The organism is Bradyrhizobium sp. SZCCHNR1015 (assembly GCF_032489875.1).
In the GTDB taxonomy this organism is placed as follows: domain Bacteria; phylum Pseudomonadota; class Alphaproteobacteria; order Rhizobiales; family Xanthobacteraceae; genus Bradyrhizobium.
The window spans coordinates 1-114,366 of record NZ_JAUEYW010000005.1; the positions used below are offsets into that span (position 1 = coordinate 1).

Sequence of the window (114,366 nt, forward strand, 5' to 3'; positions counted from 1 at the left end):
GAAGGCGGTGGCGCGCCTTCGCGCCAGCCTTGAGGCCGGCCGATCACCGGTCTACAAAAAAGACAGTTGCTCCCCGGTGCTCCGGCTTGTTGGCCACCGTCGCCGTCGGGCTCATCATCACCCGCCGGCTTGGCATCAGCGTCGGGATGCCAGGACCACGCGACTTCACGTCCGCGCCATGCCGTCCGTCCACATGCCGAAGCACGCTGCGACACGTCGCGGCCACCGCATCCCGCGCTCCACGTCCGTGACGATCGCGAAGCGCCCCTCCTGTCGAGCACGGGACCAAATCAGCATAGCAGACTTTTCCGAAAAAGCGAATCCTAAATTCGGCCGCCGGCAACGGCGCCGTCCGGCCCGCCTCCCGGCGCGTCCGCTGGCCGCGGTCGCAATGGACCGGCGTGACCTTCGATCGATCGGGTGAGATCGAGATCCCCTGTGCTCTCGTGCCTGTGCTCGCGTCGGTCGCGCACGACCATGCCGCCTATGTCGAGCCGAATGTCTGGATTCGACATCCGCTCTAACAGACCGCACGAAAGCCGTCCGCCCGTTGCAGATCGTCCGCGCCATGATCAACGCGCCGGCACGACGCGTTCGTTGAGAAATCCGATCACTGCATCGAACGCCTGCCGTCGATTCCGCTCCATCAGGACCATGTGCGTGCCCTGCCCGATCTCGACCAGGCGCTTGTACGGCGCGCTCGCGAGTCGAACGAACAGGTCGTGCGCCATCTCGAAGCTGACATCCACATCCCATTCCGCCGAGAGCAGGAGAACCGGGCAGTTGATGCTGCCGGGATCATAGGTCGGCCTGGCCGCGGTCCAATGCGCGCGGACGTCCTGTACCGCGCCCGAGGGCGCGCGGATCGCGTCGGGGTACGGCGAGTCCGGATCGGTCGCGAGCGTCGCCTGCGCCCAGGTCTCGAACCAGCCGTCCGGAATCAGCTTGTCCCGCGCGTGCTCCGGAGCGGCGCCGCGCCATGCCGCCTCGAACGCGCGCGGGCTGACGATCCGATAGGCGCCGAGCGGTCCGCCGGTGTCGATGCGCAGCGGCTCGCTCGACAGCCAGAGCGGCGTCACCAGGATCAGCTTCTCGAGCTTCGCGTTCGCCGCGCTCGCGAACATGCCGGCGATCGTGGCGCCCCAGGACATGCCGAGCACATTGACGCGCGGGATATCGCGATGCCGGCGGATGAAATGCACTGCGGCAGAGAAATCGTCCACGGCGGTCCACGCATTGACCAATGGAGAACCTTCCTCTGGCGCGCGCGACATCTCCGGCGGCCGGCTGGAGCCGCCGTAGCCGCGCGCGTCGACGGCCCAGACGTCGTAGCCGGCCTGCGCCAGCACATCCATGAAGGAGGCGCCATCGACCGTGACGTCGAACAGGCTTGCGGACGAAAAGGTGGCGCCGTGCATCATCACCAGCGTGCGCTCGGCCGAGAAGCGTTGCAGGTCGTGCCGGCGCTTGTTGATGAGCTGAAGCTGGACATCGGACACCGGACCTTCGATCAGGCGGCGCTCGGAAACGATGCGCGAGGAGAACGTTGCATTATCGATCATGGCCATCTCGGATCAGGCGAAGTGCCAGGCAAACCGGTCGCCGTCGCGGCTGACGCGCCCGGCCGAGGACTCGGCGAAATGGGTGGTGAACACGAGGGAGCCGGTCTCCGCGGCATGGTTCATCGCCCATAGCCGTGAGGTCCGCGCCGCCTCCGGGAATTCGCAATAGACCGAATTCCAGTCCGGATGCGCGACCTGCATCGGATGATGCAGCACATCGCCCCAGAACAGCGCGCGCTCGCCACGCGAGCTGAAGCTGATGCAGGCGTGATCGATGCTGTGACCGGGGCTCGGCAGAAAACGGAAGCCGTCGACGACCTCGCTGCCATCGACCGTGATCTCGCGCGCGAGGCCGGCCTCGACGATCGGCAGCACGCTGTCTTCGTAGACCCCCGGCATCGGTGGATGCAGCATGGGTCCGAGCCCGGCCGCGTCCCTGATCGCGGCGTCCGAGCCGTCGCCAGCCGAGAGGGCGGCGACATAGGCGCGCTCTCGGCCCGAGAAAACGTGCCGGGCGTTCGGAAACACCGGCATCCAGCGGCCATCGGCAAGCTGCGTATTCCAGCCCACGTGATCCGCATGCAAATGCGTCATCAGGACGAGGTCGACATCGTCGGGGGCGACGCCGGCCGCCCGCAATCGGTCGAGGAACGGCTCGTTCAGGCGATGCAGAACGGCCGCGCCGGGCCGCTCCTTGTCGTTGCCGGTGGCCGTGTCGATCAGCACCACGCGCTCCGGCGTCCGCACCAGCCAGCTATGGATGCTCAGGCGCAGCGATCCCGTGCGCGGATCGACCGATCCCGGCCCGAAACGGCCGCGTTCGCGGGCAATGCTGGCGGCGTCCACGCCTGGAAACAGAAACTCGCCCTCGACCGCATCGAGACCGATCTCGAAAATCCTGCTGATGGTGGCGTCCCCGACGCGATAGGTCGTGATGTCCTGCATGTTTGGCGGCCTCGATCCGAACGGTGATCTTGTCTGGGCCGAGATCTACGATTAGGTCATGCATTCCTCAAATCGATCCAACTCATGCAGTCCATCGATCATTTCGATCTTCGCTCCTTCGACCTCAATCTGCTGGTCGCGTTCGACGCGCTGATGCAGGAGCGCAGCGTGACACGCGCGGCGGCGCGCCTGAAGGTGGGGCAGCCGGCGATGAGCCATTCGCTGTCGACGCTTCGCGTGCTGCTGCAGGATGAGCTGTTCGTCCGCGTCGGCACGATCATGCAGCCGACCCCCAAGGCTGCGGTGCTGGCCGGACCGGTTCGGGCGGCGCTGGCCCAGATGCAGGCTGCGTTGCACGCCGCACCGGAGTTCGACCCAGCGACCGAGCAGCGCACCATCCGCTTGGGATTCTCGAGCGAGGTCGAGCTGCTGCTGATCCCCGAACTCACGGCGGAGCTGCGTCGAACGGCGCCCGGCGTGCGGCTTCTCAGCCGTCCGACCGAACGCAACGAGGTGCATCGTCTGCTCGACGAGGGCGCCTTGGATGTCGGCGTCGGCTGCTTCGAGGCGGTGGCGCTGCGGCACCGATCCCAGTTCCTGTTCGAGCAGGCGCTGAGCTGCGTCTACAATCCAAAGCGCATCGCGATGAAAACACCGATCGGCCTGGATGCCTATCTGTCGCTTCCGCACGCACTGGTGACGCTGACCAACAGCCTGCAGGGCTGCCTGGAGGCGGCGCTGGACGAGATCGGGACCGAGCTCAACGTGGTCTCGGCCTCCTCGGATTTCCTCAGCGTGCTGGCGACGGTGGCCGCGTCACCGGTGATCACCACGATCCCGACCCGGATGGCAAGGCTCTACGGACCCCGGTTTGGGCTGGCGCTCTGTCCGGCGCCGTTGAAGTTGCGGCTGCCGGCGGTCTCGATGGTCTGGCCGCTGCAGCTCGATCGTGACGCGGCATCGGTCTGGCTGCGGAACATGGTGGCGGACATCCTGCACACCACCGAGCGCGCCGCCTGTCGCGCGGCTGCCGGATAGCTCCGTCGGGACTCCGTGTGCACGTGAGCAGATCGCGACTGCCCCCCCGGCATGATTGCAGAGTTTCTCGCGCGATCGTGAGGCGGCGGGCCACGCGACGCACCTTCAGACGATCGGAAAGCCGGGAGCGGCTTAGGCTCTTGGCCACCCCGTGCGCGTTCGGTTAGAAGGCGATTCAGTCGATCTGCCCGTCTTCGTCCGAAGGTAATCCCATGGCCCTGATGCCGGTCTCCGATGCGTTGTCCGCGGTGCTCGCCGGCACCGAGCCGCTGGCTGAGGAAATGGTCGGGCTGGACGAGGCCTATCACCGCATCCTGGCCCGCGACCTCGCGGCGCTGCGGACGCAGCCGCCCGAGGCGATGTCGGCGATGGATGGCTATGCGGTGCGCGCGGCCGACGCAGCCAAGGCCAAGGCGCGGCTGAAGGTGATCGGCGAGGTCGCGGCGGGACGGCCGTTCGATCGCGTGGTCGGGCCCGGCGAGGCGGCGCGGATCTTCACCGGCGGCGTTGTCCCCGCAGGCGCCGACGCGGTGGTGATCCAGGAGGACACGATCGCCGAGGACGGCCATGTCGTGATCACCGAGGCCGCGATCACAGGCCGGCACATCCGGCCGGCCGGCGTCGACTTCCACCAGGGCATGGTGCTGCTGAAGGCCGGGCGCCGGCTCAGCGACCGCGACCTATCCCTGGCGGCCAGCATGAATCATCCGGCGCTGCCGGTGCGGCGGCGGCCGAAGGTGGCGCTGCTCGCCACCGGCGACGAGCTGGTGATGCCGGGCTCGACGCCCGGCCCGGGGCAGATCGTCTATTCCAACGGCTACGCGCTGCGGGCGCTGGTGCGCAGCGAGGGCGCGACGCCGATCGATCTCGGCATCGCCGCGGATACGATGGCGGCGACGGTCGCTGGAATCCGGCGCGCCCGCGCGGCAGAGGCCGACGTCCTGATCACGACCGGCGGCGCCTCGGTCGGCGATCACGACCTAGTCAAGCAGGCGCTGGAGGCCGAGGGCGTCGAAATGGCGTTCTGGAAGATCGCGATGCGGCCGGGCAAGCCGATGATGCACGGACGGCTCGGCGACATCAGGGTGATCGGACTGCCCGGCAATCCGGTGTCGTCCTATGTCTGCGCCATCCTGTTCATGGTGCCGCTGATTCGGCGCCTGCTCGGCCGCGACGAGGCCGTGATGCCGCGCGAGACCGCCCTGCTCGGCCGCGAGTTGGGGGCGAACGATTCGCGCGAGGACTATCTGCGGGCGCAGCTCGAGGAGCGCGCCGACGGCACGCTGGTAGCCACCCCAGTGAGCCAGCAGGATTCGTCGCTGCTCGGGAACCTCGCGCTGTCGCAGGCGCTGGTGATCCGGCCGGCGTTTGCGCCGAAGGCGCCTGCCGGCAGCCCGTGCGAGATCCTGCGCCTGCCGAACTGAGCCGCTTCCCCGGTAAAGCCCGGTCCGTTCATCATATTTTTAGGATTGCGGAACACACATCGAACATATAGTGTCCGTTCATGATTTGTTTTTAGTATGTTGCGGGCGACGCGATGACGGTCCGACTCCAGGGCGCTCTCAGCCGGCTTGTGCTCAAGGCGCAGCTCCTGGACTCGGACAACAACAAACCGGGGACCAGGTCGAAATGCTGACGCGCAAACAGTACGAACTTCTGCGGTTCATCAACGAGCGGCTCAAGGAAGCCGGCGTGCCGCCGTCCTTCGACGAGATGAAGGATGCGCTCGATCTGCGTTCGAAGTCCGGCATTCATCGCCTGATCACGGCGCTCGAGGAGCGCGGCTTCATCCGCCGGCTGCCGAATCGCGCCCGCGCGATCGAGGTGATCAAGCTGCCCGAGCTGTCGCAGGCCGCGGGCAACCGTCGCGGCTTCACGCCGTCGGTGATCGAAGGCAATCTCGGCAAGGTGCGCACCAGTACTCCCGCGCTAGACGATGGCGAGCGCCCTGTCGCGGTGCCGGTGATGGGCCGCATCGCCGCCGGTACCCCGATCGAGGCGCTGCAGACGCGCAGCCACACCATCAGCGTGCCTGCGGACATGCTCGGCAACGGCGATCACTATGCGCTCGAGGTGCGCGGCGACTCGATGGTCGATGCCGGCATCCTCGACGGTGACATGGCGCTGATCCAGCGCAACGAGACCGCCGACACCGGCGACATCGTGGTGGCGCTGATCGACGATGAGGAAGCGACCTTGAAGCGCTTCCGCCGTCGCGGCGCATCGATCGCGCTCGAGCCGGCCAACACCGCCTACGAGGTGCGCATCCTGCCGCCGAACCGGGTGAAGATCCAAGGCAAGCTGGTCGGGCTGTACCGCAAGTACTGATCGCGAAGGGGATCGGTCGACCGGCGGCGGGCGCACGCGCTGTCGCCGCCGAGCGAGAAGCCAGCCAAGCTGGAAGCGGCCAGCAAATACGTCACACGCGAATGCACTTCATGATGTGCAGCGCGGCATGCTCAAACGCTTGTGATCAGCCGCGGGCACACGCGATGCAGATCAGCGCAGAATTGCCGCGAAGCGCGCGCTAACATCACCATCGATGTCCACTCTGATAGAGGCCTGCGCCTGTCCGGGGGGAGCGTGGGTCGGCTATCTCTCAACGAGGAGCGATCCGATGTGTGACTACAGCCTCCATGCGGTTGCGTCCCGTCCCGCCAAGGTCGGCGAGACGTTGATCTCGATGACCTTCCGTGGCACCGCCACCCGCGGCTTCGCGTTGGAGAGCGAGCCGACCGTCGCAGTCTGCATGCTGCCCGGCACCGAGTTGGCCTTCGCCGAGGACGTCCGCTACGACAGCCGCTGGCTCTGGACCCGGACGATCCGCGAGCGCGTCGCGAAGTTCAACAGCATCGAGACGCACATTCCCGATCGCCATCACGACGCGATCGAGTTCGCCGACGGCCGCCACGTGCTGGTGACCCAGCTCTGCGAGGGCCAGCGCGTCACCGTGCTGCAATTGCCGGTCAGCAAGCAGCCGGCAGAGCGCCGCCCGGACATCGCCGAGGACGTGCCGACGTCGCAGGCCACACCGATTCGCCGCATCAGCATCACCTGAGGGTCTGCGCGTCGGCATTTCTGTCGGTCGTGAGCGCGCTTTCGAAGGTGGGAGACTTGGTAGACTTGGGTTCTGCAAGCGCAAAGTCCTCTCGGGCGAACGTCCGGCATCGCATCGGATAGGAACGACATCCCTCGGCCGGCATTGTTTGCCGGGGGAGCTTGCCGCCGTGGTCAACAAGATCGATTGGAACAAGGCCGGACGGATCACCGAGCCCGGCCGCTACATGCTTGCGTTCGGATGGCTGACGGTCACGGCTGATGACGTCGCCATCTGGCAACGCTATCCGGGCGCTGCGTTCACGCTGGTCGAAGGGCCCTCGCTGTTCGATGGACCAGACGACACCGAGTATCATCTCGGCACCTTCGAGCTGCCCGGCGCTCAATCCTGCTCGCCCTGCTCCGTCTCCGGCGGCGTCGCGTCCTGAAGCCGCGCGGCCGGCGCACGCGGCGTCAGCGTCGTGTCGAACTCGCCGGCCTCGGCGGGCGCCGGCCACCATGGGCGGTCGGTGCCGCCGGCACGCGTCGGCGTCACGGCCAAGCCTTTGCCCTGCTGCACCAGCAACAAGGCGCCCTGCTGCCGCAGCCGCTCGCGATCGATCACGGCCGCCGCGCAGGATGACGGCGCGGCGCGCGCGGTGACGATCAGCGCGACACGGGCGCAATCGTCGGCGAGCGCCTCAGCGCGCAAGGTCATGGCGGCGAAGCGGCCGTCGGCCATCGCGACCACGCAGCCCGCCTCGTCGCAGGAGACGCCATCGGCGAGCGAGGCGTCCGCCGGCAGCCGGGCATCGGCGTCGGCCGCGAGCCACTCCTTGGTGGCGAACACATCCTTGCCGGCGCGCATCACATGCAGGCGTCCGTCACGGCCGCGCACCGCCACCGCGCGCCCATCGCCGGCGACCAGGACGTCGGGCAGCGGCGTCGCGGCCGCCCAGGCGGTGGCGGCCAAAAGCCCCATGGCGCCCAACCAGCGCAGCGGTGTGCGCAGCAGGCCGATCAGGATGACGCCCAGGCTGGCCAGGATCAGCGGGCCGATGCCGAAGGCCGGGATGCGCCCGACCGCGCCCGGCAGCGCCGCCACCCAGCGCGTCACCGCGATCATCCAGTCGATGCCGAGGCCCATCAGCGACCACCAGACGCCATCCAGGCCGAACGGCGCCGCCAGCAAGCCCATCAGGCCGGCCGGCATCACCAGCGCCGAGACCACCGGCATCGCCGCGAGATTGGCGAGCACGCCATAGGGCGTCACGCGATGAAAATGGAAGGCGGCATAGGGCGTGGTCGCGAGCCCGGCGATCAGCGAGGCCAGCAGCAGCATCGCGAGCTCGCGCCCGCCCCACAGCGCGACGCGCTGCGTCGTGGAGCTGTCCGGCGTCGCGAACAGCCTGGGCAGGCCGAACTGCACCAGCGCGACCAGGCCGAGCGTTGCCGCGAACGACATCTGGAAGCTCGGATGCGCCAGCGCCTCGGGGGCTGCGATCAGCACGATCATCGCCGCGACCGCGAGCGTGCGGAAAGTGACGGCGCGGCGGTCGACCATGACCGCGATCAGCACCACGGCCGTCATGAAGAACGATCTCTGGGTCGCGACCTCCGCGCCTGAGAGCAACAGATAGAACGCCGCCGCGACCAGCGCCGCGGCCGCCGCCCATTTCTTGATCGGGTGGCTGACGGTAAGGCCGGGGATCAGCGCCAGCAGCGCGCGCACGGCGAAGAACACGACGCCGGCCACGACCGCCATGTGATAGCCTGAGATCGACAGCACATGGCCGAGGCCGGAAATGAACATCGCGTCGTTGACATCGGGCGTGATGGCGTCGCGCCGGCCTGTCAGCAGCGCGGTGGCAATCGCCCGCTCGTCGCCCGACAGCCGGCCGCGGATGCGCGCATCGATCGCATCGCGCAGGCCCTGCATGGCCGCCGCATAGCCCAGGCCGAAGCCGGCGGCCTGCGGCGGCGGCGCCGTCGTGATCGCGCCCATCACGAAGCCGGAGGCGCCGATGCCCTGGAAGAACATGTCGCGCGCGAAATCGTAGGAGCCCGGCCGCACCGGGGCCATGGGCGGCAGCAGCCGCGCCTTGAGCTGCACGAAGCTGCCGACCTCGGGCGCCGCGCCCTTGCGCACCGCGAGCCGCACCCGCGCCAGCGTGATCGCGTTGCGCGGGCTCTCCATCGCGGTGACGCGCAGCACGATGCGGTCGCTGCGCTCGCGGATGTCGCGCGCCTCGACGAAGCCGGACAGCGCCACCGAATACAGCGGCCGCGCCAGCACCGGATGCGCCACCCGCGCGGTCTTGATGGTCGCGGCGGCAAAGCCGCACGCCGCCGCCGCGATCATCACGGCAGCCGGAAACAGCCGATGCCGCCGCATCATGATGGCGACGAGGCAGAGGAGCGCCGCCGTGATGGCGGCGATCCAGAGCACAGGCTCGTGATCGGCGGTGAAATACAGCGCGATGCCGGCCCCGAATGCCACCGGCACCCAGGGCAGCAGCCGCCCCGCGCCGGCCTCCTCGGCCGCCCAGATCTTGAGGCGCGCGGCGAACGCCGATGACGCGCCGGGCCGGATCGCGGGCCAGCCGCCGGCCAGCGCGCCCCGCGGCGGCCAGACGTCGGCCATCACGCCCGCGATCCCGCGCCGCCCTCCTGGACGTCCTGCTGGCGGCCTGACCGGCTCCGCCATTGCCAACACCACCCGTGACCCGACCGGACGGGAAGGCTATCGGAAGCTGCGCGAGGCCGCCTAGCAGAACGGAACGGGAATCCTGGCTTTCTGCACGCGCACCTGGCTTGGAACTTTTCGCGTCGCACGCGCTTATCGGGGTATGGACGCTAAAGGTATTGACGACCCCTTCGCCGATCTCGCGCTCGAGAGGGCGATCCACCTCCGCTGGACTCTCCGGGACATCAAGGCCCACCGGCTCACGCTGTCCCCAGTCGCCGAGGAAGACCTCTCGCTCCTCGCCGAGCGCGGGCTCGTCGAGCTCACCGACGGTGTGCCGACCCTGACGAACGCCGGCCAGGACGCGATCAGCTGAGCTGCAAGCGTCCCGCGGCTTCCGCTCGCCTCAGCCCTTGGCGACCTCCTTCGCAAACGTGTCGCGCAGGCCGATGGTACGATTGAACACGAGCTTGTCGGGCGTCGAGTCCGGATCGCGCACAAAGTAGCCCTGGCGCTCGAACTGCATCGGCGCGTCCGAATTGCTCGCGGCGATCGCCGGCTCGATGCGGGCGTCGGTCAGCACTTCCAACGAGTTGGGATTGAGGTCGGCCGTAAAGTCGGCGGCGTTCGGACTCGGATTGGCGAACAGCTGATTGTAGATGCGGATCTCGGCTTTCAGCGACTGCGCCGCCGGCAGCCAGTGCATCGTCGCCTTGACCTTGCGTCCGTCCGGCGCGTTGCCGCCCTTGGTCGCCGGATCATAGGTACAGCGCAGCTCGACGATCTCGCCGGCATCGTTCTTGATCACGTCGCGGCACTTGATGAAATAGGCGTAGCGCAGCCGCACCTCGTTGCCGGGCGACAGGCGGAAGAACTTCTTGGGCGGGTTCTCCATGAAGTCGTCCTGCTCGATATAAAGCTCGCGGCAGAAGGCGATCTTGCGCGTGCCGGCGGAAGCGTCGTCGGGGTGGTTGATCGCCTCGAGCTCCTCGACCTGGCCTTCCGGGTAGTTCTCGATCACCACCTTCAAGGGCCGCAGCACCGCCATCCGGCGCTGCGCCGTGCGATTGAGCTCCTCGCGAATGCAGAATTCGAGCATGCCGACATCGACGATGCTGTTGGCCTTGGCGATGCCGATGCGCTTGATGAACTCGCGCACCGCCGCCGGCGGCACGCCGCGGCGCTTCAGCCCGGCGATGGTCGGCATGCGCGGATCGTTCCAACCGGAGACGTGGCCGTCCTGCACCAGCCGCGTCAGCACGCGCTTGGACAAGAGGGTGTAGGTCAGATTGAGGCGCGCGAATTCGTACTGGTGCGGATGCGACGGCACCGGCAGCTTGTCCAGGAACCAGTCGTAGAGCGGCCGGTGATCCTCGAATTCCAGCGTGCAGATCGAGTGCGTCACGCCCTCGATCGCATCCGACTGACCGTGGGCGTAATCATAGCTCGGATAGATCTTCCAGGTATCGCCGGTGCGCGGGTGATGGGCGTGCAGGATCCGGTACAGCACGGGATCGCGCAGGTTGATGTTGCCGGCCGCCATGTCGATCTTGGCGCGCAGCACGCGCGCGCCGTTGGGAAATTCGCCGGCCTTCATGCGCCGGAACAGGTCGAGATTCTCCTCGACCGAGCGGTCGCGGAACGGGCTGTTCCTGCCGGGCTCGGTGAGCGTGCCGCGCGACAGCCGGATCTCCTCCTGCGTCTGGTCGTCGACATAAGCGAGCCCGGCCTTGATCAGGCCCTCGGCCCAGTCGTAGAGCCGCTCGAAATAGTCCGAGGCGAAGAACAGGTTGTCGCCCCAGTCATAGCCGAGCCAGCGCACGTCAGCCTGGATGGAATCGATATATTCCTGCTCTTCCTTGGTCGGATTGGTGTCGTCGAAGCGCAGATTGCAGCGGCCGCCGAACTCCTGGGCAATGCCGAAGTTGAGACCGATCGACTTGGCATGGCCGATATGCAGATAGCCGTTCGGCTCCGGGGGGAACCGGGTGACGACCGTCTTGTGCCTGCCGCTGTCGAGATCGGCCTGGACGATGTCGCGGATAAAGTCGCGCCCTGCCTCTGCCGTCGCCGCCGTGTCTGTCGTCGTGGTCATCAAGAATATCCTGCTCCGGAATTTGGCAGCCTATCTGCCAAATCCGCCTCCCCCAAGGAAGGCTTTAGTTATGCGATAGGCCTGCTATACACCCCCCGCCCTTCATAGCCCCTGCCTGGATTTCGTGCTGCCGCCCATGACCTCCCCGATCGTCACACGCTTTGCCCCCTCTCCGACCGGCTTTCTCCACATCGGAGGTGCCCGGACGGCCCTGTTCAACTGGCTGTATGCGCGGGGCCGCGGCGGCAAGATGCTGCTCAGAATCGAGGACACCGACCGCGAGCGCTCGACGACGGCGGCGATCGACGCCATCCTCGACGGGCTGAAATGGCTCGAACTCGGTTGGGACGGCGAGGTCATCTACCAATATAGCCGCGCCGCGCGCCATCGCGAGGTCGCCGAGCAACTGCTCGCCAGCGGCATGGCGTATCGCTGCTATGCCACCGCCGAGGAGCTGACGGCAATGCGCGAGAAGGCGCGCGCGGAAGGGCGCACCCGGCTCTATGACGGGCTGTGGCGCGACCGCGATCCGAAGGAGGCGCCCGAAGGCGTCAAGCCGACGATCCGGCTGCGGGCGCCCCTGACCGGCGAGACCGTGATCGAGGATCAGGTGCAGGGCCGCGTGGTCTGGCAGAACGAGAACCTCGACGACCTCGTGCTGCTGCGAGGCGATGGCAATCCGACCTACATGCTGGCGGTGGTCGTCGACGACCACGACATGGGCGTCACCCACATCATCCGCGGCGACGACCATCTGATCAACGCCGCGCGCCAGAAGCAGATCTACGATGCGCTCGGCTGGACGGTGCCGTCGATGTCGCACATCCCGCTGATTCACGGGCCCGACGGCTCGAAGCTGTCGAAGCGCCACGGCGCGCTCGGCGTCGATGCTTACCGCGCGATGGGATATCTGCCGTCGGCGCTGCGCAATTACCTGGTACGGCTCGGCTGGAGCCATGGCGACCAGGAGATCTTCTCCACCGAGGAGATGATCGAAGCTTTCGACCTGCCGGCGATCGGCCGCTCGGCAGCGCGCTTCGATTTCGCCAAGCTCGAGAACCTCAACGGCCACTACATCCGTCACAGCGACGATGCGGCGCTGGTGCGGCAGTTCGAGGACGTGCTGAATTACGTGCCGAACGGCGCGGCTCTCAAAGCCAAGCTCAACGACGCCACGCGCGCGCAGCTCACTTTGGCGATGCCGAGCCTGAAGGAACGCGCCAAGACACTCTTGGAGCTGATCGACGGCGCCGCCTTCATCTTTGCCGACCGGCCGCTTCCGATCGACGCCAAGGCCGCCGCCCTGCTGACGCCGGACAGCCGCGCCTTGATCGGCCGGCTGCATGACGCGCTGGCCGCTGTCGAGTCCTGGAGCGGACCGGCCACGGAAGCCGCGCTGCGTGCGTTTGCCGAGGCCAACAATCTCAAGCTGGGCGCGGTGGCGCAGCCGCTGCGCGCGGCGCTCACCGGCCGAACCACCTCACCCGGCATTTTCGACGTTCTGGCGATCCTGGGGCGTGATGAATCCTTGGGCCGCCTGGAGGACCAGACCACCTCATAAGGTCTCATGGACCCCCATCTTGCAGCGCACAGGGCAATACGATACGCATTTGCGCGGCACCCGCTGGTTTTCCCGGCTCGGACATTCTTCACACGTTGCGGCGGGCTCGTTGAGCGATGTTTGGGCCGAAGGACACTAGTAAGCATAAGATTCCAGTACGGTTTCGGATTTGACCTTCTTAAGCTGTTGGCAGCGACAGTGACGCGAATGTCAAAGCCACCGCACTAGATAAAGTCCACCCGCCCTGCCATCTCTCACAAAGAACAAGGGCCAAGCCTAACGATCTCATCGGGGACAAACGATGGACGCAAAATCCGCAAGCAAGACCGCGACGCTCACCGTCGGCAACAAGAATTTCGATCTTCCGATCCTGAGCGGCACCGTGGGTCCCGACGTCATCGACATCGGCAAGCTCTACGCCCAGACCGGGATGTTCACCTATGATCCCGGCTTCACCTCGACCGGCAGCTGCCAGTCCAAGATCACCTATATCGACGGCGACGCCGGCGTCCTCGAATACCGCGGATATCCGATCGAGCAGCTCGCCGAGAAGGGCGACTTCCTGGAGACCTGCTATCTGCTGCTGTACGGGGAGCTCCCCACCAAGGCCCAGAAGCAGGATTTCGACTATCGCGTGACCCACCACACGATGGTGCACGAGCAGATGTCGCGCTTCTTCCACGGCTTCCGCCGCGACGCGCATCCGATGGCGGTCATGGTCGCTTCGGTCGGCGCGCTCGCCGCGTTCTACCACGACTCCACCGACATCAACGATCCGAAGCAGCGCATGATCGCGTCGATGCGGATGATCGCGAAGATCCCGACGCTGGCGGCGATGGCCTACAAATACACCATCGGCCAGCCCTTCGTTTATCCGAAGAACTCGCTGTCCTTCGCCGAGAACTTCCTGAACATGTGCTTCGCCGTGCCGTGCGAGGAGTACAAGCCGAACCCGGTGCTCGCCGACGCGCTCGACAAGATCTTCATCCTGCACGCCGATCACGAGCAGAACGCCTCGACCTCCACGGTGCGCATCGCCGGCTCGTCGGGCGCCAACCCGTTCGCCTGCATCGCCGCCGGCATCGCCTGCCTGTGGGGCCCGGCGCACGGCGGCGCCAACGAGGCTGCGCTGAACATGCTGGCCGAGATCGGCACCGTCGACAAGATTCCGGAATTCATCGCCAAGGTGAAGGACAAGAACAGCGACGTGCGCCTGATGGGCTTCGGCCATCGCGTCTACAAGAACTACGATCCGCGCGCCAAGATCATGCAGAAGATGTGTCACGCGGTGCTCAAGGAGACGGGCCACGCCGACGATCAGATGCTCAAGGTCGCGCTGGAGCTGGAGAAGATCGCGCTCAGCGATCAGTACTTCATCGACCGCAAGCTCTACCCGAACGTCGATTTCTACTCGGGCATCACGCTGAAGGCGATGGGCTTCCCGGTCTCCATGTTCACCGTGCTGTTCGCGGTCGCCCGCACCGTCGGCTGGATCAGCCAGTGGAGCGAGATGATCGAGGATCCGCAGCAGAAGATCGGCCGTCCGCGCCAGCTCTACACCGGCGTGACCACGCGCAGCTACGTCGAGATGGACAAGCGCGGCTGATCGCGCCCGCCGCGAGACATCAAATCACCAAAGGCCCGTCCAGCACGCTGGATGGGCCTTTTTCGTTACGGCTGGATGCTCTTGCGCCGAAGCTTGGGATGCGTCGCAAAGATCGGCAACGCGGCAGTCCCAACCGTCGATCGGCGAACCGATCAGCAAGACGGGGGGACGGCGTAGCCTCTCGACGAGGACCGTCTCGAGCTGATGCTGGAGACATGATCATGTGGGACCGGGCATACGACGACGCCGCGGGCGGCAGGGTTAACCAAAAGCGCATGTTCTGCTTGCTGCCGATTGACGCAGTCTGCGAGGGATGGCTGTCCCGCAGTTATATTTAGGCTTGGCTAAGGAGATGACTGGCAATTTGGATCAGGACCTGTTGCTTGGAATAAACGCGCTCGCCGGAACGCATGCCGGTCTCTATGAGCTTGCGACCAATTCCCTGTTCAGAGGAATTCCGATATTCGGCTCGCTTGTCGCGCTGTGGTTCGTGGACGATTGTGCAAAGCGCCGGAGTCGTATGCTGGCAGGACTGTTCGGAGTCTGCTTGGCGACGATGCTGTCTGTCTGGCTCCAGTTTCACGTCTTTGTCCACACGCGTCCTCTCCTGGACCCGGCGCTTCATGTGAACTCCGTCGCCGTACCCTGGAGCTGGGACCGCCAGAGTTCGTTTCCCAGCGACACCGCGACGTTGTTCTTCGGCCTCGCGACGGTGGTGTTCATCGAGAACAGATGGGCTGGATGGCTTTGCTTTCTTTGGGCGACCGTCGTCGTTGCGCTATCCAGGGTCGCCTTTGCGTTTCACTATCCAAGCGACGTGATCGGCTCGCTGGTCCTTGGCGTAGCATTCGTCGTGCTTTTCACCAGGCCTTCATATCCGCGCGTCGTCATCGAACGTATGCTCGTTACTCTCGGCAACCGCATGTATCTGGTGCATGCATTCCTTTTCGTTTTTTTGGCCGAAGCCTCAAATTTGTTTCTGAGCTTGGAACAGCTCGGAAAAGACCTCGTGCGAATGGTGCACTCGTAGAGCTTCGAGCCGCGGAACAAAGGCCGACTGCCGATTGAGCCGCGACAGCCCGTTAAAAGTGTCCAAGGCAACGGACGCGCTCACACGAACGACCAGCTTTCTTGTGGAGCAGTTGAAGTGAGCGACTTGGCGAGCCGCCGTAGGTGGGCAAAGCGGTCGCCGCAAGGCGGCAGCAGGCCCACCGTCGCGCGGCGCGTTCTGTCGGCGAGTCCGCTGGACTCATCGCCTATCCTTCGGCGGCACGCCAATCGTCGGTCGCCAACCTTGTGGACGTCGGGCTGCGTCGCTCTGATCCCGCGGCGTAACGCGGCATACCTCGCACGGCTGCGTCGAAGGCCACACGGATGTCAGTTTGGCTGAAATTCCGGTCCCATAGCTCTGTCATCAAGGTGCCGATGATCTCGTTCAGCGGCCCAGGCAAACTGTGAGGGTTTCGCGCAGACCATTCCGCGCGTCGCAATGCGAACGTGTACGCGGCATCGGCGCATTGTCCCTCCCAGGGGAGATCGTCTTGGTCGACCATCGTTTTACACCTCTCGCGGCGCTTAGACTGTAGCTCGGACTCGACCTGATTAGTTCCCTGCCCGTCCCCCGCGCATCGTCTCCAGCACGATGTCGGCGGCGCGCATGCTCGGTGACGATGCGCCGGTCGACATGATGGCGTCGAGGCGATTGAACGCCTCGACCTGACGCGCGCGGATCGGGCCGTTGCTCAACAGATCCGCCAGCACGGGCGCGAGATTGTCGGCGGTGCAGGCTTCCTGCAGGAATTCCGGGATGACGTTGTCGCCGATCACGAGATTGGCGAGGATCACGGATTGCACCTTGATGAGCCGTCGCAGGATGAAGGCTTCGACCTCGCCGACCCGGTAGGCCGTGACCATCGGCACGCCGGAAATCGCGAGCTCCAGCGTCACGGTGCCCGACTTCGCAAGCGCTGCATGGGCGCTCCTGAAAGCGGCCCGCTTCTCGGCCTCGGCGGTGACGATCTGCGGCGCGACCTCCCAGTTCGCTACCCCTGCCCTCACCGCCGCTTCGAGATGCGGCGTGGTGGGCACCACGGCCTCGAACGCGACGTCCTGCGCACGCAACCGCGCCAGCGTCTCACCGAACACGGCGATGTGACGCGCGACCTCGCTGCGCCGGCTCCCCGGCAGCACGAGAAGAACCGGGGGCTTGGCGTCGCGACGCTGCTGCTCGGCCGCATTCGGCCGGAGCGTTGCAAGCTGCTCGATCAGGGGATGGCCGACATAGGTGCAGGGCGGGCCGCCGAGCCTGCGGAACGCCTCCGGCTCGAACGGCAGCAGCCCCAGCACATGATCGACATAGCCGCGCATCGCCCTGGCACGGCCTGGCCGCCACGCCCACACGGTGGGGGCGACGTAGTTCACGATCGGAATCGTGGCGTCGCGGGCACGAACCTTCTTCGCCACCCGCTGGGTGAAATCCGGGCTGTCGATGATCACGAGCACGTCGGGCTGAGCTGCAACGATCGCATCCGCCGTGCCGCGGATCAGGCGCAGGATCTTCGGCAGCTGCTTCAGCACCGCCGTAAAGCCGACGATCGAGAGCTCCTCGATCGGAAACATCGAGACCAGCCCCTCGCGTGTCATGCCGCGACCGCCGACGCCGGAGAACTCGACGCCGTCGCCGAGCTGCTGGCGCAGCACCTTCATCAGGCTGGCGCCGAGGCGATCACCGGACTCTTCGGTCGCGACCAGGCAGATCCTGCGCATCGCCGGGCCTGCCGGAGGCCGGAACGTCACGCCGTGACACCCGTGATGAACACGCCTGCCCGGTCGGCGGCAGCCACCGTCTCCTGGGGATCGGCGAGCAGGGTATAGGCGGCAGCCACGGCGACTCCGGCGAGACCCGCGGCTGAAAGCCCCTCGACGGTGCGCGGCCCGATGGTCGGCAGGTCGTAGCGGAGATCCTGGCCGGCCTTGGGCGCCTTCACCAGCACGCCGCGCCCGGCGGCAGCACGAATGCGGCGATCGGCGCGCAGACGTGCCACGCGGGCCAGCAGCCCGTCGGTGCCCTCGATATCCTCCAGCGCAACGACGTGGCCATCGATCACCACCACGGCCTGCCCGACATCGAACGGCGCCATGGCGCGCAGCACGGACATTCCTTTGGCGATGTCTCCGGTCACCAGATCGGTGGGCCCGCTCCGGGTCAGCCGCCCTTCGGGCACGAGCAGATTGGGGGCGACGTCCTTGACGCCGATCATGTGAAAGCCGTGGCGCTCGAAGATGCGGCCGACGCCGGACAGCAGATGATCGTCACCGCCGCGAAAGGCCGACCAGATGTAGGGCAGCTCGCGCAGCGTGCCCCAGTCGAAGCGGATCTCCGACACGGCCGGACGAACGAGATTGCCGATGAACATGAGATCGCGGACGCCCTCGGCCTTCAGCAGCTTCAGGGCATTGCCGAGCTGCCCGAGGCCGATCCAGTGATGCCGGAAGCGCGCCAGCGGCTTTGGATCGCAGATGCCCTTCAGGGCGAACAGCACCGGCGTCTGGCCGCGCGCGACGATGGCGTCGGCGACCGCGAAAGGCAGCACCCCGCCCGCGGCGATCATGCCGATCGGCGGAGAGGTGTCGGCGGCGGGCGCCATGGCGCTACGGCTCGATGGCCGGCCTGCCGATCTCGGGCAGGCACAAGGCGCGATGTCGGCCGCCATCGATGAAGGCGAGGATTTCGGCGATGGCGGGATCCTCGCCGGCCATTGGCCGCACGGCCGCCAGCCGCTCGGCGAACACGCCGGGGCCGTGGAACAGTTTCTGATAGAACGCCCGCACCGTGGCGAGGCGCTCACGGGTGAACTTGCGGCGCTTCATGCCAATGACGTTGAGACCTTCGAGCGCGGCATACTGGCCGTTGGCGAGGCCATACGGAATGATATCGCCGCGTACGCCGCAGACGCCGCCGACCATCACGCCGTGGCCGATGCGGGTGAACTGATGCACCGCGGACAGGCCGCCGATGTAGACGGCATCACCGACCTCGACATGGCCGCCAAGTGTGGCCGAGGTTGCGAAGATGACGTTGTCGCCGACCACGCAATCGTGGGCGACATGGGCGTTGTTCATGAAGAAGCCGGCATTGCCGACCTTGGTGAGACCGCCGCCCTTGGTGGTGCCGATGTTCATCGTCACGCCTTCGCGGAAGGTGCAGCCGGAGCCGATCTCGAGCCGATGCGGCTCGCCGCGATAGCTGAGATCCTGCGGCGCGCCGCCGAGCACGACGAAGGGCGAGATCACGTTGTCATCGCCGAGCGTGGTGTGGCCCATGATCTGGACGTGGCTGATCAGCTTGCAGTTGGCCCCGATCACGACGTTGGGGCCGACGATGCAGTAAGGACCGATCACGGTCCCCTCACCGATGACGGCGCCATCCTCGACGCGTGCGGTGGGATCAATCTTGCTCATTTCGACGCAATCAACTTTCTACCAGTCCGTCAGTCGGTCAGCATCGCGCCGACATCGGCCTCGGCGACGACGACGCCGTCGACCTTGGCATCGCCGTGGAACCACCACATCGTCTTGCGCCGGCCAATCGAGCGCATGTGGTACTCGATGGTCTGGCCGGGCAGCACGGGCTTCCGGAACTTGCACTTGTCGATGGTGAGGAAATACACCGCGCGCGGCTTTTCCGTGCCCTCGACCGACTTGATGCCGATCACGCCCGCCGTCTGCGCCATGCCCTCGATCATCAGCACGCCCGGATAGACCGGCCGCTCCGGGAAATGACCCTGGAAGCACGGCTCGTTGAACGAGACGTTCTTGACGCCGATGCCGCTGTAGTCGGCCCGGATGTTCTTCACGCGGTCGATCAGGAGAAACGGGTTACGGTGCGGCAGCGTCTTCAGAATCTCGTTGATGTCGATGTCCGCAAACCTGATGGGTGACTCGTCCATCACTCCCGCCCCTCGTCCCTGTTCGCCGCCGTCTGATCGCGCACCAGCCGTTCCACGGCGACGATCTCGCGGAACCACTGCTTGGTCGGCTTGGCGAAGAAGCCGCCCCACCGGCCGTTCGGCGGAATGTCGTCCTTGACGCCGCTCATCGCGGTCACTTGGGCACCATCGCCGATCGTCAGGTGATTGTTGATACCGACTTTCGCTCCAAGCGCGACGTTGTCGCCGATCGTGAGGCTGCCTGCCAGCCCGATCTGGGCCGCCAGCAGGCAATGCCGCCCGATTGTGACATTGTGGCCAATCTGCACCTGGTTGTCGATCTTGGTGCCCTCGCCGATGACCGTGTCGCGCAGGCTGCCACGATCGATCGTCGTGCCGGCGCCGACCTCGACGTGGTTCTGGATCAGCACCCGCCCGGTCTGCGGCACCTTGGTGTGCCCATCCGCGCCGAAGAAGATGAAGCCGTAGCCGTCCTGGCCGATGCTGCAGCCGGGATGGATCAGGACGTCATTGCCGATCAGCGCGCACTGAATGACGGTGCGGGCGCCGACATTGCAGTCGCGACCGATCTTGACGTGGGGGCCGATCACCGCACCCGCACCAACGATCGTCCCCGAGCCGATCTCGACATGGGCGCCGATCACCGCCAGCGGCTCGACGACGACGCCGTCCTCCAGCCGCGCGGTGGGATCGATGATGGCTTGGGGCGAAATTCCGTCGTCGCCGAACCAGGGTTGCGGCCGGAGTGCGTCGGCATGGAACTCACGCGCAAGCTGCACGAAGGCGCGGAACGGCTGATTGGCCCTGACCACCGCGACATGGGACGGCACGCGCGCCTCGAATCGCGGACTGACCAGGCAGGCGCCCGCCTTGGTCCCGGCGAGCTGGTCGGCGTATTTGAGGTTGTCGAAGAACGCCAGATGCATCGGGCCGGCCTCGTCGAGCGACGCCAGTCCCTTGATCACCTGCTCGCCGCGGGACGGGTCGACCAGGGTCGCCTTGGCGGCGGCTGCGATCGCCGCCAGCGTCGTGGGCGGCGGCGATTGGAAGAAGGTCGGCTGGGCCATTCCGTCGTACTCTCGGGACAAGTCGTACTCTCAGGACAAAAAGTCAGAGCCCGGCTCCGGTGTCCCGGAACCGAGCTCCCATCTCTTACACCGGCGGGGTTGGTCGACGCCAACCCGGATTCGATCGGCCCAGGCTCAGAACGACGTACCGCCGCCGAACCGGAATTCCTGCGTCCGGTCGAACTGACCCTTGGTGAGCGGGATCGCGTAGTCGAAGCGCAGCGGACCGAACGGCGATGCCCACACCAGACCCACACCGACCGACGTCCGGACCGTATTCTGGTCGCTGAACTGCAGGCCCAGGCAGGTGCCGGCGTTGTTCGGATTGCGCGACGGCGGGGTGCAAGGGGCTCGATTGACTTCGTTTGTCAAATCCCAACCCGTCGGACCCTGATAACCCGACAGACCGCCTGCATCAGCGTAGATCGCGCCCTTCAGACCCGTCTCCTTAGGCAGGAACCAGAACGGCATCTGCAATTCGAGCGAAGCGCCCCAGTACTTGGTGCCGCCCAGCGCATCCTGCGTGCCGAACGGATTGATGTCACGCGGACCAATGCCGTTCGGGGCGAAACCACGAACCAGGTTCGGACCCATCTGGAAGTGATCGAGCATGCGCAACTGCGTGTTGCCGATCTTGTTCAGGATGCCGCCCTGGAGGTGGACGATGCTGACGATGTCCGACACCAGCGGGGTGAAGTACTTCGCATCGAAGGCGGTCTTCAGGTACGACACGTCGCCGCCAACACCCGCAAAGTCCTGCTTGAAGTCGACCAAGAGGCCGTCGGTCGGGTTCTTGGTGTTGTCGAGCGTGTTGTAGTTCAGCGTATAGCCGAGCGCCGAGGTCAGCGTCGCGCCCTTCGCCAGCTCCTGGCGGACCGGCAGCGAGGCCTCGCCATCAGAGAAGCACCCGAGGCCACCGGTCGCCGCACCGATCGCCGCAGCCTGCGCGTTGCCGGGATTGGCGTTGATGAACGCCGGTGTCGGATTGAAGGGCAGCGGGCTGCCGCCACCGCCGTTGTTACAGTTCGAGAGCGTCGCCGGCAGCGAGATCTCCTGGCGGTAGATCGAGTAGCGCAGCTGCAGCGACAGGTCTTCACGCAGCTGGAAGCCGAGGCGCGGGCTGAAGCCGAGCGTCTTGGTGCCGTAGGAGATGAAGTTGTTGGCGAGCTGCTGGCGCTGATACAGGTCGAGGCCCAGCGCAACCCGGTAGTCGAGCAGATACGGCTCGACGAAGGACAGCGAGTAACCGCGGGCGAACTGGCCGTAGGTCACAGACGCCTTGGCGAACAGGCCGCGGCCGAGGAAGTTGCGCTCGGAGATCGAGACCTCGGCCAGCGCGCCGTCCGTGGTCGAATAGCCGCCGGAGATCGAGAAGTCGCCGGTGGATTTCTCTTCCAGGTTGACGTTCAGGACCACCCGGTCGCTCGACGAGCCTGGCTCGGTGACGATCTTCACGTCCTTGAAGAAGTCGAGGTTCTTCAGGCGGCGCTCGGCACGGTCCACCAGGGCGCGGTTGTAGGCGTCGCCCTCGGAGATGTCGAACTCGCGGCGAATGACGTAGTCGCGGGTGCGGGTGTTGCCGCGAATGTTGATGCGCTCGATATAGGTGCGCGGGCCCTCGTCGATGGCGAACACGACCGACACGGTGTGGGCCTCGAAGTTGCGATCACCGCGCGGGCGGACCACCGCGAACGCGTAGCCGCGCCGCGAGGCCTCGATCTGCATCTCCTCGACCGATTTCTCGATGTTCTCGACATTATAGAGCGAGCCGACGCTGACGCGCGAATAGCCGCGCAGCGTGTTGCCGTCGAGCGTCGCGATCGACGACTGGAAGTCGACCGAACCGACCCGGTACTGCTGGCCTTCTTCGATCTTGAAGGTCACGAGGAAGCCCTTGCGCTCCGGATCGTACTCGCTGAGCGCGGCCACGACCTGCACGTCGGCATAACCGTTCTTCAGGTAGAAGCGGCGAATCAGGTCGCGATCGGCCTCGACACGGTCCGGATCGTAGACGTCGCCCGAGCCCAGGAAGCTCAGGAGGTTGGTCTCGCGGGTCTTGATGACGTCCTTGAGGCGATAGGACGAGAAGGCGTTGTTGCCGACGAACTCGATCGACTTCACGCCGGTCTTGGCGCCTTCCTCGATCGTGAAGATCAGGTCGACGCGGTTGTTCGGCTGCTCGATCATCTCCGGCGTGACGCGCACGTCGTAACGGCCCGAACGGCGGTAGATCTCCGCAATGCGCTGGGCGTCGGACTGCACCATCGGGCGCGAGAGCGTGCCGCGCGGCTTCGACTGCACTTCCGCCTGGAGCTGCTCGTCCTTGACCTTCTTGTTGCCTTCGAAGGCGACGCGGCCGATCACCGGATTCTCGACGACGGTCACGATCAGCCGCCCACCCTGGCGGTTGATCTTCACGTCCGAGAACAGGCCGGTCTCGATCAGCGCCTTGAGGCCGTCATCGACCCGGCCGGCGTCGAGCGTCCCGCCGGGGCCCGGCTTGAAGTACGAGCGGATGGTCTCCAGCTCGACACGGCGGTTGCCGACCACTTCGATCGAGTTGACCGTCTGCGCCGCAGCTGGCGACGAAAGAACCACGCTCGCCAGCGGCAAAGCCACCGGTCCGGCGAACATGATAAAGGCGGCCGCCAAGCCCCCCCGCACCCGCAATCCGAACTTCATGCGCTACGCGCCCTTATATTCCGTTGCCGGTTCCGTACCCCTACGAACCCGACAGATTCCCATTTGTCGTTCGCTTGTAGCCAATTTGGACCCGACGGCAAACGCCGGATCTCTCTGAATTTTCAAATTCGTTTCAAAACGTTGCCTAACGGCCACGTCGTAAAAAAGCCGCGCTCAGGACCCGGCGAGGTGAAGGATATCGTTATAGGTTGCAAAGACCATGAGCATGAGGACCAGCCCGAGGCCGATTCGGAACCCCATCTCCTGCGCCCGCTCCGACAGCGGCCGGCCGCGGACGGCCTCGACCCCGTAGAACAACAGGTGTCCGCCATCGAGCAGCGGAACCGGGAACAGGTTCAGCAGCCCGATCGAGACCGACAGCGTCGCGCACAGCTGCACAACGAACTGGAAGCCGAGGCTGGCCGCCTGTCCCGAGAGTTGAGCGATTCGGATCGGACCGCCGACGTCGCCGGCACTCCCGGCGCCCGCGAACAGCGAGGCGATGAACTTGAAGGTCGTGGAGATGATGAACCAGACCTGCTCGAAGCCGATCTTGATCGATTCGAGGAACCCGACCGGGATCGACCGCGATTCGTCCGGCTTGGCGTTGTACTGGATGCCGAGCACGCCGATCCGGTGGCTGTTGCCGAACAGGTCCTTGACCTCCTTGAGCGCCGGCGTCGCCTTGAGGGTGAGTTCCGTGCCGTCCCGCTTGACCAGGAAGGACAATTCCGTGCCGGCGCTGACCGAGACGACGCGCTGCATGTCGGCGAAGGTCTCGATCGACCGGCCGTCGATGGCGGCAATGACGTCACCGTCCTTGAAGCCGGCGGCGGCCGCGACGCTGTCCGGCTGAACGGCGTCGACCCGCGGGGTCGTGTTCGGCTTGCCGAAATACAGCGCCATGCCGGCGAAGATGATGACCGCCAGGATGAAGTTGGCGATCGGGCCGGCCGCGACGATCGCGGCGCGCTGGCCGACGGTCTTGTGGTGAAAGCTGTCGGCGCGCTCCTCGGCCGTCATCTTGGCAAGCGCCTCGGCCGATGGCGTCGAGGCCTCGGATTCGTCGCCGAAGAACTTCACGTAACCGCCGAGCGGGATCGCCGAGATCTTCCAGCGCGTGTTGTGGCGGTCGTTGAAACCGATCAGTTCTGGGCCAAATCCGAGCGAAAACGTCAACACCTTCACGCCGGCCCAGCGTGCGATCAGGAAATGGCCGAGCTCGTGGAAAAACACCACGATCGTCAGCACGAACAGGAACGGGACGATGTAGCCGAGAAGGCCGTGGCTCAAGGTATTGAAGATATGGTGGAAAAATTCGGACATCGATGACCTTCCCGACGGGCCAGCGGCCCATCCAACCCGTTAAGATGCTTTTGCGGCGATTTGAGGCAAGAGGCCCGCGGCCCTTTTTCGCGCATCATGGTCAATGGCGATGGCGTCGTCCGCGGACGTCAGAGGTGCCAAATTACCTGAGCGCGTCCAGCTCTCGAGGGTCGCCTCGACCAGGCGGGCGATCGCACCAAAGCGGATGTGGCCGCCGATGAAGGCCGCGACGGCGACCTCGTTGGCGGCATTGAACACCGTCGTCGCGCCGCGCCCGGTGCGCAGCGAATCGTAGGCCAGCCGCAGACCGGGGAACCGCTCGAAGTCCGGGGCCTCGAAGGTCAGCGTGCCGATCTTGGCGAGATCGAGTCGGGCCGACGGACCCTTGATGCGCTCCGGCCAACCTAGGCAATGGGCGATCGGAATCCGCATGTCCGGCGCGCCGAGCTGCGCCACCACTGACCGGTCCGAGAACTCGACCATGCCGTGGACGATCGACTGTGGATGCACCAGCACGTCGATCTCGTCTGGCGCCAGCGCGAACAGGTAGGACGCCTCGATCACCTCGAGGCCCTTGTTCATCATCGAGGCCGAATCGATCGTGATCTTCTGGCCCATGCTCCAGTTCGGATGCTTCAGCGCCTGGGCCAGGGTCGCCTGCTCGATATCGGCCGGCGCCCAGGTGCGGAACGGGCCGCCAGAGGCGGTGATGATCACCCGCACCAGCTCCTCGCGATTGCCCGAGGACAGCGCCTGGAACAGCGCGTTGTGCTCCGAATCGGCCGGCAGGATGCAAGCGCCGGCCCGGGCGGCCCGCTCCATGAAGAAATCGCCGGCACAGACCAGGCATTCCTTGTTGGCGAGCGCCACGGTCGCGCCGCGGTCCACTGCGGCGAGCGCCGGCTTGAGGCCGGCGGCGCCGGAGACGGCGGCCATGACCCAGTCGGCGGGACGGGCTGCCGCCTCGATGATGGCGCTCTCCCCTGCCCCGCATTCGATCCCGGTGCCGGCCAGCGCATCGCGCAGCTCGTCGAGGCCGGCCGGATCGGCCACCGCCACGAAGCGCGGGTTGAACTCTCGGGCCAGCTTCACCAGGCCCTGGACGTTGCTGTTGCCGGTCAGCGCCTCGACGCGGTAGCGCTCCGGCGCGCCGCGCACGAGGTCCATGGTCGAATCGCCGATCGAGCCGGTGGCGCCGAGCACGGTGACGCTGCGCATCTCCGCGACACCGGCCTTGTTGTTCCGCAATGGCACTGCGCTCATGTTCTCACCAAACATTATCGACCGGTCGGCTGCGCCGACGGTCACCAAACCAGAAGACCGCGGCCGACCCCATCGAGGCCGCCGCGCAGCAAACCGAGCAATGCGGCGACGACGATGGCCGCGACATAGCCGTCCAGGCGATCCAACAGGCCGCCATGGCCGGGAATGATGTGACTGGAGTCCTTGACCCCGAAGTGCCGCTTCACCGCAGATTCGGCGAGGTCGCCGAGCTGCGAGACCACCGACAGCGTCGCGGCCAGCATGAGCGTCGTCACCAGTCCGCCGGCGCCGGCCATCGACCAGGCGGCCGCGGCGACGAGGCTGGCGACGAAGCCGCCGACTGCGCCGGCCCAGGTCTTGTTCGGGCTGATCCGCGGCGCGAGCTTCGGCCCGCCGATGCTGCGGCCGGCAACATAGCCGCCGATATCGCTGGCCCAGACGACGAGAAACACCAGCACCAGCGCGTGCCATCCCTCGGCGGCATCGAAGCGCACCAGCACCGAGCCGAGCTCGGCCGCCGACGCATAGGCGAAGCCGGCGGCCACCCAGGTGCGACGCCCCGCAGCAAGCGCCGTAGCGGCGGCCAGACCGAGCCCGAGCACGACGACGGCGAAGTCGATCAAGCCATAGGCGCAGCAGACGCCGGCAATGCCGATGGCCAGGGCCCCGGCCGTGCCGACGCTGGCGGTGCGGATCTCGCCTACCACCATCAACCATTCGAGATACAGGCCGACCGCGACCACCGTGACCAGTGCGGTCCAGAACATGCCGCCGACATAGGCGGCGCCGAGCGCCAGCGGCACCAGCACCAGCGCTGCCGCGACCCGCATCACTAGATTGCTGGCCGCAGCCTTTGTGGGTTGCGCACCCTCGTTGCGCTGCGCGGCGTTGGCGGCGTCTCCCACGGCTGCGGTATCCGGTTTGGTCACGAGGCGGTTTTCGCCGCGAGGCCGCCGAAGCGGCGTTCACGCCGGCCGAACTCGGCGATCGCACCCTCAAGCGCCGCCTTATCGAAGTCGGGCCAATGGATCGGCACGAACACCAGCTCGCTATAGGCGGCCTGCCACATCAGGAAGTTGGACAGCCGCTGCTCGCCGCTGGTGCGGATGATGAGGTCGGGATCGGGAATGTCGGGCGCATCGAGATGGGCGCCGATGGCATCGGCATCGATCGACGCCGGATCGCGCCGACCCTCGGCGACCTCGCGCGCCAGCCGCTGCGCCGCGCGCGCGATCTCCTGGCGCGAGCCGTAGTTGAAGGCAACCACCAGCGTCAGCTTGGTGTTGCCCCGGGTGAGATCCTCGGCTTCGCTGAGAAGCGCGCAGATGTCGGGCTCGAGCCCGTCGCGCTCGCCGATCACCCTGACACGCACGCCGTCGCGATGCAGGGTCGCGAGATCGTTGCGGATGAAGCGGCGCAACAGGCCGAACAGGTCGCCGATCTCGCTGGCCGGACGCGACCAGTTCTCGGACGAGAACGAGAAGATGGTGAGATAGCGGATGCCGAGCTCATGCGAGGCACGCACCACGCGGCGCAACGCCTCGACGCCGCGGCGATGCCCTTCCGCGCGCGGCAGCCCGCGGGCCGCAGCCCAGCGGCCATTGCCATCCATGATGATGGCAACATGGGCCGGTGCGTCGGACCGGTCCGGCGCCTCCGTCACCGGGGCCGCGGCTTTCGACATCAAGCGCATCCTTCAGACGGTGAGGATTTCCTTTTCCTTCGCCGCCAGCAACTGGTCGATCTCGGAGATCACGCTGTCGGTCGCCTTCTGCACGTCGCCGGCGAAGCGCTCCTGATCGTCCTCGGACATCTCGTGATTCTTCTCGAGCTTCTTCAGCGTATCGAGACCGTCGCGGCGCACGTGACGCACGGCGACACGGGCAGCTTCCGCATATTTGTGCGCGACCTTGACCAGCTCCTTGCGCCGCTCCTGGTTGAGCTCGGGAATGCGCAGCCGGATCACCTGGCCTTCGGTCGCGGGCGACAGGCCGAGGTTGGAATCGACGATCGCCTTCTCGACGGCCTTGACCATGGAGCGGTCCCAGACCTGCACCGAGAGCAGCCGCGGCTCGGGCACGGAGACGGTCGCGAGCTGGTTGAGCGGCATGTGCGAGCCGTAGGCCTCGACCTGGACCGGCTCCACCATCGATGCCGAGGCGCGGCCGGTGCGCAGGCCGCCGAGCTCGTGCTTCAGCGCCTGGGTCGCGCCCTGCATGCGGCGCTTCAGTTCGTTGAGGTCGAAATTGCCCGTGCTCATCACGCTTTCCTTTCTGCAATCCGGGGGGCCTGCGGCCGGCTCTGCCGGGCCTCGAAAGGCCTGCGGTCGGACTTGGGCGACTCCCGGACGAATGCCTGTCTCGCTTACGCTTCTACCGCAGGCTCGAAGCCGGTCCAACACCGGCCGCCAGCGGCGCCGCGGCTCACCCCGCGACGATGGTACCGCGCCCTTCGCCCCGCAACATCGCGCCGATCGAGCCCGGTTCGGCAATGGAGAACACAATGATAGGCAGCGATGTTTCCCGGGCAAGGGCGAATGCGGTCGCGTCCATGACCTTGTAGCCGCCTTCGATGGCCTGCGAATGCGTCAGCCGGTCGAAGCGCTTGGCGGCCGGATCCTTCTTGGGATCGGCGCTGTAGACGCCGTCGACGTTCGTAGCCTTCAGCACGGCCTGGGCGCCGATCTCGGCGGCCCGCAAGACCGCCGTGGTGTCAGTCGTGAAATAGGGATTGCCGGTGCCGCCCCCGAGCACGACGATACGTCCCTCGGCCAGCGACTTGTGCGCCGCAGCGCGCGTGAACAGCTCGCACACTTCCGGCATGACGAACGCCGAGAGCGCCTGCGCCGGGGTGCCCTTGCGCTGGATGGCGGCTTCCAGCGCCAGGCAGTTCATGACGGTGGCGAGCATGCCCATGGTGTCGCCGGTCGGACGCGACACGCCCTGCGACGAGACCTCGACGCCGCGCACCATGTTGCCGCCGCCGACCACGACGGCGATCTCGATGCCGAGCTTCTGCGCTGCGATGAGGTCGTCGGCGATCCGATCGACGGTCGGCTGGTCGATGCCGAAGGAATGAGGGCCCGCGAGATACTCGCCGGACAGCTTGACCACGACGCGACGATAGACCGGCTCAGCCATGTGCCAATGCTCTCCTATCCCGCGCGTTGATATCCGGCGCGAACGCCGCGCCGGATCGTGACTGTGCCCAGTCGTTACTTCTTGCCGCTCGCAGCGGCGACTTCGGCCGCGAAGTCGGTCTCTTCCTTCTCGATGCCCTCACCGAGGGCATAGCGGACGAAACCGGCGACCTTGATCGGACCGCCGACCTTGCCTTCGGCTTCCTTCAGCGCCTGCGCGACCGACTTGCCGCTGTCGTGGATGAAGGCCTGCTCGAGCAGGGTGACTTCCTTGTAGTAGGTCTTCAGGCCGGACTCGACGATCTTCTCGATCACGTTCTCCGGCTTGCCCTGCTGACGATACTTGTCGGCGAGCACGTCCTTCTCGCGCTTGACGAGCTCGGGATCGAGACCCGCCGCATCGATCGCCTGCGGGTTGGCCGCGGCGACATGCATCGCGAGCTGACGGCCGAGCACGGCGAGCTCGTCGGTCTTGCCGGGCGACTCCAGCGCGACGATGACGCCGAGCTTGCCGGCGCCTTCGATGACGGCGCCATGGACGTAGCTCGACACGACGCCTTCGCTCACTTCGAGCGAGGCCGCGCGGCGCAGCGTCTGGTTCTCACCGATGGTGGCGATCGAATCGGCAATCGCGGCCTCGACCGTGATGCTGCCGACCTTGGCGGCCTTGATCTTCTCCACGTCGGCGCCGACGTCGAGCGCGACCTGGGCGATCATCTTGACCAGGCCCTGGAAGTGCTCGTTGCGCGCGACGAAGTCGGTCTCGGAGTTGACCTCCACGACCACGCCCTTCTTGCCCGAGGTCAGCGCGCCGATCAGGCCTTCAGCCGCAACGCGGCCGGCCTTCTTGGCGGCCTTCGACAGGCCCTTCTTGCGCAGCCAATCCTGCGCGGCCTGCATGTCGCCGCCGTTCTCGGTGAGCGCGGCCTTGCAGTCCATCATGCCCGCGCCGGTCGACTCGCGCAGGTCCTTCACCATCGCTGCGGTGATATTCGCCATTGTTGAACGTCCTTTTGCCTGTCCAAAGCGCGACGCAGCGGATGGCTCGCCGCCGCCCGCTGCCAGGAAAACCTATCTCAGTCGCGATGGCCGGCGTGCGACGCCGGCCAGAATGGTGTTGTGTCGTCTTACGCGTCGGCGAGCGACTTGGCCTGCGCGACCCAGGCATCGGCCCGGCTCGGGAGACCGACCTCTTCGCCGATCTGGTGCGCGGTGTCGTGGTTGAGCTCGGCGAGCTGCCAGTAGTGGAAGATGCCGAGGTCGTTGAGCTTCTTCTCGATCGCACCGGACACGCCGGTGAGCTTCTTGAGGTCGTCGGCCGTGCCGCGCGGACCAGGCAACCCCTGGAACGTCGAAGCGGACGCAGCCGGAAGATCCTCCTCGAGCGGAGCCGCCGAGGCGCCGACATCGATCCCGAGCTCGCCCTGCGCGCGCGAGATGCCGTCAATGGCGGCGCGCGCGATCAGGTCGCAGTACAGCGAAATGGCGCGGCCGGCGTCGTCATTGCCGGGCACGACATAGGTGATGCCCTTCGGGTCGCAATTGGTGTCGACGATCGCGGCCACCGGGATCTTGAGGCGCTGGGCCTCCTGGATCGCGATGTCTTCCTTGTTGGTGTCGATCACGAAGATCATGTCGGGCAGACCGCCCATGTCCTTGATGCCGCCGAGCGAGCGGTCGAGCTTGTCGCGCTCGCGCTGCAGGGTCAGGCGCTCCTTCTTGGTGTAGGAGTTGGCTTCGCCCGAGGACAGCACCTCGTCGAGATGGCGCAGGCGCTTGATCGAGGCCGAGATCGTCTTCCAGTTGGTCAGCGTGCCGCCGAGCCAGCGCGAATTGACGAAGTACTGGGCGCAGCGCTTGGCTGCGTCGGCCACGTTGTCCTGTGCCTGACGCTTGGTGCCGACGAACAGGATGCGGCCGCCCTTGGCGACGGTGTCGCTGACGGCCTGCAGCGCCGTGTGCAGCATCGGCACGGTCTGGGCGAGGTCGATGATGTGGATGTTGTTGCGGGCTCCGAAAATGAAATCGGCCATTTTCGGATTCCAGCGGTGAGACTGGTGACCAAAGTGAACGCCAGCTTCGAGCAGCTGGCGCATCGTGAATTCAGGCAGCGCCATTGGATATTCTCCGGTTGATTCCTCCGGAAACGCGTGAGCAAAAACGGGCCATCAAGGCCCGGCTTGCCACCGGACGCCCTCTAGGAGAGCCAAGTTTCCGTGTGAGATGGCGCGCTATATAGCCGGATTTTGGCGCAACGCAAGGAAAATGGGCTCATTCCGCCTGCAGAAGCTCGGCCATCGCCGTCCGGGCCTGGCCCTCCTGGAGCGGAACGAAGTCGACCGGGCCCTTGTTGTCGGCGCCGGACGAGGCCGCGGCCATCACGCCCATGCCGAGCAGACCGAACGCCATGCCGCCGCCCTGCATCGCCCTGGACCGGTCGCTGGGCCTGATCGAGAAGAAATAGGTCCGCCCCGGTTCGGTGTTGAAATCGAGCACCGAGTCGCCCGGGAACAGGGTCTGGGTGGCGACGAGGTGGTGCGGACCGGCCGGCCGGTCGATGTAGACATAGGTCCCGGGGATCAGGCGGCTCAGCGCGACGCCGTCGACCTTGGCGTCGCACGTGGTCCTGTCCAGCCAGGCATCCTTCAAGCTCATGATGATGATGCGGGACTGCCCGGGACGCGGCGCCCCGATCTTCTGTGACACCACGGCGTATTCGGTGCCTTCCTTGCCTGTCAGGCATCCTGATACCAGAAATGCCGTTCCCAGTCCCAGCAGCGCTCGCCTGTTCATCGCCCCCTCCCCGTAGAAACCCGGGCTTCAAGGCTATGACGGGAACCAGGGAACTTTCAATCTCGGGGAGCAAAGACAATGGAACTGTGATCAGCGCTCCACACCGGCCGGCGCCAGCGCGGCGCGGTCCGCATCGAGCTTCGCCCTCAGCCGCGCGGCGTCTTCGAAGAAGGTCTGCTCGTCCTGCACCGGAACCAGGCGCAGGGACGGCGGCATCAGCACGTGGCTCACATTGGGACGGCCGGAATTCGCCAGCGCCTCCGACCGCTGCACGGTCTGGATCGCGATCGCGACCACCAGCAGAAGGCCGACCACCACGCCCTTGGCGAGCATATGGCTGCGTCCGACCTCACGCAGATGCAGCAAGCAGGTCGCGGCGAGAACGATCCACGAGACGAGGTAGCCGTAGGTGAAGACAGCGGTCCAGGTCAGGGCGAACGAGGCAATCTGGGCGAACTCGCTGTAGACCCAGAACGCGATCAGACCCGCCTGCGCGATCAGGAGGTGGCGCAGAAAATGCGAGCGGCCGGAAAACAACCGCGCCAGCAGCGCCCAGACGCCAACCCATGCGACGACCACCCCGATCATCGTGACGGTCGGCACGAGATAATCGGACAGATGCGCCTCGGAGGTCTGCGCAAACCAGGTCATCACCGCGTTGATTGCGAGCAGGACGACGCCGAGGGCGATCGCGGCGATGATCGGCAGCGCCCCGCGTTCGGAGCCCGCGAGCCGCTCCGGCTCGACGGCATGGCCGGCGTCGCGGATCCGAAGCAGCGTCTGGCCGATCCGGATCGGCTTGGTGCCGTCGAGAACGAGCTGCGGCTTCCGGCTCTTGCCGCGATCGAGAAAGAGGCCGTTGGCGCTGCCGAGATCCTCGGCGACCAGGCGCCCCTCGCCGTCGCGGAAAATTCGCACATGGCGCGCGGCGACATAGGGATCGTCGAGAATGACGTGATTGTCGTAGCCGCGGCCGATGCTGATCTCGGCGGCATCGACACGGAAGCGGCCGGCGACGTCGCGATGCTTGGAGAGGATCTCGATCCAGATCATCGTGCGACCTGCAGGCGTTCGAGGAAGCTCTTGCCGAGGCGCAAGGCGTCGTCATAAGCGATCGCCTGCAGGTTCAGCCGCGACACCAGCGCCTCGTCGGCATGATCCTGCGTCACCGCGACCAGCACGACATCATAGAGGCCGTCGAACTCGCGATAGCCCTGCGCGCACCACAGCACGCGCAGCGGCGGATGAGCGGCCGCCGGCGTCACGCCGACGAAATCGGCATGGCAATGCTGCGGCGTGTACCATTTGCGGAACGAGCCGCCCTGGGTGAGTCGTGGCTGCGCGAGCTGCGTCAGCACGGTCGCGAACTGGAATTGATTGAGGTCGATCGATTTCGCGTAGGAGTGGCTGACCTCGACCACGCCGGTGTTGAGGTCGGAGGCGACATAGACGCTGGCCTCGGCCTTGCAACTGGTCGAATTGATGCTGGCGCGCGGCTTCGGCGACGCGCTGGCATTGGTGCTCGCCCAGCATTCGAACCACCCCGCGCGCGTCTCCGGCGCCTGATAGGGCCCGAACACGCGGTCGCGGAAGCCCTCCTCGCCCAGCGACTTGTAGAGCGCTCCACGCCAGCTCGTAAGCTGCGCGATCACGTCCTTGCGCAGATCGGCCGCCGCCGGCCTGGCATCCTGGCCGCGCGCCAGCAGCGCGGCCGCAAAGCGCGCGGGCACCAGGAAGCTGATGAGCTGGCCGCCGCGGCGCGTGGCGACGTTGACGCCGACCACCTGGCCTTGCGCATTGACCGCCGGACCGCCGCTCATGCCGGGATTGAGCGCGCCGGTGAAATGGATGTGATCGTTGTAGCTGTGCTCGACGAGGCCGTTATAGGTGCCCTCGATGATGGTGAAGCCGAGGTCGAGCGGGTTGCCGAGCGAATACAGCCGCTCGCCTTTCGGCAGGCTGCCGTCGAGCGCGGCCTTGTCGAACGAGAAGAACGGCGCGTTCTGCTTGTCGACGCGAACGAGCGCGAGATCGTTGGGCAGGTCGACGGCAAGCAACGTGACGCCGCCCTGCGTGCCATCCGCTCCGGTATATTCGAGCCGGTACGTCTTCGGCTCGAGCGCTGCATCCGAGACGACGTGATAGTTCGTGACCGCGAGCCCGTCGGCCGAGACCAGAAAGCCGGATCCTGTCGAGGTCTGGCGGCCGGCATCGGCCACGAGCGTGCGGATCTGGAGCAGGCGCGGCGGCGCCGAGGCATAGACGGCTTCGGCGCCCGGCAGCCCCTGCGCATCGCTTGGCGAAGGCAGGCCGGCGATACCGACGCTGCAAAGGGCGGCCATGATTGAGCTTCGCCAAATTGAGCTTCGCCAAGACAGCGTGCGCAAGGTCCCGACAAACGCTGATTTCACTGAAGCCCCCGCAACACGTCGTCGGCCGTCGACGTCTTGCGCCCACGATCGATCAGTCCGGCGGTCCGCCCATATCGAAAACAGGCCGATGTTGCAACCGCGCCGGCGTCAGGCCAACGCGCGGCGGCTCAGCAATGCGGAACGTTCGGCGGACATCTCTTGCCCGGCGGCGGCGGGGCCGCCGGACGTGGCGGCGGCGCCGCGGGCCGTGCCATCGGCGGCGGTGGCGGCGCCGGCCGGGCCACGGCGGCCATCGGCGGCGGACTGGGACGCGCCATCTGCGGCGGAGGCGCAGGGCGCGCCATCGGTGGCGGAGCGGACGGACGCATGACTTGCGGCGGCGGTGGCGCCGGCCGAGGTGGCGGAGCCGCCCGAACCATCGGTGCAACCGGCGGTCGTGGCGGCGCCGGCGGCGGACTCAGACGCGCCGTCGCCGGTGGTGGCGGCGGGCGGCGCTGGATCTGCGGTGGCGTCGCCTGCTGAATGCGCGGGCTCACCTCAGGCCCGCGCGGAGCGGCTGACGGCATGACCGGACGGGACGGCATCGCCGATGGCCTTGCAGGCTGCGGCATGACGGCGCCCGGCGGCGTGCGGTTCGCGCGCAGATCCTGGCGCGCGGGCGGTGGCAGCGCGCCAGAGGGCGATGCCGGTGCCGGCTGGCGCAGACCAGGAGTCTGAACCGATGGTGGCACCGGCGGACCACCGCGACCGGGCACCGGCAGCGGATTGACGTTGGCATGCCCCTGCCCTGGTCCTGTCATGGCGGGCGAGGGTCCACCCGGCGGAGCGTTGGCCTGAATGGCCGGTGCCGCACCGGGCCGGAGTGCGGGATTGACGAGCGGTCCTCCCGGCGGCGGGACCTTGCCCTGCTGGATCAGCGTGGCGCGCTGCACGACAGCCGGCGGCAGGGCCGGTGCCACCGCCACGGCCGGCGTCGGCACCGCCGCGGGGCCTGCAGTGATCGGTCCGGCCGGCGGCGCCGGACGATTGATCACGGTGTTGATGACGGTCGTGTTGTGGATGTTCTGGTAGATGATGTTGTTCGGCGGCGGCGCAACGAAGGCCGGCGGCCGGACATAGACCGGGATCGGCACGAACACCGGCCGCGGCAGGATGAACAGGCCCACCGGGGCGAATGGCGGCGGCAGCTCCACGAAATCCGGCGGAGGCGGCGGCAGGATGTAGACCGGCGGCGGGGGCGGCGGCACGAAATCGAATTCGGGATCCGAGAACATCAGCACCGGGCGCTCGGCATAGATCACCTCGTCGAGCGGCGGCGGCGGCACGTCATAGTCGATCATCGCGAAGGTCGGCGGCGGCGCGGGCGGCGCGGACAACATCGCCAGCCGCCGCCGGGCGTCCTCGGCATGCGCGCCATAGGGATAGCGCTTCAGGTAGGACCAATAGGCTTCCGGACTGTCGGTGCGGAACGTCCGCCGCCAGGTCAGCGCCTCGCGGCGTGCGGCGACGAGGGCGCGCACGCGCCGCGCCAGCGGGTCGCTCGGATAGGCGGCGATGAAGTCCTCATAGCCCTGCAGCGTGTCGCGCTCGAGCGCGGCGGCATAGGCCTCCTGCACCGGCAGCTCGCGGATCGGGCGCGAGCGCAGCGCCGCGCTCTGCTCCGGCGAATCCGACGTGGCGGGGGCGTCGGGCGCCCGCTCGAAGAAGGTGAAGGCGGCCTGGATCTTCTGCGCGTCCCAGGGCACCTGCGCGCCCTTGGTCTCCTCATTGACGCGCAGCCGCAGCCGGTCGAACACCTCCGGCAGCGACAGCCCGCCGGTGCGGATCATCTCGGCGAGCGAGCGCGCGTAGACGCCGTAGGCGCCGGTCTCGTTCGGCGCGATCGTGCCCGGCGCGGCATTGAACGCGATCAGCATGTTGGCATCGGGCTCGACCAGCGCCAGGCCGCCGGCGATCGCCGGACCGCTGGCGATGAAGGGCTGCTGGCGGGCGGCATCGAGCACCACGACGCTGGCCTTCACCGGCGTCGCCGCAAGCTGGCGGATGTAGTCGCTGAGGCGCAGCCCCTCGGTCGGAATGTCGACGTCACTGCCGATGTTGGCGTCGACGGGAAGAAAGTAGTTCTCGCCGGCGAGCTGCATGCCGTAGCCGGCGAGATAGACCATCGCGACGGTGTTGTTGTCGGCTGACTGGGCCTTGTGAATGAAATCACGAAAGCTCTTGCGCAACGTGTCTGCATCGAGATCGCGCGCGCCGACCACGTCGAAGCCCGCGGCCTGCAGCGTCTGCGCGATCAGGCCGGCATCGTTGGCCGCCGACGCCAGCGGGCCCTTGGCATAGGCCCCGTTGCCGATCACCAAGGCGATACGCTTTTCGGCACCGGGCTGCTGCGCTGCGGCAGGCCGCGGCAGGGCCGCCCAGGCGAGCAGGCAGAGCGAAACACTCAGGACGATCTTCGCGGTGATCTTGGCCAAGCGCATGGTTCAAGCCCCTTCGAGGCACCCGCCGCGGATTCAGCGGGAGAATGGCTGAACCGCGGTTGAACGGAGGCATGTCCGTACAGCCCACGCGCAGCTTTTTTGTTCCTCGTCCCCGTTCGACCGGCAAGATCGCCGGACGCAGCCGCTCCAGCGGAACGATCGCCTTTAGAGCTGCTGCACGTCGACCACGCCGGTCACCGCCTTGATGGCACCTGCGATTTGTGGCGAAACCTTGAAGCGCCCCGGCAGCTTCATCTCGACCTCGGTTTCGAGGTCCAGCATCATCACCAGCGATACCTCGCCCTCGCCTGCTGCCGTGCGGGGCGCCAAGGGGGGCGCCGCACCCTTGGCGATCGCTCCATTGCCATTGGCCGCGGTGCCTTCCGGCCCCTGCAGGCGCTTGACGATGGAGTCGAGCGGCTTGGTGTCGCGCAGGAAGATGCGCAGGCCGCGCTGCGTCTTGGCGGCGGCATCGTCGAGCGGTTCGGCATGCAGCACGCGGGCGCGGACATCCTCGCCCTGCAGCTCGGCGCCGAGCTGCAGCAGCACGGCCGCGCCGGGCTCGAGCACGTCGCGATATTGTGCAAGCCCCTCCGAGAACAGCACGGCCTCGAAATGCCCGGTCGGATCCGACAGGCCCATGATGCCCATCTTGTTGCCGGTCTTGGTGCGCCGCTCCATGCGCGATACCACGGTGGCGGCGACCTTGCCCGCGGTCGCGCCGGTCTTCACCGCGCGCGAGAACTCGGCCCAGCTCTGCACCCGCAGCCGCTTCAGCGCCGCCGCGTAGTCGTCGAGCGGATGGCCCGACAGGAAGAAGCCGATCGCATCATATTCGCGCCGTAGACGCTCGGCCGGCAGCCAGTTCTCGATGTTCGGCAGGATGATCGCCGGCGCATCGGCGGCGTTGCCGAACATGTCGTTCTGGCCGGAGGTGGCAGCCTCGTTGGCGCGCTGGCAGGCGGCAACGATGGCATCAGCGCCGGCGAACACGCGCGCGCGGTTCTTGTCGAGCCCGTCGAAGGCGCCGGCGGCGGCCAGGGTCTCGATGATGCGCTTGTTGATCGCGCGCGGACTGACGCGGGAGGCGAAGTCGGCGAGCGAGGTGAACGGCCCCCCCTTGTTGCGGGCCTCGACGATCATCTCGATCGCCTGCGGGCCGACGCCCTTCAAGGCGGCGAGCGCGTAGAAGATGGTGTTGCCGCTGACCTCGAAGGTCGGACCGGAGCGGTTGATCGACGGTGGCTCGACCTTGATCCCCAGACGCTGCGCCTCGGTACGAAATTCCGAGAGCTTGTCGGTGTTGTTGAGATCGAGCGTCATCGACGCCGCGATGAACTCCACCGGATAATGCGCCTTCATGTAGGCGGTGTGGTAGGACACCAGCGCGTAGGCGGCCGCGTGCGACTTGTTGAAGCCGTAGTCGGCGAATTTGGCCAAGAGGTCGAAGATCGTGTCGGCCTGGTCCTTCGGCACGCCGTTCTTGACGGCACCTTCGACGAAGCGGACGCGCTGCTTGTCCATCTCGGCGCGGATCTTCTTGCCCATGGCGCGCCGCAGGAGATCGGCTTCGCCGAGCGAGTAGCCGGACATCTGCTGCGCGACCTGCATCACCTGCTCCTGGTAGATGATGACGCCGAAGGTCTCCTTCAGGATCGGCTCCAGAATCGGGTGTAGATATTCCGGCTCCTCCTCGCCGTGCTTGCGGGCGCAGTAGGTCGGGATATTGGCCATCGGGCCCGGGCGATACAGCGCGACCAGCGCGATGATGTCCTCGAACCGGTCGGGGCGCATGTCGATCAGCGCCCGCCGCATGCCCTGACTTTCAACCTGGAACACGCCGACCACGTCGCCGCGGGCGAGCATCTGGTAGCTCGGCGCATCGTCGATCGGCAAGGTCGCGAGATCGACGTGGATGTCGCGCTGCTTCAGCAGCTTCACGGCGACGTCGAGCACGGTCAGCGTCTTCAGGCCGAGGAAGTCGAACTTGACGAGGCCGGCCGGCTCCACCCATTTCATGTTGAACTGGGTTACCGGCATGTCCGATTTCGGATCGCGATACATCGGCACCAGCTCGCTCAGCGGCCGGTCGCCGATCACGATGCCCGCGGCGTGGGTCGAGGCGTGGCGCGTCAGGCCTTCGAGGCGCATCGCGATGTCGAAGGCGCGCGCCACCACCGGATCCTCGTCGCGGAACGCCTGCAGCTTCGGCTCGCCCTCGATCGCGGCGGCGAGCGTGACGGGAGCAGCCGGGTTCTGCGGCACCAGCTTGGTCAGCTTGTCGACCTGGCCATAGGGCATCTGCAGCACGCGGCCGACGTCGCGCAGCACGCCGCGCGCCTGCAAGGTACCGAAGGTGATGATCTGCGCCACCTGGTCGCGGCCGTAGCGCTGCTGCACATAGGAGATCACCTCGCCGCGGCGGTCCTGGCAGAAGTCGATGTCGAAGTCCGGCATCGACACGCGCTCGGGATTGAGGAAGCGCTCGAACAGCAGCGCGAAGCGCATCGGGTCGAGGTCGGTGATGGTCAGCACCCAGGCAACCAGCGAGCCGGCGCCGGAGCCGCGCCCCGGTCCGACCGGGATGCCGTGCGCCTTGGCCCATTTGATGAAGTCCGACACGATCAGGAAGTAGCCCGCGTACTTCATGCGCATGATGACGTCGAGCTCGAAGGCGAGCCGCTTCTGGTAGTCCTCCTCAGTCATGCCCGGCGCCATGCCGTGCACCTTGAGGCGCCGCTCCAGGCCCTCCTCCGCCTGCCGCTTCAGCTCGGCGGCCTCGGCGCTGGCGGCGTCCACGGCATCGCCGCTGCCGGCCCCGACCGTAAAGAACGGCAGGATCGGCTTGCGCGTGCGCGGCCGGTACGAGCAGCGCTCGGCGATCTCGACCGTCGAGGCCAGCGCCTCCGGCAGGTCGGCGAACAGCACCGCCATCTCGGCGCGGGTCTTGAAACGGTGGTCGGGCGTCAACTGCACGCGCTCGGTGTCGGCGATCAGGTGGCCGCCGGCGATGCACAGCAGCGCATCATGCGCCTCGTAGTCGTCGGCGGTCGCGAAATACGGCTCGTTGGTCGCCACCAGCGGCAGGCCCTTGCCATAGGCGATGTCGATCAGGCCGCCCTCGACGCGGCGCTCGCGGTCGACGCCGTGGCGCTGCAGCTCGATGTAGAGGCGGTCGCCGAACAGGCTCGCCAGCCGCTCGCAGCGCTGCGTCGCAAGTGCCGCCATGTCGTGCTGGATCGCGAGCGAGATCGGCCCATCGGGCCCGCCGGTGAGCGCAATCAGACCATCGACGCCCTCGTTCAGCCACTCGAACTTGATGTGCGGGGCCTGGTGCGTCGGCGTGTCCAGGAAGGCGCGCGAGTTCAGCCGCATCAGGTGGCGGTAGCCCTCCTCGCGTGCGGCGAGCAGGACGATTCGCGAGGGCTGCGCGGCCGCGCCGGCATTGCGGGCGTTAGGGTCCATGTCGCCGAAATCGATGGCGAGCTCGCAGCCGGCGATCGGCTGGATGCCGTAGCTCGCCATCTTGTCGGAGAATTCGAGCGCACCGAACATGTTGTCGGTGTCGGTCAGCGCCAGCGCCGGCTGGCGATCGGCCTTGGCGAGCTCGCCGAGCTTGGCGATCTTGATCGAGCCCTTCAGCAGCGAATAGGCGGAGTGAACGTGGAGATGGACGAATCCGGCGCTGGACATGCTCGCCTTGCTGATACCTGGGCTTTTCCGAGATCACGGGATCGGGCCGGCTTCGGGGCTCGCTCGGGATCCTGCCCCCCCCGCGCCATGCCCTATCCTCCGACCGACTCGCCCCCGCATCATATCGGAGGCCCATCGGTAAGTCCGGCGCCCTCGCCTGCCTTGTCCCCAGCCAACGCGCTCGGAAAACTAAAGCTGTGGAATGATTTGCGCCCAGAGCGCGATCATGCCGACGAACAGCGTGATCGACGCCAGCGCGGCGGCTTCTTGAACGAAAACCTTCAGCATCGGGACCTCCCTGAGTCAGAACATATGAAGAACAATGTTCCTTTTCTGTTCTCAGGTCAAGCGCGCTGATCGGCCCGTCGCGGCGCCGGCGCCGCAAATGGTTAATCCGGCCCTCAAACAAAAGCCCCGGCGCGAACGCCGGGGCTCTCCAATCCGCCGATCGGGCGGGATCGACTCAGTAGCGCGTCGCGACCGGGCCGCCGAAGCGGTAGTTCAGGCGGGCGGTGAACAGATCGACGTCCTGCTTGATGCTGTCGGAGCCGAGCGCGCCGAAGCTGACGGTCTGGCGGTCCATGAACAGATGATCGTACTCGACGCCCAGCGACCAGTTCGGCGCAAAGCCGTATTCGACGCCGGCACCGACCACGCCGCCCCAGCGCGTGTCGTCGTTTGAGGCGAGGAACGCGCCGGTCGCCGCATTGGTGATCGTGTACTTGTTGCTGGTCACGGCCGCACCGCCCTTGGCGTAGAGCAGCACGTTGTTGATGGCGTAGCCGACCTGGCCGGTGAACAGGCCGAACGCATCGGTCTTGGTGCGGTTACGCGTTCCGAACAGCGCGCTCTGATTGTCGCCGGTGAGGTCGGCCCAGTTGCCCTGCGCCTCGACGCCGAACACGATCTGGCCCATCTGCCAGCGATAGCCGACCTGGCCACCGACGGTGCCGCCGGATGCATCATGCGAGCCTTCGCGGCCGCCGCCGACCAGATCCCAGGTATTCTCGCTCCAGCCGCCGCCACCGTTCACGCCGATGTAGAAGCCGCTCCAGTCATAGATCGCAGCCATCACCGGCGGCGGTGCCTTCGTGTAGGGACGCGCGGCGAGATCCGCAGCAAGCGCCGGCGAGGCCAGCACCACGAGCGCCGTCGTCGTCAACAGAAGTTTCTTCATCACAGGTCCAGTCTCGTCTCATTTGGCCCCCAGGCCAGCCGCACCTCTTAACGATCTGCGCCACAATTGCTGTAGCCGCTCGGTCACAGCTCGCTGCTGAAAGGCCGTGAGACATGTCGGGAAATTAATCTGTAATCACAGTGTGTTGATGGAACTTTCCAGCTTGCAATCGAGAGCCGACCGACTACACACGTCAGGGCCGCGCCAGTGCTTCGCCATGATGCACCCGCGTTCTGGTCATCGAAGGGATGAAGGGAGATCGTTGATGCGTGAGGTGTTATTCGCGGCCCTGGCTGCAGCCGGCCTCGTGGTCGCAACCCATGCCCCGGCTCACGCCGTCGGTGTCAGACATGCGTTCTGCCTGCAGGGTGATGAGTTTCCGGGCTTGAGCCACTGCACCTTCGACACTTACGCGCAATGCCAGGCGACGGCGTCGGGACGCCTGCTGAACTGCATCGCGAATCCCTATTTCGCCGGCGTCAGCAATGACCCGCGCGCGACGCCCTATCCGTATCCGCACAGGCAGCGGATCAAGCCGCGTCCGCCGGCGCCCAATCCCTACGCGCCGTTCCCCAACCCGTTCGTGTTCGAAGAGGACTGACCCGTCCCCGCCTTCAACGCGACGCGTTGCCGTCTCAGGCCGTAGCATCAAGGTTCGTCGAAGCCGCGGCTTCGACGAACCGGAGCAATCGAGGGTGACGTTGCGTCAGCGCATCATCCCGAAACCCGGACCGAACTTGTAGTTCAGCTTCACGAGCCCGATGTCGATATCCTGCTTGATGCGATGAGTCATCGCGGGCGCGCCGGCCGCGGCGACGAAGTTCAGGTTCTTGTTGCCCAGGAAAATGTGATCGTATTCGACGCCGACCGACCAGTTCGGCGCAAAGCCATATTCGATGCCGGCACCGACCGTGCCGCCCCAACGCGTCGTGTTGGCCCGATCGAGCATCACGTTGGTGCCCGTGGTGAAGGTGTCGTAGCGATCGCCGACGACCGCGGCACCGCCCTTGATATAGCCGAGAATGTTGTCGAAGGCATAGCCGACCTGGCCGGTGAACAGGCCGAAGCCGTTGGTGCGTGACCGGTCGCTGACATTGGGAAGAATCAGGTTGCGATTGGTGCCCTTGAAGTTGGCCCAATCCCCCTGCGCCTCGACGCCGAACACCCAGTTGGCCATCTGGTAGCGGTAGCCGACCTGGCCGCCGACCGCCGCGCCGCCACCGCCGGAACAACCCTCGCGATTGGCGGCCGGGTTCACCGCCACGCCGGCGTTCGAAACCAGATTCCAGCAATCCCGGCTGGAACCGCCGCCGGCGTTGAAGCCGACATAGAAGCCGCTCCAGTCATACACCGTCGCCACGACGGCGGGCGGCGCCTTGGTGTACGGTCCCTTCTTCATTGGAAGATCAGCTGCGAATGCAGACGTCGCCGCCGCGATTGCGCCGAGCCCCACCGTTGCGCCGAAAAGCGTCTTCATCATCGAACTCCGTAGCTTCTGTCCCAAAGTCCCCAGGCCCTCTGGTTCCCTGCGAAAAACATGCAGCGCGACGAAGCGACTATGCCACCCGCATTCGCTCCGCCGACATCAAACCGATGTGCAGATCAGAACCATTCTTTCCGGCTTTTATGGGATTGGGTGCAAAGGCCTGTTTTCAAAGGCTTTGCCGGCAACATGAACAAACAACTAATAAGATGTATGGAGGAGTCGTGGCCGTTGTCCATCCATGGCCACAATACGAGCGACGGCAAAATCGTGATCGGGAAACTCCCGGTCACGTAGCGAACCTTCTGGCGTCCCAGTCGTGGATTCTTCGGGGCAGCACGATGGGTCCTGCGAATGCGTAGCATCATCATCCGCAAAGCAGTCGATTGTATGATGCCTGCCGCGCGATGCCGAACGCGCGCTCGTCATCATCACGTGTAGTAGATCGCCAGCTTCAGCGCGGGATCGTCGTTGGACTGGAACGTCGCGTATCGCAGCCTCACGCGGCCCTTCTTCGGATGCTCGAGCAGCTTCTCGCCCGCAGCAAGCGGGTTGATGTCGTGCGCCGCCCACAGACCGTCGAACTCGCGGCTGCCGTGCCGCAGCCGCGCGATCAGATCGACGAAGGCGGGATCGCCCGCCCACAGATCATAGGTCGCGCGAAACTGCGCGACCATGCGTTGCGCCAGCTCCTTCCATTGCACGCCGAACAGCCGGCGCACGCCGGGCTTGCAAAGCATCAGCACCAGCGTGTTGCGCTCGTCGTCGGCGAGTTGCGAGAAGCCGAAGATCTCGTCCGCCGCGGCATTCCAGGCCAGCACATCCCATCGTCGTCCGGAGATGTAGGCCGGCTGGTTCAGACTCTGCACGAGCTCGCGCAGCCGGACCGGCACCTGCTCGCGCACGAACGGCTTGCGCGTGGGATCGCGCACCAGCGCCTTGAGATGAGCATGCTCGGTTCGGCTCAGGCGCAGGGCGCGCGCCAGCGCATCGATGGTCGAGGAGGACGGCTTCACCGCCCGGCCCTGCTCGATTCGGATGTACCAGTCGACGCCGATGCCAGCGAGCTCGGCCACTTCCTCCCGCCGCAGCCCTGCGGTGCGTCGCCGCCGCCCGGTCGCGAGTCCGACCGCCTGCGGCGTCAGCTTCTCGCGCCGCGAGCGCAGGAAGTTGCCGAGCTCGGCATGGCGCTGATCACTCATGCGCTGGATCCCTCATGGTTTGCTTTCGAGGCGGCTTGCCAGCCTGGGCTTGCCCAATCCTAGGATAATACCAGGCCTTCCTGCGCGGAGCATAGACCGGCAGGCTGCAGCCTCGCCATCGCGAAATGGAGAAGCAGCATGAAGGCCGCCGTACTCAAACGATTTGGATCGCCGCTCGAGATCGAGCGTGTCGAAGACCCCGTGCTCGGCACCGGCGAGGTCATCGTCGACGTCGCCGCGGCCGGCGTGCTGTCCTATGCCAACGAGGTTTTCAGCGGCGAGCGGAAGTACCTGCTGGACCTGCCGGTCATCCCGGGGACCGGGGGCATCGGCCGGATCAGCGCCCTCGGCCCCGATGCGACGCATCTCGCGATCGGCGACTGGGTGTACTGCGATCCAACCGTGCGCTCGCGTGACACAGCCCTCGCCCCTGACATCACCCTGCAGGGCCTGAGCGCGCGCGGACCGGGCGGGCTGAAGCTGCAACAGCATTTCCGGCACGGCTCGTTTGCCGAGCGCATGCGCGTGCCGACGGAGAACGCCAAGCCGATCGGGGCCATCGACGCTAACGACGCGGCACGGTGGTGCGCGCTCGGCACCCTGCTCGTGCCCTATGGCGGCTTTCTTGCCGCCCATCTGCAGGCGGGCGAGACCGTCCTGGTCAGCGGCGCCACCGGCCGGTTCGGCAGCGCCGCGGTTGCGGTGGCGCTCGCCATGGGCGCCGCTGCGGTCGTCGCGCCCGGCCGCAACGAGGCCATGCTGGCGGAGCTGAAGCGCCGGTTCGGCCCCCGCGTCCACCCGGTCAGACTCTCCGGCGACGAGAGCGAGGACACCGAGCGCATGAAGCGCGCGTCGCCGCGTCCGATCGACTGCGTGCTCGACATCATGCCGCCGTCGGTCTCGGCCGGGGTCGTGCGATCAGCCGTGATGACCGTGCGTCCCTATGGGCGCGTGGTGCTGATGGGCGGCGTCGGGATGCTGGGCGGAGCGGGGCTCGAGCTGCCCTATCCATGGATCATGCGCGACTGCATCACGATCCACGGCGTCTGGATGTATCCGCCGGATGCTGCGGTCAGGATGGTCGCGCTGATCCGGGCCGGGCTGCTCGAGCTCGCGCAGTTCGAGCCCACCTGTTTCGACCTCGATCATGCCAACGACGCGGTCGCCCACGCCGCCGCTCATCGCGAGCCATTCCAGATGACGGTGATCAGGCCCTGACTGCGACCTGACTCAATCCAGCTCGACGACCTTGCCGCCGACGATGGAGACGCGCCGGTCCATGCGGCCGGCCAGCTCCATGTTGTGGGTCGCGATCAGCATCGCGACCCGCGTGGCCTTCACGAGTTGCATCAGCGCGTGAAAGACGTGATCGGCGGTGGCAGGATCGAGATTGCCGGTCGGCTCGTCCGCCAGCAGCGCACGCGGCGCATTGGCGACCGCACGCGCGATCGCGACGCGTTGCTGCTCGCCGCCGGAGAGTTCGGCCGGGCGGTGCTTGATCCGCTCGCCGAGGCCGAGATAGGCCAGGATCTCGGTCGCCCGCTTCACCGTCTCGGACCGTTTCAAGCCGCGGATCATCTGCGGCAGCATCACGTTCTCCAGCGCCGTAAACTCCGGCAGCAGCCGGTGCGACTGGTAGACGAAACCGATGTCGGTCCTGCGCATCTGGGTGCGCTCGATGTCGGTGAGCTGCGACGTCGGCACGCCCCCGACATAGACCTCGCCCTCGTCGGGGCTCTCCAGGAGGCCCGCGATGTGCAGCAATGTCGACTTGCCTGAGCCCGACGGCGCCACCAGCGCCACCGATTGCCCGGCCCACAGCGCCAGCTTGGCCCCGTCGAGAATGGTCAGCTGCTGCTCGCCCTGCATGTACCGCCGCTTGATCTCGTGGAGATAAACGACCGGCACATCCTCTGCCCCCTGCTCTTCCATCAGCGCCTCACTCGTAGCGAAGCGCTTCGACCGGGTCTAATCGGGCCGCGCGCCAGGATGGATACAGCGTAGCCAGGAAAGACAGGGTCAAGGCCATGATCAGAACGGCCGCAGTCTCGCCGGCATCGATCTCAGCCGGCAGCTTCGACAGGAAATAGAGCTCATTGGGAAACAGATCGGTGCTCGTCAGCCAGGACAGAAACTTCCTGATCGAATCGATGTTCATCGAGATCAGGAGGCCGACGACAAATCCGGTGAGCGTGCCGACCACCCCGATCGAAGCGCCGGTGATCAGGAATATCCGCATGATCGCCCCCTGCGAAGCCCCCATGGTGCGCAGCACGGCGATGTCCTGGCCCTTGTCCTTGACCAGCATGATCAGTCCCGAAACGATGTTGAGCGCGGCGACCAGCACGATCAAGGTCAGGATCAGGAACATCACGTTGCGCTCGACCTGCAGCGCATTGAAGAAGGTCGAGTTGCGCTGGCGCCAGTCGACGAGAAAAATCGGGCGGCCGGCCGCCTCCGTCACCGTCTTGCGAAACTCCTCCACCTTGTCGGGATTGCTGGTGAAGATCTCGATCGCGGTGACGTCGTTGTTGCGGTTGAAATAGGCCTGCGCTTCGGCCAGCGGCATGAAGACGAAGCTGGCGTCGTACTCGGACATCCCGATCTCGAACACCGCCGCGATCTTGTAGGGCTTGATGCGCGGCGTGGTGCCCATCGGCGTCACGGCGCCCTTCGGGGCGACCAGAGTGATGCTGTCGCCGGCATGCAGCGACAATTGGTCGGCAAGCCGGCGGCCGATCGCGACGCCCTGGCCTTCGTCGAAACCTTCCAGCGAGCCCTGCTTGATGTTCTTGGCAATCGACGTCAGGTTCGTGAGGTCCTGCGCGCGAATGCCGCGGATGAACACACCGGACGCATTGAAGGGCGACGAGCCGAGACCTTGTCCGTCGACCACCGGCGCGGCGAGGCGGATGCCCTGCACCTGCGCGATCCGGTCGGAGACGTCCTTCCAGTCGGTGAGCGGCGACTCCAGCGGCTGCACCAGCAGATGCCCGTTCAGGCCGAGGATCTTGTCGAGCAGCTCCTTGCGGAAGCCGTTCATCACCGCCATCACGATGATCAGGGTTGCGACGCCCAGCATGATGCCGAGGAAGGAGAACCCCGCGATCACGGAGATGAACCCCTCCCTGCGGCGCGCACGCAGATAGCGCCCCGACAGCATCCACTCGAAGGGAGCGAAGGGAGTGGTGGTCTGCACCGGTTCGGTCATGGCGTCATCCATTGTGCGATCATCCCATGATTCGGGCCGAATGTGGCCGGATTGGCCTGAAGGGGCGGGCAGCCCCGGTGGATAATCCGATGATCGAACGAGCGCCTCAGCCAGCCAATGTCCCGCCGCCGAGCCGTGCCACGACGTCCGCCGGGGACATCATCTGGCGGGCGCCGTCGCTGCGGGTCTTCACCTCGACCTTGCCTTCGGCAAGGCTCTTGGGTCCGACCATGATCTGCCAGGGGATGCCGATCAGGTCCGCCGTGGCGAACTTGCCGCCGGCGCGCTGCTCGGTGTCGTCGTAGAGCACGTCGACCCCCTTGGCGAGCAGATCGCGATAGAGCTGCTCGCAAGCGGCATCGGTGTCGGAGCCGCCCTGCTTCAGGTTGAGGATGACGGCGCGGAACGGGGCGACCTCCTCCGGCCATTTGATGCCGGCCTCGTCGTGACAGGCCTCGATGATCGCACCAGCCAGCCGTGACACGCCGACGCCATAGGAGCCACCGTGGACGGTGACCTCCGCGCCCTCTGGGCCGGCGACCAGGGCCTTCATCGGCTCGGAATATTTGGTGCCGAAATAGAAGATCTGGCCGACCTCGATGCCGCGGGTATGGACCCGCCGCTCGGCCGGCACCTCGGCCTCGAAGCGGGCCGCGTCATGGACGTCCTCGGTCGCCGCATAGAGCGAGGTCCATTGCTTGATGATCGGGGTCAGGTCGCCGTCATAGTCGACGGAGGCCGGCGGGATCGGCAGGTCGAGCACGTCACGGTCGCAGTAGACGCCGGATTCACCGGTCTCAGCGAGCACGATGAATTCATGGCTGAGATCGCCGCCGATTGGACCGGTCTCGGCGCGCATCGGGATGCCCTTCAGGCCCATCCGCGCGAAGGTGCGCAAGTAGGCGACGAACATCTTGTTGTAGGCACGCCGCGCGCCGGCCTCGTCGAGATCGAACGAATAGGCGTCCTTCATCAGGAACTCGCGGCCGCGCATCACGCCGAAGCGCGGACGCTGCTCGTCGCGGAATTTCCATTGGATATGATAGAGATTGAGCGGCAAATTGCGGTAGGACTTCACATAGGCACGGAAGATTTCCGTGATCATTTCCTCGTTGGTCGGCCCGTACAGCAACTCACGCTTGTGGCGGTCGCTGATGCGCAGCATCTCCGGCCCATAGGCGTCGTAGCGGCCGCTCTCGCGCCAGAGATCGGCGAGCTGCAGCGTCGGCATCAGCAGTTCCAGCGCACCGGCGCGGTTCTGCTCCTCGCGCACGATCTGCTCGATCTTCTTCAGCACCTTGAAGCCCAGCGGCAGCCAGGCATAGATGCCGGCCGCCTCCTGCCGCAGCATGCCCGCGCGCAGCATCAGACGATGCGAGACGATCTCGGCTTCCTTCGGATTTTCTTTCAGAATGGGTAGGAAAAACCGCGACAGACGCATGGGCGAGGCCTTCAAGATTCGGTTCGGGCTGGCGCAGTCAAACCGGATCAGGCGGCAAAACACAAGGCTGGGTTTGAAAAAAGGCGGCTAAGCCGCCGGATTCCCAATCAATTTACCGGTTCCGCTGAAGTGGAGGATGAACGGCGCACGCCGCCGTGACGAGGCTCGCACTGGGCGCCCGGGCAGGATCCCGCGCGCCCTAGACGCCTTAGTGCCCCCGCCCCTGCTCCGACGACCATTTGTCGAGATCGCTGATCTCGGCGCTGCCTTCGATGGTCGAGACCACGCCCTCGCGGGTCACGAGCATCGTGCGCGGGATGTCGCCCTGCCAGGACGGATCGATCTCGAACCGGAGGCGCTCGACGTAACCGTCGTTGAAGATGAAGTTCTCCGCGGTGGTGAGACCGGCCTTGTCCAGCATGGCCTGGGTCGCGGCATCCAGATTCGGCACCAGGTCGGCGCTGACGGTGACCACGTCGATCTCGGGATGATCGGACATGAACTTGCCGAGCTGCGGCAGCTCGATCTTGCAGGGGCCGCAGGTGACGCCCCAGAAATGGATCAGTGTCGGACGACCCGCATGGGCCCGCAGCACCTCGCGCCAGGTGCCGCGCTCGAACGGCTTCAGCGACGGTGGAGCTGCGGTGCTCGACGCCGTCAAGGCGACGAGGCCAAAGATCGCAAGGGCGGCGAATGCGCGTGTCATGATTCATCTCCGATCGGCTGCAACCGATAGCCGTCCGACTTGGTCATCCAGGACAGGAAGATCTGCCTGCCATGGGCGACCAGGAGCGGATGATCCGACGCATTGTCCGTGCTGGCAAGCGCGCGCGGCTTCGACCACGTCTCGCCATCGTCACGGGATTGCATCACCATCACCGTGGTGCGCTCGCCATCGAACTCCTTCCACACCAGCGTCGTGGTGTCCTGGGTCGCGAGCATATAGGGTCGCGTCGGATTGCGGTCGGCCTGGCCGATCGCCATCGGTTCCGAGAACGTCCGGCCGCCGTCGCGCGAATGCGCGTAGAACAGCCCCTTGCGAACCTTGCCGCTGGTGAACCAGGCGACATGATAGGTGCCGGTCGGCGCCACGGTCAGGCTCGGACCCTGATGCGGGCAGGCCTTGATCTGCCAATCATCGGTGCTGACCCGGTAGACCTCGCCGGGGGTGCCGAGGTCGCTGAACGTGATCACGGCGTGGTCGCGCACGCTGCCTTCGAAGATGTTGCGGAACATCACCACCGGACGTCCCGGCCCCGCGAAGGCAACGCCGAGCCGGCAACATTCGCAGGTGTTGTCCTGGACCAGCGTCGCTTCGGCATAGGTGGCGCCGCCATCGCGCGACGAGGAGAAGTACAATGCCGCCCCCTCGTACGAGCGCCCTGCGGCCTTGGCCGGCACCCGGTTGCGCTTGTCGAGCCACGCCACGAAGACGGTGCCATCCTGGTCCAGCGCCAGCGCCTCGAAGCGCTGGCTTTCGTTGTTCGACGTGATCGGACGGGGCGCCGCGAAGCTCTTGCCGCCATCCTCCGACCTGGAGTACAGCACCTGCCCGTTGAACGCCTGGTCGCGGAAGATCGAGAACGCCACCGCTATAACGCCTTTGCGATCGACCACCAGCTTCGGCCGGGCATCGGGCCCCCAGTCGAGATTGAGCTGCTGCTCGGTGACCGGCGCGGCGGCGGAATACGTTTTCCCGCCGTCGGTCGAGCTCGCCACCGACACCCGTCCTCCGGCCATCCAGACGAGCCAGAGCTTGCCGTCTTCAGCGAAGAATGGCGTCACCTTCGTGGCGCATCGGAGCTCGGTGCCCTCGCATGCCGCCTCCGACCCGTGCTGGTGCGCCATCTGGGCTCGGGCGGTGAGCGGACAAAGCATGGCGATCGCCAGCCCGACGAGCCCGCTCCGAAGCCGTGCGATCCTTGTCATTTCGGCCCTCATCTGAATGCCACCTTCATCCCGGCCAGGAACGCGCGCGGCGAGCCGGCGTAGATCGTTCCCGTGCCTGCCAGTCCCTGCACGCCGGCGCCCGTCACCGTATTCTGCAGGTTGTTCGCGGAGGCGATGTAAGTGCGGTCGAACACATTGCGGACTTCGAAGAAGACGTTCATCGACTTGAACGTGTCCGAGGCAAGCTCGGTCTTGTAGTGAACGTTCAGATTGACGAGCTCGTAGCCCGGCGCCTTCAGCAAATTCGCATTGTCCATATAGAACGAGTCCTTCCACTGGACCTCGACGAACGCACCAAGTCCCGCGAACCGCCCGCTGTCGTGATCGTATCCGAGCCGCGCGGTCAGCTCGTTCGGCGAGATGCCGGGAATCTTGTTGCCGGCGCGGTTGAAGCCGAACAGGTTGCTGCCGTTCACAAGGTTCTCAGAATACTCGGTGTAGACTTGGTCGAGGTAGGTGTAGGCAGCGGTGAACCGCCAGCCCGGCAGGACCCGCCAATCGGCCGCCAATTCGACGCCGCGATGCTCCGAACGCGGTGCGTTGAAGGTGTAGAACGTGTTCTGCGTCCCTGTGACGGCCTGGGTGACGATCTCGTTGCGGAAGAACTCGTAGAAGCCCGTTGCGCTGAGGGTCAGAGACCGGTTCGGCGTCCAGTCGAACCCCACGTCGTAGCCCAGATTGGTCTGCGACTTCAGCTGCGTGTTGTTGCCGAAATCGCCGGTCGGCAGCACGAACAGGTTGGAGACCTGCGGCGTGCCGTACCCGGTGGCGACGCGAGCTCGCAGCAGCCAGTCGCTATTCACCCTGTAGAGCAGTGCCAGCTCGGGGGCGAGATTGTCGAACTGCCGGTCCGCCGTCGTGATCGTGGTCGTCGTTGCCGTCGCGCCGTAGGTGTAGGCGGTGTTCACGCCGCGCAGATGGGTGCGCTCCCAGCCGAGACCGGCCACCCCCGTCAGTGCCGACGTCAACTTGAGCTCCTCGCGGGCTTGCAGGCCGTAGTTGGTGGTCTCGCTCCAGGTGTTGGCCGAGAGGCCGCCGAGCGCTGCGTTGCCGCCGGGCACGACGAAGCGCGTATCTCCGGACGCGGTCAGCGTGTTGTAGAACGCGCCGAAGAAGGCGGTCGATTCCAGCCCGAAGATCTCTCCCCTCTTGGTGATGTCGCTCATGTAGTTGTAGGACGGATAGTCGCCGATCGCGCTGGTCGATCCTGTCGGCTGGCTGATGTTGCGGTCGTCGAACACGAACTGGTTGCGCCAGGTCGTGTCGTTGTCGAAGTCGTGCTCCCAGCGGCCGCCGACGATCGTGCGTCGATCGTTGCGGCCGAGCCCCGCCTGCAACGCGGTCTCCTGATCAACCCCACCGAGCGTATTGATTCCGTTCTTGTTGAGCCCGACGGTCGCGCAGCCGGCCGCCATAGACGTTCTCGTGGTGCAGCCCTGCTGATATGGGTTCTGATAGTACTGGCTCAGCGTGTATCGAATCGGCAGCCGCGTAAACAGGTCGTTGTTGATGATCTTGACCGTGAAGCGGTCATCCGGCGTCGCCTTGTAGGTGCCGAGGAAGTTGACCGTCTGGGTGTTGAACCAGCCGTTGCCGAGATAGCCGTCGCCGCGGACGTCGCTGGTGAACAACGAGCCCTCGAAATTGCCGACCTTCTTGCCGAAGGTCATGTAGTTGCTGAGATAGCCGAAGCTGCCGCCCTCGCTGCCGATCTCCGCGCCGTCGATGCTGCCGCCCGGACGGGTGCGGAAGTTGATGGCGCCTCCGGTCGCATAGTTGCCGTAGAGCGCCGAGGACGGGCCGCGGATGACGTCGACCGCGCCATAGGCGTGGGGATCGATCAGGTCGCTGCGCGACAGCCCGTCCGGCTGCGTGACGGGAAAGCCATCCTCGAACAGCGCGATGTTGCGGATGCCGAAGCCGTTGCGGGCGTTGGAGCCTCGGATCGAGATGCCGAGATCGCGCGGTCCGTTGCCCTGCTTGAGCGAAACACCGGGGCTTTCGCGCAGGATGTCGCCGACGGAAAACGCAGGCCGGTCATCGTAGCGGCTGCGGTCGATGGTGGTTGCGGTCTGGCCGGACGGCGACTGGCTGAGCTGGTTGCGGGCGGCGCCGACAGCCGAGGCTGGGTCGGACACCGCTCCTCCCGGCCCGGAGCTGCCGGCCACGGATGCGCCGGCCGGCTTCGGCGCGCGGGGGCGGACGGAGGCGGCCTGCACAACCGGCTTGCGCACGGTCCGTTGTGGTGCTGCACGCGGCGCGTCGACGGTGACGGACGGCAATTCCTTCTCGGTCTCGGCGCGCGCGATCGTGGCCGGTTGCAGCAGCATGAGCTGCAAGGCGACCACGCTCACGCCACCCAGGGCATGACGACGGAACATGTTTGACTTCCCCGATGCCGGCTCTACACGGCCGGTCTTCCTGGTTCAAAACGGATCGGCGCGCTGCTGCGGCGCCGACGACGAGTTCTGTGCTCAGGAGGGGAACGGGGGTCCTCTTGGTTGCGCCTGCGCCCGGGCGAGGAGATGAACGAGGCGGAGCTCGCGCGCAGTCCAGACGATGGACGCCGTCAGACGCAGCGGAGCCGCATCGAATGGCGCCGGCGGCGCATCGAGCGCCGCAGCGGCGTGCAGCACGCAGCACATGACGCAGTCAAGGCCGCAGGCAGCGCGGTCGGTATCACCATTAGAGGGCGCCGCATCCGTCTCGGCATGGCAGATCGCCGTCCCGCCGAACGGATCGACCGTCACGATCGTCGCTGCCGTCAGGGCGGACGCCGCCACTGGCGCCAACACCTGCAACAGCATTGCTAGCAGCGCGACCGGCAGATATCGGACGAACTTCTGACGGACATTGGCAGGACGTCGGGTGCGGTCGGCCGCCAGCAGCCGGCTCGCGCGCGAGCCGGCTATCATGGCGGCGTTCAACACCCGTTGCGTCATCGAGGCCGGCCTCTCCGTCGGAGCCGCAGAGCGCCCGGCCTACATCTTCATGCCGGAATGATCATGCTGCTTCATCATGCCGCCGCCCTCGCCGCCTGGTGCCTTGGCGCCGACCGCCTGCACCTCGAGCGTCACGGCCACCTTGCCGGCCTTCTCGAACTCCAGCGTGACCGGCAGCTTGTCGCCCTGCTTCAGCGGGCTCTTCAGCTCCATCAGCATCAGGTGATAGCCGCCCGGCGCCAGCGCGACGGTCTTGCCCGGCTCGATCGTGAGTCCCTTGTCGAGGGGACGCATGGTCATGACGCCGTTGGTGACGGCCATCTCGTGAATCTCGACTCGCCCGGCGACGTCGCCGGTCACCGCGACGAGGCGGTCGGGCGCGCTGCCCTTGTTCTCGATGGTCAGATAGCCGGCGCCCGTCTTGGCGCCGCCCGGCGTGGCGCGGCTCCAAGGCTGGGTGATGACGAGGTCACCGGCCTTCACGTCGGCGGCCAAGGCGGCGGAAGATCCTCCCAACAGGAGAGCGAATGCGAGCAGAGAGCGTCCGAGGAAGGTCATGTCGATTATCCTTCTTGTCTTGGCGGCGATGCGCCAGCTTGGTTGATCGGCGCATGTCCGCACGGCGATCGCCGCGCAGACAACGCAGGTCATGGTGATGTGATTTGGGAGGTCAGGGCCGCACGACGGCCAGCGCGTCACGCTGCGGGCGGAGCCCGTGCCTGCGCGTTCGAAAAAGCCTTGGTGATCCCGTCAGCCCGGTCACCGGCGCGCCACACGACCTCGCCCGAATCGCGTTGCGGAACGGCGATGGTGGAGAGCTCTGGCCCATCCAGTGTGACCGGCTGCGCCAGGCAGCACAGCGAACAACCGTGGAGCGCAGGGCTCGCCGGCGACCCATCGTCAATCGGCTGGGAACCCAGCTGGCCGTGGCAGATCTCAAGTCCGTACAGGGGATCGGCCGCGGCTGATGCCGCCGCCCAGGCAACACCGATCGGCGCCAGGATCTGCACCATCAGTGCGATCAGCATGATCGGGAGAAACGCCTGCAGCCGCTGCCGCATCAAAGCCTGCCAAATGAACCGAATTCTTGTGCCCGAGTGGACGCCCGGAGTCGAGGTCGCGCAGGGCACAGTCGGCACATTTCGCCAGCGGTCGTTGATTAAGAACAATCCCGCCGCGCCTCAGGGGCCGCCGTCAAATACGGTAACTTGGCACCTATCACGAGAAAACACGAAAATAAAACTCGTCAATTGCAAGCACTTACCGATCATTTCAGGAAGTGCGCGAAATTTGAACAATCGTTGCCGAAAAGGATGACAAACGCAAAAAGATCGTCTACGAATTTGGGCCTCAGGCTAACGCTTGCGGAAGTCTGGTGGTCCAAGTCTCGGGAGGAGCCCTGGCGCGCAACAAGCAGCGTCACCCCGCTTAACAAGATCAAATCTGAACTTGCGGGATATCTAAAGGGTCGACACAATTTCCGAGCAGGGCCCGCTGCCCTGCTCTATTTTTTTTGCAGTCCTCGCAGGGCAGCCACCGTCTTCATGACGGTATTGCGGGCCGCATGAACGCCACCTGAACACGCCACCACCTCAAGCCACCGCAGCCGTCGCGAAGCGTGTCAATGGCGCACGCCACCGCGCCTTGGCCTTTGGCCAAGGCAACGTCACCGACAGCGGTTCGCGGCCCGTCACGCTCCAGCGCAACGAACCATCGCCGATATCGAGAAGGCCAGCCGCTTCGGCTGGATCGCCCGAGATGAACGTCTCGGTCAGCGACTGCAACGTCAGATGCGGTGTGCCATCGACCGTCGTCATCGTATTCCAATGGACATGCCCGGCGAGCGCGACGATCGGGCAAGGCGCATCCGCGATCGCCGCGCGGATCGCATCGGTCTCGGCATAGGCCGCGTGTTCCGGATTGGCTTCGAAGTAGTAGTTGCCGGTCTGAGCCTGTCCTGACAGCGGCACGTGGCTGACGAGCAGGGTCGGCCGGTCATCCTGGGCAAGCAGCTGGACCAACGCGCCGAGATCGCCCGCGGAGAGGCGAAAGCCACGGCTCCGCGTCAGACTCACGTCGGGTTGCCAGAACACACATCTGACATCGCCGATGATCAGAGCCCGCGACCCGCACGGACGATCCATGATCGCTTCATTGTCGGCGAGACTGAGCAATGCGAGATCATGATTGCCACTGACATGATGATGCGCCGGCGCAAGCTTTGCGAAACACGTCGCGACGTCGCTTTGCAGCAGACGATCGCGCTCGGGATCTTCGTCGGAAATCCGGTCGCCGAGATCGATGACCGCAGCGATGTTTTCGGCGTTCATCTGCGTGACGAAGCGCTCGAGCAATGGCAGCGCCACCGATCCACGCTTCGTCTGCGTATCCCGGCCGTGATGGATGTCGGCGATCACGGCGATGCGTGTCGTTGCCAAAGGCTCTCTCCCAAAGCTGCGCTGCCGCGTACCACGGGTGCATCACGGTTTTCTGACATTGCGCGTGCAGCGCGAAAGCCATCCAGTGCAACGCACAACATCCGGCTGTGGCGTGATGAATTGGGTTGTGAAACACTGCAGATCTTGGCGGCGCGATCAATGACGCCGCCGGACAACGATGGGACAGGGAGCACGGGATGCCCGGCACTGACAAAACGTCCGAGAAAACGACCAGGCGCGATCTTCTCCAGGCGGCGACGGCCGCGGGCTCTGCGGCCGCGCTGCTCGCCGGCTTCGGCATCAATCCGGCGATGGCCGCCGAGATGGGCCGTTCCGAAAAGCCGCTCAAGGCAGCGTTCTCCAATGCCGGACTGCAGGCGACCTGGTGCGCCCAGGGCAAGCAGGCCGCGGAATGGTGGGGCAAGCTGCTCAACGTCGAGGTCACCTGGTTCGACGGCCAGCTCGATGCGGTGAAACAGCGCGCCGCGATCGACAACATGGCGTCGCAGAAGTGGGATTTCGTCGCCATCCAGGCGTTCGGCATCGGCACCCTGACCCAGCCGGTGCAGAAGATGATCGACGCCGGCATTCCCGTCATCGACATGGACACGCTGATCGCCCCGCTCGATCAGATCAATGTCCACTCCTTCCTCGCACCCGACAACGAGTTCATGGGCGCATCCGTCACCCAGGCGTTGGCGAACGCGATGGGCGGCAAGGGCAAGATCATCATGACGCAGGGCGCGCTCGGCCATACCGGCGCACAGGGCCGCGCCAAGGGCTTCAATTCGGTGATCAAGCAGTTCCCGAACATCGAGGTGCTGGACACGCAGCCGGCCGACTGGGACGTGTCGAAGGCGGCGCGGCTGTGGGAGACCTATCTCACGAAATATCCGCAGATCGACGCGGCGTTCTTCCACAATGACGACATGGCGCTTGCCGCCTACAACATCATGAAGGCGCGCAACCGCACCAACATCCTGATCGGCGGCGTCGACGCCATGCCGCCTGCGATCCAGGCGGTCAGCGACGGCCGCATGTTCGCGACCGTGCGCAATCCGTCCTGCCGCATCCACGGCGGCGCGATCGTGGCCGGCGTCGCGGCGGTCACCGCCGGCGAGAAGAGCGGCAAGGGCATTCCGAAGCATGTCATCACCGACGGTCCGGTCGTGACCAAGGCGAATGCCGCGGGCATGCAATGGATGGAGGATCATTTCCTGATCTGAAGTCCCTCCCATGTCGAACAGCCGCCCGCCGCTTCTGGAACTGCAGGACATCACCAAGTCGTTCGGCGGCGTCACCGCGTTGCGCGGCGTCGACTTCACGCTTCGCCCCGGCGAGATCCATGGTCTCGTCGGGGAGAACGGCGCCGGCAAGAGCACGCTGATGAAGATCATCGCCGGCGTGCATACCGGATTCTCCGGCCGCTTCCTGCTCGACGGCCGCGAGGTTCACTTCAACTCTGCCCGGGATGCCCGTGCAGCCGGCATCGCCATGGTCCATCAGGAGCTGAGCGTCGCCCCGGATCTCACGGTGGCCGAGAACGTGTTTCTCGGCAACCAGCCGACCAATGCGCTGGGCATCGTGCAGTGGCGCCGGATGGCGCGCGAGGCCGCCGAGCAGCTCAAGCGCCTTGGCATCGACGCCGATCCGATGAGCCGGCTCGGCGATCTCCCGATCGGCGTGCAGCAGCTGATCGAGATCGCGCGCGTGCTGTTCTCCGGCGCGCGCATCATCATCCTGGACGAGCCGACCTCGGCGCTGTCGCCGCCCGAAGTCGAGCGGCTGTTCGCGGCGCTGCGCAAGCTACGCGAGCAAGGCACGGGGATCATCTTCATCTCGCACTTTATCGAGGACATCCTGCTGATCTCCGACGAGGTCACGGTGTTCCGCAACGGCCGCAAGATCATGGAGACGCGTGCCGCGGACACCAGCAAGGCCGCGCTGATCGAGGCCATGATCGGCAAGGGACGCGATGCGCTGGAGGACAGCTACACCCACGACATCACCCTGCCCGCGCCGACGGCCGGCAAGCCCGTGGTCGTCGAAGCCGACGGCCTGTCGCTGGCGCGCAATCTGAAGCGCGTCTCGTTCGCCGTGCGTGCCGGCGAGGTGCTCGGCATCTACGGCTTCATGGGCTGCGGTCAGCTCGAGCTGGCGCGGATCCTGTTCGGCAAGCTTGCACCTGACGCCGGCGAGTTACGAATCGCCGGCCAGCGTAACCGCTTCAAGAGCACGGCGGATGCGCGCCGCGCCGGCATCGCCTTCGTGCCGGAGAGCCGCCGCGACATGCTGTTCCTGCAGGAGCCCGTCTACAAGAACGTCTCGATCAGCATCCTCGACCGAATCAACGCGGTGCTGCTGAAGCCCGCACACGAGCGCGCGCTCGCGAAGCGCCAGGTCGAGCAGTTGCAGATCCGGCCTGCCGATGTCGAGATCGACCTCGGCCTGCTCTCCGGCGGAAACCAGCAGAAGGTGGCGCTCGCCAAATGGCTCAGCCATCCGCCGCGGCTCCTGGTGTTGTGCGAACCGACGCGAGGCATGGATGTCGGCGCCAAGAGCGACGTCATCCAGATCGTGCGGCAACTGCGCGACCAGGGCATCGCCGTGATCGTGCTCTCGACCGAGCCGGAGACCGTGCTGTCGCTGGCCGATCGCGTCATCGTGCTCAAGCGCGGCGAGGTCGTGCGCGAATTCGCCGGCGAGACCATCAGCAAAGACCGTCTGCTCGAGGCGGCGTAGGGAGATTGTCATGGCGCATGGCGAGACCGTTCCGATGCCGGAGGCGCAGCCGCGGCGCGCCGGCGGGGTCGCAGCGCTGCTGCGCACGCAGATGCGCAACATCGCGCCGTTCCTGACGCTGATCTTCCTCACCGCGTTCTTCGCGATCGCAAGCCCATCTTTCGCAACGCTCGACAATGTCGGCAACATCCTGACCCAGGTATCGGTCACCGGCATCATTGCGGTGGGCCTCACCTTCGTCATCCTGTGCGCGGAGATCGACCTGTCGATCGCCGCCATCGCCAACGTCACCGGCATCGCCGTGGCCTACTTCACCCTGCAGGAGTCCTACGTCAACATCGCCAACCTGCCGATGCCCGGCTTTGCCGCCATCCTGCTCGCGCTGGCGCTGTGCGCGCTGCTCGGCGTGGTCAACGCCTTCGGCCTGACCGTGATCGGCATTCCCTCGTTCATCATGACGCTCGCGATGATGCAGATCGCCGCAGGCATCTCGGCGATGCTGGTGCGCGGCCAGATCGCCTACAAGGTCCCGCCCATCATCACGACGCTCGGTTCAGGCTCGATCGCGGGCGTGCCCTGGATCGTGATCGTGGCGGCGCTGATGCTGCTGCTCGGGCACCTCGTGCTGACCTACACGCGGTTCGGCCGCTACGTCTACATGGTCGGCGGCAACCGCGAGGCGGCGGAATATTCCGGCCTGAACGTCAAGCTGATCCTCGGCAGCGTGATGGTGATCTCGGCCGTGTGCTCGGGAATCGGCGGCATGCTCGGCGTGGCGCATTTCGGCAGCGCGCAGCAGAACGAGTTCGACACCTACCTGCTGGACTCGATCGCCGCCGTCGTGGTCGGCGGCACCAGCCTGTTCGGCGGCCGCGGCGGGATCGGCAACACCATCGTCGGCCTGTTCGTGCTCGGCGTCCTCAACAACGGCCTCGACCACGTCAACATCGACAGCTTCCTGAAAATCCTGATCCGCGGCCTGATCCTGCTGGCGGCACTGGTGATCAACGTCTACGCACAACGGCTGCGGGCCAAGGCGGCGGACTAACTGGGATGCCGTAGGGTGGGCCGCCGCCCGCAGGGCGGCAGCGTGCCCACCGTCCATCAGCAAGCTTGGTGCGAAAATGGTGGGCGCGGCGCGGGAAAGAACGAGGCCGAGCTGATGCATCGCGGCGCGCCTTTGCCCAGCCTACGCACCTGCTTCCATCATTGCGAGCGAATTGACATGTCCGCCGAAGGCGTAGGCGGAAGCAATCCAGGGCGTCACGCGCGCCTCCGGATTGCTTCGTCGCTTCGCTTCTCGCGGTGACGGGAGCCTCTGTCGAGGTCTAGAACCCCGGCTGCCAATGACGCAGCTCGCGCGCGGCCTTCGTTACCGTGTCGATCGACGTAAACGATGCCGTCTCAAGCATCAGCGTCCGCGCGAGCCGCAGCGCCCTCGCCTCACACACCGCGCGCTGCTTGGCATCCTCGATCAGCTCGAAGTCGATGTTGTGCGCGAGACCCAGGATGCGGCGGATGATCTTCGCCGCCGTGAAGCCGACGGCATCCTGGAACAATCCGGCCATGTATGCCTGACGCTCCGTCTCCAGCCGTGTCGCTCCCGCCTCGCCCGGAAACAGCGACGGCGGATAGGCATCACCGGTCGCCTCACTCCGCCACAGTGCCAGGAACTTGTCGACAAACCCGGTCCAGACTTCATCGACAGTCGCAAGCACCCAGCTTTCGAAGGCGTCCCTACTACCGCGCTCCTGCTCATGTCCTTCGGAGGCGAAATACGCCATCAGCAAATTGGCCAGCACGGCACCGACGTCAAAACCCATCGGGCCGTAGAAGGCGAATTCCGGATCGATCACCCGGGTCTCGGTATTCGTCACCATGATCGATCCCGTGTGCAGATCGCCATGGATCAGCGCCTCGGCGCATGACAGGAATTTCAGCTTGAGCCGGGAGATCGCGACGTGCAGATCGAGATCGGCACGGATCTCGGCGGCCGTGGCGTCGAGCCACGGTGACGTCCAGCGATTCTGCTCGGCGATGCGATAGGGGTCGGTGAAGATCAGGTCCTCGGTGATCTTGCACAGCGCATGATTGCCGGCAAAGCTCGCAATCGCATCCTTCTTCGCGGCGGCAGACAGCGCGAGGTCGGACGAGAAGAACAGCGTCCGCGCCATGAAGGTCGTGATGTGATCGACGAAGGCCGGGTAGATCGTGCCCGCGACCAGTCCCCTGCGCATGATGATGTGCGGCTCGAGCAGCTCCATCGCCGTCAGCGCCAGCGCCGGATCATGGTGAATGATGGCCGGCACGAGGCCGGGGCCAAGGCGGTTCTGATACGTCAGCGCCAGATGCTCATAGTGGGCGCGTGACAGCGGCAGCGGCCAACTCTCGCCGACCAGCCGCACGTAAGGCAACGCCTGCTTCACTGCGAGTCCGCCGGACGATCCCTTGACGATGAAGACCAGGTTGAGGTTGCCATCGCCGACCTCGGTGATCGACCAGCGCTCAGCCGATCCGCCGAGTTGCCCTGCGACCGAAGGAATCCCCGCGAGATGGTTTCGAAGATCAATCTCGTTCAGAATGCGATAGCCCGATGGCGTCCCGTTCCGGGCCTCGGCCGATGTCATCACGCGCAACCTCCCTGTCGGTCTTGTTTTGACCTCCTATAGCAAAAAAGCCGACGCGCGTCCGCGCATCGGCTTCGAGAGGACGTTGTGCGATGCGAGCGCGGCTAGAACGGAATTCCCATCAGCCGTGACAGCCGCTCGATGCTGAGATAGCCGGCCTGATAGGCCAGGAGCGCCAGGCCGAACACGACCGCCGACAACAGCGTGGTCCAGATCAAGCGGCGCCCCATCAGGCTGATGGTCGGCGCGCCGGGATCGGTGCCGGGCGAACCGCCGCCCGTCTCGTGCTGGCTACGCACGCCGAACGGCAGGGTCACGAACAGCATGACCCACCACAGCACGAAGTAGATCGCAAGCCAGGTTGAGATGATGTAGGCCATGATTGCCCCCGCTGCTCAGGCCTGCTCGATCTCGACGAGCGCGCCGGAAAAATCCTTCGGATGCAGGAACAGCACCGGCTTGCCATGGGCGCCGATCTTCGGCTGGCCGTCGCCGAGCACGCGGGCGCCCTCCTTGATCAGCGTGTCGCGCGAGGCGATGATGTCGGCCACCTCGTAGCAGACGTGATGGATGCCGCCATCCGCATTGCGCTCGAGGAATTTGGCGATCGGTGACGCCTCGCCCAGCGGCTGGATGAACTCGATCTTGGTGTTGGGCAGGGTCACAAACACGGTGATCACGCCATGCTCCGGCAGCGGCACCGCGGGGGAGATCTCGGCACCGAACGCCGCGCCATAAATCCTGGCAGCCTTTTCGGCGTCCTTGACCGCGATGGCGACGTGGTTGAGCCGGCCCAGCATGACATCCTCCACTTTTTCTTTTGAACGGCCGTTCTGTTGGCCCGCGTCAGACTTCCAAGACATGGACGAGGCAGATCGGCTTCTTGCCCCACTGCTCGTTCACCGTCGAGCGCACCGCCCGCCGCACGGATTCCGCCGCGGCATCGGGATCACGACGCCGCGCGCGTGGCAGTCCTTCGAAGGTCGAGACGACCGCGTCGAACACGATGTCGTCCATCGCCTCGCCTGCCGCATTCTTCTCGGGGATGCCGACCATGTCGACTTCGGGATCGTCGGCCAGCTCGCCCTTCTCGGTGATGGCGAGCGCGACGAAGATGCAGCCGGCAAAGGCCATCTTGCGGCGCTCGACCACGGCGCGCGATTTCGAGTCCTCGACGATGCTGCCGTCCTTGTAGAGCCGTCCCGCCGGCAGTTCGTCGATGATCCCGGGATCACCGGGGCCGAGCTTGACCAGGTCGCCGTTGCGGCAGGTGATCACCTTCGGCACGCCGCAGGCGCGCGCCAGCCTCGCATGCTCATGCAGATGCAACGCTTCGCCATGCACGGGGATCAGGAGCTGCGGCCGCGTCCACGCGATCATGTCGCGCAGCTCGTCGCGGCGCGGATGGCCGGAGACATGAACCAGATGGTTGCGGTCGGTGATGATCTCGATGCCCTGCTGCACCAGCCCGTTGATGACGGCACCGACCGCCTTCTCGTTGCCGGGAATGGTGCGCGACGAGAAGATGACGGTGTCGCCCTTGTTCAGCGTCACCAACGGATGGTCGTCATTGGCGATGCGCGCCAGCGCGGCGCGCGGCTCGCCCTGGCTGCCGGTGCACAGCGCCAGCACCTTGTCCGCGGGGAAGTGGCCGTAGAGATCCATGCCGCGGAAGTTCTGCACGCCGTCGAGATAGCCGGTTTCGCGCGCGACCTGGACCACCCGCTCCATGGCGCGGCCGACGATGACGACCTCGCGCTCCGCCTCACGCGCTGCCTCGGCGACAGCGCGGATGCGCGCGACGTTGGAGGCAAAGGTGGTGACGGCGACGCGGCCCTTCGCTTCCTTCACCAAAGCCGCGATCGTCTTGGCGACTTCGGCCTCGGAAGGCGAGCGTCCCTCGCGCACCGCGTTGGTGGAGTCGCCGATCAGCGCCAGCAGCCCGGCGTCGCCGAGCTCGCGCAGCCGCTTCTCATCGGTCGGCGCACCCAGCACCGGCGTCGGATCGATCTTCCAGTCGCCGGTGTGCAGGACGGTACCGACCTCGGTATGGATCGCCAGCGCATGCGATTCCGGAATCGAATGCGCGACGGGGATGAACTCGACGTTGAACGGACCGATATCGACGCGGCCGCCGGAAGGAATCACCTTGACCGGAATCTTGGCCGGCAGGCGCTCGGCCTCGCACTTGGCCTCGAACAAAGCGGCGCTGAACTTGGTCGCGTAGATCGGGCATTTCAGCCGCGGCCACAGGTCGATGATCGCGCCGAAATGGTCCTCATGCGCATGGGTCAGCACGAGACCGACGAGGTTGTTGCGCTCTTTCTCCAGGAAAGCGACGTCGGGCATGATCAGGTCGATGCCCGGCAGATGCTCCTCGTCGCCGAAGGAGACGCCGAGATCGATCGCGAGCCAGGACCGCTGGTGGCGGTTGCCGAGGCCGTAGATCGACAGGTTCATGCCGATCTCGCCGACGCCGCCGAGCGGTGCAAAAGTCAGTTCGTCGGGACGTGCCATCTAGACCGCTCCTTGGGAGGCGACCGAGCCGAAATGAACATCGCCTGCCGTGATCGGCTCCAATCGTCCCTCCGCGGTCCGCACCAGCATACAACCCTGTTCGTCGATCGTGTCGAAAATCCCCTCGATGATAGCATGTCCGGACCTGATGGCGACGGGCTGCCCGAGGCCGGCCGCCCGCTCCAGCCAGAGCCGGCGAATATCACCGAAGCCCCGGCCCTCGTTCCAGATGCCGAAATATTCGACCCAGGCGTCAGACAAGGCCGCGAACAAATCCTCGGCAGCCACCTGGATGCCGAGGTCCGCCAACGAGACCGCCGGTGTCGGGGTATCCGGCGGCGCCGCCACCACGTTGGTTCCGATGCCGGCAACCACGGCGAGCCCGCCAGCCACCTGCTCCGCTTCGAGCAGCATGCCGACGATCTTGCGGCCGTCGGCCAACACGTCGTTGGGCCATTTCAACGCAAAGGCCACGCCGCCTCCGGACCGCAGCGCAGCCTCGAGGCTCACCTGGCGCAACGCGACCTCGATGGCCAGGCCCGCGGCGAAGCCGAGGGTGGCGGCCACGGCGGGAGCCACGTTCAGCACTTCGAGCACGCTCGAGGCCAGATTGCCGCGCGGCGCGATCCACGGACGCTGGCGACGGCCGCGCCCGGCCGTCTGCTCCGACGTGACGAACCAGCACCGCGCCTTGCCGCCCTCTCTGGCCGACTTCAGCGCCTCGACGTTGGTCGACCCCGCCTGATCGAACGTGACGAGCCCGTAACCTGCCGCAGCGGCACGGGACCCGAGAGCAAACGCCATCTAGAACAGCGACTTCGCCGCGGCCGCAGCCGCGCTGACCAGCGGGCCGGGATAGGCGAAGAACAGGATGTTGAAGATGCCGGAGATCGCGAGCACCGTGCGCAGCTCGATCCTGACCGGATCGAGCGTCGGCAGCGGCTCGTCGAAATACATCGTCTTGACGATGAGCAGATAATAATAGGCGCCGACCACGCTGGTCAGCACGCCGATCACCGACAGCGTGAACAGCCCGCCCTTGATGGCGGCGACGAACACGTACCATTTCGCGAAGAAGCCCGCGAGCGGCGGAACGCCGGCCAGCGAGAACAGCAGCATCGCGAAGAAGAAGGCGAGCAGCGGATTGGTGCGCGACAGCCCCGAGAAATCGCTGATCTTCTCGAACGACTGGCCGTTCCGCTTGATCGCCATGATCACCGCGAAGGAGCCGAGCGTCATCGCGACATAGATCGCGATGTAGGTCAGCACGCCCTGCGCGCCCTCGACCGTGCCTGCGGCGAGGCCGACCAGCGCGAAGCCCATATGGCCGATCGACGAGTAGGCCATCAGGCGCTTGATGTTGGTCTGTCCGATCGCGGCGAACGAGCCGAGCGCCATCGAGGCGATCGAGACGAACACGATGATCTGCTGCCATTGGAAGGTGATGCCCGGGAACGCCGTCAGCGCGACGCGCGCGAACACGGCGATCGCCGCGACCTTGGGCGCGGAGGCGAAGAACGCCGTCACCGGGGTGGGCGCGCCCTCATAGACGTCCGGCGTCCACATGTGGAACGGCACCGCCGAGACCTTGAAGCACATGCCGGCGAACAGGAAGACGAGGCCGAAAATGATGCCGACGCTGCCGGTCTTGGTGGCAGCCGCGATCCCGGCAAAGCTCACCGTGCCGGTGAAGCCGTAGATCAGCGAGGCACCATAGAGCAGCATGCCCGACGACAGCGCACCGAGCACGAAGTACTTCAGGCCGGCCTCGGTCGACTTGACGTTGTCACGATGGCTGGCCGCGACGACGTAGAGCGCGAGCGACATCAGCTCGAGACCCAGATACAGCGAGATCAGGTCGCCGGCCGAGATCAGGACAAGCATGCCCAAGGTCGACAGCAGCACCAGGATTGCATATTCGAAGATGCGGCGGTCCGGCTTGGACAAGAATTCCGCCGACATCACCAAAGTCGCGATCGAGCCGATGATCGCCAGGATCTTCAGGAAGCGCGCGTAGCTGTCAGCGATGAAGCTGCCGCCGAAGGCCTGGCCGCCCGGCTGCCTGAAGACGAGGATGCCGACCACGATCAGCAGAGCAACCGCCAGCCAGGTGACGAGCCCCGTCGTCCCCTGCCCGCGAAACGCGCCCAGCATCAACAGCGCCATGGCCCCCACGGCCAACAGCAGCTCCGGCAGCACCACCCAAAGCTGAGGCCCAAGATTCTCGATCATCGTCTCTGTCCCGACCCCAAGGGTCTCATCATTGGAGCAGCGCGGCGGCCTTCACGGCCGTCACGGCGGTATTGTAGTTGGTGACGAGCTGCTGCACCGACGCCGCCGACATGTCGAGGATCGGCTTCGGATAGACACCGAACAGGATGGTCAGCGCCACCAGCGGAAACAGGATCACGCCTTCACGCAGCGTGAGGTCCTTGATGCTGGCGAGCGACGGCTTGGTCAGCGCACCGAACACCACCTTGCGGTACAGCCACAGCGCATAGGCTGCCGACAGGATGACACCGAAGGTCGCGAAGAACGCGGTCGGGATCGACACCTTGAAGGTGCCGAGCAGAGTCATGAACTCACCGACGAAGCCGGAGGTGCCGGGCAGGCCGACATTGGCCATCGTGAACACCATGAACACCAGCGCGTAGACCGGCATCCGGTTGACGAGGCCACCATAGGCCGCGATCTCGCGGGTGTGCATCCGGTCGTAGACCACGCCGACGCAGAGGAACAGCGCGCCGGAGACAATGCCGTGCGAGATCATCTGGAACACGCCGCCCGCGACGCCCTGCATGGTGCCGGCGAAGATGCCCATCGTCACGAAGCCCATATGCGCCACCGACGAGTAGGCAATGAGCTTCTTGATGTCCTCCTGCATCAGCGCGACCAGCGAGGTGTAGATGATCGCGATGGCCGAGAGTGTCCACACCAGCGGCGCGAAGTCGTGCGAGGCCAGCGGGAACATCGGCAGCGAGAAGCGCAGGAAGCCGTAGCCGCCCATCTTCAGGAGGATCGCGGCCAGGATCACGGAGCCCGCCGTCGGCGCCTCGACATGCGCGTCCGGCAGCCAGGTATGAACCGGCCACATCGGCATCTTCACCGCAAAGGAGGCGAAGAAGGCCAGCCATGCCCAGGTCTGCAGGTTACGCGGCACCGCGGTGTGCATCAGCGTCGGGATGTCGGTGGTCCCTGCGTTCCAGTACAGCGCCATGATGGCGAGCAGCATCAGCACCGAGCCGAGCAGCGTGTACAGGAAGAACTTGAACGAGGCATAGACCCGACGCGGACCACCCCAGACGCCGATGATCAGGAACATCGGGATCAGGCCGCCCTCGAAGAACAGGTAGAACAGCACGAGGTCGAGGGCCGAGAACGTGCCGACCATCAGCGTTTCCAGGATCAGGAACGCCATCATGTATTCGCGCAGGCGGTTGGTGACCGACTTCCAGCTCGCCACGATGCAGAACGGCATCAAGGCGGTGGTTAGGATCACGAACGGCAGCGAGATGCCGTCGACACCCATGTGATAGCTGATGCCGGCCGCCAGCCAGTTCGACTTCTCCACGAACTGGAAGTCGGTCTGTCCGGGATCGAAGCGCAGCACCAGGATCACCGACACCGCAAAGGTGATCAGCGTGGTCCACAGCGCGATCCAGCGCGCATTGCGCCGGGCCGCCTCGTCGTCGCCGCGGACCAGATAGATCAGCAGCGCGCCGACGATCGGCAGGAAGGTGACGACGGAGAGAATTGGCCAGGTGGTCATTGCTGGCCCCCCATGAACATGAACCAGGTGATCAGGCCGGCGACGCCGATCAGCATGGCAAAGGCGTAATGATAGAGGTACCCGGTCTGGATCTTGACGACGTTGCGCGTGATGTCGAGCACCCGCGCCGAGACACCGTCCGGACCGAATCCGTCGATGACGAAGCCGTCGCCCTTCTTCCAGAGGAAGCGGCCGAGCCACTTCGCCGGACGGACGAAGATCACGTCATACAGCTCGTCGAAGTACCACTTGTTGAGCAGGAACCTGTAGAGCAACGGTTGCTGCGCGGCGAGCTCCTCCGGGATGTCCGGACGTCTGACGTAGAAGAAGTAGGAGACCACAAATCCCAGTACCATCATGACGAAGGGAAGCTGAGCGAGCCAGGCCGGCATGTGCTCCATGTCTTCGAGAATGTGCGGGTTCATCTTCAGCGACTCGCCGAAGAAGTGCTCGACGCCATGAGGATCGGTGAACACGCCCTTGAACGGGAGGCCGGCCAGGATCGAGCCTGCGGCGAGCACGCCGATCGGGATCAGCATCCAGATCGGGCTCTCATGCGCGGCATCATAATGATGCTGATCGTGCGGCGTGCCGAAGAAGGTCTTGAACACCAGCCGCCAGGAATAGAACGAGGTCAGGCCGGCGGCGACAATGGTGAGGAAATACGCGTAGGTCGCGAACGGATTATGCGCGGCGTATGCAGCCTCGATGATCGCATCCTTGGAGAAGAAGCCGGCGAAGCCGGGGAAGCCCGTCAGCGCGAGCGTACCGACCGTCATCACCGCGAAGGTGTACGGGATCTTGCGCCACAGGCCGCCCATGTTGCGGATGTCCTGCTCGTGGTGCATCGCGTAGATCACCGAGCCGGAGCCCAAGAACAGCAGCGCCTTGAAGAAGGCATGCGTGAACAGATGGAACATGCCGACCGAGTAGGCCCCTGCTCCCATCGCCACGAACATGTAGCCGAGCTGCGAGCAGGTCGAGTAGGCGACGATGCGCTTGATGTCGTTCTGCACGAGGCCGACGGTCGCTGCGAAGAACGCCGTGGTCGCGCCGAAGAACATCACGACGGCCTGCGCGTTCGGCGCGAGCTCGAACAGCGGCGACAGGCGCGCCACCATGAACACGCCGGCGGTGACCATGGTCGCGGCGTGGATCAGCGCAGAGACCGGGGTCGGACCTTCCATCGCGTCCGGCAGCCAGGTGTGCAGCAGGAACTGCGCCGACTTGCCCATGGCACCCATGAACAGCAGCAGGCAGGTCAAGGTCAGCGCGTCGGCGTGCCAGCCGAGGAAGTTGATCGTCGCCTTGCCAGCCAAGCTCGGCGCGGCGGCGAAGATCGTCTCGAAGTCGGTCGACTTCGTCAGCAGGAAGATCGCGAAGATGCCGAGCGCGAAGCCGAAGTCGCCGACGCGGTTGACGACGAAGGCCTTGATCGCGGCCGCGTTGGCCGACGGCTTCTGGAACCAGAAGCCGATCAGCAGGTAGCTGGCGAGACCGACGCCCTCCCAGCCGAAGAACAGCTGCACGAGGTTGTTCGCGGTCACCAGCATCAGCATCGCGAAGGTGAACAGCGACAGATAGGCGAAGAAGCGCGGACGGTTCGGATCCTCGTCCATGTAGCCGATCGAATACAGATGCACGAGCGAGGACACGCTGGTCACCACGACCAGCATGACGGCCGTCAGCGTATCGACGCGCAGCGCCCAGGAGACCTGCAGCTCGCCGGAATTGATCCAGGGCAAGAGCTCCTTCACCCCGGCCTCGTGATGCATGAAGCCAACGCTGATCAGCATCGCCCAGGACAGCCCGGCCGAGACGAACAGCAGCGCGGTGGTGATCGCCTGCGCCGCCCAGGTGCCGGCCGCGGGCGGCTCTGCGACATGATGGTCGTCGTGCCCATGACCGTGATCGTCATGTGCGTGCGCGTCGGCGGCGCCATGGTGATGGCCGTCGTCGTGATGATGCTCGACCACATCGCCGCTCGGATGGCGTCCATGCGCCCCCAGCAGCGCGATCAGGCCGGCCAGGATCGCGCCGAGCAGCGGCAGAAAGACAATGGCCTGGATCATTCGCCCATCCCCTTACGCATGACCTTGCCGGCAAGCCGGCCCCCATCTGTGCGGATCATGCGTCCTTAGCCCTTCATCAGATTGACGTCTTCAACCGCAATCGAGCCGCGGTTGCGGAAGTAGACCACCAGCACGGCAAGGCCGATCGCGGCTTCCGCCGCCGCAACGGTCAGGACCAGCAGCGCGAACACCTGGCCGACGATGTCGCCGAGGAAGGTCGAGAACGCCACCAGGTTGATGTTGACCGCGAGCAGGATCAGCTCGACCGACATCAGGATGACGATGATGTTCTTGCGGTTCAGGAAGATGCCGAGGATGCCGAGCGTGAACAGCATCGCCGCCACGGCGAGGTAGTGTCCCAGTCCGATGGTCATTTCACCCACTCCGCGGCATCCGTGTCCTGCAGCCCCTGCCCGACCGCGACCTTGCGCACCGCCATCGCCATCTCCGGCGTGCGCGCGTTCTGGACGTTGATGTCCTGGCGCTTCACGCTGGCCTTGTGGCGCAGGGTCAGCACGATCGCGCCGATCATCGCCACCAGCAGGATCATGCCCGACAGCTGGAAGTAATGGATGTACTTCGTATAGAGCACCAGGCCGAGCGCCTCGGTGTTGGTGACGTTGGTCGGGATCGCCGCCGTGATCGCCTTCGGCGTCGTCGGGTTGATGACCCAATAGGACACGGTCAGCAAGAGCTCGAACAGGAAGATGCCGCCGATCACGAGGCCGATCGGCATGTATTGCAGGAAGCCCTCGCGCAACTCGGTGAAGTCGACGTCGAGCATCATGATCACGAACAGGAACAGCACCGCGACCGCGCCGACATAGACGACGACCAGGATCATCGCCAGGAATTCAGCACCCATCAGCACGAACAGGCCGGAGGCGTTGACGAAGGCGAGGATCAGATAGAGCACCGAATGAACGGGGTTCTTCGAGACGATCACCATCACGGCCGAGGCCACGCAGACCGCCGCGAACAGATAGAAGAAGAGCGCAGGAAGGATCATCGGACGGCCTCAGCGGTACGGCGCGTCGAGCGCGATGGCTTTGGAGATCTCGCGCTCCCAGCGGTCGCCGTTCGCGAGCAGCTTGGCCTTGTCATAGTAGAGCTCCTCGCGGGTCTCGGTCGCGAACTCGAAGTTCGGCCCCTCGACGATGGCGTCCACCGGACAGGCTTCCTGGCACAGGCCGCAATAGATGCACTTCACCATGTCGATGTCGTAGCGCACCGTGCGGCGGGTGCCGTCATTGCGGCGCGGACCTGCCTCGATCGTGATCGCCTGCGCCGGGCAGACGGCCTCGCACAGCTTGCAGGCGATGCAGCGCTCCTCGCCATTGGGGTAGCGGCGCAACGCGTGCTCACCGCGGAAGCGCGGCGAGATCGGGCCCTTCTCGAACGGATAGTTGAGGGTCGGCTTGGGCTGGAAGAAATAGCGCATCGCCAGGAAGAAGGCGGAGACGAACTCCTGCAGCAGCAGCGACCGTGCGGTGGCGGAGATGTTCATGATAGCCTCATTTCGGCGCGATGCCGGCGAATTGCAGCACGCCCGCGACGATCACCACCATGGCCAGCGACAGCGGCAGGAACACTTTCCAGCCAAGGCGCATCAACTGGTCGTAGCGGTAGCGCGGCACGATCGCTTTCGCCATCGCGATCAGGAAGAACATGAAGAACAGCTTGAGCGAGAACCAGATGACGCCCGGCACCCAGTTGAACGGCGGCAGATCGATCGGCGGCAGCCAACCGCCCAAGAACAGGATCGTGGCCAGCGCGCACATCGTGGTGATCGCGACATACTCGCCGAGCATGAACAAGAGATACGGCGTCGAGCCGTATTCGACCATGAAGCCGGCGACGAGCTCGGATTCAGCTTCGACCAGGTCGAAGGGCGGGCGGTTGGTCTCGGCGAGCGCCGAGACGTAGAACACCACGAACATCGGGAACAGCGGCCAGACGTACCAGTTCAGGATCGTCAGCTGCGGCAGGCCGATCAGGCTCGCAAGCCCGCGGGCGTGCTGCGCCTCGACCACCGCCGACAGATTCAGGGTGCCGGCGCAGAGCAGCACGGTGATGATCACGAAGCCGATCGAGACCTCGTAGGACACCATCTGCGCCGCCGAGCGCAGCGCCGCCAGGAACGGATACTTCGAGTTCGACGACCAGCCGGCCATGATGATGCCGTAGATCGACAGCGACGAGATCGCGAAGATGAAGAGGATGCCGACATTGATGTCGGCGATCGCCCAGCCGAGATTGGTCGGGATCACCGCCCACGCCGCCAGCGCCAGCACGCAGGACACCAGCGGCGCCAGCAGGAACACGCCCTTGTTGGCGCCGGCCGGAATGATCGGCTCCTTGAGCACGAACTTCAAGAGGTCGGCGAACGACTGGAACAGGCCCCAGGGCCCGACCACGTTCGGACCCCTGCGGATCTGCACCGCCGCCCAGATCTTGCGGTCGGCCAGCAGAATGTAGGCGATCGCGACCAGGAGGACGACGAGCAGCAGCACGCTCTGCGCGATCATGATGATCAGCGGCCAGAGGAAACCGGTCCAGAATGAGCTCGCAAAGAAATCAGCCATCAGGTCACGCTCACTCCGCTGCCGTCAGCATCTGCCCGGAGGCCAGGCGGGAGCATTCCGCCATGACTGCCGAGGCACGCGCGATCGGGTTGGTGAGATAGAAGTCATCGATGACAGGCTTGAACGGCGCCTTCTCGAGGCTGCCGCCCTTGCCCGCCAGGGTCTTGATGTCGGCGATCTTGCCCGCCTCGATCTGGTCGATCCGGCCGAGATGCGGCACGGCCTTGATGATCGCAGCGCGCAAGCCGGCCAGCGAGTCGTAGCCGAGCTTCCTGCCGAGCACGTCGGACAGCGCCCGGACGATCGCCCAGTCCTCGCGTGCCTCGCCCGGCGGGAATGACGCCCGGCCCGTCATCTGCACCCGGCCCTCGGTGTTGACGAAGAGACCCGACTTCTCGGTGTATGCGGCGCCCGGCAGGATGACGTCGGCGCGATGCGCGCCACGGTCGCCATGGGTGCCGATGTAGACAGTGAACACGCCCTCGGGCACCTCGACCTCGTCGGCGCCCAGCAGGAACATCACGTCCATGGTGCCGAAGGTCGTCATCTGCGCAGCCGTCAGGCCGGTGCCGTTGAAGCCGATGTCGAGCGCGCCGACCCGCGACGCGGTGTCGTGCAGCACGGCAAAACCGTTCCAGTCGTCGCGCACGGCGTTGACGTCCATCGCGATCTTGGCCGCGAGCGACAGGATCGCCGCGCCATCGTGACGCGCGACCGCGCCGGCGCCGACCAGCACGATCGGATTCTTGGCGTTGCGGAACGTGGTCGCAAACGAGTGCTTGCCCGCGGCGACGTCGCTCAGGGAGTCTGTGCCCGCGCCAATGTGCTCATAGGCATAGGTGAGATCGGCCTTTGGGCCGACCACGCCGACCTTGAGCTGACCCGACCGCCAGCGCTTGCGGATGCGGGCGTTGAGCACGGCCGCTTCCTTGCGCGGATTGGCGCCGACGATCAGGATCGCGTCGGCCTGCTCGATGCCGGCGATGGTCGGATTGAACAGATAGGATGCGCGGCCGAGCTTGGCATCTAAGCTGTCACCGCCCTGCACGGCGACGTTGGTCGAGCCGAGCTTGGCAAGCAGATCCTTGAGCGCGAACATCTCTTCGACCGCGGCGAGATCGCCGGCGATCGCGCCGATGCGCTTGCCGTCGATGCGCGACAGCTTGGCGGCAATCGCCTTGAATGCCTCAGGCCAGGAGGCGGCGCGCAGCTTGCCATCCTCGCGAACGTAGGGACGATCGAGCCGCTGCGTGCGCAGGCCGTCGACGACATGGCGGGTCTTGTCGGAGATCCACTCCTCGTTCACGGCATCGTTGATGCGCGGCAGGATGCGCATCACCTCGCGGCCGCGGGTGTCGACCCGGATTGCTGAGCCCACGCCGTCCATGACGTCGATCGACTGCGTCTTGCCGAGCTCCCAGGGCCGCGCCGCGAAAGCATAGGGCTTGGAGGTCAGCGCGCCCACCGGGCAGATGTCGACCAGATTGCCCTGCAGCTCCGAGCTCAGCGCCTGCTCGAGATAGGTCGTGATCTCCATGTCCTCGCCGCGGCCGATCGCGCCCATTTCCGGCACGCCGCAGACTTCCGCCGAGAAGCGGACGCAGCGCGTGCACTGGATGCAGCGGTTCATCGAGGTCTTGACCAATGCGCCGAGATATTTGTCCTCGACGGCGCGCTTGTTCTCGGCGAAGCGGCTGGTGTCGACACCATAGCCCATCGCCTGGTCCTGCAGGTCGCACTCGCCGCCCTGGTCGCAGATCGGACAGTCCAGCGGATGGTTGATCAGAAGGAATTCCATCACGCCTTCGCGCGCCTTCTTGACCATCGGCGACCGCGTCGAGATCTCCGGCGGCTCGCCCTTCGGGCCCGGCCGGCAGTCGCGCACGCCCCAGGCGCAGCTCGCGACCGGCTTCGGTCCGCCCTTCACCTCGACGAGGCACATCCGGCAGTTACCGGCGATCGACAGCCGCTCATGATAGCAGAAGCGCGGGATCTCGGCGCCCGCCGCCTCGCACGCCTGCAACAGCGTGTACTCCGGCGGCACATCGATCTCTTTGCCATCGATGATGATCTTGGTCATAGCCTCACATCTCTCTCAAACCACGGACCGCCGCGCTGCGCACCGTGAGGGCGCGAGCGCGGGGGAAAACCTTGCTGGCGGACCGGACCGCCACCGCCTACTCCGCCGCCACCATGTGCGCGGGATCGCGCACGCCGACGTCGTCGACATCGGCCTTGTGCGAATACTGATCGATGCGCGCCTCGATCTCGTGACGGAAATGCGTGATCAGGCCCTGGATCGGCCAGGCCGCGGCGTCACCGAGCGCGCAGATCGTGTGTCCCTCGATCTGCTTGGTGACCTCCAGCAGCATGTCGATCTCGCGCTTGTGCGCCCGGCCCTCGGCCATGCGGGTCAGCACGCGCCACATCCAGCCGGTGCCTTCGCGGCACGGCGTGCACTGGCCACAGCTCTCATGCTTGTAGAAATAGGAGATGCGCGCGATCGCCCGGATCAGGTCGGTCGACTTGTCCATCACGATCACGGCCGCGGTGCCGAGGCCGGAGCGCAGCTTCGACAGGCTGTCGAAATCCATCGGCGTATCGATGATCTGCTCGGCCGGCACCATGCGCACGGACGAGCCGCCGGGGATGACCGCCTTCAGATTGTCCCAGCCGCCACGGATGCCGCCGCAATGCTTCTCGATCAGCTCGCGGAACGGGATGCCCATCGCCTCTTCGACGTTGCAAGGCCGCTCGACGTGACCGGAGATGCAGAACAGTTTTGTGCCGACATTGTTCGGACGGCCGATGCCGGCGAACCACGCGGCGCCGCGGCGCAGGATGGTCGGCGCCACCGCGATCGACTCGACATTGTTCACCGTGGTGGGGCAGCCGTAGAGGCCGACGTTGGCCGGGAATGGCGGCTTCAGCCGCGGCTGGCCCTTCTTGCCCTCCAGGCTCTCGAGCAGCGCCGTTTCTTCGCCGCAGATATAGGCGCCGGCGCCGTGGGCGACGTAGAGATCGAACGGCCACCCGTGGATGTTGTTCTTGCCGATCAGGTTGGCCTCATAGGCCTGGTCGATCGCCGCCTGCAGCCGTTCGCGCTCGCGGATGAACTCGCCGCGCACATAGATGTAGCAGGCATGCGCGTTCATCGCGAAGCTGGCGAGCAGGCAGCCCTCGACGAGATGATGCGGATCGTGCCGCATGATCTCGCGATCCTTGCAGGTACCGGGCTCGGACTCGTCGGCGTTGACCACGAGATAGCTCGGCCGGCCGTCGGTCGATTCCTTCGGCATGAACGACCATTTCAGGCCGGTCGGGAAGCCGGCGCCGCCGCGGCCGCGCAGGCCCGACGCCTTCATCTCGTTGATGATCCAATCGCGGCCGTTCTCGATCAGGCCCTTGGTGCCGTCCCAGCTGCCACGCCGGCGAGCGCCCTCGAGGCCCCAATCGTGCAGGCCGTAGAGGTTGGTGAAGATGCGGTCCTTGTCGTCGAGCATCAGACGGCTTCCTCGAAAATCAGCGGTTCGACTGCATGGTGGCGATGAAGGCGGCACAGCCGCCGAACACCAAGGCCCACAGCAGACTGGACTCCAGCGTCGCGTTGAGCGCGAACCGCTGCAGCACGAAAATGAAAGCGGCGGCAGCAAGCGTATGCAGCGCCACGTAGCGCCAGTTCTTCATCGCGGCGCCCTCTTCCGTCAGGGCCGCAACGCGGGTGCGATCGCGGCTCATGTCTTCTCCTTCAGCGTGGTCGGCCCACCTGCCGGCGCCGAGAACTGGCGGCCGTTCTGCGGGCCGGGCGTCGGCAGATTGCCGGTCGCGAAGCCGTCCAGCACCTTGCCGAAGCTCTCCGGCGTCAGGTCCTCATAGGTGTCCTTCCAGATCTGCACCATCGGCGCATTCACGCAGGCGCCCAGGCACTCGACCTCTTCCCAGCTGAAGTCGCCGTCCTTCGACAGGTGGAAGGGATCATGATGGATACGATGCTTGCAGACCTCGATCAGCTCTTCGGCGCCGCGCAGCCGACACGGCGTGGTGCCGCACACCTGCACATGCGCCTTCTTCCCGACCGGCTGGAGCTGGAACATGGTGTAGAAGGTCGCGACCTCGAGCACGCGGATATAGGGCATCCCGAGCATGTCGGCGACGACGCGGATCGCAGCCTCCGACACCCAGCCGTCGTGCTGCTCCTGGGCCCGCCACAAGATCGCAATCACCGCCGAGGCCTGGCGGCCTTCCGGATATTTCGCGATCTGCGCTTTGGCGAAGGCAAGGTTCTCGTCCGTGAACGCAAAGCTCGCGGGCTGAACTTCCTTCGGGGCAAGACGGCGGACGGACATGGCTCTTCAATCTTTCATTGCATGCGGCGCGCGGCGTCTGCATTGAGCGCTGCGACGCGATTCTGCCAGAAGGCACTTGCAGTTCCGAACACGTTATAGCCGACGTGGGCGGAAGCCTTGATGCGGTCGAGGATCGACAGCTCCGTCACGATCTCGAAGCGGCCGCTCGCGGGGTCGTAGACCATCAGCTGCATCGGCGTCTGATCGAGGATGTAGCGCGACACCGTATGGTTGCGGTCCTGGCCGTGCTCCTCGCACAGGATCATGCTGTCGGTCGCCAGCAACCGCGCGCCGCCCTTGATCGCCTCGATCTCGACGCCCTCGACGTCGAGCTTGATCAGGTACTTGCCGGACGCGGCGACCTTGCCGTCGTCGATCAGATCGTCGAGCGCCATCACCGGCACCCGCTCGCCGTCGGCGGCGCCGCCCGCAATGCTGAAGGCCTCGTGCTTGGTGCCAGTCAAATAGGCCGTGCCGCGGCTGGCGCCGATCGCGCACTTCATCACCTCGAAGCGGCCGGCATTGATCCGGGCGTTGTTGGCGAGCTTGGCGAAGTTGGCCGAGGACGGCTCGATCGCGATCGCCTTGTGCGCACCGTAGGGCGCGCTCGAGACCAGCACAGACCAGTAGCCGTAATTGGCCCCGCCATCGATGAAGGTGTAGTCGACATCGACAGTGCCGAGAAACAGGATCTCGAGCTCGTCCTCGTAGTGATAGTCGCGGTTGAGCAGCTTGCTCCAGTAGCCGTCGCCATAGGGAAACTCGAACACGGCGTCCGGGTTGAGCTTCACCGCGATATCGCGTTCGGGCAGCGCCAGGCGCAACAGGTTGGCGCAGCGGTTGTAGCCGCGATGCGAGAAATGCGACGAGATCTTCGAGCCGGTCGACAGCGCCAATGCAGCCGTGCGCTCCCAGAGGTTCGCTCCTTCGAGCGCTCCGGACGCACGATCGAACTGGATCGGCGCATGGCCCATCAGCGGTCCACCTCTCCGAACACGATGTCGAGCGAGCCCAGGATGGCCGAGACGTCGGCGAGCAGATGGCCGCGGCAGATGAAGTCCATCGCCTGCAGATGCGCGAAACCCGGAGCGCGGATCTTGCACTTGTACGGCTTGTTGGTGCCGTCGGCGACGAGGTAGACCCCGAACTCGCCCTTCGGCGCCTCGACCGCCGCATAGATCTCGCCAGCGGGGACGTGCACGCCCTCGGTATAGAGCTTGAAGTGGTGGATCAGCGCTTCCATCGAGCGCTTCATCTCGCCACGGCGCGGCGGCGCGATCTTGTTGTCGGTGATCATCACCGGGCCCTGCCCGTCCGGTGCACGCAGCTTCTGGATGCACTGCTTCATGATACGCACCGACTGGCGCATCTCTTCCATGCGGATCAGATAGCGGTCGTAGCAGTCGCCGTTCTTGCCGATCGGAACGTCGAACTCCATCTCGGCGTAGACGTCATAGGGCTGCGACTTGCGCAGGTCCCAGGCCGCGCCCGAGCCGCGCACCATCACGCCCGAGAAGCCCCACTCCCAGGCCTGCTTCAGGGTGACGACGCCGATGTCGACGTTGCGCTGCTTGAAGATGCGGTTTCCGGTGAGGAGCCGGTCGAGATCGTCGACCACCTTCAGGAACGGATCGCAGAATGCGTCGATGTCGTCGATCAGCTTCGGCGGCAGGTCCTGGTGGACGCCACCGATGCGGAAGTAGTTGGCGTGCATGCGCGAGCCGGAGGCGCGCTCATAGAACACCATCAGCTTCTCGCGCTCCTCGAAGCCCCACAGCGGCGGGGTCAGCGCGCCGACGTCCATCGCCTGGGTGGTGACGTTGAGCAGGTGCGACAGCAGCCGTCCGATCTCGGAGTAGAGCACGCGGATCAGCTGGCCGCGGCGCGGCACCTCGATTCCGAGCAGGCGCTCGGCCGCGAGGCAGAACGCATGCTCCTGATTCATCGGCGCGACGTAGTCGAGCCGATCGAAATAGGGCATCGCCTGCATGTAGGTCTTGGTCTCGATCAGCTTCTCGGTGCCGCGATGCAGCAGGCCGATATGCGGATCGACGCGCTCGACCACCTCGCCGTCCAGCTCCAGCACCAGGCGCAGCACACCGTGCGCCGCCGGATGCTGCGGGCCGAAATTGATCGTGAAGTTGCGGAGGGCCGGGCTCTGCTCGTTCATGCTCGCGCTCCCACTCACTTATTCGCTTTCTCGTCGCCCGGCAGCGGATAGTCCGCGCCTTCCCAGGGCGAGAGGAAATCGAACTTGCGGAATTCCTGGTTGAGCCTGACCGGCTCGTAGATTACCCGCTTCTCCTGGTCGTCGTAGCGCACCTCGACGAACCCCGTCGTCGGGAAGTCCTTGCGCAGCGGATGGCCATCGAAGCCGTAGTCCGTCAGCAGGCGGCGCATGTCGGGGTGGCCGACAAAGATCACGCCGTAGAGGTCGTAGGCCTCGCGCTCGAACCAATCGGCGCCCGGAAAGACATCGATCAGCGACGGCACCTGCGTGGTCTCGTCGGCTTCGGCCTTGAGCCGGATGCGCGCGTTCAGCGTCGGTGACAGGAAGTGGTAGACGACATCGAAACGCTTGGCGCGCTCGGGATAGTCGACCGCCGTGATGTCGGTGATGTTGACGAAGCGGAGAGCCGGATCGTCGCGCAGATGTGTCACGACCTCGACGATCCGGGCGGGCTCCACATTCACCGTGAGCTGATTGAAAGCGACCGTATGGCCGATCGCGGCGCCCGGGAGCGCGCTTACGATCGTCTGCCCAAGGGCGTCGAGCCTGCCGTCGTCCATAACGAAAAACCTTCAGCGTTCGATGGTGCCGGTGCGCCGGATCTTCTTCTGCAGCAGCAGCACACCGTACAGCAGCGCTTCGGCGGTCGGCGGACAGCCGGGCACATAGATGTCAATGGGAACGATGCGGTCGCAGCCGCGGACCACCGAATAGGAATAGTGATAGTAGCCGCCGCCATTGGCGCACGACCCCATCGAGATGACGTAGCGCGGCTCCGGCATCTGGTCGTAGACCTTGCGCAGCGCCGGCGCCATCTTGTTGGTCAGCGTGCCGGCGACGATCATCACGTCGGACTGGCGCGGCGACGCACGCGGCGCGAAGCCGAAGCGCTCGACATCGTAGCGCGGCATCGAGACCTGCATCATCTCGACGGCGCAGCAGGCCAGGCCGAACGTCATCCACATCAGGGAGCCGGTGCGGGCCCAGGTGATGAGATCGTCAGCGGTGGCAACGAAGAATCCCTTGTCCGACAGCTCGGACCTGACCTCGAGGAAATACGGGTCGTTGGCACCGATCGGCCTGCCGGTCGCGGGATCGAGAATGCCCTTCGGGGCCGGAGCGATCGCCGGCCCGGTCGAGGACGTGGTCGGGCTCAATCCCATTCAAGCGCGCCTTTCTTCCATTCGTAGGCAAACCCGACCGTCAGCACGGCCAGGAACACCAGCATCGACCAGAAGCCGGCCGCGCCGAGCTTGCCGAATGCGACTGCCCAGGGGAACAGGAAGGCGACTTCGAGGTCGAAGATGATGAAAAGGATGGCAACCAGATAGAAGCGGACGTCGAACTTCATACGGGCGTCGTCGAACGCATTGAAGCCGCACTCGTAGGCGGAGAGCTTCTCGGGATCGGGCTGCTGGTAGGCGACCAGGAACGGCGCGATCAGCAGCACCACCCCGATGATGGCTGCGACACCTATGAAAACGACGAGGGGGAGATAGTTCTGAAGGATGCCGGTCATCGGCGCCACTTTCCTCTGCGGTTTCGGTGCAAACCGCAGACTCGTTGCATTGGAATTGGTCGAAGCCTTAGCGCAGCGCACCAAGCCGCGCAAGACGAGCCGTCTCGCCGTCGTCATCCCTCCCCACATTGCGGAAACCGGGACACACCGAGCAACGGCGCCGCGGATGACGCGTGCAGGAGCCGCATTGCAGACCCGCAGCATTACGGTGCCGCACGGTCCACCGCGGGATGCTGAGGCGATCAGCAATCGCGAGGACGCACGGCGTTGTGCGCAGGCTGGGCTGGTCGGAGACGGATGCGGATCAGCGTTCGATCGGGCGATCCAAACGAGGCGACTGGACCATCGCCCGATAGGCTTCCGTTACCGCGGGAGATGGTCACGAAGGGCCGCCGGATCAAGATCATCCGCGGCCGCCGTCGATACCGGCACCGCCGCGCGCAGTCAGCCCCGGCCGCATACTCCCGATTGCCGCCGCGGCGGCTGCAACCGATGAAACCATTTTGAGGAAACGAAGAAACCGGATCGAAACAAAGCAGGGGTACATGTCCAGGCAACAAAGTGGCGCTCTGAGACGCCGGGAGGCTGACATGAACCACTCACTGCATTCCGCAGACCGATCGACCCATCTGAAGATCGTCGCCGTTGCCCTGATCGCCGGCATCGCCGTGACCGCTTTCGGCATCGCGACCCGCGCCAACGTCGACTACAGCCAGACGGCATCGCACGTCGTGAAGGCCGGCAAGCCGGTGACCATGACGAGTTCCAGCGACTCGATGGTCCGCTGAGGCCACTGTCCGCTGCCATCTGATAGCATTCGCAGGCCACCCGCCGGGTGGCCTTTTTCATGCCCGGTCGGAAAATTGGCGACGGAGCACTTGCAGTCGGCGGAGCATCAGGTCGTAGGCGGGAAGAGATCGCGCGGGAGTGCCGCTTGCGCCAGCGCACGGATCAGATCGAAAGCTAAGCCATTGAAAACATGGCGCGAGAGACGGGGCTCGAACCCGCGACCTCCGGCGTGACAGGCCGGCGCTCTAACCAACTGAGCTACTCCCGCGTGATCGCGAAATCCGCGGAGGAGTGCGACTTAAAGGGGCGATGTTTCGAAGTCAAGGACAATGAACCGAGAGCTGTGCGAAGTCATTGATGAGGGGTCCATGCAGCACGCCCGGTCTCCTTGTCTGGGCCGAGCAGCCGACGTCAATCGCTGCACGATGATGGGCCATCCCACGTCTCTCCCTCCGGATCTCGGCACCCCTGCCCCGCGGCCGTGGCGGTCGCTTCGCGAAGACGTCGCAGGCCGGATATGGCAAAATGGGCGCCAAGTCCGACCAGGCATACTTTCGACCGGGCATATTGAAATTTCCGGCCGCCGTCCCGGTCGAGGTGCACGGGCTGACCAGGAAGCGAGTGAGAGGAGATTCCTCGCGGACGCCGCCCACGAATCGCCCGGCACCTGTGCGAGCAAGCTGAGCTTCGAATCGCCGGAGGCGGTATCCTGCAGATGGAGCTCAATCCTGCCGTCGGCGAAGCGGTGCTGATCAACGCCGGCCGCGAAACGTCGTATTCCGCAGCACGGGAGCTGGCCGGACGTTCTTTGATCAGAGCTGAAACCATTGATAACCTGCCGCTCCTGGTATCTGGCATGCAATAACTGATATATTAGTATACTGATACCTCCGGCAACCTCTCTCTCTTTCTCTCTCTCTCGTGGTGCCCATGTCCGACCCGCTTCGCAGCTATACCCACTCCGTCACCGAGCGCCTGCTCCGCTACGCCGTGATCGACACCCAGTCGGACCCGACGTCGCCGACCTGTCCTTCGACGCTCAAGCAGAAAAATCTTGGCCGGATGCTCGCAGCCGAGCTGCAGGCGATGGGACTTTCGGACGCCCATCTGGACGACAACGGCTACGTCTACGCGACCATCCCCGCCACCACCGACAAGGCCGTGCCGGTGATCTGCTTCTGCTCGCACATGGACACGTCGCCCGACTGTTCCGGGGCCAACGTGAAGCCGCAGATCGTGCGCAACTACCAGGGCGGCGACATCGTGCTGCCGGGGGACGCGAGCCAGATCATCCGTGTGGCTGAGCATCCTGCATTGAAGGACCAGATCGGCAGCGACATCGTCACCACCGACGGCACGACCCTGCTGGGCGCCGACAACAAGGCCGGCATCGCCGAGATCATGGACGCGGCGCAATTCCTGATCAGCAATCCGCAGATCAAGCACGGCACCATCAAGATCCTGTTCACGCCGGACGAGGAGATCGGCCGCGGCGTCGACAGGGTCGACCTGAAGAAGCTGGGCGCCGATTTCGGCTATACGATGGATGGCGAGACCGCCGGCAACATCGAGGACGAGACCTTCTCCGCCGACGGCGCCACCATCCTCATCAACGGCGTCAGCGCCCATCCCGGCTTTGCCAAGGGCAAGATGGAGCATGCGATCAAGATCGCGTCCGCAATCGTCGATCGGCTCCCGAAGGATGGCTGCTCGCCGGAGACGACGGAGGGCAAGGAAGGCTTCCTGCATCCGGTCGGGATCTCCGGCGCGCTCGAACAGGCGCGGCTCGACTTCATCGTGCGCGATTTCAGCGAGCAGGGCCTGCGGCAGAAGGAAGCGCTGCTCGAGGACATCGTCAGGGATGTCCTGAAGGACTATCCGCGCTCGACCTATCGGATGGAGGTCCGGCAGCAATACCGCAACATGAAGGAGGTCATCGACCGGCATCCGGAGATCGTGACCTATGCCGAGGAGGCGATCCGCCGCGCCGGACTGACGCCGGTCCGGACATCGATCCGCGGCGGCACCGACGGTTCGCGGCTGTCGTTCATGGGCCTGCCCTGCCCCAACATCTTCGCCGGCGAGCATGCCTTCCACTCGCGTCTCGAATGGGTCAGCGTCAAGGACATGGAGAAGGCGGCGCAGACCATCGTCCATCTGGCGATGATCTGGGAAGAGCGCTCCTGAGCGCCGTCCGGCGCCGCGTCAGGCGCGCGCCGTCACCAGCCAGATCGAGCCCGACAGCGTGACGCTGCCGCCATCCTGATGCTGTGCGAGCAGCTCGCGTACCGAGAGACGCGCCGCATCGCGCGTCTCCGCCGGGTGCCCTTCCAGCGCGCGGCTGGCGGGGCCGATCTCGAAGGCCGATTGCACCGCCGCGTCGAGACCCTGTCCGCGGGCGATGTCGAGCGACAGCGGATGTGCCTGCAGCGCGACGTCGCTGAAGCCGGCCTCGCCGAGGATCCGCGTCACCCGCGCCTCGGATGCGAACGCGAACGGACCCGGATCCTCCGGCGCCATCTCCGGCAGCTTCGGAACGTGGCGATAGACCGCCTGCAGCGGCGCAATCATCCAGGGATTGGCCTTCGGCTCGCGCCAGCAGGCGAATACGACCCGGCCGCCCGGCTTCAGCGCGCGGCGGATGTTGGCGAACGACGCCACCGGATCGGCAAAGAACATCACCCCGAACCGCGACACCAGCAGATCAAAGCTCGCCGGCGCGAACGGATGCACGGTGGCGTCGGCCAGCACGAATTCGGTGGCAGGTCCTGCCGGCGCCACGGCGCGCGCCCGCGCCAGCATCGGCGCAGAGATGTCGACCCCGAGCACGTGTCCGCCCGGCGCCACCTGCCCGGCGAGCGCGATCGACAGGCCGCCGCAGCCACAGCCGATGTCGAGCACACGATCTCCCGGCTTGGCCGCGATGCGGTCGATCAGTATCCGCGACACCGGCGCGAGCAGGACGTCCTGCGCCTCCTGGCGATCGGACCAGCGCTGGCCGCCCGGGCCGTTCCAATAGGCGATCTGGTCGGCGTTGCGGTCGTCTCCTGAAGGCAATTGCATGACGCGCCTTGTCTGGTTGAGATCATCGAGAGAGTAGGCATCGCGCATGCGCGGGTCTTGCCTGTCAAGGCACGAGCGCGCGATGGCTCGCGCCAACATCATACCGGCGAGCTCGACAGACCAGAGGAGGACCTGGTCTTGCCGGCGCCCGCAGTTTCAAGATGCAATAGCGCGGGCAGAATATGGTCCCGCTCTTGCTTCGATCCTGCGCGTCAGGAGCCTCATGCGCTGTCTCATCGTTGCCGATCTTCACTACACGCTGCCGCAGTTCGACTGGCTGGTGGCGGCTGCCGATCATTTCGACGCAGTGGTTTTCGCCGGCGATGCGCTCGATCTCGCCTCGATCGTCGACATCCGCGCCCAGATCGTGGTCGTGAAGACCTATCTCGCGCTCCTGGCGGCCAAGACACGGGTCATGATCTGCTCCGGCAATCATGACCTGGAGGAGCGCAGCCCCGAGGGCGAGAAGATCGCGGCCTGGATCGGAACGGTCCGGGAGCTCGGCATCGCCTCCGATGGCGACGATCTCCTGGTCGGCGACATCATGTTCTCGGTCTGCCCGTGGTGGGATGGTCCGCGCGTGAAGGCCGCGATCACGCGCCAGCTCGAAGCCGCCGCCGCACGCAGACCCGAACGCTGGATCTGGGTGCATCATGCGCCGCCGGCCAACTCGCCGGTGAGCTGGGGCGGCAAGCGCTTCTTCGGCGACACCGAGCTCGAAGGCTTCATCGCGCGCCATCGGCCAACGATGGTGATCTCCGGCCACGTCCACCAGTCGCCCTTCATCACGAACGGATCCTGGTTCGATCGCGTCGGTGAGACCTGGGTCTTCAACACCGGACGGCAGCCCGGGCGCCCGCCGACCTACATGGTGCTCGACACCGAGACCCAGCGCGCGTTCTGGCTGTCGGCGGGGCAGGCCGAATGGATCGACCTCGCCGGACGGCTGGAGCGCCCGGCCCAGCCGGTGACAGCGGCGCCCGACTGGCTCAGAGCCGTGGATCGGATTCCAGATCCGTTCCTGGCGAGACCTGCTGCGGCGGCAGGTTGACCATGCTCTGCAGGACGTCGCCGACCATCGCGAGGTGCGTGCCATGGCCGGCATATTGCCGCTTGAGGTCGGCCAGATAGGTATTGGCGACATTGAGCCGCTGCGCCAGCATGCGCGCGATCGCCAGCGTCGCCTCGGGATTCTCGGTCAGGAAGCGCGGCGCATTGGGGATCTCATAGATCCGGCACTCGGCAAGCGCCCGCACGGTCGCCGTGTGCGGCTGCTCCAGCAGCAGCGACATCTCGCCGAACAGCGCACCCGGCTCGGAGACGACGGCCACCGTGGCCCCGGCCTTGACGACCTCCAGCCGCCCGTCCAGCAGGATGTAGAGATGCCCGGTGCTGTGGCCCTCCTCCAGCAGGTCGGAGCCAGCCGCGATGATGCGTTCGTGTCCGCCTGTGCAGTGACGCAGGAAGTCGGTCATCGTTTCGTCCGCGATGTTTCACCCCGCGCGAAGCTAGCCGAAGAAGAGCTGGTCACCACGCGAAATCGTTCTGACACTTCGTAGTGGCCGCCGAAAAGGATTCTAAACCCTGTCCCACGGCGACGTCCCGCAGCACCTACGCTTCACCACGAGGCTGCGGTATAGCCATCCTGCTACCTCTGACAGAGGTTCAAATGGGGGAATGGGTCGTCATGCAACAATGGGTCGTGGAGCTGATCGTCTCCTGGCTTCCCTTCATCTTCCTGATCGGGGTTTGGTTCTTGCTCAGCCGTCGCGGCGGATTGGGTCCCAGCGCGAAGGTGGTTCAGCTCTACGAGCAGCAGATCGATGAAACCAGACGTACGAACACGCTTCTGGAAAGGATCGCGGTCAGCCTGGAAAAACAGCGCCTGCCGCAATAGCCACCGCAATTCGAGCGCGCCTGCCGGCAGATCCGAGTGGTAGGCGGCGAGAGATTCGAACTCCCGACCCTCTCGGTGTAAACGAGATGCTCTAACCAGCTGAGCTAGCCGCCCTCACGTCGCGCTTCTTTACCCCCTGCCCGATCCGCAATCAACGCCGGAACCACGCGGCGGCAGCGAGAAACCGCCGCAGCGGGAACGGTGGGGCAGACCCCGCACGCTCGAAGTCAGTGGCTCGATCCCGCAAACGAAAACGGCGCCGTTCGGGCGCCGTTTCCTTGTTCTGTTCGGTCGTCAGTGGGCGGTCAGGCCGCCAGCGGCTTCGTCGCCATCGGCCTTCACGGGCACCTTGGTGTCCTCTTCCCAGACGATCGGCACCGGCTTGCGGACCAGGGCCCGGGCGACGACGTCGTCGAGACGGGCGACCGGGATGATCTCCATGCCGCCCTTGATCGCATCGGAAATCTCCGTGAGATCCTTGGCGTTGTCCTCGGGGATCAGCACCGTCTTGATGCCGCCGCGGGCCGCAGCCAACAGCTTCTCCTTCAGACCGCCGATCGGCAGCACACGACCACGCAGGGTGATCTCGCCGGTCATCGCGACGTCGTGACGGACCGGGATGCCGGTCATCACCGAGATGATGGTCGTCGCCATCGCGACGCCCGCCGACGGTCCGTCCTTCGGGGTTGCTCCCTCCGGCACGTGGACGTGGATGTCACGCCGGTCGAACAGCGGCGGCTCGATGCCGTAGTTGATCGCCCGCGAGCGGACGAACGAGGCCGCCGCCGAGATCGACTCCTTCATGACGTCGCGCAGATTGCCCGTCACCGTCATCTTGCCCTTGCCGGGCATCATGACGCCTTCGATCGTCAGCAGCTCGCCACCGACATCGGTCCAGGCCAAGCCCGTCACGATGCCGACCTGATCGTCGCTCTCGATCTCGCCGAAGCGGTACTTCGGAACACCCAAGAATTCCTCGACGGTCTTCTCGGTGATCTTCACCGACTTCTTCTTGGACATCATGAGCTCCTTCACGGCCTTGCGGGCCAGTGTGGAAATCTCACGCTCCAGATTACGCACGCCCGCTTCGCGGGTGTAGCGCCGGATCACGAGCAGCAACGCGTCGTCGTCGATCGACCACTCCTTCGAGTCCAGGCCGTGCTTCGAGATCGCGCTGGGGATCAGGTGCTTGCGGGCGATCTCGAGCTTTTCGGTCTCGGTGTAGCCCGCGATGCGGATGATCTCCATGCGGTCCATCAGCGGTCCGGGAATATTCAGCGTATTCGCGGTCGTGATGAACATCACGTTCGACAGGTCGTAGTCGACCTCCAGATAGTGATCGTTGAACGTCGTGTTCTGCTCGGGGTCCAAGACCTCCAGCAGCGCCGACGAGGGATCACCCCGGAAGTCCGAGCCCATCTTGTCGATCTCGTCCAGCAGGAAGAGCGGATTCGAGGTCTTGGCCTTGCGCATCGACTGGATGATCTTGCCGGGCATCGAGCCGATATAGGTCCGGCGATGACCGCGGATCTCCGCCTCGTCGCGCACGCCGCCCAGCGACACGCGAACGAACTCGCGCCCCGTGGCCTTCGCGATCGACTTGCCGAGCGAGGTCTTGCCGACGCCGGGAGGTCCGACCAGGCACAGGATCGGGCCGGTCAGCTTGTTGGCGCGCGACTGCACCGCCAGGTACTCGACGATGCGGTCCTTGACCTTCTCCAGCCCATAGTGATCCGCATCCAGAACCGCCTGAGCGGCCTCCAGATCCTTCTTCACCTTGGACTTCTTGTTCCACGGGATCGACAGCAGCCAATCCAGGTAGTTGCGCACGACGGTCGCTTCCGCGGACATCGGCGACATCTGGCGCAGCTTCTTCAGCTCGTGCTGGGCCTTCTCGCGCGCTTCCTTGGAGAGCTTGGTCTTGTTGATGCGCTCTTCCAGATCGGCGAGCTCGTCACGGCCGTCCTCGTCGCCCAGCTCCTTCTGAATGGCCTTCATCTGCTCATTCAGGTAGTACTCGCGCTGGGTCTTCTCCATCTGGCGCTTCACACGCGAGCGGATGCGCTTCTCGACCTGCAGCACCGAGATCTCGCTCTCCATCAGGCCCAGCACCTTCTCCAGGCGCGTGGTGACGGACAGCGTCTCCAGGATGCCCTGGCGATCGGCGATCTTGACGGCGAGATGCGAGGCGACGGTGTCGGCCAGCTTGCCGAAATCGGTGATCGACTGAACGACGCCGACGACCTCGGCGGAGATCTTCTTGTTCAGCTTCACATAGCTCTCGAAGTCCGACACGACGGAGCGGCCCAGCGCTTCGGCCTCGACCGACTTGGCGTCGGTGTCCTCGAGCGCAACGGCAGTGGCTTCGTAGTAGTCGGCGCGATCGGTGTACTTCTCGACGCGCGCGCGCTCCAGGCCTTCGACCAGCACCTTCACGGTGCCGTCGGGCAGCTTCAGGAGTTGCAGCACGCTGGCGAGCGTCCCGGTCTCGTAGATCGCATCCGGAGCGGGATCGTCGTCGGACGCGTTCTTCTGCGTCGCCAGCATCACCAGCGCGTCGTTCTTCATCACCTCTTCGAGGGCGCGGATGGATTTCTCGCGGCCGACGAACAGCGGAACGATGTTGTGCGGGAAGACGACGATGTCGCGGAGCGGCAGAACCGGATAGGCGTGGCTCTCGCCGTAAACGATGGTCGGCCGGGGTTTGGGGGTCGTCATGGCCTGTTCCTTTTGTTTAGCCCCCTTGCACGCAGTCCGCCATCGTGCGCAACCGCCACAAGGTGCGATCTGATCCGGACTTCACTGACGCGTCGATATCGCCCGCTTGTTTCGGATCGTTGTTGAGGCGAATCCCGGGATTGAGATTTGTATCGCCACGCGACATTAGGTGGCTATCGACCCGGGGGGTGTCAAGTATCGGTAAACACCCGCCAAAAATGGCTTTACGCGGCGGGACTCTGAAACGCTGCGATGCCGCGGACATGATGTCCGCGGCGATCGCCGATCTAATAAATCGAGGTCTTCTGTCTCTCGTACCAGCGCGCCTCACGCGCTGGCGCTGCTTTCCACCGCGCGATCGGACCGATCGGCGTAGATGTAGAGCGGACGGGCGGTGCCCTCGACCACTTCGCGCGAGATGACCACTTCCTCGACGCCCTCGAGACCCGGCAGGTCGAACATCGTCTCGAGCAGGATGCTCTCGAGGATCGACCGCAGACCGCGCGCGCCGGTCTTGCGCTCGATGGCCTTGCGCGCCACCGCGCCCAGCGCCTCGTCGGCGAAGGTGAGCTCGATGTTCTCCATCTCGAACAGCCTCTGATACTGCTTCACCAGCGCGTTCTTGGGCTCGGTCAGGATCTTCTTGAGCGAGTTCTCGTCGAGGTCCTCGAGCGTCGCAACGACCGGCAGACGGCCGACGAACTCGGGGATCAGGCCGTACTTCAGGAGATCCTCAGGCTCGACGTGACGGAAGATCTCGCCGGTGCGGCGGTCTTCCGGCGCCAGAACCTGGGCGGCGAAGCCGATCGAGGTCGACCGGCCGCGCGCCGAGATGATCTTCTCGAGACCGGAGAACGCACCACCGCAGATGAACAGGATGTTGGTGGTGTCGACCTGCAGGAACTCCTGCTGCGGATGCTTGCGGCCGCCCTGCGGCGGAACCGACGCAACCGTGCCCTCCATGATCTTCAGCAGCGCCTGCTGGACTCCCTCGCCCGACACGTCGCGGGTGATCGAGGGATTGTCCGACTTGCGACTGATCTTGTCGATCTCGTCGATGTAGACAATGCCACGCTGCGCGCGCTCGACATTGTAGTCGGCCGCCTGCAAGAGCTTCAGGATGATGTTCTCGACGTCCTCACCGACATAGCCGGCCTCGGTCAGGGTCGTCGCATCCGCCATCGTGAACGGCACGTCCAGGATGCGGGCGAGCGTCTGCGCGAGCAGCGTCTTGCCCGATCCGGTCGGACCGATCAGCAGGATGTTCGACTTCGCGAGCTCGACGTCGGAGTGCTTGGTCTGGTGATTCAGCCGCTTGTAGTGGTTGTGGACGGCGACCGAGAGCACCTTTTTCGCGTGGTTCTGGCCGATGACGTAATCGTCCAGGACCTTGCAGATCTCCTTCGGGGTCGGAATCCCGTCGCGCGACTTGACCAGCGAGGACTTGTTCTCCTCGCGGATGATGTCCATGCAGAGTTCGACGCACTCGTCGCAGATGAAGACGGTTGGACCTGCGATCAGTTTGCGGACTTCGTGCTGGCTCTTGCCGCAGAACGAGCAATATAGCGTGTTCTTCGAGTCGCTCGTGCCGACCTTACTCATTCCTGTCTCCGTCCGCGGTTCGCTCTTGTCCGCTCGTTCGTTCCGATCCGGCACGGGCCGGACCAGACTGGTGAAAGAGCAAATTTCGTACCAAAATTAACACCTTGTTCTTCACCTGTCGTGCGCCCACGACCTACGCGAATCCCCCACGATCCATAACTGGACACTCTAGCCAATCATGCTGTCATCCGACTATCAAGAATTCGCTAATCGGAGCACAGACCCTAGACCGTGACATTACCGTGATTTTGGGGCTTGACACGGTAAGAGCACGCGAAATCAGCGGAGCGTTGCGTGTTTGCCACGCCTATTTGCCGGCCGCACGGCAAGGTTGCGACCCTTTTGGGACCCCACCTCAGTACCTTTGCCGGCCCGGGCCGACAAAGGTGATGCTGTGCGCTCCGAGGCGGGTCAAACGAACCCCGCCTCGTTTACGGAGGGCTCACTTGCCCATCGCCGCCGGATCTTCCGGCCGCTTGTCGAGAACCTTGTCGATCAGGCCGAACTCCTGGGCGGCTTCCGCCGTGAGGAATTTGTCGCGCTCCAGGGCGTCCTCGATCGCCTTGTAAGGCTGGCCGGTGTGCTTGACGTAGATCTCGTTGAGCCGCTTCTTCAGGTTCAGGATCTCCTGGGCGTGCAGCATGATATCGGTCGCCTGGCCCTGGAACCCGCCGGACGGCTGATGCACCATGATGCGCGAGTTCGGCAGCGAGAAGCGCATGTCCTTGTGGCCGGCACAGAGCAGCAACGAGCCCATCGAGGCCGCCTGGCCGGTGCACAGCGTCGACACCGCCGGACGGATGAATTGCATCGTGTCGTAGATCGCGAGGCCCGACGTCACCACGCCACCGGGCGAGTTGATGTACATCGCGATTTCCTTCTTCGGGTTCTCGGCCTCGAGGAACAGCAGCTGCGCGACGATCAGGGTCGCCATGCCGTCCTCGACCGGACCGGTCACGAAGATGATGCGCTCCTTCAGGAGGCGCGAGAAGATGTCGTAGGCGCGCTCACCGCGGTTGGTCTGTTCGACCACCATGGGCACAAGGTTCATATAGGTTTCGACGGGATCGCGCATGAATCACCCAAGGGTTGGACCAGCAGTTGAGACGACCGGCCGCCGCAGGTGAGGCTCATTCAACGAGCAGCGACGGACAGGTGTCCCGTGATGCAGAACTTCAAGACCGAGCCCACAGATATGGACCAATTTGCCGGTGACAAGACCGGGCCCCTGGCCAGCCGCGAGCGAGGTCGTTGCTCTGTTCAAGCTGATTCCCGCGGCGGCGGCCAGCACCCGAACCGGGTTGACCGGCGCTTTCGCCGGTCAACCTTAATCACGCGCTTATGTCGCGAACCCTACGATGGGCGGCCTTTTCAGGCCGCCTTGTCGCTGTCGTCGTCCTTGAACAGCTCGTCCTTGGAGACCTTCTTCTCGGTCACATTGGCGAGCTCGAGGATGAAGTCGACGACCTTGTCCTCGTAGATCGGCGCGCGCAGCTGCGCGAGCGCCTGCGGGTTGCTGCGATAGAAGTCCCAGACCTCCTTCTCGCGGCCCGGCATCGAGCGCGCACGCTCGATCACGGCGCGGCTGACCTCGTCGTCGGTCACGGTGATCTTGTTCTTCTCGCCGATCTCGGAGAGCACGAGGCCGAGGCGCACGCGGCGGTCGGCGATGGTGCGGTACTCCTCCTTCGCCTTGTCCTCGGTGGTGTTCTCGTCGGCGAAGGTCTTGCCGCTGGAATCCATCTCGGCCTTGACCGAGTTCCACATCAGGTTGAACTCCTCGTCGATCAACGACGGCGGCGCATCGAACTTATGGGTCTCGTCGAGACGGTCGAGCAGCGCGCGCTTGACGCGCTGGCGGGTCGCCTGGCTGAACTCGCCGGCGAGACGATCGCGCATCAGCTGCTTCAGCTTGTCGAGCGATTCCAGGCCGAGCGTCTTGGCGAACTCGTCGTCCACCACCTTGTCTTCCGGCGCCTCGATCGCGGTCGCCGTGGTCTCGAACTCCGCGGCCTTACCGGCGAGCTCGTTGTTCAGGTAGTTGGTCGGGAACGTGACCTTGAGCGTACGGGTCTCGCCGACGCCGATGCCGACCAGTTGGTCCTCGAAACCGGGGATGAAGGTGTTGGAGCCGATGACGACGTCGATGCCCTCGCCGGTGCCGCCCTCGAAGGCGACGCCGTCGATCGTGCCCTTGAAGTTGATCTTCACGCGGTCGCCGTTCTCGGCCTTCGCGCCATCGGCCTTGGCGGCGTAGCTACGGTTGGCATCGGCCAGGCGCTTGATCGCCTCGTCGACGTCGGCGTCGGTGATGTCGGCCACCGGCTTTTCGACCGAGAAGGTCTTGAAGTCGGCGAGCGCGATCGCCGGCACGACCTCGACGGCCACGGTGTAGGTCAGGTCGGACTCGCCAGCGAGGATCTTCTCGACCTCGGCTTCCTCGGTCGGCATCGTCACCTTGGGCTCGGTGGCCAAGCGGAAGCCGCGCTCGGTGAAGATCTGCGTGTTGGTGTCGCGGATGGTCTGGTCGATGGTCTCGGCCATGACCGACTTGCCGTAGATCTTCTTCAGATGCGCGACCGGCACCTTGCCGGGGCGGAAGCCGTTGATGCGGACCTTGTCCTTGAGATCGACCAGCTTGGCATCCGCCTTGGCGTCGAGATCCGCCGCCGGAACGCTGATCTGGAACTCGTGCTTCAAGCCTTCCGACAAGGTTTCTGTGACCTGCATGGCGTCAATCTTCTTCCGCTTCGGTCCGAACCCTTGCGATCCGGACACATCTGACTCAATTGTGGACGACGCGCGGCAAAGGGCCTTGCGTCGGTGGGATCGGCGGCCCCGCTTCTCTGTGCGAGAGAACGGGTTCGCCGGTAAAACTAGGGGCAAACGCCGGAGAAGCGCTTGGTGCGGGCGGAGGGACTCGAACCCCCACAACTTTCGTCACTGGAACCTAAATCCAGCGCGTCTACCAGTTCCGCCACGCCCGCGTGAACTGCATCGATAGCCCGGCCGCGGTGCCGCGGGCGGCGCGGCTTATACCACGCACGAAACCGTCCGCAGCAAAAAAATGGGCTGTCGAAAGCACCACCGGCAGGCCGATCGACCGTGTCGAACGCACAGATAAGGGAAAACAGCATGATCCGCATCCCCCTCATTGCACGATGTTTTGTCGCATGACGGAATCGTCGGAGGGGCTCAGCCGCCGCGCCCTGCTCGGCGGCCTCGCGGCAGCCGGCGCGGCCTCGTTTGCCCGCCCGGCGCGGGCCGCTCGCCGAATCTCGGTTTCGTTGAACGCTCGCGGCGAATCTCTCGTGCTGGCCCAGGGACGCGCGGCCAGCCCCCTCTGGCGGCTGGCAGCACCGGCCCCGGTGGTCCGGCTTGCCCGCGGCACGGCGCTGGATCTCGACCTTTCGAATGGCCTTACGATCCCCGCCGCGCTGTCCAGCCGCGGCCTCGCTTTGCCCGCCCCGCTGCTGGCGCAGGCGGAGATCGGCCCCGGCGGCCGGGCCACCATTCCAGCCCTGGCGTCGCGGGCCGGGACCGGCCTGCTCGACCTGCGGCTGCTGGCCGACGTCGTGGCGATCCGCCCGCTGCCTGTCATCGTCGATGAGGCCGCGACGGTAACTGTCGACCGCGACGAGGTTTTCCTGATCGAGGACTTCAGGCTCAAGGCCGACGGCACCGCGGTTGCGCCGGGAACCGAGGCGACGGACGCCGAGCTCCTCTACACCGTCAATGGGCAGACCCAGCCCGAGATCGCGCTGCGGACCCATGCGCGGGTCAGGCTGCGGTTCATCAATGGCTGTCAACGCGCTGTGATCGCGATCAAAATCGCCGACCTCGACGCCGTCCGCGTGATGGCCATCGACGGCCAGCCGGCCGAGCCTTTCCTGGCGCGAAACGGCGCGGTAGTGCTGCCGCCCGGCGGCCGGACCGACGTCTTCATCGACATGCCCGCGGCCAGGACGGCGCTGGCCGTGCTGCTGCACGACGGCAGCAATCCGCGTCCCCTCGCCCGGCTGATGGCGTCCAGCGAGCCGCCGCTCCGTGCCGCCCCACTGCCGCCGGCGCAGGCTTTGCCGTCGAACGGTTTGCCGGACAGACTGGACCTCAAGACGGCCGTTCGGGCCGAACTCGCGCTCGACGGCGCCGAGTGGCGACCACCCGCCCAGTTCAGCGCCACCGCCGAACCCGCCTTGCAGGCGAAGGCCGGCCGGGTGGTCGTGCTGGCTCTTACCAACAAGACCGCCGCCTCCCGTGTGGTCCATTTGCACGGCCAGCCGTTCCGGCTGCTCGACCAGCTCGACGACGGCTGGAAGCCCTATTGGCTCGACACGCTGGCACTGGAGGCCGGCCAGACCCAGCGCATTGCGTTCCTTGCCGAGCAGTCCGGCCGGTTCCTGGTCGAGAGCATGGCGACCAGCTGGGCAGCGCCGCGCCTGCTGCGATGGTATGAGATCCGGTGAGGAAACGAACCTGAGGGAACAGTCCCCATGACCATCGCTGCCATCACCGGGGTCACGGCGCGCGCCGTGATCACGCCCATGAAGCGCCCCTTGCGCAACGCGTTCGGCATCATCGACTCCGGACCGCTGGTGCTGATCAACGTCGCCACCGATCAGGGGGTTACCGGCCACTCCTACCTGTTCGCTTACACCAGGATCGCGTTGAAACCGCTACTGCATCTGGTCGAGGAGATCGGCCGCGAGCTAAATGGCCAGGCCCTGGTCCCGTTCGACCTGAAGAAACTCATGGACGCCAAATTCCGCCTGCTCGGCTGGCAGGGCCTCGTCGGCATGGCCGTCTCGGGCCTCGACATGGCGTTCTGGGACGCGCTCGGTCAGCTCGCCGGCAAGCCCGTCGTCGAGCTGCTCGGCGGCACGGCGCGGCCGATTCCGGCCTATGACAGCTATGGCGTGCTCGATGCGAAGGACGACGAGCGCATCTTACGCGCCGCGCGCGACGAGCACGGCTTCCGCGCCATCAAGACCAAGGGCGGTCATGGCGATCTCGCGACCGACGAAGCGATGATCAAGGGCCTGCGCGCCCTGCTCGGCCCGGACATGGCGCTGATGCTCGACTTCAACCAGTCGCTCGATCCCCCGGAAGCCACGCGCAGACTCACGCGCCTTGCGGACTACGACCTGACCTGGATCGAGGAGCCGGTGCCGCAGGAGAATCTCTCCGGCCATGCCCGGGTGCGCGAGCGGTCGGAGATCCCGATCCAGGCCGGCGAGAACTGGTGGTTTCCGCGCGGCTTTGCCGAGGCAATCGCGGCCGGCGCGTCCGACTTCATCATGCCCGACCTGATGAAGGTCGGCGGCATCACCGGCTGGCTCAACGTCGCAGGTCAGGCCGATGCCGCCTCGATCCCGATGTCGAGCCACATCCTGCCCGAGGCGAGCGCGCATGTCCTGGCGGTGACGCCGACGGCACACTGGCTGGAGGTGCTGGACTTCGCCGGCGCAATTCTCGCCGAGCCGCTGCAGGTGATTGACGGCAAGGTGACGGCGAAGGGCCCGGGCCTCGGGCTCGCGTGGAACGAGAGCGCGGTGGCGAAGTATCAGGTCACGTGAGCCGACCAGCGTTAGCTAGACGGTCCGACGTCACCGCAACCACAACTGTCATAGCCCGGGTTGACCGAGCGAACCCGTACGCCGAGTCGGCCGTGATTGACTCGATGGGCCGCGGCGTACTGGATGCCCGCTGGAGCCTGTCATCGGGCTCGCCAAAGGCGAGACCCGGTGGCGGGCATGACAGTGTCTGCCGGGCGACGGCTCGCCCTGCTCAATACTCGATCCCGAACCGGTCATAGAGCCGCCGGAACACCGCGGGCAGCGTCTCCGTCAGGTCCTCGGCAATCAGCCCCGGCCCCGCCTCGTTGCCCGCCTCGCCATGCATCCAGACGCCGATGCAGGCGGCCTCGAACGCCGGCACACCCTGCGCCAGCATGCCGGCGATGATGCCGGCGAGCACGTCGCCGGCGCCGGCGGTGGCGAGCCAGGGCGGTGCGTTGGCGGCGATTGCGGCGCGGCCGTCGGGCGCGGCCACCGTCGTGTCGGCGCCCTTCAACAGCACCACGGCGCCGCAGCGCACCGCTGCCGCGCGGACGCGCTCCAGCTTGGAGCGGCCGGGATGCTTGTTGCTGAGATCGGAGAACAGCCGGGGGAATTCGCCCTCGTGCGGCGTCAGCACGATCTGCGCCTCGGCCATCGCCCTGAGCTGCTCGAACAGCCGCTCCGGCGCATCGGCGAAGCTCGTCAACGCGTCGGCATCGAGCACGAGGTGACGCTGCGCCGTGAGCGCGGTGTAGACGAGGTCGCGCGTGCGCTCGCTGACGCCGGTGCCGGGCCCGATGATGCAGGTGTTGTAGCGCTTGTCGCCGAGCAATTCGCCGAACGCGATCGCGGTGTCGGCGGCGCGCACCATCACCGCCGTCAGCGCCGCGGCATTGACCGCCAGCGCATCGCGCGGCGAGGCCAGCGTGACGAGGCCGGCGCCGGCCCGCAACGCGGCCCGCGCGGCCATCCGCGCCGCGCCCGTGGCGGTGACGTCGCCGGACATCGCCAGCACGTGCCCGCGGGCGTATTTGTGGCCGTCGATGCGTGGCACCGGAAAATGGCCCTGCCACAGCTCGGGATCGTTCTCGAAGGCCTGCGGCCTGATCTCCGCGAGCACCTGGGGAGCGATGCCGATGTCGGCGAGCCGGACGCGCCCGCAATGCTGGCGGCCCGGCAGCAGCAGATGCGCCGGCTTCTTGCGGAAGAAGGTCACCGTCTCGGTGGCGCGGACTGCGATGCCCATCACCGCGCCCGTGGTGCCGTTGATGCCGCTCGGCAGGTCGACCGCGAGCACCGGCGCGCCATTGCCGTTGATCGCTGCGATGACGTCATGAGGCTCGCCGGTGACGGGCCGGCTGAGGCCGGCGCCGAACAGCGCGTCGATGATCAGCGCCGGCCTGCCGATCGCCTGCGGCGTGAACGGCAGCACCGGAAACTTCCAGCCCTTGGCGGCGGAGGCCGCGTCGCCGTGCAACGCGTCGCGCTCGCACATCAGGATGACCGAGACGTCCCTGCCCTGCGCGGCGAGTTCGGCCGCGGCAACGAAGCCGTCGCCGCCATTGTTGCCCGGCCCGCAGACCACCACGATCGGCCCGGTCTCGACCAGGTCCATGGCCGCCTCGGCCACTGCCTGGCCGGCGCTCAGCATCAGCGAAAAGCCCGGCGTGCCGGCTGCGATCGTCAGCCGGTCGGCGCGCTCCATTTCGCTCGTGGTCAAGATTTCCATCGCCGCTCTCGTCCCCAGCCGCCGTCTAGCGCCGGCTGCGTGATATCGTCCCCATCGCGTCTCAGCGGGCGTCGGCGCCCCGTCCCGAGGAGCCGGCGCGCGCGAATCCCGCGCTTCCTATTGCCGCGCCGGCCCGCAACTTCCAAGGGCGCTGCGCGTCTGGCAAGACGCGACGAAACCCGGCATGTCGCCTTTTCCCTGGGCATTTCGGACAGCGCGCGTCTGGATCGTCGACGTCTGCACAACGTTTGATCTGTTTGCCTAATCTCAAGGCTCCGGTATTCTAGACGTTCCTTGAGGGAATCGTCAGGGCGCTCGTGAAATGCCTGATTATCGGCCCTATTTGGGCCCGTTAACGACTTGGCATAGACCCTGCTTTTGTGGAGCCACTTCGGCACGGGGCAAGTCGGGCAGTCAATCACCGGGCCTCCGCCGGAGAGTGTCGGGCCCGGTAGCGAAATGATCGAACGACCTGCGCGTGGGCGCAGCCTGACGATGACCCACCTGTTGTTTTTAGCGGAATGCCCGGGAGGCGCTCAGTGAAGAAGATCGAAGCCATCATCAAGCCGTTCAAGCTCGACGAGGTGAAGGAGGCGCTTCAGGAAGTGGGACTTCAGGGCATCACCGTCACCGAAGCCAAGGGTTTTGGCCGGCAGAAGGGTCATGCCGAGCTGTACCGGGGCGCCGAATACATCGTCGATTTCCTGCCCAAGGTGAAGATCGAGATCGTGATCGGCGACGACCTGGTCGAGCGTGCGATCGAGGCGATCCGCCGCGCCGCCCAGACCGGCCGCATCGGCGACGGCAAGATCTTCGTGTCCAACATCGAGGAAGCGATCCGCATCCGAACCGGCGAATCCGGTCTGGACGCGATCTAGCCTGACCCGGGGCCTGGAACGGACCGTCCGCTCCGGGCCCTGCACAGAACGTTTGCTGCGCCAGCAGCCCTCACGGCAGCTCAGGCGTCCTCTGCGAGGCGCTTGCACGCGGCCGTTTTGGCGTTTCCGATATTGTCTTGGTCCCCGCGCGAGGCTAATGGAGCATGACCCGCGGACGCCGTCCCGCGCCGGGCCGTGACGTTATAAGCCAAGAGGGGTATTCATGAAGACCGCCAAGGACGTCTTGAAAGCAATCAAGGACAACGACGTCAAATATGTCGACCTCCGCTTCACCGACCCGCGGGGCAAGTGGCAGCACGTCACCTTCGACGTCAGCATGATCGACGAAGACATTTTTGCCGAAGGCACCATGTTCGACGGCTCCTCGATCGCCGGCTGGAAGGCGATCAATGAATCCGACATGTGCCTGATGCCCGACCCGGTGACCGCGACGATCGATCCGTTCTTCGCCGAAACCACCATGATCATCACCTGCGACGTGCTCGAGCCGACCACCGGCGAGCCGTACAATCGCGACCCGCGCGGCATCGCCAAGAAGGCCGAGGCGATGGTGAAGTCGATGGGCGTGGGCGACAGCGTGTTCGTCGGTCCCGAAGCCGAGTTCTTCGTGTTCGACGACGTCCGCTACAGCTCCTCGCCCTACAACACCGGCTTCCGCCTCGACTCCTCCGAGCTGCCGATCAACTCGGACACCGAGTATGAGGGCGGCAATCTCGGCCATCGCATCCGCACCAAGGCCGGCTATTTCCCGGTGCCGCCGCAGGACTCGGTGCAGGACATGCGCTCGGAGATGCTCGGCGCGATGGCGCGCATGGGCGTCAAGGTCGAGAAGCACCATCACGAGGTCGCTTCCGCCCAGCACGAGCTCGGCATGAAGTTCGACACGCTGACCCTGATGGCCGACCAGATGCAGATCTACAAGTACTGCATCCACCAGGTCGCGCACATCTACGGCAAGACCGCCACCTTCATGCCGAAGCCGGTCTATGGTGACAACGGCTCGGGCATGCACGTCCACCAGTCGATCTGGAAGGACGGCAAGCCGGTGTTCGCAGGCAACAAGTATTCCGACCTGTCGGAGACCTGCCTGTCCTACATCGCCGGCATCATCAAGCACGCCAAGGCGATCAACGCCTTCACCAACCCGTCGACCAACTCCTACAAGCGTCTGGTCCCGGGCTATGAGGCGCCGGTGCTGCTCGCCTACTCCGCGCGCAACCGCTCGGCCTCGTGCCGCATCCCCTACACCTCCTCGCCGAAGGCCAAGCGCGTCGAGGTCCGCTTCCCCGATCCGCTCGCCAACCCCTATCTCGGCTTCGCCGCGATGCTGATGGCCGGCCTCGACGGCGTGAAGAACAAGCTCGATCCGGGCCCGGCGATGGACAAGGACCTCTACGACCTGCCGAAGGAAGAGCTGAAGCAGATCCCGACCGTCTGCGGCTCGCTCCGCGAGGCGCTCGAGAACCTCGACAAGGACCGCGCCTTCCTGAAGGCCGGCGGCGTGTTCGACGACGACTTCATCGACAGCTACATCGCGCTGAAGATGACCGAAGTCGAGCGCTTCGAAATGACCCCGCACCCGGTCGAGTTCGACATGTACTACTCGGGCTGATCGCCCGACACGATCGGCGGATCACGAAGGCGCCCCCTCGCGGGGCGCCTTTTTGTTAAATGGCGCGTTGTTTGTTGAAAAAAGATCACGGGCCTCGTCCTTCGAGACGCTTGGCTTCGCCAAGCTCCTCAGGATAAGGAGATGGAGCTCGCGCAGAAGACGCAAGGTGGGAGATCTCGCGTGGTGTCAGATGCATCTCCTCATGGTGAGGAGGCGCGCGCAGGTCATCCGGTGAAAGCGCTGTTGGCAGATGCGCGCCGTCTCGAACCATGAGGCCCGCTCGTTAACGCAGCAGCTGCTATTTCTCGGGGAAGCGAACCTCGATCTGCTCGACCACCGGTCCCCATTTACGCATCGTGGCGTTGTCGGATGCAACCGGATCGCCATCGGGCGCGCCTCTGACGTCCTTGCCCTGCCCGAAGCGCACCACGATTTCGCATCCGCCCGCCAGCGGACGACCTAGCACGCCGCCCTTCCAGTTGATGACGAAACCGCTGAAATCCGAGTCGATCCCGGTGACGAGAAAGGGCTTGCCGTTGATCTTCTGAACCTGTGCCAATGTCGAACCGATCGTCACCCCAGCCACGTTCCAGTGACTGGTCTTGGCATCTCGCACCGTCAATCGTGCAACGCGGGTCATCGCATCATCCGCGAAGAACACGTCGATGCGCCAGTCCGGAGATTGCGGCAACAGGGCCACGCCTCGATACGTGATGTCCTCCACGCCAGTGTAGAGATCCTCCGCGACCACCGCCTCCCCGCCATAGCGCTGCATCAGACTCTTGGCGGAATCGCCGACCGACACCGGGGAGGTGCAGGTGATCGGCCCGTCGGCCGGAGGCGCCGTCTGCGCCGATACCGGCGCGGCAAGCAGCATCAAGAGAACGATGGAATTGCGCACGGCGTCTCCTCACTCCTGTGCGACGCTACCACCGCTGCACAGCAAATATCACCCGGATAATATTTGCCGATAATCAGGCGGCCTTGAGGCGACGTCGACCCGCGACGCTGGAGAACGCCGCGCCCTGCCTGCCCGGAGGTCGCCAGCCCGGCAAGACAACGCTAAAATCTACATCAGCCATTCAGCCAGACGTCCCTCCCCATGCAGCTCAATCCCCTTCGTCATGCCGAGCGCGTCACCGGACGCCGGCAATCGGCGCTGATCGACCTGTGGTCGACGGCCGGGTTTGCCGCGGCTGTCAGCGAGGTCACCGGGCCGCATCTTTACGAGTATGGCGAGCTGCCGGTCCCGACGGTGGCGATCACGCTATATGACGTCCGGCGTCACGTCCTGATCGAGGATGGCAAGGTGCGGCGCGATGCGCCGGTCAGCGCCGGGCGTTTCCGGATCGGCCAGCCCGGCTGCAGCGTGGTGGTCGATGCCGTGCCGGAGGTCCGCTCGGGCCCGCTGCTCATTCTGTATCTCGGCGATGCCCTGCTGAAGGAGGTCGCGGCCTCCCGCGGCTGCGCGGCGCCGGTCACGCTGACGCACCAGGCCTGGGACACCGAGGATCCGATGCTGGAAGCCGCGGCGAAGCGGCTGGTCGAGAGCTGCGGCGATGGCGGCAGGCCGAGCCGACTGCTCGCCGAGCAGTTCGCCTACACGCTGGCGCTGCACGTCTCGGACCGCTACGCGACGCAGCGCCCGACCGGACCGGAGCAGGCGCCGCCGCTGGACGACCGGGTGCGGGCGCGCATCGCGGAGTTCGTGCGCGCCGATCCCGGCGCCCCGGTCACGCTGGCAGCGATGGCGGAGGTGGCGGGGATGAGCCCGTCCTCCTTCCTCCGCAGCTTCAAGCAGGCGACCGGAACGACACCGCATCGGTTCGTCGTCGAGCAGCGCGTGCTGGCCGCACGCCGGCTGCTTTCGACCTCCGATCTGCCGATCGTCGAGATCGCGCTGTCGCTCGGCTTCTCCTCGCAATCGCATTTCGGCGCCGCGTTCCGGGCGGTGACCGGCGAGAGTCCGGCCCGCTATCGCCGCATGCAGCGCGGCGGCCGGTGATTTCCTGACAAGGCTGCACGCAGCAGCGCCGATCCTGACGATTTTCTGACAGACACCGCCGGATCTTTCAGCGAACTCTGCCGCGGATCGACCGTTCAACAAGAGCGGCGCATGGGAGGCGAGGATGTCGACAGCTGCAGACACGGTGGTGCCGATCGAGGATACGAGCCTCACCGGCTTCTACAATGGCATGACCACGGCCGAACGGCGCACCTTCTGGGCCTGCGCCACGGGCTGGGCGCTCGACGGCATGGACTTCATGATCTACCCGCTGGTGATCGGCACGATCATCGCGCTGTGGAAGGTTGACGCCGGCACCGCGGGCCTCGCCGGCACGGTGACGCTGCTCGCCTCGGCCTTCGGCGGCTGGGCGGCGGGCTATCTCGCCGACCGCATCGGCCGCGTCCGGACGCTGCAGTTCACCATCATCTGGTTCTCGCTGTTCTCGCTGCTGTGCGCGTTCGCGCAGAACTTCGAGCAATTGCTGGTGCTGCGAGCCCTGCTCGGACTCGGCTTCGGCGGTGAATGGGCGGCCGGCGCGGTGCTGATGGGCGAGACCATTCGCGCCCAGTATCGCGGCCGCGCCGTCGGCAGCGTGCAGTCCGGCTGGGCCGTCGGCTGGGGCCTCGCGGTGCTGGCGCAAGCCGCCTTGTTCTCGCTGCTGCCGGCCGATCAGGCGTGGCGGTGGATGTTCGCGATCGGGGCCTTGCCGGCGCTGCTGGTGCTGTATCTGCGCGCCTTTGTGAAGGAGCCGGAGGTCGCGGCCGCCGCACGCGCCAAGGTCGCCGCCGCCGGCGACCGCCCGTCGATCCTGGAGATCTTCCAGGGGCCGATCCTGAAGACCACCATTCTCGCCTCGCTGGTGGCGACCGGCTGCCAGGGCGGCTACTACGCGATCACCTTCTGGGTGCCGCGCTTTCTCACCACCGAGCGCAAGCTCTCGATCGTGAGCTCGACCGGCTATCTCGCCGCGCTCATCATCGGCTCGTTCATCGGCTATCTGGTCGGCGCCTGGTATGCGGATCGTTTCGGCCGGCGCAACCTGTTCCTGGTGTTCTCGCTCGGCGCCATGGTCGTGGTCGCCGCCTACACCCAGCTGCCGCTGTCGAACGAGCTGCTGTGGCTGCTCGGCTTTCCGCTCGGCTTCTTCGCCTCGGGCTATTTCTCCGGCATGGGCGCGTTCCTGACCGAGCTCTATCCCACGCGCTTGCGCGGCTCCGGCCAGGGCTTCTGCTACAATTTCGGCCGCGGCATCGGCGCGCTGTTTCCGTTCCTGGTCGGCTACCTGTCGCAGATGACCTCGCTCGCCACCGCGATCTGCCTGTTCGCTCTGTTCGCCTATGCGCTGTTCTTCGTCGCCGCCTATGCGCTGCCGGAGACGCGCGGCAAGGTGCTGCACGCCGATGCGTGAGATCGCACCCGACGCCGATCGGGCTCCCGCCTGCGCGGGGCCCGATCCGCATCCGCGCAGGGCCTCCCGCTTCATCGTGCCGCCAGGCGCGGTCGACACCCACGCCCATGTCATCGGGCTGCCGCCGCGCCATCCCTTCGTGGCCGCGCGCAGCTACACGCCGCCGGAGGCCACCGCGGCATCCTATCTGGCGATGCTCGATGCCACCGGCATGACCTATGGCGTGCTGGTCCAGGTCAGCGTCCACGGCACCGACAACAGCCTGATGGTCGAGACGCTGGGCGCCAACCGCGAGCGGCTGCGCGGCATCGCGGTGATCCCGCTCGGCCTGCCGGACCGCGAGCTGGCGGCGTTGCAGCAGGCCGGCGTGGTCGGTTTGCGCCTCAATGTTCTCTATGGCGGCGGCATCGGCTTCGATCAGCTGCACGACTACGCAGCACTTGCCCGCGAGCTCGGCTGGCACCTGCAGTTCCTGATCGACGCCGCCGACCTGCCGGCCCTGGCGCCGCGGCTGGAAGGGCTCGCGGTGCCGATCGTGATCGATCACTGGGGCCACTTCCCGGTGTCGCGTGGGACAGCCGATCCCGGCTTCCAGACGCTGGTCTCGCTGGTGCGCGACGGCGCCTGGGTCAAGCTGTCCGGCGCCTACCGCAACACGGTCGCCGGACCGCCCTATGCCGACACGGTCCCCTTCGTCCGCCGCCTCCACGCGGCCGCCCCCGACCGCTGCGTCTGGGGCTCCGACTGGCCGCACGTCGCGCACCGCGGCCACATGATGAACGTCGGCGAGCTGCTCGACCTCTTGGCCGACTGGGTGCCCGATGCCGCCGCCCGCAACCGCGTCCTCGCCGATAACGCCCAGCGGCTGTACGGGTTTCCGCCGAGCGGAGGCAGACACTCATTGTGATCGATCAATGGTGGTGACGATCACCGGTCTCAGCCGGCGCCGAGGGATGACTCCGATTACTTCGCAGCGAAATTGACTCCGATCTCGGTCACCACGGGCGCGAGCTTCAGCAGCGCCGGATTGTCGGACGACACCTTCACGCCATCGCCGGAGAGCGCCCGCGGCGTATCCTTCTCGGTGCCGAACCGCACGGTCACCGAGCAGCCGCCCGGCAGCATGCGCCCGAGGGCGCCGTTCTTGAAGTCGGTGACATAGCCGCCATAGTCCCAGCCGAAGCCCGCGACGACGAAAGGCTTGCCGTTGGCCTTCTGGACCGCAGCGAGGCTCGCGCCGATCGAAATGCCGGCCACGGTCCAGCGGCTGGTCTTGGCGGTGTCGCGAAGGGTCAGTCCGGACACCGTGGCGGTCTTGTCTTCGATGAAGGCGACTTCGATGCGGCGGTCCATCGCGCGGGGAAACAGCACGAGGCCCTTGTAGGTCTCCCCTTCCGCCCCCGGCAGATCCTCGATCACGGCTTCACTGCCATAGCGCTGCTTCAGGCTCTTCGCCGTGTCGGTCGCGGCCGCGGGCAGCGCGCAGGTGATCGGCCCTTCGGTCGGCGGCGCGGTCTGAGCAGAAGCAGGACTGGCAACAGCCAGCGCAAGGACGGTGGTCAAGACATGGCGCATCAATGAACCCTTGTGAGACTGCGAAACAACGCGGCCGGCATCGTTAGGTCTGTTTCGCCGCATCTCGGGTTCAGGCCGACGTCACGACGACTGCCGCCGCTTCCTCACGGCATCCCCGAACGCCTCGAACAGCTTGCGGTTGATCGGGTTCTTCTGCGGATCGTATTCGGCGTGCCATTGCACGCCCAATGCGAAGCTCGGCGCGTCGGCGATACGGATCGCCTCGATGGTGCCGTCCTCGGCGATGCCCTCGATGACGACGCGGTCGCCCGGCTCGAGGATGCCCTGGCCGTGCAGCGAATTCACCTTGATGCTCTCGCAGCCGAGGATGCCGGCGAAGGCGCCGCCCGGGGTCAGCCGCACCTCGTGGCGGTCGGCGAAGATGACGGTCGGATCGGGATGGATCTCGCCATTCTCCAGCCGGGGCATGCGATGGTTCATGCGGCCGGGAATCTCGCGGATCTCCGGATGCAGCGAGCCGCCGAAGGCGACGTTCATCTCCTGGAGGCCGCGGCAGATGCCGAACAGCGGGATGCCTCGGGAGACGCAAGCCTCCGTCAACTGCAGGGCGACCTCGTCGCGATGGATGTCGTAGGGCTCGTGCTTGAGACTGGGCTCGGTGTTGAAGCGGGTCGGGTGCACGTTGGCACGGGCGCCGGTCAGGACCACGCCATCGACGACATCGAGCAGCGCGGCGATGTCGGTGATCTCGGGAACGCCGGCAAACATCAGCGGCAGCGCGCCTGCGACCTCGGCCACGGCGCTCAGGTTGCGTTCGCCCACCATCTGTACGGTGAACCTGTTCTCGACGCGATGGCTGTTGCCGATCACGCCGACGACCGGACGCTTCATGGCCCTCGTTTCTCTCCCTGGGAGCCCAGGCTCGATCTCCAATGAGCCCGGAGGCACAGATCATGCCTCGACAAATCATGCCTGTGTCGCAAAGCCGGATCAACATATGGCGGCGCGGGTCGCCAATGCCAATTCCGGACAACCCCGCAAGCGCCCCGCCGCACCCCGATCCCAAGCCTGCGCTTGATCCGCCAGCCGTTTTCGCCAATGTGTGGGGCCGATCAGCACAGAGGACGCCCCATGACCGCCCCCGCCGACCCGCGCCTCCAGGCCCGCAGCGACCTGGCCTGGGCCATCGCCGTGGGCGGCATCGGGGTGATCCTGTTCATGGCCGCGCTCGCCTTCAGCTGGTATTACGCTGCGGCGCTGTTCCTGCTGTTCTCCGGCATGCTGCTCGGTGTCGCGCTCAATGCGATGACCAGCCTGCTCGGCCGCGTGCTGCCCTGGCCGCACCCGGCGCGGCTCGTCATCGTCTGCGTGGCGCTCGCGGCCGTGCTCGTCGGCATCGTCTTCCTGGGCGGCACCACCATCGCGGAGCAGGCCAAGGTGCTGAGCGATACGATCAAGTCGCAGCTCGGCAACATCAAGGGCTTCCTCGACCGCAACGGCATCGACACCAGCTTCTTCGACTTCAACGCTGCGAACACGGCCACTGCCGCACCTGATGGCGGCTCGACCACACCGACCCAGACGCCGTCCCATGGCCTGCCGGGCGGCCTGCCCTCGCCGAGCGCGCTGGCCTCCTCCGGCGGCGCCATCGTCAGCCAGACCTTCAAGCTGCTGCTCGGCACCGTCAGCGCCGTCGGCAACTTCTTCATCGTGCTGTTCTTAGGATTGGCCTTCGCGGCCCAGCCGGCGGTCTACCGCAGCGGATTGCTGTTCCTGGCGCCGGCGAAGTACCGCGACCAGGCCACCGTGATCGTCGACCGCATCAGCTACACGCTGGAGCGCTGGCTGATCGCCCAGATCACGACGATGTTCGCGGTCTTCCTGGTCACCTGGATCGGCCTTGCCATCATCGGCGTGCAGAGCTCGTTCATCCTGGGCATCCAGGCCGGCCTGCTGGCGTTCATTCCAACCGTCGGCGCGATCATCGCCGGCGTCATCGTGGTGCTGGCGAGCCTTGCCTCCGGCTGGGTCGCTGCGGTCAGCGCCTTCGTGCTGTTCCTCGGCGTGCACGCGATGGAGAGCTATGTGCTGACGCCGCTGATCCAGCGCCAGGCGCTGGACATCCCGCCGGCCACGCTGTTCGCGTTCCAGATCCTGCTCGGCATCGTGTTCGGCGTCTGGGGCCTGACCCTGGCGCTGCCGCTGATGGCGATCGCCAAGGTCATGATCGATTATTTCAAGAGCGACCACCGCACCGAGGACGCCGCCGCCGCGATCTGAGAGATCGGTTGCGGCGGTTCAGCCCGCCGGCATCGCGGTCTCGACGAGCTTGGCCCAATAGCTGATGCCGTGCGGGATCACGTCATCGTTGAAATCATATTCGGGGTGATGCACGCCGGCGCCATCGCCGATGCCCATGAAGACGAACGCGCCGGGCCGAGCCTGCAGCATGTAGGCGAAGTCCTCGCCGCCGAGCCGGGGCGGCATGTCGGTGATGACCTGATCCGGCCCGACGACGCTGCGCGCCACGTCGGCGGCGAACGCGGTCTGCTCCGCATGGTTGATGACGACCGGATACCCCCATTCGTAATCGATCTCCGCCTCGACGCCCATGCCGCTCGCGAGCGCCGTCACGAGGCCCTTGAAGCGCTCGTCCATCAAACGGCGGATGTCCTCGTCGAGCGTGCGCACGGTGCCGCCGATGATCGCGGTCTGCGGAATGATGTTGTCGGCAGTCGTCCCCGCGTGGAAGCGCGTGATCGACAACACCGCGCTCTCGACCGGATCGACGTTGCGCGCCACGATCGTCTGCAGCGCGGTCACGATCTGCGCGGCGGCGATGATCGGATCGACGCATTTGTTCGGCCGCGCGGCATGGCCGCCGAGGCCTTTCAGGCGCACCTCGAAGGTGTCGGCGGCGGCCATCACCGCGCCGGTGCGCGTCGCGACGGTCCCGAGCGGAAGACCCGGCGCGTTGTGCAGGCCATAGACCTCCTCGATGCCGAAGCGCTCCATCAGGCCGTCCTCGACCATCGCACGGCCACCGGCCCCGCCCTCCTCGGCCGGCTGAAAGATGACGATGGCGGTGCCGGCGAAGTTGCGCGTCTCGGCGAGATAGCGCGCCGCGCCCAGCAGCATCGCGGTGTGGCCGTCATGGCCGCAGGCGTGCATCCGGCCCGGAATGGTGGACTTGTGCGGGAGGTCGCCGACCTCCTGCAGCGGCAGCGCATCCATGTCGGCGCGCAGGCCGATGACACGCTGCGACGGCTCGCGCCCGCGGATGACGCCGACCACGCCGGTCCTGCCGATACCGGCGACGACCTCATCGACGCCGAACGACCTCAACAGCTCGGCAACGCGCGCGGCCGTCCGATGCACCTCGTAGAGCAGTTCGGGATGCTGGTGGAAGTCGCGGCGCCAGATCTTGGCGTCTTCGGCGAGCTCGGCGGCGCGGTTGATGATCGGCATGACGGAGTTCCGGAAAATGAGAGCACGCCATGGCGACGCGCGTGTCATCTCATTGCATGTCGCGCGACGGCAAAACACAAGCCACATTCGCTCATGCGATGCTGCGCAGGCTGCATTGCCGCGCTGATGCGGCCGTTCAAAAACGCCTGAGCTGATCCGCTTAGGATCGAAGGCCGCGCAGCTCGCGGGCGAGATTGCTCCGCGCCTTCCGGTCGAGCGCGGCGGCAAAGCCCGCATCCGGATAGATCACGGGGCGGCTTGCGAAGCGCTCCAGCACCGCCGCGCGCCCGGCGCGGTAGGCGTCGTCCGGCACATCAGCATATTCGCGCCGGATCGCATCGGCATAGGCGTCGTAGCTGGCCTCGTCGCTGCCGAGAATGGCGAGATCGATCGAGACGAGCAGCGCGCCCAGCCGATCGCCGGGCGCGACATCGTGGGTGCGGGTCAGCCGGATCAGGCGTCCGACCTCGTCGCGCAGATCGGCCGCGACATGACGCTCGGCAAGGACGGCGCTCTGCTCCTCATTGTCGGACCGCGTCGGATCATACACGACGTCGTGCCACCAGATCGCGAGCGTCAGGATCTCGCGGTCGCGGACGTTGAGGTCGGCAACGCGAGCGAGCTCGGCCAGGCAGTCCTGGATGTGGCGAAGATCATGGTAGTGCCGTCCCGCCGCGGAGTAGGCTTCGACCAGATCGTCATGCGTCATGGTGGCGTTCCGTCGGCAGCAGCGGCTACGCGCTGCTCAGCCGGCCGAGGTCAGCACCGTCTCGGTGTGCTCGACATCCGGAGGGCTGGCGAAATACTGCCCGACCAGGCCGCGCCATTCGGTGAAGTTCTCCGAGCCACGGAAATCGACCGTGTGGCTCTCGAGCGTCTCCCACTTCACCATCAGGCGGTAGCGTTGCGGCTTCTCGATCGACTTGTGCAGCTCGAAGCCGTGAAAGCCCTTGGAGCGGCCGAAGGCAGCGCGCGCCTTCGCGACGGCGGCCTCGAAATCCTTCTCCGTGCCCGGCTTGACGTCGATCTGAGCGATTTCCGTGATCATGGTCTGTCGGCCTCCCCTGGCGTTGGACCGCTTGTCTAGCCCAGACCTCGGGAGAGCGAAAGCCGCGCCTCAGCTCGACAATACCGCCTGTTCCGACTGCGGCAGGCTGGCAGAAGCGGCGGCGCGCTGGCGGCGGTAGCGGTCGAGCGACAGCGGCAGCTCCTCCGACGCTTCGACCCGGTTGCGACCGGAGCGCTTGGCCTTGTAGAGCGCGGTATCGGCGGCCGCGAGCATCACGTCGAGTTCGGTCCCGCCCGGCCCGCCGGCGACGCCGATGCTGACGGTGGTGTCCACCGGCTGGTCCTCGCGCACCACCCCGGAGGCCGCGAACGCCTCGCGGACACGCTCGGCGGCGACCATGGCTTCTTCGATGGAACAGGGCAGAAGCGCCGCGAACTCCTCGCCGCCGATCCGGCCCGAGAGATCGGTGAGGCGCAGATTGTTGACCACGACGTCTGCGAAGATCTTCAGGACCTCATCGCCCTCGGCGTGGCCGAAACGGTCGTTGATCGACTTGAAATGATCGATGTCGAAGATCAGCACGCTGACCGGCCGCTGCTCGCGCGCCTCGCGCTCGATCAGTTGCGCGCAGGACTCGGCAAAGCCGCGCCGATTGAGCAGGCCCGTCAGCGGGTCGGTGGTCGCCGCGCGCTTGTGGGCGCTGACGATGCGCTCCGACACCAGCATGAAGATCACGAACACGGTGCCGACAGCGTAGAGCACGAGCTCGATCGAGAAGATCGTGACCCAGGCCCCGGCGAAGGCGCCGTCGGACTCGCGCAGCATGTTGCCGAGCAGGATCGGCAGCATCAGGACGAAGCCGTGCATCACCGGCACGATCAGCGCCGGCCAGCGCTTGTGCAGAGACCGCCGCCGCTCCTGCCACAGCTCGGCCGCGGTGAGCATGGCATAGATCACGACGATCGCGGCGCCGATCGTCAGCCGCAGCGCCTGCGCCGAGGGATCGAGCAGCATGCCGCTGGCGATCCAGACGATGGCGCCGAGCACGAGTCCGGGCACGCTCGGCGGCTTGCCATGAAACACGCGCGCGGCGTTCCACACCATGGCGGTGGCGATCAGGCCGATCGAGCTCAGGAACAGCGACACCACCTCGCCATAGAGCTCGCCGATCAACGTCCACAGCGCGATCGCGACCGCGCCGAGGACATAGGCCGCGCCCCACCAGCGCAGCGCCGGCGTGTTCTCCTGCCGTCCGAAGTGCAGCAACATGGCGCCAAGCAGCGCCGCGACCATGGTCGCTACGATGTCGAGCGTCATGCTGTCGAGTGCCATCCGTCACCTCGGTTGCTGCGGCGGCGCGGAGACTTTGGTTAGCGCGGCCTTGTCGCGATCAACCTAGCGAGCGGTCTGTTCGAAAGAGGTTTGCCTGGGATACCAAGTTTTCTCGAAAAGCTCGGCACAACTCGTCGGCAAATTGCTGCGCAAAATGCTGCAAACAGGATTCAAAACCGATCGCGCCAGGCACCATGCGCGCCCGCCTTGATTGCACGAAATGCAGCTCATTATTGAGAGTTGCGGAACTGAGCATGTGGAATCAATCGTTTCCCGCTCCGCACCGAACACTCATGGAAACGATAAGAAACCTTCTCAAATTTGAGATCATCTCTCCCTACCACGGCGCGACAGCAGCGCGATCGGTCGCATGCGATGGGGACGAGAATGTCTTTCGACGACGATTCATACGACAGCCAGGCCGCACCAAATCATCCGTCGCGCGATCCGCAAGCAACCCAGGGCGTCGACCGCCGCACGCTGCTGCGCAATGCCATGGGCGTCTCGGCGCTCGGCCTCGGTACCAGCCTGTTGCCGGGCCAGGCCGCGCACGCGCATTGGCGCATGCACCACCATCATCACCACGTCACCACCAGCTTCGCGCTCGCCGTCCTCCCCGATACGCAGTTCTACTCGCGCTATGCGACCTCCGAGGAAGGCCAGGCCTATCAGCGGCAATATGGCAGCACGCCCTATCCGGCGCAGACCCAGTTCATTGTCGACAACGCCGCGAAATATCACATCCCATTCACGATCCATCTCGGCGACGTCGTCGACCAGTCCAGGCATCCGCAGCAATGGGCCGTCGCCGACGCCGCAATGAAGCTGCTGGAGAATGCCGGCCGGCCGTATTCGGTGCTGGCCGGCAATCACGACGTGCTGTCGGCGCTGGAGTTCGAGAGCGCGGCGAGCCAGAGCGCGGGCACCGATGCGCAGCGCGGTTCATCGGAGCCGTATCTGTCCTGGTTTCCGGCCAGCCGCGCGGCGAAGCAGCGGACCTTCCTGGAGCGGCATCCGAGCGGCTGGCACGAGGCGCATGTGTTCCACGCCTGCGGCGTCAGCTTCATGGTGCTGTCGCTGTCGTGGCGTGCCTCGGACGACGCCGTCGCCTGGGCGCGCAGCATGATCGCGCGGCACCCGATGCTGCCGGTCATCCTCGCCAACCACCAGTTGCTCAACATCGCCAATGACGGCACGAGCCCGCTCGAGGTCGCCTACGGTCAATACCTCTGGGAGAAGCTGATCCGCAGCAACGACCAGATCTTCATGACGCTCAACGGCCACTATCATGGCGGCGCGCTGCTGACGAAGATCAACGACTTCCATAACCCCGTGCACCAGATGGTGGTCGACTATCAGATGGCCTATCAGGGCGGCAACGGCCTGATGCGGCTCTACGAGTTCGACTTCACGGCCAACAAGATCGACGTCGCCTCGTTCTCGCCTTGGGTGGTCGAGAAGCCGAAGGACAGTCTCAAGCAGTTCGACCGCGCCTGGCTGACGGAGGACAACCACGAGTTCTCGATTGCCATCGACTTCCGCCGGCGTTTTTCACGCTTCACCAATTTCTGCCATCTGCCGGCCTTCGCCGGCACGCCGATCCTGCCGCGGGTGAAGCAGGATCTCTATGCCAACTTCACCGAGGCGCCGGAGCCGGTGGTGGTGCCGCCCGCGAACGAACAGGACTATCCGCTGATCGCCGAGACAACAGCGCATTGGCGGATCGCGTCGTCGGCGATCGGCAAGGCGGTGGCCGCCGGCACCGCGCTGTCGGACCTCACCGCCGCCAACCCAATGCAGCGCGCATCGCTCGCCGGTGCCGCGGAGGTCGCCGATGTGGCCTTCACCGCCGACAAGCACCGCCTGTCGTCAGCGCCGGGGAGCGTTCAGTTCCTCAACACCACCAAGCAAGGCGCCGGCCGCTTCAGCTGGTTCACGACGGCGGCCAACGCGCCGATCAATGCCGCGACCTTCGCATCCGGCTACACGGTCGAGGCCTTCATCAAGATCGATCCGAACTGGAAGGCGGCCGATCATGCCTGGTGCAACATACTCACCCGCTTCGGCAACCGCGGCTGGCTGCCGGGCTATGCCGGCGGCGACCCGGAATCGCCGCCGATCCTGTTCGCGATCTCCAACCTCCGCGAGGTGCAGTGGGAGATCGTGCCGTCGAGCTCGACCAGGCAGCCGCAGACCGACTGGTCCGGCGAGATCATGCTCGACACCTGGTATCACCTCGCCATCGTCAACGACCCCACCGATAACTCCACCGTGCTCTACATCGAGGGCGCGCCGGTCGTGCGCAGCGTGATCGGCGGCAACGGCATCGCGAGCGTCGCAGCGTCCCAGCCCTGGGCGCTCGGCTGCGGCTGGTGGGACCGCGCGCCGTCCGATGGCTTCATCGGCAGCATCGGCGAGGTCCGCGTGGTGTCGAAGCCGCTGGCGCCGAGCCAATGGCTGACCGCGCGCCGCGCCAGCGCCTGATCACACAACCTCCAAGCAAAACGGGCGCCCGCGAGGGCGCCCGTTCGTATTGGTAGCTGACGGATCCGGCCGCAGCCGGACCCAGGAGATCAGCGCTTCGAGAACTGGAAGGAGCGGCGGGCCTTGGCCTTGCCGTACTTCTTACGCTCGACGACGCGCGAGTCGCGGGTCAGGAAGCCGCCCTTCTTGAGGACGCTGCGCAGCTCCGGCTCGAAATTGGTCAGAGCCTTGGACAGGCCGTGACGCACCGCGCCGGCCTGGCCGGACAGACCGCCGCCGGCGACCGTGCAGATCACGTCGTACTGGCCCTTGCGGGCGGCGACGACCATCGGCTGCTCGATCATCATGCGCAGCACCGGACGGGCGAAGTAGACCTCGATGTCGCGGGTGTTGACGGTGACCTTGCCGGAGCCCGGCTTGATCCAGACGCGGGCGACCGCGTCCTTGCGCTTGCCGGTGGCATAGGCGCGGCCGAACTTGTCGACCTTCTTCTCATACTTCGGAGCGTCCGGGGCCGTGACGGCGCCCTTGAGCTGCGACAGCTGATCGAGAGACTGGATGCTTTCGGCCATCTTATGCGGCCCTCGTGTTCTTGCGGTTCAACTTGGCGATGTCGATCTTCTCGGGGTTCTGCGCCTCGTGCGGATGATCAGGTCCGCCATAGACACGCAGATTGCCCATCTGCACGCGGCCGAGCGGGCCGCGCGGGA

Annotated in this window: 102 protein-coding genes and 3 tRNA genes (1 of these 105 only partly in view); 29 read left to right on the forward strand and 76 right to left on the reverse strand. The window is 65.8% G+C overall.

Annotated elements, in window-relative coordinates:
- Nucleotides 1–572: 572 nt before the first annotated feature.
- Both QX128_RS10060 and QX128_RS10065 read right to left on the reverse strand, forming a co-directional pair.
- A complete protein-coding gene (locus tag QX128_RS10060) occupies nt 573–1,562 on the reverse strand; it encodes an alpha/beta hydrolase (RefSeq protein WP_316237383.1) in 990 nt (329 codons plus the stop codon).
- Nucleotides 1,563–1,574: 12 nt separating this feature from the next.
- Complete coding sequence (locus QX128_RS10065) at nt 1,575–2,507, reverse strand: MBL fold metallo-hydrolase (RefSeq protein WP_316237384.1); 933 nt, start codon at nt 2,505–2,507, stop codon at nt 1,575–1,577.
- 84 nt (nt 2,508–2,591) lie between these two features.
- Between QX128_RS10065 and QX128_RS10070 the strand changes: the two genes are divergently transcribed.
- The 5 genes from QX128_RS10070 (at nt 2,592) to QX128_RS10090 (ending at nt 7,030) form a co-directional block, all read left to right on the forward strand.
- Nucleotides 2,592–3,545, forward strand: a complete 954-nt coding sequence (locus tag QX128_RS10070; RefSeq protein WP_316181287.1) for a LysR family transcriptional regulator — start codon at nt 2,592–2,594, stop codon at nt 3,543–3,545.
- A gap of 212 nt (nt 3,546–3,757) precedes the next feature.
- On the forward strand, nt 3,758–4,969 hold the full coding sequence (gene glp / locus QX128_RS10075) for a gephyrin-like molybdotransferase Glp (RefSeq protein ID WP_316181289.1): 1,212 nt from the start codon (nt 3,758–3,760) through the stop codon (nt 4,967–4,969).
- Between the two features lie 205 nt (nt 4,970–5,174).
- The gene (gene lexA, locus QX128_RS10080) at nt 5,175–5,873 is read left to right on the forward strand and encodes a transcriptional repressor LexA (protein ID WP_006611089.1); all 699 of its coding nucleotides are present in this window, start codon (nt 5,175–5,177) and stop codon (nt 5,871–5,873) included.
- A gap of 289 nt (nt 5,874–6,162) precedes the next feature.
- A complete protein-coding gene (locus QX128_RS10085) occupies nt 6,163–6,603 on the forward strand; it encodes a hypothetical protein (RefSeq protein ID WP_315799749.1) in 441 nt (146 codons plus the stop codon).
- Nucleotides 6,604–6,772: 169 nt separating this feature from the next.
- Nucleotides 6,773–7,030 (forward strand): hypothetical protein, encoded by a 258-nt coding sequence (locus QX128_RS10090; RefSeq protein WP_410053145.1) that lies wholly within the window; start codon nt 6,773–6,775, stop codon nt 7,028–7,030.
- Here the strand turns inward: QX128_RS10090 and QX128_RS10095 are convergent.
- A complete protein-coding gene (locus tag QX128_RS10095) occupies nt 6,985–9,288 on the reverse strand; it encodes a ComEC/Rec2 family competence protein (RefSeq protein WP_316237385.1) in 2,304 nt (767 codons plus the stop codon). The two genes, QX128_RS10090 and QX128_RS10095, sit on opposite strands and share 46 nt — an antisense overlap.
- A 142-nt stretch (nt 9,289–9,430) precedes the next feature.
- Here QX128_RS10095 and QX128_RS10100 point away from each other — a divergent pair, with 142 nt between their 5' ends.
- The gene (locus tag QX128_RS10100) at nt 9,431–9,643 is read left to right on the forward strand and encodes a hypothetical protein (protein WP_315799746.1); all 213 of its coding nucleotides are present in this window, start codon (nt 9,431–9,433) and stop codon (nt 9,641–9,643) included.
- A 30-nt stretch (nt 9,644–9,673) separates the two neighbouring features.
- Here QX128_RS10100 and QX128_RS10105 read toward each other — a convergent pair whose 3' ends face one another.
- Nucleotides 9,674–11,362: a glutamine--tRNA ligase/YqeY domain fusion protein gene (locus tag QX128_RS10105; protein WP_316237386.1), complete on the reverse strand. Its 1,689-nt coding sequence runs from the start codon at nt 11,360–11,362 to the stop codon at nt 9,674–9,676.
- A 136-nt stretch (nt 11,363–11,498) separates the two neighbouring features.
- Between QX128_RS10105 and gltX the strand changes: the two genes are divergently transcribed.
- The 3 genes from gltX (at nt 11,499) to QX128_RS10120 (ending at nt 15,559) form a co-directional block, all read left to right on the forward strand.
- On the forward strand, nt 11,499–12,923 hold the full coding sequence (gltX, locus tag QX128_RS10110) for a glutamate--tRNA ligase (RefSeq protein ID WP_316237387.1): 1,425 nt from the start codon (nt 11,499–11,501) through the stop codon (nt 12,921–12,923).
- 301 nt (nt 12,924–13,224) lie between these two features.
- Entirely contained in the window at nt 13,225–14,529 is a 1,305-nt protein-coding gene (gene gltA / locus QX128_RS10115) for a citrate synthase (RefSeq protein ID WP_315799743.1), read from the forward strand.
- Between the two features lie 352 nt (nt 14,530–14,881).
- Complete coding sequence (locus QX128_RS10120) at nt 14,882–15,559, forward strand: phosphatase PAP2 family protein (RefSeq protein ID WP_316181300.1); 678 nt, start codon at nt 14,882–14,884, stop codon at nt 15,557–15,559.
- 572 nt (nt 15,560–16,131) lie between these two features.
- Here QX128_RS10120 and lpxB read toward each other — a convergent pair.
- The 20 genes from lpxB to QX128_RS10220 form a co-directional block, all read right to left on the reverse strand.
- Nucleotides 16,132–17,295: a lipid-A-disaccharide synthase gene (gene lpxB, locus QX128_RS10125; RefSeq protein ID WP_316237388.1), complete on the reverse strand. Its 1,164-nt coding sequence runs from the start codon at nt 17,293–17,295 to the stop codon at nt 16,132–16,134.
- A 26-nt stretch (nt 17,296–17,321) separates the two neighbouring features.
- Nucleotides 17,322–18,176, reverse strand: coding sequence for an LpxI family protein (locus QX128_RS10130; RefSeq protein WP_316181304.1), 855 nt, complete (start codon nt 18,174–18,176; stop codon nt 17,322–17,324).
- 4 nt (nt 18,177–18,180) lie between these two features.
- Nucleotides 18,181–18,990 (reverse strand): acyl-ACP--UDP-N-acetylglucosamine O-acyltransferase, encoded by an 810-nt coding sequence (gene lpxA, locus QX128_RS10135; RefSeq protein WP_316181306.1) that lies wholly within the window; start codon nt 18,988–18,990, stop codon nt 18,181–18,183.
- 29 nt (nt 18,991–19,019) lie between these two features.
- Nucleotides 19,020–19,478 (reverse strand): 3-hydroxyacyl-ACP dehydratase FabZ, encoded by a 459-nt coding sequence (gene fabZ / locus QX128_RS10140; protein WP_315799738.1) that lies wholly within the window; start codon nt 19,476–19,478, stop codon nt 19,020–19,022.
- Nucleotides 19,478–20,545, reverse strand: coding sequence for a UDP-3-O-(3-hydroxymyristoyl)glucosamine N-acyltransferase (gene lpxD / locus QX128_RS10145; protein WP_316237389.1), 1,068 nt, complete (start codon nt 20,543–20,545; stop codon nt 19,478–19,480). Before lpxD ends, fabZ begins: the two co-directional genes overlap by 1 nt.
- A gap of 135 nt (nt 20,546–20,680) precedes the next feature.
- Complete coding sequence (gene bamA, locus QX128_RS10150; protein ID WP_316181310.1) at nt 20,681–23,227, reverse strand: outer membrane protein assembly factor BamA; 2,547 nt, start codon at nt 23,225–23,227, stop codon at nt 20,681–20,683.
- A gap of 174 nt (nt 23,228–23,401) precedes the next feature.
- Nucleotides 23,402–24,553 (reverse strand): RIP metalloprotease RseP, encoded by a 1,152-nt coding sequence (gene rseP, locus QX128_RS10155; RefSeq protein ID WP_315799735.1) that lies wholly within the window; start codon nt 24,551–24,553, stop codon nt 23,402–23,404.
- 39 nt (nt 24,554–24,592) lie between these two features.
- The gene (dxr, locus tag QX128_RS10160) at nt 24,593–25,816 is read right to left on the reverse strand and encodes a 1-deoxy-D-xylulose-5-phosphate reductoisomerase (RefSeq protein WP_316181312.1); all 1,224 of its coding nucleotides are present in this window, start codon (nt 25,814–25,816) and stop codon (nt 24,593–24,595) included.
- Between the two features lie 41 nt (nt 25,817–25,857).
- Nucleotides 25,858–26,745: a phosphatidate cytidylyltransferase gene (locus QX128_RS10165; protein ID WP_316237390.1), complete on the reverse strand. Its 888-nt coding sequence runs from the start codon at nt 26,743–26,745 to the stop codon at nt 25,858–25,860.
- Nucleotides 26,742–27,500, reverse strand: a complete 759-nt coding sequence (locus QX128_RS10170) for an isoprenyl transferase (protein ID WP_315799732.1) — start codon at nt 27,498–27,500, stop codon at nt 26,742–26,744. The genes QX128_RS10165 and QX128_RS10170 overlap by 4 nt, the downstream gene beginning before the upstream one ends.
- Before the next feature lie 12 nt (nt 27,501–27,512).
- A complete protein-coding gene (gene frr, locus QX128_RS10175; protein ID WP_315799731.1) occupies nt 27,513–28,076 on the reverse strand; it encodes a ribosome recycling factor in 564 nt (187 codons plus the stop codon).
- Nucleotides 28,077–28,239: 163 nt separating this feature from the next.
- The gene (gene pyrH, locus QX128_RS10180; RefSeq protein WP_316181314.1) at nt 28,240–28,956 is read right to left on the reverse strand and encodes a UMP kinase; all 717 of its coding nucleotides are present in this window, start codon (nt 28,954–28,956) and stop codon (nt 28,240–28,242) included.
- 74 nt (nt 28,957–29,030) lie between these two features.
- Nucleotides 29,031–29,954 (reverse strand): translation elongation factor Ts, encoded by a 924-nt coding sequence (gene tsf / locus QX128_RS10185; RefSeq protein ID WP_315799729.1) that lies wholly within the window; start codon nt 29,952–29,954, stop codon nt 29,031–29,033.
- 128 nt (nt 29,955–30,082) lie between these two features.
- Entirely contained in the window at nt 30,083–31,072 is a 990-nt protein-coding gene (locus tag QX128_RS10190) for a 30S ribosomal protein S2 (protein ID WP_315799728.1), read from the reverse strand.
- Nucleotides 31,073–31,226: 154 nt separating this feature from the next.
- Nucleotides 31,227–31,748: a hypothetical protein gene (locus QX128_RS10195; protein WP_316237391.1), complete on the reverse strand. Its 522-nt coding sequence runs from the start codon at nt 31,746–31,748 to the stop codon at nt 31,227–31,229.
- Between the two features lie 90 nt (nt 31,749–31,838).
- The gene (locus tag QX128_RS10200) at nt 31,839–32,801 is read right to left on the reverse strand and encodes an FHA domain-containing protein (RefSeq protein WP_315799726.1); all 963 of its coding nucleotides are present in this window, start codon (nt 32,799–32,801) and stop codon (nt 31,839–31,841) included.
- A complete protein-coding gene (locus tag QX128_RS10205) occupies nt 32,798–34,090 on the reverse strand; it encodes a serine protease (protein ID WP_316237392.1) in 1,293 nt (430 codons plus the stop codon). The genes QX128_RS10200 and QX128_RS10205 overlap by 4 nt, the downstream gene beginning before the upstream one ends.
- 197 nt (nt 34,091–34,287) lie before the next feature.
- Nucleotides 34,288–36,600, reverse strand: coding sequence for a caspase family protein (locus QX128_RS10210; protein WP_316237393.1), 2,313 nt, complete (start codon nt 36,598–36,600; stop codon nt 34,288–34,290).
- Between the two features lie 165 nt (nt 36,601–36,765).
- Nucleotides 36,766–40,293 (reverse strand): DNA polymerase III subunit alpha, encoded by a 3,528-nt coding sequence (gene dnaE / locus QX128_RS10215; RefSeq protein ID WP_316181319.1) that lies wholly within the window; start codon nt 40,291–40,293, stop codon nt 36,766–36,768.
- 463 nt (nt 40,294–40,756) lie between these two features.
- Nucleotides 40,757–41,470 (reverse strand): outer membrane protein, encoded by a 714-nt coding sequence (locus tag QX128_RS10220; protein WP_315711588.1) that lies wholly within the window; start codon nt 41,468–41,470, stop codon nt 40,757–40,759.
- Between the two features lie 265 nt (nt 41,471–41,735).
- Between QX128_RS10220 and QX128_RS10225 the strand changes: the two genes are divergently transcribed.
- Nucleotides 41,736–42,071: a DUF3551 domain-containing protein gene (locus QX128_RS10225; RefSeq protein WP_315738242.1), complete on the forward strand. Its 336-nt coding sequence runs from the start codon at nt 41,736–41,738 to the stop codon at nt 42,069–42,071.
- Nucleotides 42,072–42,176: 105 nt separating this feature from the next.
- Here QX128_RS10225 and QX128_RS10230 read toward each other — a convergent pair whose 3' ends face one another.
- Together QX128_RS10230 and QX128_RS10235 are read right to left on the reverse strand one after the other, a co-directional pair.
- A complete protein-coding gene (locus QX128_RS10230) occupies nt 42,177–42,950 on the reverse strand; it encodes an outer membrane protein (protein ID WP_315799722.1) in 774 nt (257 codons plus the stop codon).
- A gap of 434 nt (nt 42,951–43,384) precedes the next feature.
- Nucleotides 43,385–44,155, reverse strand: coding sequence for a helix-turn-helix transcriptional regulator (locus tag QX128_RS10235; RefSeq protein ID WP_316181321.1), 771 nt, complete (start codon nt 44,153–44,155; stop codon nt 43,385–43,387).
- Nucleotides 44,156–44,293: 138 nt separating this feature from the next.
- On the opposite strand from QX128_RS10235, the gene QX128_RS10240 reads away from it, so the two are divergent.
- On the forward strand, nt 44,294–45,373 hold the full coding sequence (locus QX128_RS10240; RefSeq protein ID WP_316237394.1) for a zinc-binding alcohol dehydrogenase family protein: 1,080 nt from the start codon (nt 44,294–44,296) through the stop codon (nt 45,371–45,373).
- A gap of 12 nt (nt 45,374–45,385) precedes the next feature.
- Here the strand turns inward: QX128_RS10240 and QX128_RS10245 are convergent, their stop codons facing one another.
- The 10 genes from QX128_RS10245 to QX128_RS10290 all read right to left on the reverse strand — a co-directional run bounded on the left by QX128_RS10245 (nt 45,386) and on the right by QX128_RS10290 (nt 56,137).
- Nucleotides 45,386–46,087, reverse strand: coding sequence for an ABC transporter ATP-binding protein (locus tag QX128_RS10245; RefSeq protein ID WP_316181324.1), 702 nt, complete (start codon nt 46,085–46,087; stop codon nt 45,386–45,388).
- 7 nt (nt 46,088–46,094) lie between these two features.
- A complete protein-coding gene (locus QX128_RS10250; RefSeq protein ID WP_316181325.1) occupies nt 46,095–47,378 on the reverse strand; it encodes a lipoprotein-releasing ABC transporter permease subunit in 1,284 nt (427 codons plus the stop codon).
- Nucleotides 47,379–47,472: 94 nt separating this feature from the next.
- On the reverse strand, nt 47,473–48,807 hold the full coding sequence (gene proS / locus QX128_RS10255) for a proline--tRNA ligase (RefSeq protein WP_316237395.1): 1,335 nt from the start codon (nt 48,805–48,807) through the stop codon (nt 47,473–47,475).
- Nucleotides 48,808–49,015: 208 nt separating this feature from the next.
- The gene (locus QX128_RS10260; protein ID WP_315799717.1) at nt 49,016–49,513 is read right to left on the reverse strand and encodes a TlpA disulfide reductase family protein; all 498 of its coding nucleotides are present in this window, start codon (nt 49,511–49,513) and stop codon (nt 49,016–49,018) included.
- The gene (locus QX128_RS10265) at nt 49,510–50,736 is read right to left on the reverse strand and encodes a sialidase family protein (protein WP_316237396.1); all 1,227 of its coding nucleotides are present in this window, start codon (nt 50,734–50,736) and stop codon (nt 49,510–49,512) included. The genes QX128_RS10260 and QX128_RS10265 overlap by 4 nt, the downstream gene beginning before the upstream one ends.
- Before the next feature lie 8 nt (nt 50,737–50,744).
- Nucleotides 50,745–53,138, reverse strand: a complete 2,394-nt coding sequence (locus QX128_RS10270) for a TonB-dependent receptor family protein (RefSeq protein WP_316237397.1) — start codon at nt 53,136–53,138, stop codon at nt 50,745–50,747.
- Between the two features lie 93 nt (nt 53,139–53,231).
- A complete protein-coding gene (locus QX128_RS10275; RefSeq protein WP_315799714.1) occupies nt 53,232–53,699 on the reverse strand; it encodes a DUF2946 family protein in 468 nt (155 codons plus the stop codon).
- A 39-nt stretch (nt 53,700–53,738) separates the two neighbouring features.
- Nucleotides 53,739–54,257: a copper chaperone PCu(A)C gene (locus QX128_RS10280; RefSeq protein ID WP_316217862.1), complete on the reverse strand. Its 519-nt coding sequence runs from the start codon at nt 54,255–54,257 to the stop codon at nt 53,739–53,741.
- Nucleotides 54,258–54,394: 137 nt separating this feature from the next.
- Entirely contained in the window at nt 54,395–54,760 is a 366-nt protein-coding gene (locus QX128_RS10285; protein ID WP_315799712.1) for a DUF2946 family protein, read from the reverse strand.
- 531 nt (nt 54,761–55,291) lie between these two features.
- On the reverse strand, nt 55,292–56,137 hold the full coding sequence (locus QX128_RS10290) for a metallophosphoesterase family protein (protein WP_316217861.1): 846 nt from the start codon (nt 56,135–56,137) through the stop codon (nt 55,292–55,294).
- Nucleotides 56,138–56,334: 197 nt separating this feature from the next.
- Here QX128_RS10290 and QX128_RS10295 point away from each other — a divergent pair, with 197 nt between their 5' ends.
- The 3 genes from QX128_RS10295 to QX128_RS10305 are packed head-to-tail and all read left to right on the forward strand — an operon-like array spanning nt 56,335 to nt 59,927.
- Nucleotides 56,335–57,363 (forward strand): sugar ABC transporter substrate-binding protein, encoded by a 1,029-nt coding sequence (locus QX128_RS10295; protein WP_316237398.1) that lies wholly within the window; start codon nt 56,335–56,337, stop codon nt 57,361–57,363.
- Between the two features lie 10 nt (nt 57,364–57,373).
- Entirely contained in the window at nt 57,374–58,879 is a 1,506-nt protein-coding gene (locus QX128_RS10300; protein ID WP_316181338.1) for a sugar ABC transporter ATP-binding protein, read from the forward strand.
- A 10-nt stretch (nt 58,880–58,889) separates the two neighbouring features.
- Complete coding sequence (locus QX128_RS10305; RefSeq protein WP_316237399.1) at nt 58,890–59,927, forward strand: ABC transporter permease; 1,038 nt, start codon at nt 58,890–58,892, stop codon at nt 59,925–59,927.
- A 280-nt stretch (nt 59,928–60,207) separates the two neighbouring features.
- Here QX128_RS10305 and mtnK read toward each other — a convergent pair whose 3' ends face one another.
- From mtnK to QX128_RS10410, 21 genes are all read right to left on the reverse strand, one after another.
- Nucleotides 60,208–61,509, reverse strand: coding sequence for an S-methyl-5-thioribose kinase (gene mtnK / locus QX128_RS10310; protein ID WP_409997855.1), 1,302 nt, complete (start codon nt 61,507–61,509; stop codon nt 60,208–60,210).
- 101 nt (nt 61,510–61,610) lie between these two features.
- On the reverse strand, nt 61,611–61,886 hold the full coding sequence (locus QX128_RS10315; RefSeq protein WP_315799707.1) for a DUF1467 family protein: 276 nt from the start codon (nt 61,884–61,886) through the stop codon (nt 61,611–61,613).
- Between the two features lie 15 nt (nt 61,887–61,901).
- Nucleotides 61,902–62,306 carry a methylmalonyl-CoA epimerase gene (gene mce / locus QX128_RS10320; protein WP_316181340.1) on the reverse strand — a complete coding sequence of 135 codons (405 nt, stop codon included), beginning with the start codon at nt 62,304–62,306 and terminating at the stop codon, nt 61,902–61,904.
- A 46-nt stretch (nt 62,307–62,352) separates the two neighbouring features.
- Nucleotides 62,353–64,023, reverse strand: a complete 1,671-nt coding sequence (locus tag QX128_RS10325; RefSeq protein WP_315799705.1) for a ribonuclease J — start codon at nt 64,021–64,023, stop codon at nt 62,353–62,355.
- Entirely contained in the window at nt 64,024–64,827 is an 804-nt protein-coding gene (locus QX128_RS10330) for a biotin--[acetyl-CoA-carboxylase] ligase (RefSeq protein WP_316237400.1), read from the reverse strand.
- Nucleotides 64,828–66,255, reverse strand: coding sequence for an NADH-quinone oxidoreductase subunit NuoN (gene nuoN / locus QX128_RS10335; protein ID WP_316237401.1), 1,428 nt, complete (start codon nt 66,253–66,255; stop codon nt 64,828–64,830). It lies immediately after the preceding gene.
- Nucleotides 66,256–66,283: 28 nt separating this feature from the next.
- On the reverse strand, nt 66,284–67,792 hold the full coding sequence (locus QX128_RS10340; RefSeq protein WP_316181342.1) for an NADH-quinone oxidoreductase subunit M: 1,509 nt from the start codon (nt 67,790–67,792) through the stop codon (nt 66,284–66,286).
- Entirely contained in the window at nt 67,789–69,864 is a 2,076-nt protein-coding gene (nuoL, locus tag QX128_RS10345; RefSeq protein ID WP_315799701.1) for an NADH-quinone oxidoreductase subunit L, read from the reverse strand. Before nuoL ends, QX128_RS10340 begins: the two co-directional genes overlap by 4 nt.
- Nucleotides 69,865–69,929: 65 nt before the next feature.
- A complete protein-coding gene (gene nuoK, locus QX128_RS10350; protein WP_006611001.1) occupies nt 69,930–70,238 on the reverse strand; it encodes an NADH-quinone oxidoreductase subunit NuoK in 309 nt (102 codons plus the stop codon).
- Nucleotides 70,235–70,873, reverse strand: a complete 639-nt coding sequence (locus tag QX128_RS10355) for an NADH-quinone oxidoreductase subunit J (protein ID WP_015666525.1) — start codon at nt 70,871–70,873, stop codon at nt 70,235–70,237. The genes nuoK and QX128_RS10355 overlap by 4 nt, the downstream gene beginning before the upstream one ends.
- A gap of 9 nt (nt 70,874–70,882) precedes the next feature.
- Nucleotides 70,883–71,371 carry an NADH-quinone oxidoreductase subunit NuoI gene (gene nuoI, locus QX128_RS10360; RefSeq protein WP_006611003.1) on the reverse strand — a complete coding sequence of 163 codons (489 nt, stop codon included), beginning with the start codon at nt 71,369–71,371 and terminating at the stop codon, nt 70,883–70,885.
- 7 nt (nt 71,372–71,378) lie between these two features.
- A complete protein-coding gene (gene nuoH, locus QX128_RS10365) occupies nt 71,379–72,449 on the reverse strand; it encodes an NADH-quinone oxidoreductase subunit NuoH (RefSeq protein ID WP_315799700.1) in 1,071 nt (356 codons plus the stop codon).
- Nucleotides 72,450–72,459: 10 nt separating this feature from the next.
- A complete protein-coding gene (gene nuoG, locus QX128_RS10370; protein ID WP_315799699.1) occupies nt 72,460–74,529 on the reverse strand; it encodes an NADH-quinone oxidoreductase subunit NuoG in 2,070 nt (689 codons plus the stop codon).
- 97 nt (nt 74,530–74,626) lie between these two features.
- Nucleotides 74,627–75,952 carry an NADH-quinone oxidoreductase subunit NuoF gene (gene nuoF, locus QX128_RS10375; RefSeq protein ID WP_315799698.1) on the reverse strand — a complete coding sequence of 442 codons (1,326 nt, stop codon included), beginning with the start codon at nt 75,950–75,952 and terminating at the stop codon, nt 74,627–74,629.
- 19 nt (nt 75,953–75,971) lie between these two features.
- Nucleotides 75,972–76,187 (reverse strand): hypothetical protein, encoded by a 216-nt coding sequence (locus tag QX128_RS10380; RefSeq protein WP_315799697.1) that lies wholly within the window; start codon nt 76,185–76,187, stop codon nt 75,972–75,974.
- The gene (gene nuoE / locus QX128_RS10385) at nt 76,184–76,795 is read right to left on the reverse strand and encodes an NADH-quinone oxidoreductase subunit NuoE (protein ID WP_315799696.1); all 612 of its coding nucleotides are present in this window, start codon (nt 76,793–76,795) and stop codon (nt 76,184–76,186) included. Before nuoE ends, QX128_RS10380 begins: the two co-directional genes overlap by 4 nt.
- Before the next feature lie 14 nt (nt 76,796–76,809).
- Nucleotides 76,810–77,769: an FkbM family methyltransferase gene (locus QX128_RS10390; RefSeq protein ID WP_315799695.1), complete on the reverse strand. Its 960-nt coding sequence runs from the start codon at nt 77,767–77,769 to the stop codon at nt 76,810–76,812.
- Nucleotides 77,769–78,965, reverse strand: coding sequence for an NADH-quinone oxidoreductase subunit D (locus tag QX128_RS10395; RefSeq protein ID WP_315711546.1), 1,197 nt, complete (start codon nt 78,963–78,965; stop codon nt 77,769–77,771). Before QX128_RS10395 ends, QX128_RS10390 begins: the two co-directional genes overlap by 1 nt.
- Nucleotides 78,966–78,979: 14 nt before the next feature.
- Nucleotides 78,980–79,585 carry an NADH-quinone oxidoreductase subunit C gene (locus QX128_RS10400; protein ID WP_315799694.1) on the reverse strand — a complete coding sequence of 202 codons (606 nt, stop codon included), beginning with the start codon at nt 79,583–79,585 and terminating at the stop codon, nt 78,980–78,982.
- Between the two features lie 12 nt (nt 79,586–79,597).
- On the reverse strand, nt 79,598–80,182 hold the full coding sequence (locus tag QX128_RS10405; protein WP_315800415.1) for an NADH-quinone oxidoreductase subunit B family protein: 585 nt from the start codon (nt 80,180–80,182) through the stop codon (nt 79,598–79,600).
- Nucleotides 80,179–80,544 carry an NADH-quinone oxidoreductase subunit A gene (locus QX128_RS10410; protein WP_008964559.1) on the reverse strand — a complete coding sequence of 122 codons (366 nt, stop codon included), beginning with the start codon at nt 80,542–80,544 and terminating at the stop codon, nt 80,179–80,181. Before QX128_RS10410 ends, QX128_RS10405 begins: the two co-directional genes overlap by 4 nt.
- A 590-nt stretch (nt 80,545–81,134) precedes the next feature.
- On the opposite strand from QX128_RS10410, the gene QX128_RS10415 reads away from it, so the two are divergent.
- Entirely contained in the window at nt 81,135–81,332 is a 198-nt protein-coding gene (locus tag QX128_RS10415) for a hypothetical protein (protein WP_315799693.1), read from the forward strand.
- Nucleotides 81,333–81,524: 192 nt separating this feature from the next.
- Here the strand turns inward: QX128_RS10415 and QX128_RS10420 are convergent.
- Nucleotides 81,525–81,601, reverse strand: a tRNA-Asp gene (locus tag QX128_RS10420).
- A gap of 447 nt (nt 81,602–82,048) precedes the next feature.
- Here QX128_RS10420 and QX128_RS10425 point away from each other — a divergent pair.
- Together QX128_RS10425 and pepT are read left to right on the forward strand one after the other, a co-directional pair.
- A complete protein-coding gene (locus QX128_RS10425; protein ID WP_316217855.1) occupies nt 82,049–82,198 on the forward strand; it encodes a hypothetical protein in 150 nt (49 codons plus the stop codon).
- A gap of 65 nt (nt 82,199–82,263) precedes the next feature.
- Nucleotides 82,264–83,520: a peptidase T gene (gene pepT / locus QX128_RS10430; RefSeq protein ID WP_316217854.1), complete on the forward strand. Its 1,257-nt coding sequence runs from the start codon at nt 82,264–82,266 to the stop codon at nt 83,518–83,520.
- Between the two features lie 18 nt (nt 83,521–83,538).
- Here the strand turns inward: pepT and QX128_RS10435 are convergent, their stop codons facing one another.
- Complete coding sequence (locus QX128_RS10435; protein ID WP_316217853.1) at nt 83,539–84,396, reverse strand: class I SAM-dependent methyltransferase; 858 nt, start codon at nt 84,394–84,396, stop codon at nt 83,539–83,541.
- Between the two features lie 223 nt (nt 84,397–84,619).
- On the opposite strand from QX128_RS10435, the gene QX128_RS10440 reads away from it, so the two are divergent.
- Nucleotides 84,620–85,447, forward strand: coding sequence for a metallophosphoesterase (locus QX128_RS10440; protein ID WP_316237402.1), 828 nt, complete (start codon nt 84,620–84,622; stop codon nt 85,445–85,447).
- Here QX128_RS10440 and QX128_RS10445 read toward each other — a convergent pair.
- Nucleotides 85,386–85,871 carry a cyclic nucleotide-binding domain-containing protein gene (locus tag QX128_RS10445; protein ID WP_316181443.1) on the reverse strand — a complete coding sequence of 162 codons (486 nt, stop codon included), beginning with the start codon at nt 85,869–85,871 and terminating at the stop codon, nt 85,386–85,388. The genes QX128_RS10440 and QX128_RS10445 overlap by 62 nt on opposite strands.
- A gap of 194 nt (nt 85,872–86,065) precedes the next feature.
- Here QX128_RS10445 and QX128_RS10450 point away from each other — a divergent pair, with 194 nt between their 5' ends.
- Entirely contained in the window at nt 86,066–86,293 is a 228-nt protein-coding gene (locus tag QX128_RS10450; protein ID WP_315799689.1) for a hypothetical protein, read from the forward strand.
- A 37-nt stretch (nt 86,294–86,330) separates the two neighbouring features.
- Here the strand turns inward: QX128_RS10450 and QX128_RS10455 are convergent.
- The 6 genes from QX128_RS10455 to QX128_RS10480 form a co-directional block, all read right to left on the reverse strand.
- Nucleotides 86,331–86,407: transfer RNA gene (locus QX128_RS10455), tRNA-Val, on the reverse strand.
- A gap of 180 nt (nt 86,408–86,587) precedes the next feature.
- The gene (lon, locus tag QX128_RS10460; protein WP_006611021.1) at nt 86,588–89,011 is read right to left on the reverse strand and encodes an endopeptidase La; all 2,424 of its coding nucleotides are present in this window, start codon (nt 89,009–89,011) and stop codon (nt 86,588–86,590) included.
- A 327-nt stretch (nt 89,012–89,338) separates the two neighbouring features.
- The gene (gene clpX / locus QX128_RS10465) at nt 89,339–90,613 is read right to left on the reverse strand and encodes an ATP-dependent Clp protease ATP-binding subunit ClpX (protein ID WP_012044595.1); all 1,275 of its coding nucleotides are present in this window, start codon (nt 90,611–90,613) and stop codon (nt 89,339–89,341) included.
- Nucleotides 90,614–91,055: 442 nt separating this feature from the next.
- Entirely contained in the window at nt 91,056–91,688 is a 633-nt protein-coding gene (locus QX128_RS10470) for an ATP-dependent Clp protease proteolytic subunit (RefSeq protein WP_172109612.1), read from the reverse strand.
- A 296-nt stretch (nt 91,689–91,984) separates the two neighbouring features.
- On the reverse strand, nt 91,985–93,343 hold the full coding sequence (gene tig / locus QX128_RS10475) for a trigger factor (RefSeq protein WP_315799688.1): 1,359 nt from the start codon (nt 93,341–93,343) through the stop codon (nt 91,985–91,987).
- A gap of 172 nt (nt 93,344–93,515) precedes the next feature.
- Nucleotides 93,516–93,600 (reverse strand) — tRNA-Leu (locus QX128_RS10480).
- 174 nt (nt 93,601–93,774) lie between these two features.
- Between QX128_RS10480 and QX128_RS10485 the strand changes: the two genes are divergently transcribed.
- Together QX128_RS10485 and QX128_RS10490 are read left to right on the forward strand one after the other, a co-directional pair.
- On the forward strand, nt 93,775–95,079 hold the full coding sequence (locus QX128_RS10485; RefSeq protein ID WP_316237505.1) for a multicopper oxidase domain-containing protein: 1,305 nt from the start codon (nt 93,775–93,777) through the stop codon (nt 95,077–95,079).
- Nucleotides 95,080–95,106: 27 nt separating this feature from the next.
- Nucleotides 95,107–96,189 carry an enolase C-terminal domain-like protein gene (locus QX128_RS10490; RefSeq protein ID WP_316237403.1) on the forward strand — a complete coding sequence of 361 codons (1,083 nt, stop codon included), beginning with the start codon at nt 95,107–95,109 and terminating at the stop codon, nt 96,187–96,189.
- 211 nt (nt 96,190–96,400) lie between these two features.
- Here QX128_RS10490 and QX128_RS10495 read toward each other — a convergent pair whose 3' ends face one another.
- Nucleotides 96,401–97,900, reverse strand: coding sequence for an NAD(P)H-hydrate dehydratase (locus QX128_RS10495; RefSeq protein ID WP_315799686.1), 1,500 nt, complete (start codon nt 97,898–97,900; stop codon nt 96,401–96,403).
- Between the two features lie 539 nt (nt 97,901–98,439).
- Between QX128_RS10495 and QX128_RS10500 the strand changes: the two genes are divergently transcribed.
- Both QX128_RS10500 and glnA read left to right on the forward strand, forming a co-directional pair.
- Nucleotides 98,440–98,778 carry a P-II family nitrogen regulator gene (locus tag QX128_RS10500; protein ID WP_009027873.1) on the forward strand — a complete coding sequence of 113 codons (339 nt, stop codon included), beginning with the start codon at nt 98,440–98,442 and terminating at the stop codon, nt 98,776–98,778.
- A 223-nt stretch (nt 98,779–99,001) separates the two neighbouring features.
- Complete coding sequence (glnA, locus tag QX128_RS10505; RefSeq protein WP_316237404.1) at nt 99,002–100,411, forward strand: type I glutamate--ammonia ligase; 1,410 nt, start codon at nt 99,002–99,004, stop codon at nt 100,409–100,411.
- A gap of 298 nt (nt 100,412–100,709) precedes the next feature.
- Here glnA and QX128_RS10510 read toward each other — a convergent pair whose 3' ends face one another.
- Entirely contained in the window at nt 100,710–101,312 is a 603-nt protein-coding gene (locus QX128_RS10510; protein ID WP_315779418.1) for a hypothetical protein, read from the reverse strand.
- 201 nt (nt 101,313–101,513) lie between these two features.
- Here QX128_RS10510 and QX128_RS10515 point away from each other — a divergent pair, with 201 nt between their 5' ends.
- From QX128_RS10515 to QX128_RS10525, 3 genes are all read left to right on the forward strand, one after another.
- Complete coding sequence (locus QX128_RS10515) at nt 101,514–102,416, forward strand: AraC family transcriptional regulator (RefSeq protein WP_316237405.1); 903 nt, start codon at nt 101,514–101,516, stop codon at nt 102,414–102,416.
- A gap of 124 nt (nt 102,417–102,540) precedes the next feature.
- Nucleotides 102,541–103,827: an MFS transporter gene (locus QX128_RS10520; RefSeq protein WP_315799683.1), complete on the forward strand. Its 1,287-nt coding sequence runs from the start codon at nt 102,541–102,543 to the stop codon at nt 103,825–103,827.
- Nucleotides 103,820–104,734 carry an amidohydrolase family protein gene (locus QX128_RS10525; RefSeq protein ID WP_316237406.1) on the forward strand — a complete coding sequence of 305 codons (915 nt, stop codon included), beginning with the start codon at nt 103,820–103,822 and terminating at the stop codon, nt 104,732–104,734. Before QX128_RS10520 ends, QX128_RS10525 begins: the two co-directional genes overlap by 8 nt.
- A gap of 56 nt (nt 104,735–104,790) precedes the next feature.
- Here the strand turns inward: QX128_RS10525 and QX128_RS10530 are convergent, their stop codons facing one another.
- Both QX128_RS10530 and QX128_RS10535 read right to left on the reverse strand, forming a co-directional pair.
- Nucleotides 104,791–105,402, reverse strand: coding sequence for a hypothetical protein (locus QX128_RS10530; RefSeq protein WP_315799681.1), 612 nt, complete (start codon nt 105,400–105,402; stop codon nt 104,791–104,793).
- A gap of 81 nt (nt 105,403–105,483) precedes the next feature.
- Complete coding sequence (locus QX128_RS10535; RefSeq protein WP_315799680.1) at nt 105,484–106,254, reverse strand: gamma-glutamyl-gamma-aminobutyrate hydrolase family protein; 771 nt, start codon at nt 106,252–106,254, stop codon at nt 105,484–105,486.
- Nucleotides 106,255–106,494: 240 nt separating this feature from the next.
- Between QX128_RS10535 and QX128_RS10540 the strand changes: the two genes are divergently transcribed.
- A complete protein-coding gene (locus QX128_RS10540) occupies nt 106,495–107,643 on the forward strand; it encodes an AI-2E family transporter (RefSeq protein WP_315799679.1) in 1,149 nt (382 codons plus the stop codon).
- 18 nt (nt 107,644–107,661) lie between these two features.
- Here QX128_RS10540 and QX128_RS10545 read toward each other — a convergent pair whose 3' ends face one another.
- Entirely contained in the window at nt 107,662–108,831 is a 1,170-nt protein-coding gene (locus QX128_RS10545; protein WP_316237407.1) for a M20 aminoacylase family protein, read from the reverse strand.
- Nucleotides 108,832–108,860: 29 nt separating this feature from the next.
- Here QX128_RS10545 and QX128_RS10550 point away from each other — a divergent pair, with 29 nt between their 5' ends.
- Nucleotides 108,861–108,986 carry a hypothetical protein gene (locus QX128_RS10550; RefSeq protein ID WP_316237408.1) on the forward strand — a complete coding sequence of 42 codons (126 nt, stop codon included), beginning with the start codon at nt 108,861–108,863 and terminating at the stop codon, nt 108,984–108,986.
- A 5-nt stretch (nt 108,987–108,991) separates the two neighbouring features.
- On the opposite strand, the gene QX128_RS10555 is transcribed toward QX128_RS10550, so the two are convergent.
- The 3 genes from QX128_RS10555 to QX128_RS10565 form a co-directional block, all read right to left on the reverse strand.
- Entirely contained in the window at nt 108,992–109,540 is a 549-nt protein-coding gene (locus tag QX128_RS10555) for a phosphohydrolase (RefSeq protein WP_315799677.1), read from the reverse strand.
- Between the two features lie 36 nt (nt 109,541–109,576).
- On the reverse strand, nt 109,577–109,879 hold the full coding sequence (locus QX128_RS10560; protein ID WP_315799676.1) for an antibiotic biosynthesis monooxygenase family protein: 303 nt from the start codon (nt 109,877–109,879) through the stop codon (nt 109,577–109,579).
- A gap of 69 nt (nt 109,880–109,948) precedes the next feature.
- Entirely contained in the window at nt 109,949–111,172 is a 1,224-nt protein-coding gene (locus QX128_RS10565; protein WP_316237409.1) for a GGDEF domain-containing protein, read from the reverse strand.
- Between the two features lie 387 nt (nt 111,173–111,559).
- On the opposite strand from QX128_RS10565, the gene QX128_RS10570 reads away from it, so the two are divergent.
- Nucleotides 111,560–113,656, forward strand: a complete 2,097-nt coding sequence (locus QX128_RS10570) for a LamG-like jellyroll fold domain-containing protein (protein WP_316237410.1) — start codon at nt 111,560–111,562, stop codon at nt 113,654–113,656.
- Nucleotides 113,657–113,745: 89 nt separating this feature from the next.
- Here QX128_RS10570 and rpsI read toward each other — a convergent pair whose 3' ends face one another.
- Nucleotides 113,746–114,228, reverse strand: a complete 483-nt coding sequence (gene rpsI / locus QX128_RS10575; protein WP_006611043.1) for a 30S ribosomal protein S9 — start codon at nt 114,226–114,228, stop codon at nt 113,746–113,748.
- A gap of 1 nt (nt 114,229) precedes the next feature.
- Nucleotides 114,230–114,366 carry the final stretch of a 50S ribosomal protein L13 gene (gene rplM / locus QX128_RS10580; RefSeq protein WP_315799673.1) on the reverse strand. It continues 328 nt past the right edge of the window, so 137 of the gene's 465 nt are visible here — the last part of the coding sequence; the start codon falls outside the window, past its right edge; its stop codon occupies nt 114,230–114,232.

Coding starts and splice junctions, on each gene's coding strand:
- QX128_RS10395 (WP_315711546.1), bottom strand. CDS start 78,965: ATGAACGAGCAGAGCCCGGCCCTCCGCAACTTCACGATCAATTTCGGC.
- QX128_RS10325 (WP_315799705.1), bottom strand. CDS start 64,023: ATGGCACGTCCCGACGAACTGACTTTTGCACCGCTCGGCGGCGTCGGC.
- QX128_RS10195 (WP_316237391.1), bottom strand. CDS start 31,748: ATGAACAGGCGAGCGCTGCTGGGACTGGGAACGGCATTTCTGGTATCA.
- QX128_RS10300 (WP_316181338.1), top strand. CDS start 57,374: ATGTCGAACAGCCGCCCGCCGCTTCTGGAACTGCAGGACATCACCAAG.
- QX128_RS10425 (WP_316217855.1), top strand. CDS start 82,049: ATGGAGCTCAATCCTGCCGTCGGCGAAGCGGTGCTGATCAACGCCGGC.
- frr (WP_315799731.1), bottom strand. CDS start 28,076: ATGAGCACGGGCAATTTCGACCTCAACGAACTGAAGCGCCGCATGCAG.
- QX128_RS10400 (WP_315799694.1), bottom strand. CDS start 79,585: ATGGACGACGGCAGGCTCGACGCCCTTGGGCAGACGATCGTAAGCGCG.
- QX128_RS10485 (WP_316237505.1), top strand. CDS start 93,775: ATGTTTTGTCGCATGACGGAATCGTCGGAGGGGCTCAGCCGCCGCGCC.
- QX128_RS10560 (WP_315799676.1), bottom strand. CDS start 109,879: ATGATCACGGAAATCGCTCAGATCGACGTCAAGCCGGGCACGGAGAAG.
- QX128_RS10515 (WP_316237405.1), top strand. CDS start 101,514: ATGCAGCTCAATCCCCTTCGTCATGCCGAGCGCGTCACCGGACGCCGG.
- tig (WP_315799688.1), bottom strand. CDS start 93,343: ATGCAGGTCACAGAAACCTTGTCGGAAGGCTTGAAGCACGAGTTCCAG.
- QX128_RS10570 (WP_316237410.1), top strand. CDS start 111,560: ATGTCTTTCGACGACGATTCATACGACAGCCAGGCCGCACCAAATCAT.
- QX128_RS10550 (WP_316237408.1), top strand. CDS start 108,861: ATGGCGACGCGCGTGTCATCTCATTGCATGTCGCGCGACGGCAAAACA.
- nuoF (WP_315799698.1), bottom strand. CDS start 75,952: ATGCTCGACGACAAGGACCGCATCTTCACCAACCTCTACGGCCTGCAC.
- QX128_RS10070 (WP_316181287.1), top strand. CDS start 2,592: ATGCAGTCCATCGATCATTTCGATCTTCGCTCCTTCGACCTCAATCTG.
- QX128_RS10190 (WP_315799728.1), bottom strand. CDS start 31,072: ATGGCGCTGCCTGAATTCACGATGCGCCAGCTGCTCGAAGCTGGCGTT.
- QX128_RS10445 (WP_316181443.1), bottom strand. CDS start 85,871: ATGACCGACTTCCTGCGTCACTGCACAGGCGGACACGAACGCATCATC.
- QX128_RS10305 (WP_316237399.1), top strand. CDS start 58,890: ATGGCGCATGGCGAGACCGTTCCGATGCCGGAGGCGCAGCCGCGGCGC.
- QX128_RS10240 (WP_316237394.1), top strand. CDS start 44,294: ATGAAGGCCGCCGTACTCAAACGATTTGGATCGCCGCTCGAGATCGAG.
- QX128_RS10495 (WP_315799686.1), bottom strand. CDS start 97,900: ATGGAAATCTTGACCACGAGCGAAATGGAGCGCGCCGACCGGCTGACG.
- nuoH (WP_315799700.1), bottom strand. CDS start 72,449: ATGGCTGATTTCTTTGCGAGCTCATTCTGGACCGGTTTCCTCTGGCCG.
- QX128_RS10525 (WP_316237406.1), top strand. CDS start 103,820: ATGCGTGAGATCGCACCCGACGCCGATCGGGCTCCCGCCTGCGCGGGG.
- proS (WP_316237395.1), bottom strand. CDS start 48,807: ATGCGTCTGTCGCGGTTTTTCCTACCCATTCTGAAAGAAAATCCGAAG.
- QX128_RS10230 (WP_315799722.1), bottom strand. CDS start 42,950: ATGATGAAGACGCTTTTCGGCGCAACGGTGGGGCTCGGCGCAATCGCG.
- clpX (WP_012044595.1), bottom strand. CDS start 90,613: ATGAGTAAGGTCGGCACGAGCGACTCGAAGAACACGCTATATTGCTCG.
- QX128_RS10130 (WP_316181304.1), bottom strand. CDS start 18,176: ATGGCGCCCGCCGCCGACACCTCTCCGCCGATCGGCATGATCGCCGCG.
- lpxD (WP_316237389.1), bottom strand. CDS start 20,545: ATGGCCCAGCCGACCTTCTTCCAATCGCCGCCGCCCACGACGCTGGCG.
- nuoK (WP_006611001.1), bottom strand. CDS start 70,238: ATGACCATCGGACTGGGACACTACCTCGCCGTGGCGGCGATGCTGTTC.
- fabZ (WP_315799738.1), bottom strand. CDS start 19,478: ATGGACGAGTCACCCATCAGGTTTGCGGACATCGACATCAACGAGATT.
- QX128_RS10450 (WP_315799689.1), top strand. CDS start 86,066: ATGGGGGAATGGGTCGTCATGCAACAATGGGTCGTGGAGCTGATCGTC.
- lexA (WP_006611089.1), top strand. CDS start 5,175: ATGCTGACGCGCAAACAGTACGAACTTCTGCGGTTCATCAACGAGCGG.
- QX128_RS10490 (WP_316237403.1), top strand. CDS start 95,107: ATGACCATCGCTGCCATCACCGGGGTCACGGCGCGCGCCGTGATCACG.
- QX128_RS10285 (WP_315799712.1), bottom strand. CDS start 54,760: ATGCGGCAGCGGCTGCAGGCGTTTCTCCCGATCATGCTGATCGCACTG.
- QX128_RS10220 (WP_315711588.1), bottom strand. CDS start 41,470: ATGAAGAAACTTCTGTTGACGACGACGGCGCTCGTGGTGCTGGCCTCG.
- QX128_RS10380 (WP_315799697.1), bottom strand. CDS start 76,187: ATGAGCCGCGATCGCACCCGCGTTGCGGCCCTGACGGAAGAGGGCGCC.
- glnA (WP_316237404.1), top strand. CDS start 99,002: ATGAAGACCGCCAAGGACGTCTTGAAAGCAATCAAGGACAACGACGTC.
- QX128_RS10245 (WP_316181324.1), bottom strand. CDS start 46,087: ATGGAAGAGCAGGGGGCAGAGGATGTGCCGGTCGTTTATCTCCACGAG.
- QX128_RS10235 (WP_316181321.1), bottom strand. CDS start 44,155: ATGAGTGATCAGCGCCATGCCGAGCTCGGCAACTTCCTGCGCTCGCGG.
- QX128_RS10260 (WP_315799717.1), bottom strand. CDS start 49,513: ATGACACGCGCATTCGCCGCCCTTGCGATCTTTGGCCTCGTCGCCTTG.
- QX128_RS10315 (WP_315799707.1), bottom strand. CDS start 61,886: ATGGCCTACATCATCTCAACCTGGCTTGCGATCTACTTCGTGCTGTGG.
- pyrH (WP_316181314.1), bottom strand. CDS start 28,956: ATGGCTGAGCCGGTCTATCGTCGCGTCGTGGTCAAGCTGTCCGGCGAG.
- QX128_RS10295 (WP_316237398.1), top strand. CDS start 56,335: ATGCCCGGCACTGACAAAACGTCCGAGAAAACGACCAGGCGCGATCTT.
- QX128_RS10555 (WP_315799677.1), bottom strand. CDS start 109,540: ATGACGCATGACGATCTGGTCGAAGCCTACTCCGCGGCGGGACGGCAC.
- QX128_RS10470 (WP_172109612.1), bottom strand. CDS start 91,688: ATGCGCGATCCCGTCGAAACCTATATGAACCTTGTGCCCATGGTGGTC.
- QX128_RS10095 (WP_316237385.1), bottom strand. CDS start 9,288: ATGGCGGAGCCGGTCAGGCCGCCAGCAGGACGTCCAGGAGGGCGGCGC.
- QX128_RS10435 (WP_316217853.1), bottom strand. CDS start 84,396: ATGCAATTGCCTTCAGGAGACGACCGCAACGCCGACCAGATCGCCTAT.
- pepT (WP_316217854.1), top strand. CDS start 82,264: ATGTCCGACCCGCTTCGCAGCTATACCCACTCCGTCACCGAGCGCCTG.
- QX128_RS10520 (WP_315799683.1), top strand. CDS start 102,541: ATGTCGACAGCTGCAGACACGGTGGTGCCGATCGAGGATACGAGCCTC.
- QX128_RS10060 (WP_316237383.1), bottom strand. CDS start 1,562: ATGATCGATAATGCAACGTTCTCCTCGCGCATCGTTTCCGAGCGCCGC.
- QX128_RS10265 (WP_316237396.1), bottom strand. CDS start 50,736: ATGACAAGGATCGCACGGCTTCGGAGCGGGCTCGTCGGGCTGGCGATC.
- QX128_RS10105 (WP_316237386.1), bottom strand. CDS start 11,362: ATGACCACGACGACAGACACGGCGGCGACGGCAGAGGCAGGGCGCGAC.
- QX128_RS10440 (WP_316237402.1), top strand. CDS start 84,620: ATGCGCTGTCTCATCGTTGCCGATCTTCACTACACGCTGCCGCAGTTC.
- mce (WP_316181340.1), bottom strand. CDS start 62,306: ATGCTGGGCCGGCTCAACCACGTCGCCATCGCGGTCAAGGACGCCGAA.
- QX128_RS10340 (WP_316181342.1), bottom strand. CDS start 67,792: ATGACCACCTGGCCAATTCTCTCCGTCGTCACCTTCCTGCCGATCGTC.
- QX128_RS10565 (WP_316237409.1), bottom strand. CDS start 111,172: ATGGCACTCGACAGCATGACGCTCGACATCGTAGCGACCATGGTCGCG.
- gltX (WP_316237387.1), top strand. CDS start 11,499: ATGACCTCCCCGATCGTCACACGCTTTGCCCCCTCTCCGACCGGCTTT.
- QX128_RS10205 (WP_316237392.1), bottom strand. CDS start 34,090: ATGGCCGCCCTTTGCAGCGTCGGTATCGCCGGCCTGCCTTCGCCAAGC.
- nuoG (WP_315799699.1), bottom strand. CDS start 74,529: ATGACCAAGATCATCATCGATGGCAAAGAGATCGATGTGCCGCCGGAG.
- QX128_RS10250 (WP_316181325.1), bottom strand. CDS start 47,378: ATGGATGACGCCATGACCGAACCGGTGCAGACCACCACTCCCTTCGCT.
- QX128_RS10410 (WP_008964559.1), bottom strand. CDS start 80,544: ATGACCGGCATCCTTCAGAACTATCTCCCCCTCGTCGTTTTCATAGGT.
- nuoL (WP_315799701.1), bottom strand. CDS start 69,864: ATGATCCAGGCCATTGTCTTTCTGCCGCTGCTCGGCGCGATCCTGGCC.
- QX128_RS10330 (WP_316237400.1), bottom strand. CDS start 64,827: ATGGCGTTTGCTCTCGGGTCCCGTGCCGCTGCGGCAGGTTACGGGCTC.
- QX128_RS10275 (WP_315799714.1), bottom strand. CDS start 53,699: ATGACGCAACGGGTGTTGAACGCCGCCATGATAGCCGGCTCGCGCGCG.
- QX128_RS10120 (WP_316181300.1), top strand. CDS start 14,882: ATGACTGGCAATTTGGATCAGGACCTGTTGCTTGGAATAAACGCGCTC.
- QX128_RS10200 (WP_315799726.1), bottom strand. CDS start 32,801: ATGATCTGGATCGAGATCCTCTCCAAGCATCGCGACGTCGCCGGCCGC.
- QX128_RS10100 (WP_315799746.1), top strand. CDS start 9,431: ATGGACGCTAAAGGTATTGACGACCCCTTCGCCGATCTCGCGCTCGAG.
- nuoI (WP_006611003.1), bottom strand. CDS start 71,371: ATGAACATCTCCGCCACCGCACGGTCGCTGCTGCTGCAGGAGTTCGTC.
- lpxB (WP_316237388.1), bottom strand. CDS start 17,295: ATGCGCAGGATCTGCCTGGTCGCGACCGAAGAGTCCGGTGATCGCCTC.
- QX128_RS10540 (WP_315799679.1), top strand. CDS start 106,495: ATGACCGCCCCCGCCGACCCGCGCCTCCAGGCCCGCAGCGACCTGGCC.
- rseP (WP_315799735.1), bottom strand. CDS start 24,553: ATGTCCGAATTTTTCCACCATATCTTCAATACCTTGAGCCACGGCCTT.
- QX128_RS10210 (WP_316237393.1), bottom strand. CDS start 36,600: ATGCGCTTGGCCAAGATCACCGCGAAGATCGTCCTGAGTGTTTCGCTC.
- QX128_RS10085 (WP_315799749.1), top strand. CDS start 6,163: ATGTGTGACTACAGCCTCCATGCGGTTGCGTCCCGTCCCGCCAAGGTC.
- QX128_RS10545 (WP_316237407.1), bottom strand. CDS start 108,831: ATGCCGATCATCAACCGCGCCGCCGAGCTCGCCGAAGACGCCAAGATC.
- QX128_RS10225 (WP_315738242.1), top strand. CDS start 41,736: ATGCGTGAGGTGTTATTCGCGGCCCTGGCTGCAGCCGGCCTCGTGGTC.
- QX128_RS10390 (WP_315799695.1), bottom strand. CDS start 77,769: ATGGGCCATGCGCCGATCCAGTTCGATCGTGCGTCCGGAGCGCTCGAA.
- nuoE (WP_315799696.1), bottom strand. CDS start 76,795: ATGTCCGTCCGCCGTCTTGCCCCGAAGGAAGTTCAGCCCGCGAGCTTT.
- QX128_RS10065 (WP_316237384.1), bottom strand. CDS start 2,507: ATGCAGGACATCACGACCTATCGCGTCGGGGACGCCACCATCAGCAGG.
- QX128_RS10535 (WP_315799680.1), bottom strand. CDS start 106,254: ATGAAGCGTCCGGTCGTCGGCGTGATCGGCAACAGCCATCGCGTCGAG.
- nuoN (WP_316237401.1), bottom strand. CDS start 66,255: ATGATCGAGAATCTTGGGCCTCAGCTTTGGGTGGTGCTGCCGGAGCTG.
- rpsI (WP_006611043.1), bottom strand. CDS start 114,228: ATGGCCGAAAGCATCCAGTCTCTCGATCAGCTGTCGCAGCTCAAGGGC.
- QX128_RS10415 (WP_315799693.1), top strand. CDS start 81,135: ATGAACCACTCACTGCATTCCGCAGACCGATCGACCCATCTGAAGATC.
- tsf (WP_315799729.1), bottom strand. CDS start 29,954: ATGGCGAATATCACCGCAGCGATGGTGAAGGACCTGCGCGAGTCGACC.
- glp (WP_316181289.1), top strand. CDS start 3,758: ATGGCCCTGATGCCGGTCTCCGATGCGTTGTCCGCGGTGCTCGCCGGC.
- QX128_RS10530 (WP_315799681.1), bottom strand. CDS start 105,402: ATGCGCCATGTCTTGACCACCGTCCTTGCGCTGGCTGTTGCCAGTCCT.
- gltA (WP_315799743.1), top strand. CDS start 13,225: ATGGACGCAAAATCCGCAAGCAAGACCGCGACGCTCACCGTCGGCAAC.
- QX128_RS10355 (WP_015666525.1), bottom strand. CDS start 70,873: ATGATCCTTCCTGCGCTCTTCTTCTATCTGTTCGCGGCGGTCTGCGTG.
- bamA (WP_316181310.1), bottom strand. CDS start 23,227: ATGAAGTTCGGATTGCGGGTGCGGGGGGGCTTGGCGGCCGCCTTTATC.
- QX128_RS10170 (WP_315799732.1), bottom strand. CDS start 27,500: ATGTCGAAAGCCGCGGCCCCGGTGACGGAGGCGCCGGACCGGTCCGAC.
- lpxA (WP_316181306.1), bottom strand. CDS start 18,990: ATGAGCAAGATTGATCCCACCGCACGCGTCGAGGATGGCGCCGTCATC.
- QX128_RS10280 (WP_316217862.1), bottom strand. CDS start 54,257: ATGACCTTCCTCGGACGCTCTCTGCTCGCATTCGCTCTCCTGTTGGGA.
- QX128_RS10270 (WP_316237397.1), bottom strand. CDS start 53,138: ATGTTCCGTCGTCATGCCCTGGGTGGCGTGAGCGTGGTCGCCTTGCAG.
- dnaE (WP_316181319.1), bottom strand. CDS start 40,293: ATGTCCAGCGCCGGATTCGTCCATCTCCACGTTCACTCCGCCTATTCG.
- dxr (WP_316181312.1), bottom strand. CDS start 25,816: ATGAGCGCAGTGCCATTGCGGAACAACAAGGCCGGTGTCGCGGAGATG.
- lon (WP_006611021.1), bottom strand. CDS start 89,011: ATGACGACCCCCAAACCCCGGCCGACCATCGTTTACGGCGAGAGCCAC.